Annotated in this window: 101 protein-coding genes and 2 tRNA genes (2 of these 103 cut by a window edge); 41 read left to right on the top strand and 62 right to left on the bottom strand. The window is 62.8% G+C overall.

The genetic code is table 11. The features are described from left to right. Both ACYVKQ_RS10695 and ACYVKQ_RS10690 read right to left on the bottom strand, forming a co-directional pair. Positions 1–468, bottom strand: the beginning of a protein-coding gene (locus ACYVKQ_RS10695; protein ID WP_460578151.1) for a BON domain-containing protein. The gene continues 960 nt to the left of window position 1, outside the view; 468 of the gene's 1428 nt are visible here — the first part of the coding sequence; it begins with the start codon at positions 466–468; its stop codon lies beyond the left edge, outside the window. Between the two features lie 136 nt (positions 469–604). Then, positions 605–1006, bottom strand: coding sequence for a globin family protein (locus tag ACYVKQ_RS10690; RefSeq protein ID WP_460578150.1), 402 nt, complete (start codon positions 1004–1006; stop codon positions 605–607). Between the two features lie 320 nt (positions 1007–1326). Between ACYVKQ_RS10690 and ACYVKQ_RS10685 the strand changes: the two genes are divergently transcribed. The 9 genes from ACYVKQ_RS10685 to ACYVKQ_RS10645 all read left to right on the top strand — a co-directional run bounded on the left by ACYVKQ_RS10685 (position 1327) and on the right by ACYVKQ_RS10645 (position 12520). Further along, positions 1327–3843: a cation-translocating P-type ATPase gene (locus tag ACYVKQ_RS10685; protein ID WP_460578149.1), complete on the top strand. Its 2517-nt coding sequence runs from the start codon at positions 1327–1329 to the stop codon at positions 3841–3843. A 176-nt stretch (positions 3844–4019) separates the two neighbouring features. Beyond that, positions 4020–4706, top strand: coding sequence for a TetR/AcrR family transcriptional regulator (locus tag ACYVKQ_RS10680; RefSeq protein ID WP_460578148.1), 687 nt, complete (start codon positions 4020–4022; stop codon positions 4704–4706). Positions 4707–4741: 35 nt separating this feature from the next. Continuing rightward, positions 4742–6469 (top strand): peptidase domain-containing ABC transporter, encoded by a 1728-nt coding sequence (locus ACYVKQ_RS10675; protein WP_460578147.1) that lies wholly within the window; start codon positions 4742–4744, stop codon positions 6467–6469. A gap of 51 nt (positions 6470–6520) precedes the next feature. After that, a complete protein-coding gene (locus ACYVKQ_RS10670) occupies positions 6521–7915 on the top strand; it encodes an HlyD family secretion protein (RefSeq protein WP_460578146.1) in 1395 nt (464 codons plus the stop codon). Continuing rightward, on the top strand, positions 7912–9372 hold the full coding sequence (locus tag ACYVKQ_RS10665) for a TolC family protein (RefSeq protein WP_460578145.1): 1461 nt from the start codon (positions 7912–7914) through the stop codon (positions 9370–9372). The genes ACYVKQ_RS10670 and ACYVKQ_RS10665 overlap by 4 nt, the downstream gene beginning before the upstream one ends. A 247-nt stretch (positions 9373–9619) precedes the next feature. Then, positions 9620–10801 carry a chromate transporter gene (gene chrA / locus ACYVKQ_RS10660; protein ID WP_460578144.1) on the top strand — a complete coding sequence of 394 codons (1182 nt, stop codon included), beginning with the start codon at positions 9620–9622 and terminating at the stop codon, positions 10799–10801. A 229-nt stretch (positions 10802–11030) separates the two neighbouring features. Next, positions 11031–11378: an ArsR/SmtB family transcription factor gene (locus ACYVKQ_RS10655; RefSeq protein WP_460578143.1), complete on the top strand. Its 348-nt coding sequence runs from the start codon at positions 11031–11033 to the stop codon at positions 11376–11378. 33 nt (positions 11379–11411) lie between these two features. After that, the gene (locus tag ACYVKQ_RS10650; protein ID WP_460578142.1) at positions 11412–11984 is read left to right on the top strand and encodes an ArsI/CadI family heavy metal resistance metalloenzyme; all 573 of its coding nucleotides are present in this window, start codon (positions 11412–11414) and stop codon (positions 11982–11984) included. Between the two features lie 104 nt (positions 11985–12088). Next, positions 12089–12520: an arsenate reductase ArsC gene (locus ACYVKQ_RS10645; protein WP_460578141.1), complete on the top strand. Its 432-nt coding sequence runs from the start codon at positions 12089–12091 to the stop codon at positions 12518–12520. 252 nt (positions 12521–12772) lie between these two features. Here ACYVKQ_RS10645 and ACYVKQ_RS10640 read toward each other — a convergent pair whose 3' ends face one another. The 11 genes from ACYVKQ_RS10640 to ACYVKQ_RS10590 form a co-directional block, all read right to left on the bottom strand. Then, entirely contained in the window at positions 12773–15169 is a 2397-nt protein-coding gene (locus ACYVKQ_RS10640; RefSeq protein WP_460578140.1) for a glycoside hydrolase family 3 protein, read from the bottom strand. Positions 15170–15325: 156 nt separating this feature from the next. Continuing rightward, positions 15326–16627, bottom strand: a complete 1302-nt coding sequence (locus tag ACYVKQ_RS10635) for a sugar MFS transporter (protein WP_460578139.1) — start codon at positions 16625–16627, stop codon at positions 15326–15328. A 75-nt stretch (positions 16628–16702) separates the two neighbouring features. After that, complete coding sequence (locus ACYVKQ_RS10630) at positions 16703–17611, bottom strand: glycoside hydrolase family 16 protein (RefSeq protein WP_460578138.1); 909 nt, start codon at positions 17609–17611, stop codon at positions 16703–16705. 156 nt (positions 17612–17767) lie between these two features. After that, positions 17768–18634, bottom strand: a complete 867-nt coding sequence (locus tag ACYVKQ_RS10625; RefSeq protein WP_460578137.1) for a glycoside hydrolase family 16 protein — start codon at positions 18632–18634, stop codon at positions 17768–17770. 95 nt (positions 18635–18729) lie between these two features. Then, positions 18730–20001: a PKD domain-containing protein gene (locus ACYVKQ_RS10620; protein WP_460578136.1), complete on the bottom strand. Its 1272-nt coding sequence runs from the start codon at positions 19999–20001 to the stop codon at positions 18730–18732. A 49-nt stretch (positions 20002–20050) separates the two neighbouring features. Then, positions 20051–21556 carry a RagB/SusD family nutrient uptake outer membrane protein gene (locus ACYVKQ_RS10615; protein WP_460578134.1) on the bottom strand — a complete coding sequence of 502 codons (1506 nt, stop codon included), beginning with the start codon at positions 21554–21556 and terminating at the stop codon, positions 20051–20053. Positions 21557–21653: 97 nt separating this feature from the next. Beyond that, complete coding sequence (locus ACYVKQ_RS10610; protein WP_460578133.1) at positions 21654–23609, bottom strand: SusC/RagA family TonB-linked outer membrane protein; 1956 nt, start codon at positions 23607–23609, stop codon at positions 21654–21656. A gap of 20 nt (positions 23610–23629) precedes the next feature. Further along, on the bottom strand, positions 23630–24805 hold the full coding sequence (locus tag ACYVKQ_RS10605; protein ID WP_460578132.1) for a SusC/RagA family TonB-linked outer membrane protein: 1176 nt from the start codon (positions 24803–24805) through the stop codon (positions 23630–23632). 493 nt (positions 24806–25298) lie between these two features. Then, positions 25299–27233: a 7TM diverse intracellular signaling domain-containing protein gene (locus tag ACYVKQ_RS10600; protein ID WP_460578131.1), complete on the bottom strand. Its 1935-nt coding sequence runs from the start codon at positions 27231–27233 to the stop codon at positions 25299–25301. Positions 27234–27763: 530 nt separating this feature from the next. Continuing rightward, a complete protein-coding gene (locus tag ACYVKQ_RS10595; RefSeq protein ID WP_460578130.1) occupies positions 27764–28492 on the bottom strand; it encodes a LytR/AlgR family response regulator transcription factor in 729 nt (242 codons plus the stop codon). Continuing rightward, the gene (locus ACYVKQ_RS10590; protein ID WP_460578129.1) at positions 28461–29483 is read right to left on the bottom strand and encodes a sensor histidine kinase; all 1023 of its coding nucleotides are present in this window, start codon (positions 29481–29483) and stop codon (positions 28461–28463) included. The genes ACYVKQ_RS10595 and ACYVKQ_RS10590 overlap by 32 nt, the downstream gene beginning before the upstream one ends. Before the next feature lie 250 nt (positions 29484–29733). Here ACYVKQ_RS10590 and ACYVKQ_RS10585 point away from each other — a divergent pair, with 250 nt between their 5' ends. The 10 genes from ACYVKQ_RS10585 to ACYVKQ_RS10540 all read left to right on the top strand — a co-directional run bounded on the left by ACYVKQ_RS10585 (position 29734) and on the right by ACYVKQ_RS10540 (position 44016). Next, on the top strand, positions 29734–30663 hold the full coding sequence (locus ACYVKQ_RS10585; protein WP_460578128.1) for an ABC transporter ATP-binding protein: 930 nt from the start codon (positions 29734–29736) through the stop codon (positions 30661–30663). Continuing rightward, a complete protein-coding gene (locus ACYVKQ_RS10580; protein ID WP_460578127.1) occupies positions 30660–34268 on the top strand; it encodes an ABC transporter permease/M1 family aminopeptidase in 3609 nt (1202 codons plus the stop codon). Before ACYVKQ_RS10585 ends, ACYVKQ_RS10580 begins: the two co-directional genes overlap by 4 nt. A 597-nt stretch (positions 34269–34865) precedes the next feature. Next, positions 34866–35900 carry a dihydroorotate dehydrogenase gene (locus ACYVKQ_RS10575; protein WP_460578126.1) on the top strand — a complete coding sequence of 345 codons (1035 nt, stop codon included), beginning with the start codon at positions 34866–34868 and terminating at the stop codon, positions 35898–35900. Positions 35901–36532: 632 nt separating this feature from the next. Continuing rightward, positions 36533–37513: an aspartate/ornithine carbamoyltransferase family protein gene (locus ACYVKQ_RS10570; protein ID WP_460578125.1), complete on the top strand. Its 981-nt coding sequence runs from the start codon at positions 36533–36535 to the stop codon at positions 37511–37513. 148 nt (positions 37514–37661) lie between these two features. After that, positions 37662–38939 (top strand): dihydroorotase, encoded by a 1278-nt coding sequence (locus ACYVKQ_RS10565; RefSeq protein WP_460578124.1) that lies wholly within the window; start codon positions 37662–37664, stop codon positions 38937–38939. Between the two features lie 118 nt (positions 38940–39057). After that, entirely contained in the window at positions 39058–39459 is a 402-nt protein-coding gene (locus ACYVKQ_RS10560; protein ID WP_460578123.1) for an Imm50 family immunity protein, read from the top strand. Between the two features lie 61 nt (positions 39460–39520). Then, positions 39521–40033, top strand: coding sequence for a 5-(carboxyamino)imidazole ribonucleotide mutase (gene purE / locus ACYVKQ_RS10555; RefSeq protein ID WP_460578122.1), 513 nt, complete (start codon positions 39521–39523; stop codon positions 40031–40033). Positions 40034–40056: 23 nt separating this feature from the next. Further along, positions 40057–41280: a 5-(carboxyamino)imidazole ribonucleotide synthase gene (locus ACYVKQ_RS10550; RefSeq protein WP_460578121.1), complete on the top strand. Its 1224-nt coding sequence runs from the start codon at positions 40057–40059 to the stop codon at positions 41278–41280. Positions 41281–41601: 321 nt separating this feature from the next. After that, the gene (locus ACYVKQ_RS10545; RefSeq protein WP_460578120.1) at positions 41602–42849 is read left to right on the top strand and encodes a tyrosine-type recombinase/integrase; all 1248 of its coding nucleotides are present in this window, start codon (positions 41602–41604) and stop codon (positions 42847–42849) included. A 126-nt stretch (positions 42850–42975) separates the two neighbouring features. Beyond that, complete coding sequence (locus ACYVKQ_RS10540; protein ID WP_460578119.1) at positions 42976–44016, top strand: hypothetical protein; 1041 nt, start codon at positions 42976–42978, stop codon at positions 44014–44016. 112 nt (positions 44017–44128) lie between these two features. Here the strand turns inward: ACYVKQ_RS10540 and ACYVKQ_RS10535 are convergent, their stop codons facing one another. Further along, the gene (locus ACYVKQ_RS10535; RefSeq protein ID WP_460578118.1) at positions 44129–44344 is read right to left on the bottom strand and encodes a helix-turn-helix transcriptional regulator; all 216 of its coding nucleotides are present in this window, start codon (positions 44342–44344) and stop codon (positions 44129–44131) included. A 138-nt stretch (positions 44345–44482) separates the two neighbouring features. Between ACYVKQ_RS10535 and ACYVKQ_RS10530 the strand changes: the two genes are divergently transcribed. Beyond that, on the top strand, positions 44483–44965 hold the full coding sequence (locus tag ACYVKQ_RS10530) for a hypothetical protein (protein WP_460578117.1): 483 nt from the start codon (positions 44483–44485) through the stop codon (positions 44963–44965). A 32-nt stretch (positions 44966–44997) separates the two neighbouring features. Next, positions 44998–45993 (top strand): hypothetical protein, encoded by a 996-nt coding sequence (locus ACYVKQ_RS10525; protein ID WP_460578116.1) that lies wholly within the window; start codon positions 44998–45000, stop codon positions 45991–45993. A gap of 385 nt (positions 45994–46378) precedes the next feature. Here the strand turns inward: ACYVKQ_RS10525 and ACYVKQ_RS10520 are convergent, their stop codons facing one another. Next, positions 46379–46612, bottom strand: coding sequence for a helix-turn-helix domain-containing protein (locus ACYVKQ_RS10520; protein WP_460675466.1), 234 nt, complete (start codon positions 46610–46612; stop codon positions 46379–46381). Between the two features lie 557 nt (positions 46613–47169). Between ACYVKQ_RS10520 and ACYVKQ_RS10515 the strand changes: the two genes are divergently transcribed. The 5 genes from ACYVKQ_RS10515 (at position 47170) to ACYVKQ_RS10495 (ending at position 51753) form a co-directional block, all read left to right on the top strand. After that, positions 47170–48399 (top strand): site-specific integrase, encoded by a 1230-nt coding sequence (locus ACYVKQ_RS10515; protein WP_460578115.1) that lies wholly within the window; start codon positions 47170–47172, stop codon positions 48397–48399. 316 nt (positions 48400–48715) lie between these two features. Then, the gene (locus ACYVKQ_RS10510; protein WP_460578114.1) at positions 48716–49015 is read left to right on the top strand and encodes a helix-turn-helix domain-containing protein; all 300 of its coding nucleotides are present in this window, start codon (positions 48716–48718) and stop codon (positions 49013–49015) included. 26 nt (positions 49016–49041) lie between these two features. Further along, on the top strand, positions 49042–49419 hold the full coding sequence (locus ACYVKQ_RS10505) for a hypothetical protein (protein ID WP_460578113.1): 378 nt from the start codon (positions 49042–49044) through the stop codon (positions 49417–49419). Further along, positions 49416–50534 carry an AAA family ATPase gene (locus ACYVKQ_RS10500; protein WP_460578112.1) on the top strand — a complete coding sequence of 373 codons (1119 nt, stop codon included), beginning with the start codon at positions 49416–49418 and terminating at the stop codon, positions 50532–50534. The genes ACYVKQ_RS10505 and ACYVKQ_RS10500 overlap by 4 nt, the downstream gene beginning before the upstream one ends. 169 nt (positions 50535–50703) lie before the next feature. Further along, positions 50704–51753, top strand: coding sequence for a GATA-type transcription factor (locus tag ACYVKQ_RS10495; RefSeq protein WP_460578111.1), 1050 nt, complete (start codon positions 50704–50706; stop codon positions 51751–51753). A gap of 14 nt (positions 51754–51767) precedes the next feature. Here the strand turns inward: ACYVKQ_RS10495 and ACYVKQ_RS10490 are convergent, their stop codons facing one another. From ACYVKQ_RS10490 to ACYVKQ_RS10460, 7 genes are all read right to left on the bottom strand, one after another. Next, on the bottom strand, positions 51768–52478 hold the full coding sequence (locus ACYVKQ_RS10490) for a hypothetical protein (RefSeq protein WP_460578110.1): 711 nt from the start codon (positions 52476–52478) through the stop codon (positions 51768–51770). Between the two features lie 72 nt (positions 52479–52550). Then, positions 52551–55823 carry a type I restriction endonuclease subunit R gene (locus ACYVKQ_RS10485; RefSeq protein ID WP_460578109.1) on the bottom strand — a complete coding sequence of 1091 codons (3273 nt, stop codon included), beginning with the start codon at positions 55821–55823 and terminating at the stop codon, positions 52551–52553. Continuing rightward, complete coding sequence (locus tag ACYVKQ_RS10480; protein ID WP_460578108.1) at positions 55807–56472, bottom strand: abortive infection family protein; 666 nt, start codon at positions 56470–56472, stop codon at positions 55807–55809. The genes ACYVKQ_RS10485 and ACYVKQ_RS10480 overlap by 17 nt, the downstream gene beginning before the upstream one ends. Next, positions 56472–57743 (bottom strand): restriction endonuclease subunit S, encoded by a 1272-nt coding sequence (locus ACYVKQ_RS10475; protein ID WP_460578107.1) that lies wholly within the window; start codon positions 57741–57743, stop codon positions 56472–56474. Before ACYVKQ_RS10475 ends, ACYVKQ_RS10480 begins: the two co-directional genes overlap by 1 nt. 4 nt (positions 57744–57747) lie before the next feature. Continuing rightward, positions 57748–59337: a type I restriction-modification system subunit M gene (locus ACYVKQ_RS10470; protein ID WP_460578106.1), complete on the bottom strand. Its 1590-nt coding sequence runs from the start codon at positions 59335–59337 to the stop codon at positions 57748–57750. A gap of 220 nt (positions 59338–59557) precedes the next feature. Further along, a complete protein-coding gene (locus ACYVKQ_RS10465; protein WP_460578105.1) occupies positions 59558–59875 on the bottom strand; it encodes a hypothetical protein in 318 nt (105 codons plus the stop codon). Between the two features lie 384 nt (positions 59876–60259). Continuing rightward, positions 60260–60333: transfer RNA gene (locus ACYVKQ_RS10460), tRNA-Ile, on the bottom strand. 89 nt (positions 60334–60422) lie between these two features. Here ACYVKQ_RS10460 and ACYVKQ_RS10455 point away from each other — a divergent pair. The 3 genes from ACYVKQ_RS10455 to ACYVKQ_RS10445 all read left to right on the top strand — a co-directional run bounded on the left by ACYVKQ_RS10455 (position 60423) and on the right by ACYVKQ_RS10445 (position 62726). Next, positions 60423–61088, top strand: a complete 666-nt coding sequence (locus ACYVKQ_RS10455) for an HAD family hydrolase (RefSeq protein ID WP_460578104.1) — start codon at positions 60423–60425, stop codon at positions 61086–61088. A gap of 46 nt (positions 61089–61134) precedes the next feature. Beyond that, positions 61135–62307: a site-2 protease family protein gene (locus ACYVKQ_RS10450; RefSeq protein WP_460578103.1), complete on the top strand. Its 1173-nt coding sequence runs from the start codon at positions 61135–61137 to the stop codon at positions 62305–62307. Between the two features lie 65 nt (positions 62308–62372). Beyond that, the gene (locus tag ACYVKQ_RS10445) at positions 62373–62726 is read left to right on the top strand and encodes a hypothetical protein (protein WP_460578102.1); all 354 of its coding nucleotides are present in this window, start codon (positions 62373–62375) and stop codon (positions 62724–62726) included. Positions 62727–62816: 90 nt separating this feature from the next. Here ACYVKQ_RS10445 and ACYVKQ_RS10440 read toward each other — a convergent pair whose 3' ends face one another. Then, positions 62817–64004: a phosphoglycerate kinase gene (locus tag ACYVKQ_RS10440; RefSeq protein ID WP_460578101.1), complete on the bottom strand. Its 1188-nt coding sequence runs from the start codon at positions 64002–64004 to the stop codon at positions 62817–62819. A 254-nt stretch (positions 64005–64258) separates the two neighbouring features. On the opposite strand from ACYVKQ_RS10440, the gene ACYVKQ_RS10435 reads away from it, so the two are divergent. The 5 genes from ACYVKQ_RS10435 to ACYVKQ_RS10415 all read left to right on the top strand — a co-directional run bounded on the left by ACYVKQ_RS10435 (position 64259) and on the right by ACYVKQ_RS10415 (position 70977). Beyond that, positions 64259–64864: a porin family protein gene (locus ACYVKQ_RS10435; RefSeq protein ID WP_460578100.1), complete on the top strand. Its 606-nt coding sequence runs from the start codon at positions 64259–64261 to the stop codon at positions 64862–64864. An 84-nt stretch (positions 64865–64948) separates the two neighbouring features. Continuing rightward, on the top strand, positions 64949–67630 hold the full coding sequence (locus ACYVKQ_RS10430) for a D-alanine--D-alanine ligase family protein (RefSeq protein ID WP_460578099.1): 2682 nt from the start codon (positions 64949–64951) through the stop codon (positions 67628–67630). A gap of 120 nt (positions 67631–67750) precedes the next feature. Continuing rightward, the gene (locus tag ACYVKQ_RS10425) at positions 67751–68536 is read left to right on the top strand and encodes a PASTA domain-containing protein (RefSeq protein WP_460578098.1); all 786 of its coding nucleotides are present in this window, start codon (positions 67751–67753) and stop codon (positions 68534–68536) included. Between the two features lie 136 nt (positions 68537–68672). Further along, a complete protein-coding gene (locus ACYVKQ_RS10420; RefSeq protein WP_460578097.1) occupies positions 68673–70586 on the top strand; it encodes a T9SS type A sorting domain-containing protein in 1914 nt (637 codons plus the stop codon). 91 nt (positions 70587–70677) lie between these two features. Beyond that, positions 70678–70977 carry a rhodanese-like domain-containing protein gene (locus tag ACYVKQ_RS10415; protein WP_460578096.1) on the top strand — a complete coding sequence of 100 codons (300 nt, stop codon included), beginning with the start codon at positions 70678–70680 and terminating at the stop codon, positions 70975–70977. 109 nt (positions 70978–71086) lie between these two features. On the opposite strand, the gene ACYVKQ_RS10410 is transcribed toward ACYVKQ_RS10415, so the two are convergent. Together ACYVKQ_RS10410 and ACYVKQ_RS10405 are read right to left on the bottom strand one after the other, a co-directional pair. Then, complete coding sequence (locus tag ACYVKQ_RS10410) at positions 71087–73012, bottom strand: RecQ family ATP-dependent DNA helicase (RefSeq protein WP_460578095.1); 1926 nt, start codon at positions 73010–73012, stop codon at positions 71087–71089. Between the two features lie 158 nt (positions 73013–73170). After that, complete coding sequence (locus tag ACYVKQ_RS10405; RefSeq protein WP_460578094.1) at positions 73171–73965, bottom strand: hypothetical protein; 795 nt, start codon at positions 73963–73965, stop codon at positions 73171–73173. Here ACYVKQ_RS10405 and ACYVKQ_RS10400 point away from each other — a divergent pair. Continuing rightward, positions 73964–74116 (top strand): hypothetical protein, encoded by a 153-nt coding sequence (locus ACYVKQ_RS10400; protein WP_460578093.1) that lies wholly within the window; start codon positions 73964–73966, stop codon positions 74114–74116. The genes ACYVKQ_RS10405 and ACYVKQ_RS10400 overlap by 2 nt on opposite strands. A gap of 166 nt (positions 74117–74282) precedes the next feature. On the opposite strand, the gene ACYVKQ_RS10395 is transcribed toward ACYVKQ_RS10400, so the two are convergent. Then, positions 74283–74936 (bottom strand): ABC transporter ATP-binding protein, encoded by a 654-nt coding sequence (locus ACYVKQ_RS10395; RefSeq protein WP_460578092.1) that lies wholly within the window; start codon positions 74934–74936, stop codon positions 74283–74285. Positions 74937–75023: 87 nt separating this feature from the next. Here ACYVKQ_RS10395 and ACYVKQ_RS10390 point away from each other — a divergent pair, with 87 nt between their 5' ends. The 3 genes from ACYVKQ_RS10390 (at position 75024) to ACYVKQ_RS10380 (ending at position 78692) form a co-directional block, all read left to right on the top strand. Then, positions 75024–76103, top strand: coding sequence for a glycoside hydrolase family 113 (locus tag ACYVKQ_RS10390; RefSeq protein WP_460578091.1), 1080 nt, complete (start codon positions 75024–75026; stop codon positions 76101–76103). Positions 76104–76306: 203 nt separating this feature from the next. Next, positions 76307–77515, top strand: coding sequence for a succinate--CoA ligase subunit beta (sucC, locus tag ACYVKQ_RS10385; RefSeq protein ID WP_460578090.1), 1209 nt, complete (start codon positions 76307–76309; stop codon positions 77513–77515). A 298-nt stretch (positions 77516–77813) separates the two neighbouring features. Next, complete coding sequence (locus ACYVKQ_RS10380; RefSeq protein ID WP_460578089.1) at positions 77814–78692, top strand: transglutaminase-like domain-containing protein; 879 nt, start codon at positions 77814–77816, stop codon at positions 78690–78692. 101 nt (positions 78693–78793) lie between these two features. Here ACYVKQ_RS10380 and ACYVKQ_RS10375 read toward each other — a convergent pair whose 3' ends face one another. Beyond that, complete coding sequence (locus ACYVKQ_RS10375; protein WP_460578088.1) at positions 78794–79276, bottom strand: organic hydroperoxide resistance protein; 483 nt, start codon at positions 79274–79276, stop codon at positions 78794–78796. 138 nt (positions 79277–79414) lie between these two features. Here ACYVKQ_RS10375 and ACYVKQ_RS10370 point away from each other — a divergent pair. Then, a tRNA-Arg gene (locus tag ACYVKQ_RS10370) sits at positions 79415–79486 on the top strand. Positions 79487–79562: 76 nt separating this feature from the next. Here ACYVKQ_RS10370 and ACYVKQ_RS10365 read toward each other — a convergent pair. The 34 genes from ACYVKQ_RS10365 to ACYVKQ_RS10200 all read right to left on the bottom strand — a co-directional run bounded on the left by ACYVKQ_RS10365 (position 79563) and on the right by ACYVKQ_RS10200 (position 110198). After that, a complete protein-coding gene (locus tag ACYVKQ_RS10365; protein WP_460578087.1) occupies positions 79563–83723 on the bottom strand; it encodes a hypothetical protein in 4161 nt (1386 codons plus the stop codon). Between the two features lie 2 nt (positions 83724–83725). Beyond that, entirely contained in the window at positions 83726–84256 is a 531-nt protein-coding gene (locus ACYVKQ_RS10360) for a hypothetical protein (RefSeq protein ID WP_460578086.1), read from the bottom strand. Continuing rightward, positions 84253–84816, bottom strand: a complete 564-nt coding sequence (locus ACYVKQ_RS10355) for a hypothetical protein (RefSeq protein ID WP_460578085.1) — start codon at positions 84814–84816, stop codon at positions 84253–84255. Before ACYVKQ_RS10355 ends, ACYVKQ_RS10360 begins: the two co-directional genes overlap by 4 nt. 64 nt (positions 84817–84880) lie before the next feature. Beyond that, on the bottom strand, positions 84881–85687 hold the full coding sequence (locus ACYVKQ_RS10350; protein ID WP_460578084.1) for a hypothetical protein: 807 nt from the start codon (positions 85685–85687) through the stop codon (positions 84881–84883). Next, positions 85668–86150: a hypothetical protein gene (locus ACYVKQ_RS10345; RefSeq protein ID WP_460578083.1), complete on the bottom strand. Its 483-nt coding sequence runs from the start codon at positions 86148–86150 to the stop codon at positions 85668–85670. The genes ACYVKQ_RS10350 and ACYVKQ_RS10345 overlap by 20 nt, the downstream gene beginning before the upstream one ends. After that, positions 86147–87088 carry a DUF6712 family protein gene (locus tag ACYVKQ_RS10340; protein ID WP_460578082.1) on the bottom strand — a complete coding sequence of 314 codons (942 nt, stop codon included), beginning with the start codon at positions 87086–87088 and terminating at the stop codon, positions 86147–86149. Before ACYVKQ_RS10340 ends, ACYVKQ_RS10345 begins: the two co-directional genes overlap by 4 nt. A 2-nt stretch (positions 87089–87090) precedes the next feature. Further along, positions 87091–88356 (bottom strand): hypothetical protein, encoded by a 1266-nt coding sequence (locus tag ACYVKQ_RS10335; protein WP_460578081.1) that lies wholly within the window; start codon positions 88354–88356, stop codon positions 87091–87093. Beyond that, entirely contained in the window at positions 88346–88657 is a 312-nt protein-coding gene (locus tag ACYVKQ_RS10330; RefSeq protein ID WP_460578080.1) for a hypothetical protein, read from the bottom strand. The genes ACYVKQ_RS10335 and ACYVKQ_RS10330 overlap by 11 nt, the downstream gene beginning before the upstream one ends. Positions 88658–88950: 293 nt before the next feature. Continuing rightward, positions 88951–90456, bottom strand: a complete 1506-nt coding sequence (locus ACYVKQ_RS10325) for a terminase large subunit domain-containing protein (protein ID WP_460578079.1) — start codon at positions 90454–90456, stop codon at positions 88951–88953. Further along, complete coding sequence (locus tag ACYVKQ_RS10320) at positions 90443–90973, bottom strand: hypothetical protein (RefSeq protein WP_460578078.1); 531 nt, start codon at positions 90971–90973, stop codon at positions 90443–90445. The genes ACYVKQ_RS10325 and ACYVKQ_RS10320 overlap by 14 nt, the downstream gene beginning before the upstream one ends. Before the next feature lie 60 nt (positions 90974–91033). Then, positions 91034–91198 (bottom strand): SymE family type I addiction module toxin, encoded by a 165-nt coding sequence (locus ACYVKQ_RS10315; RefSeq protein WP_460578077.1) that lies wholly within the window; start codon positions 91196–91198, stop codon positions 91034–91036. A 146-nt stretch (positions 91199–91344) separates the two neighbouring features. After that, positions 91345–92139 (bottom strand): DNA methyltransferase family protein, encoded by a 795-nt coding sequence (locus tag ACYVKQ_RS10310; protein ID WP_460578076.1) that lies wholly within the window; start codon positions 92137–92139, stop codon positions 91345–91347. Positions 92140–92188: 49 nt separating this feature from the next. Then, positions 92189–92848 carry a hypothetical protein gene (locus ACYVKQ_RS10305; RefSeq protein WP_460578075.1) on the bottom strand — a complete coding sequence of 220 codons (660 nt, stop codon included), beginning with the start codon at positions 92846–92848 and terminating at the stop codon, positions 92189–92191. After that, on the bottom strand, positions 92835–93440 hold the full coding sequence (locus ACYVKQ_RS10300; RefSeq protein ID WP_460578074.1) for an AAA family ATPase: 606 nt from the start codon (positions 93438–93440) through the stop codon (positions 92835–92837). The genes ACYVKQ_RS10305 and ACYVKQ_RS10300 overlap by 14 nt, the downstream gene beginning before the upstream one ends. Positions 93441–93515: 75 nt before the next feature. Beyond that, positions 93516–94625 carry a hypothetical protein gene (locus tag ACYVKQ_RS10295; RefSeq protein WP_460578073.1) on the bottom strand — a complete coding sequence of 370 codons (1110 nt, stop codon included), beginning with the start codon at positions 94623–94625 and terminating at the stop codon, positions 93516–93518. Between the two features lie 193 nt (positions 94626–94818). Beyond that, a complete protein-coding gene (locus ACYVKQ_RS10290) occupies positions 94819–95556 on the bottom strand; it encodes a GREB1-related protein (protein WP_460578072.1) in 738 nt (245 codons plus the stop codon). Further along, entirely contained in the window at positions 95541–96173 is a 633-nt protein-coding gene (locus tag ACYVKQ_RS10285) for a hypothetical protein (protein ID WP_460578071.1), read from the bottom strand. Before ACYVKQ_RS10285 ends, ACYVKQ_RS10290 begins: the two co-directional genes overlap by 16 nt. Then, positions 96158–96385 carry a hypothetical protein gene (locus tag ACYVKQ_RS10280; RefSeq protein ID WP_460578070.1) on the bottom strand — a complete coding sequence of 76 codons (228 nt, stop codon included), beginning with the start codon at positions 96383–96385 and terminating at the stop codon, positions 96158–96160. Before ACYVKQ_RS10280 ends, ACYVKQ_RS10285 begins: the two co-directional genes overlap by 16 nt. Further along, entirely contained in the window at positions 96385–97155 is a 771-nt protein-coding gene (locus tag ACYVKQ_RS10275) for a hypothetical protein (protein ID WP_460578069.1), read from the bottom strand. The genes ACYVKQ_RS10280 and ACYVKQ_RS10275 overlap by 1 nt, the downstream gene beginning before the upstream one ends. 77 nt (positions 97156–97232) lie before the next feature. Further along, on the bottom strand, positions 97233–97445 hold the full coding sequence (locus ACYVKQ_RS10270) for a hypothetical protein (protein ID WP_460578068.1): 213 nt from the start codon (positions 97443–97445) through the stop codon (positions 97233–97235). A 240-nt stretch (positions 97446–97685) separates the two neighbouring features. Then, a complete protein-coding gene (locus ACYVKQ_RS10265; protein WP_460578067.1) occupies positions 97686–97907 on the bottom strand; it encodes a hypothetical protein in 222 nt (73 codons plus the stop codon). A 66-nt stretch (positions 97908–97973) separates the two neighbouring features. Further along, positions 97974–98684 carry a hypothetical protein gene (locus ACYVKQ_RS10260; protein WP_460578066.1) on the bottom strand — a complete coding sequence of 237 codons (711 nt, stop codon included), beginning with the start codon at positions 98682–98684 and terminating at the stop codon, positions 97974–97976. 78 nt (positions 98685–98762) lie between these two features. Then, positions 98763–99740, bottom strand: coding sequence for a hypothetical protein (locus ACYVKQ_RS10255; protein ID WP_460578065.1), 978 nt, complete (start codon positions 99738–99740; stop codon positions 98763–98765). A 68-nt stretch (positions 99741–99808) separates the two neighbouring features. Continuing rightward, entirely contained in the window at positions 99809–100207 is a 399-nt protein-coding gene (locus ACYVKQ_RS10250; RefSeq protein WP_460578064.1) for a hypothetical protein, read from the bottom strand. Continuing rightward, complete coding sequence (locus ACYVKQ_RS10245; protein WP_460578063.1) at positions 100183–101187, bottom strand: S49 family peptidase; 1005 nt, start codon at positions 101185–101187, stop codon at positions 100183–100185. Before ACYVKQ_RS10245 ends, ACYVKQ_RS10250 begins: the two co-directional genes overlap by 25 nt. A 66-nt stretch (positions 101188–101253) precedes the next feature. Next, positions 101254–101493, bottom strand: a complete 240-nt coding sequence (locus ACYVKQ_RS10240; protein WP_460578062.1) for a hypothetical protein — start codon at positions 101491–101493, stop codon at positions 101254–101256. Further along, entirely contained in the window at positions 101490–102371 is an 882-nt protein-coding gene (locus ACYVKQ_RS10235) for a hypothetical protein (RefSeq protein WP_460578061.1), read from the bottom strand. The genes ACYVKQ_RS10240 and ACYVKQ_RS10235 overlap by 4 nt, the downstream gene beginning before the upstream one ends. After that, a complete protein-coding gene (locus ACYVKQ_RS10230; protein ID WP_460578060.1) occupies positions 102371–104431 on the bottom strand; it encodes a hypothetical protein in 2061 nt (686 codons plus the stop codon). The genes ACYVKQ_RS10235 and ACYVKQ_RS10230 overlap by 1 nt, the downstream gene beginning before the upstream one ends. A gap of 3 nt (positions 104432–104434) precedes the next feature. Next, entirely contained in the window at positions 104435–104989 is a 555-nt protein-coding gene (locus tag ACYVKQ_RS10225) for a hypothetical protein (protein WP_460578059.1), read from the bottom strand. A 2-nt stretch (positions 104990–104991) separates the two neighbouring features. Further along, positions 104992–105453, bottom strand: coding sequence for a DUF5675 family protein (locus ACYVKQ_RS10220; protein ID WP_460578058.1), 462 nt, complete (start codon positions 105451–105453; stop codon positions 104992–104994). Between the two features lie 222 nt (positions 105454–105675). Then, positions 105676–107454, bottom strand: a complete 1779-nt coding sequence (locus ACYVKQ_RS10215; RefSeq protein WP_460578057.1) for a hypothetical protein — start codon at positions 107452–107454, stop codon at positions 105676–105678. Continuing rightward, positions 107447–109156 (bottom strand): hypothetical protein, encoded by a 1710-nt coding sequence (locus ACYVKQ_RS10210; RefSeq protein ID WP_460578056.1) that lies wholly within the window; start codon positions 109154–109156, stop codon positions 107447–107449. The genes ACYVKQ_RS10215 and ACYVKQ_RS10210 overlap by 8 nt, the downstream gene beginning before the upstream one ends. Beyond that, on the bottom strand, positions 109153–109641 hold the full coding sequence (locus ACYVKQ_RS10205) for a hypothetical protein (RefSeq protein WP_460578055.1): 489 nt from the start codon (positions 109639–109641) through the stop codon (positions 109153–109155). The genes ACYVKQ_RS10210 and ACYVKQ_RS10205 overlap by 4 nt, the downstream gene beginning before the upstream one ends. A gap of 32 nt (positions 109642–109673) precedes the next feature. Continuing rightward, entirely contained in the window at positions 109674–110198 is a 525-nt protein-coding gene (locus ACYVKQ_RS10200; protein ID WP_460578054.1) for a hypothetical protein, read from the bottom strand. Positions 110199–110426: 228 nt separating this feature from the next. Here ACYVKQ_RS10200 and ACYVKQ_RS10195 point away from each other — a divergent pair, with 228 nt between their 5' ends. After that, the gene (locus ACYVKQ_RS10195) at positions 110427–111041 is read left to right on the top strand and encodes a hypothetical protein (protein ID WP_460578053.1); all 615 of its coding nucleotides are present in this window, start codon (positions 110427–110429) and stop codon (positions 111039–111041) included. Continuing rightward, a complete protein-coding gene (locus ACYVKQ_RS10190) occupies positions 111038–112579 on the top strand; it encodes a hypothetical protein (RefSeq protein ID WP_460578052.1) in 1542 nt (513 codons plus the stop codon). The genes ACYVKQ_RS10195 and ACYVKQ_RS10190 overlap by 4 nt, the downstream gene beginning before the upstream one ends. Before the next feature lie 103 nt (positions 112580–112682). Here ACYVKQ_RS10190 and ACYVKQ_RS10185 read toward each other — a convergent pair whose 3' ends face one another. Beyond that, positions 112683–112752, bottom strand: the final stretch of a protein-coding gene (locus ACYVKQ_RS10185; protein WP_460578051.1) for a hypothetical protein. Its footprint extends 212 nt past the window's final position; only the last 70 of its 282 coding nucleotides appear in the window; its start codon lies off the right edge, out of view; its stop codon occupies positions 112683–112685.

Below are 112752 nucleotides of genomic sequence, written 5' to 3'. Positions count from 1 at the left end.
CTGCCCCCCACGCACCGCCAACTCGTTGGCAATCCGGCGCACGCCGCGCACGCCTTTCAGCGCCTGGAGCACCAGTTGGGCTTCCGCCCACGACTGCACGGCTCCGCGCACAAGCACCTGCCCGTCGTGCACGGCGCAGCGCACGTTGAAATCGGCCGTGACCGGGTCCTGGGCCAAGGCGTATTCCACGGCCGCCTGCAGTTCGGCGTCGGGCACGTCGGCGGTGCGAACGACGAGCTCGTTGATGACCCCGCGCACCCCGCGCACGGCTTTGGCAATGGCTTCGGCCCGCTCACGGGAAAGCAGGCAGTTGGTGAACCCGCTGAGTTGGACGATGCCCTCGTGGGTTTCGACCTCAATGAGCTGCGACGCGACGCCTTTCTTGATCAGAAAATACCGCTCAATGGCCGCCGTGATGTCGGTGTCGGCCAGGCGTTCCTCGGCGGCAGGTGTGGGCTGGGGTATCATGGCAGGAATGGAGTTGGGAACCTGGGCCAAGGTAGCGGGGGCAACCCAGGCCGGACACGCGATTTATCAGGTCAAGCGGCTGACATTCGTCATTTTCACCCGTTCGGGTCCACGCCCGCGACCAGCGGCCCAGCCCCTAGGCGGCCTGCCGCAGCGCGGGGGCCGGGCGGTGCCGCTGCGTGAGCTGCCAGTGCCCGCGCATGGCGGCTTCGTTGAGCAGCCGGGCCTCGGCTTCGGCGGCCTGGGGCCCCGCGAAGGCGGAGCGAAACGTGGCGGTGAGCAGCTGCCGCCACCGCCGCACCTGGGCTTCGCTGCATGGCCAATGGCCGCCGTGCGGCGGCCGCCCCAGGTAGCAGTGGCCGGCCAGGGCCCGCTCCCACCACTCGTACTCGGCCTGCGCCGGCTCCTGGGGCCGCCCGAACACGGGTCCGAGCAGGGCGTCATCGGCGACCCGAGCGGTGAACAGCCGTGCGAACCGGCGGCGCTCGAGCGGGCTGCTCAGGTCGGGCAGCGGCCGCGTGGGTGGGCGGAGAACCATCGGAGCAGGCTTAGGAAATCGATCCGGCATAGCGGGCCGGCCGGGCCGCGTGCCACGTCAAAGCGGCCACCAACAGCACCATCACCGAAAACCAAAACGTGGGCGTAACCATGGCAGTAAAGCAATGAAGGGAAAAGACGGCGCCGGCAAGCGGCCGGCGACTTGTTCAGCAAAGATGCCGCGCCCTGCGCGTGCCGGCAGCGACAATAATCACGTGAAATGTTGATTTTCATCACCTTTCAGCGCTGAACTGCCCCCGACCTTCAGCGCAGTTTCCGGCGGCACGCTTTCCGTTCTCGCTCACCCCCTGCCTGCTTTATATGGTTGCTCCCCACGCCGCTACGCTGCCGCCCGGCCTCACGGAGGCCGAAGTCCGGCTTCAACAGCACCGTTTCGGCCGCAACGTGCTCGTGCGCTCCGGGCGCAGTGACCTCTGGCTCGTGGCGCGGCGCATCCTTACCGAGCCGATGTTCGTGCTGCTGGTGCTCACGGCGGGCGTGTACCTGCTGATCGGCAGTCGAACCGAAGCGCTGACGCTGCTCGGGGCCACGGCGCTGGTCGCGGGCATCTCACTGTATCAGGGCGCCCGCAGCGACCGGGCCCTGCGCGCCCTGCAAGACCTGACGCAGCCCCAAGCCCGGCTGCGGCGCCACGGCCAGCTGGTGGAGCTGCCCGCCGCAGAGGTGGTGGTGGGCGACGTGCTGGTGGTGGCCGAAGGCGAGCAGGTGGTGGCCGACGGGGTGCTGCTGCAAGCCTACGACCTGCTCACCGATGAATCGTTTCTGACCGGCGAATCGCTGCCGGTACCCAAAAACGCTGACGGCCGCCAGCTGGTATACGCCGGCTCGGCCGTCACGCGCGGCTCGGCCGTTGTGCGGGTGTCGGCCGTGGGCGGCGCCACCCGGCTGGGCCGCATCGGCGGCCTGATGCAAACCATCGAGGCGCCGCCCACCCCCCTGCAGCGCCAGATTGCGGATTTCGTGCGGCGCATGGCGCTGGTGGGCGCCGGCGCGTTCGTGCTTGTGTGGGCCTACAACTGGTGGGAATCGGGCAGCCTGGCGCACGGGCTGCTGCACGGCCTGACTTTGGCCATGGCCATTCTGCCCGAGGAAATTCCGGTGGCCCTGGCCGTGTTCATGGCCCTGGGCGCTTGGCGGCTGATGCAACGGGGCGTCCTTACCCGGCTGCCCCAAACGGTGGAAACGCTTGGTTCGGCCACCGTCATCGGCGTCGACAAAACCGGCACCCTCACCCAAAACCGCATGACGCTCAGCCAGCTCTACTGCCCCGGCGACGCGGCGCCCCAGGAGTTTCGGCCCGGCGCGCCGCTGCGCCCCCCGCAGCAGGCGCTGCTGGCCACGGCCATGTGGGCCAGCGAGCCGCAGCCCTTCGACCCGATGGAGCAGGCCCTGCACCAGGCCTACGCGGCCGCCGTGGGGCCGGCGGACGCCCGCCCGGCCTACCGGCTGGTGCACGAGTACCCGCTGGCCGGGCACCCGCCCCTGATGACCCACGTGTTTGGCAACGCAGCCGGGCACCGGGTGGTGGCCGCCAAGGGCGCCCCGGAAGGCCTGATAGCCCGCGCGCACCTGCCCGCCGAGGCCCGCGAGGCCGCCCTGGCGGCGCTGCAAGCCATGGCGGCCACTGGGCTGCGGGTGCTGGGCGTGGCCCGCAGCGAGTGCCCCGCCGCGGGCTACCCGGCCAGCCAGGAAGAATTTGCCTGGGAATTGGTGGGGCTGGTGGGTTTCAGCGACCCGCCCAAGGCCAGCTCGGCCGCCGTGCTGCGGCAGTTTTACGAGGCGGGCATTCAGGTCAAGATGATTACCGGCGACAACGCGCTGACGGCCCTCGCCATTGCCCGGCAAGTGGGCCTGCGCCGCCCCGAGCCGGTGCTGACCGGCGCCGACGTGCTGGCGCTGGACGAAACCGCCCTGCGCGCCCGGGTGGGGGCCGTGAACCTGTACGCCCGCATGTTTCCGGAAGCCAAGCTGCGCGTCATTGAGGCGCTGAAAGCCAACGGCGAGGTGGTGGCCATGACCGGCGACGGCGTAAACGATGCGCCCGCCCTGAAAGCGGCCCACATCGGCGTGGCCATGGGCCGGCGCGGCACCGAGCTGGCCCGGCAGGCGGCCGCCCTGGTCCTGCTCGACGACGAGCTGACGGGCATGGTGACGGCCGTGGGCTTCGGCCGCAAGATCTACCACAACCTCAAGAAAGCCGTCCAGTACATCATTGCCATCCACGTGCCGCTGGTGCTGGCCGTGCTGGTGCCCTCGATGCTGGCGTGGCGCTTCCCCGTGCTGCTGGGGCCGGTACACGTCATCTTTCTGGAATTGCTGATGGGCCCTACCTGCTCCATCGTGTACGAGCACGAACCCATGGAAGCCGGCACCCTGCAGGAGCCCCCGCGCCCGGTCGACGCCACTTTTCTCTCCTGGAATGAGCTCAGCGGCAGCTTGCTGCAGGGAGCGGTGGTGGCGGCGGGGGTGCTCGGCCTCGGCTATTACGTCCAGCAGCAGGCTGCCGCTGAGCCGCTCGTGCGCACGATGGTATTCACGACGCTGGTGCTGGCCAACGCCCTGCTGACACTCGTGGGCCGCTCGCGGCGCTACACGCTGCGCACCACGCTGCGCTACGCCAATCCGCTGGTGCCCGGCGTGCTGGCCCTCTCCCTGCTGCTGCTGGCCCTGTGCCTGTGGGTGCCCGCGCTGCAGCAATTATTCCAATTGCAGCCGCTTACGGCTGCGCAGCTGGCGGCCTGCGCGGCGGTGGCGGCCGGGTCCACCGGTTGGTTTGAAGTGTACAAAGCCGTGCGCTCCGGCTCCGGCCCAGCATAGCCGAGCGGGCGTTGGGGGGCTGGCCGGGCAGCAAATGATCCGGTCAGCAAGTGGGCCGGCACTATTTTATTTGATAGTATTACTATCATTTTCAAAAGCACGCGTATATTTGCAGCGTCAGCGGTGGCTGCGCCGGGCATGGGGCCGGGCGCAACGCCGATTACGGTTTGCTGCTTATGGATGCTTCCCTGCGCGTGGCGCTCAACGAGAAACTCTACCTGCGCGACCCGCAGGACACCGACTTGGGGCGCCGGCTGGTAGCCGAAAGCATCGGGCTCATCGACGAAATCGGGTTTGAGCATTTCACGTTCAAGAAACTGGCCCAGCGGCTGCAATCCACGGAAGCGTCGCTGTACCGCTATTTCGAAAACAAGCACCGGCTGCTCGTGTACCTCGTGTCGTGGTACTGGGTGTGGATGGGCTACCAGTTTCGGTTTCACACCCACAACGTGCCCGACGCCGCCGAGCGCCTGCGCCTGATGCTGCGCATCCTCACCCGCGCCCACCAAGACGACCCGACCACTATGCAGGTCGACGAGGCCGCGCTGTACCGCATTGTGGTGAACGAGGCCTCCAAGGCTTACCTGACGCGCGACGTAGACGAGGATAACCAGGCAGGCCTGTTCCGGGAATACAAGCGACTGGCCGCCAGCATCGTGGCGGTGGTGCAGGAAATCAACCCGCACTACCCGTTTCCGCACGCGCTGGTGAGCACGCTGCTGGAGGCCGCGCGCAAGCAGCTGTTTTTTGCCCAGCACCTGCCTTCCCTCACGGATACGGCCGTCGGCACCGCCGAAGAAAACCTGTACCACTTCCTCGAAAACCTGGCCTTCGCCGCCCTGCGGACCGATGCCCCCCGCTAGGTTTTTGTTTTCGTTCTTAACGCCGCATTACCCGCATGGCTGATTTGCATGCTTCTGCCCTAACGCCCGGCCAGCGCTTCTGGCGCCTGCTGGCGGCCGAGCGCCGCGACATTTTCTACGTGTACGTGTACGCAGCCCTGGCTGGGCTTATCAACCTTTCGCTGCCGCTGGGCGTGCAGTCGGTCATCGGCTTCGTGAGCAGCGGGGCCGTCAGCACGTCGCTGGTCGTGCTCATCGCGCTGATCGTGCTGGGCACGCTGCTGGTGGGGGGCATGCAGGTGATGCAGGTGCACCTGGTGGAGCGCATGCAGCAGCGCCTGTTTGCGCGCGTCAGCCTCGACTTTGCCCTGCGCCTGCCGCGGGTGCGCGCCGAGGCCCTGAACGGGCAGTACCTGCCCGAGCTGATGAACCGCCTGCTCGACGCGCCCACGCTGCAAAAGGGCCTGGCCACGCTGCTGCTGGAGTTTTCGGCCGCGGCGCTGCAGATCCTGTTCGGCATCATCCTGCTGACGTTTTACCACCCTGTGTTCATCGCCTTCGGGGTGCTGCTGGTGGTGCTGCTCGGGCTGCTGCTGCGCGCCACCAGTCCCCAGGGCCTGCGCACCAGCCTGCAGGAGTCCAAGTACAAGTACAAGCTGGTGGCCTGGCTGGAAGACGTGGCCCGTACCGTACACACTTTTCGCCACCCGCCCCGGCAGGCCCTGGCCCTGGACCGCACCGACGACCTGCTGGAGGGCTACCTGACGGCCCGCCAAAGCCACTTTCGCGTGCTGCTGACCCAGTACTGGGGCTTTGTGGCCTTTAAGACGCTCATCACGGCGGCCCTGCTCTCCATCGGCTGCTGGCTGCTCATCAACCGGCAGATGAACATCGGGCAGTTCGTGGCCGCCGAAATCGTCATCATCCTCACGATTTCGGCCGTGGAAAAGGTGCTCATGAAGCTGGATGTGGTGTACGATGCGCTGACCTCCATCGACAAAATCGGGCACGTGCTCGACCTGCCGGTGGTGGACGCCCGCCCCGATGGCCTTGCCCTGCCCGCGGGCACCGGCGGCCTGCGCGTGGAGCTGCGGCAGCTGCGCTACGCGTACCCCGACCACGAGCATCCCACCCTCGACGGCATCGACCTGACGCTGGCCGCGGGCGAGCACCTGGGCCTGGCCGGCTTCGATGGCTCGGGCAAAACCACCCTGCTGCGCATCCTGGCGGGCCTGCTGCAGGGCCACACCGGCGCCTTGTCGTACGAGCAGCTGGCCCTGCAAGACCTGACCGCCGACGCGGTGGGCCGGTACGTGGGCGACAACATCTCGCACCAGAACCTGTTCGACGGCACCTTACTCGACAATTTGACGTTGGAGCAGCCGGGCATCGGCCCTGAGGACGTGACCTGGGCCTTGGAGATGGTGGGCTTGCGCGACGACGTGTACGCCCGTCCGCTGGGCCTGCGCACGCCTTTGGGCATCGGGTTGCCGCTGGCCGAGAGCACCCGCCAGAAGCTGCTGCTGGCCCGCGCCCTGGTGCGCCGCCCGCGCCTGCTGCTGCTCGACGACTTCTTGCCCGGCGTGGAGCCCGCCGAGCGCCTGCGCGTGCTGCGCCGCGTGCTGCACGAAGGCCCGGGCTGGACGGTGGTGCTGGCCTCCAACGACTTGCGCGTGCTTCAGCTGTGTCCGCGCCTGGCCGTGCTGCGTGAGGGCCGCCTCGTGGCCGACGGGGCCTTTGCCGACGTGTCACGGCAGCCCGAACTGCAACCGCTGCTGGCCTAACGACCGGTTTATTTTCTGCTTTTTTTCTTCACTTCCTACGCTTCGTTTGCCATGCCTTTCGCCGAACATCCGCTGGCCGAAACCGATCCGCTGGCCGGTCGCTTCCGGTCGTTTGCGCGGGTGCAAACCCCCTCGTCCGGCCGCACCCTCGCCCGCTGGGCCGCCGGGCTGGGCCTGGTGCTGCTGCTGGCCGGCTTTCTGCCCTGGACGCAAAACATCCGCTCGGCCGGCACACTGACCACGCTGCGGCCCCAGGACCGCCCCCAGACCGTGCCCAGCACCATAGCCGGCCGCATCGAGCGGTGGCGGGTGCGTGAGGGCCAGCGCGTGCGCCGCGGCGACACGCTCGTGGACATTGCCGAAGTCAAGGACAAGTACTTCGACCCGGAGCTGCTGCGGCGCACCCAGGAGCAGCTGGAGGCCAAAATCGCCTCGCTGGAGGAAAACCGCGCCAAAACCGTGGCCCTGGGTACCCAGCAGGAAGCCCTGCGCGCGGGCCTGGAGGTGAGCCTGAGCAAGGCGCGCAACAAGGTGGAGCAGACCCGCCTCAAGCTCAACTCCGACCAGGCCGAGCTGCGCGCCGCCAACAACGACTTCGACATTGCCCGCCAGCAGCTCGCCCGCCAGGAAGCGCTGTACGCGCAGGGCCTCAAGAGCCTCACGGAGGTGGAGCAGCGCCGCCTGAAGTTTCAGGAAAGCACGGCCAAGCGGCAGTCGACCGAAAACAAGCTGGGGGCCACCCAGCAAGAGCTGCGCAACGCCGAACTGGAGCTGGCTTCGCTGCAAGCGGAGTACCAGGACAAGATTTCCAAGTCCGAGTCGGACCGCCGCTCGGCCACGGGCTACCAGTTCGACACGGAAGGGCAGATTGCCAAGATGCGCAACGAGCTGGCCAACCTGCGCATCCGCTCGGGCTTCTACCACATCACGGCTCCGCAGGACGGCTACGTGGTGCGGGCGCTAAAAACCGGCTTAGGCGACATCATCAAGGAGGGCGAACCGCTGATAACGGTGATGCCCGACGCCCCGGCCCTGGCCGCCGAGCTCTACGTGAAGCCCATGGACATTCCGCTGCTTTCGGTGGGCCGCAAGGTGCGCCTGCAGTTCGACGGCTGGCCCGCGCTGGTGTTCAGCGGCTGGCCCGGCAGCAGCTTCGGCACCTTCGGCGGCGTGGTGGCCGTCATTGACAACATCGACTCGCAGGGGCAGTACCGCATCCTCGTCACGCCCGATCCGGCCTTGGAGCCCTGGCCCAAGCCCCTGCGCGTGGGCTCGGGGGTGTACGGCTGGGCTCTGCTGGGCGACGTGTCCATCTGGTACGAACTATGGCGGCAGGTCAACGGTTTCCCTCCCGACTTCCAGCCCACCCCGGTGGCTACTGGCGGTAAAGACAAAGCGAAAGACAGCAAAAAGGCCGCGCCGGCCGATGACGAAGAAGCGAAATGAGGCTGTTACGCGTGTTGACCTTGGGGCTGTTGCTGGTTGCCGCGCATGCCGTGCCGGCGCAGCCGACGCCGCCCCTCGCGGCCGCCGCCGCGGCCCCCGATACCGGTCAGGTCTTTAGCCTGGCCGACCTGCTCACCTTCGTGACGCTGCGCCACCCCGTGGCCCGGCAGGCCGGCCTGCTGCCCGAGCGCGCCGCCCAGGAGGTGCGCTTTGCCCGCGGGCAGTTCGACCCCGCGCTGGCCGGCAAATACTACGGCAAGCAGCTCGGCGGCAAGGAATACTTCCACGACTGGGACTCGCAGCTGCGCGTGCCGCTCTGGTTCGGGGCGGAGGTGAAGGCCGGCTTCGAGCGGGGCGTGGGGCCGTACGTCAACCCTGAAAACTACACCGCTTTATCCGGCCTGAGCTACGTGGGCGTGTCGGTGCCGCTGGCCCAGGGCTTGCTCATCGACGAGCGGCGCGCGGCCGTGCGCCAGGCCCAGGCCCTGCAAGGTCTGGCCGAAGCCGAGCGCCGCGGCGCCCTCAATAAGCTGGTGCTCCAAGCCACCAAAGACTACTGGGACTGGACGGTGGGCTACCAGCGCCAGCAGCTGCTGCGCCAGAACGTGGCCTTCGCCGAAATCCGCTTCCGGGCCGTGCGCGAGCGGGTGCGCCTCGGCGACTTAGCCGCCATCGACTCGGTGGAGGCGCTGCTGGAGCTGCAAAACCGGCAGGCCTCGCTGGTGCAGGCGCAGGTGCAGTGGCAAAACGCCACCCTGCTGCTGAGCACTTACCTGTGGGACGAGCAGCAGCAGCCGCGCGAGCTGCCCGCCGGCGTGCGCCCCGAGCCCCTGCCCGGCCCGGCCCGCTGGCAGCCGTTGCCCGCCGACTCCCTGAGCCTGCTGGCCGAGCAGGCCCGCCAGGTGCACCCCGACCTGCTCAAGAGCCGCGCCAAGCTGGTGCAGCTGGGCGTGGAGCGCCGCTTGCTCAACAATAAGCTGCTGCCCAAGCTCAACCTCGACTACAACCTGCTGCAGCCGGGGGCCCCCTTCGGCGGCGAAACCCGCGCCTCGTTTACCGGGGCGTACCTGCAAAACAACTACAAGCTGGGCGTGAGCTTGGCTTACCCGCTGTTGCTGCGCCAGGAGCGCGCCAAGCTGCAGATCAACCAGCTCAAGTTTCGGGAGACCGAGTTGGACCTGGCCCAGGACGGGCGCGCCATCGACGCGGGCCTGCGCAGCGTGGCCAACGAGCAGGCCGCCCTGCTGGAGCAGCTGCGCCTGCAGGCTCAGGCCGTGCAAAACGCCGAGCGCCTGCGCAACGGCGAGCAAACGCGCTTTGAAGGCGGGGAAAGCTCCGTGTTCCTGATCAACTCGCGCGAGGCCAGTCTAATCAACGCCCGCGTGAAGCTGGCCGAACTGCAGGCCAAATACGCGCAAACGCTGGCCACGCTGCGCTGGGCCGCCGGCGGGCAATAGCCCCGACGACCGGCGCCGGCAATTCGTCGGTGACGGACCTGAGCCGCGGGCCGCTGGCCCGCGGCTCAGGCCGGGTACTGCCGGGCGCCCGGCTTCGTGGGGAGCTGCGCAGAACCAGCCACCGCCCGGTGCGTAGCTTTACCACCCCCCAATCGCCTTGCCCCATGCCCAGCCCGCTTCTGCCCGCTCTCCGCGTTTCGCCGGGGCCCACCCTGCCCTACCCGGTGCGGCAGCCGGTTCTGGCGTGATGGCCGAGCCCACCACTTCCCTGAGCGAGCTGGCCTGGCTGTTTCTGCGGCTCGGAGCCACGGCCTTTGGCGGGCCGGCGGCCCACATCGCGCTGATGGAGGAAGAAGTGGTACGCCGCCGGGGCTGGCTCAGCCAGCAGCAGTTCCTGGACCTGCTCAGCGCCACCAACCTGATTCCCGGACCCAATTCCACAGAGTTGGCCATTCACATTGGCTACGAGCGGCGCGGCTGGGCCGGGCTGTTGGTGGCGGGCAGCTGCTTTATTCTACCGGCCATGCTGCTGGTCATGGGGTTTGCCTGGGCCTACGTACGCTTCGGCACCCTGCCTGCCCTGACGGGGGTGCTCTACGGCGTGAAGCCGGTTATCGTGGCCGTGGTAGCCCAGGCCCTCTGGAGCCTCGGGCGCACGGCGCTGACCACCTGGCCGCTGCGGCTGGTGGCGGCCAGCGCCTTGGTGCTGGGCCTGCTGGGCGTCCACGAGCTGCTGCTGCTTTTTGCGGCGGGGGTGGCCACGGCCGCCCAGCGCTGGCCCACACTGCCCCGCCGCACGGTGCCGCCGGCGTTGCTGCTGCTGCTCGGGGCCGTCGCGGCGCTGGCCTCGCTGCCCCTGCTGCTGGCGCCCGGCGGCCCCGGCGGAGCAGCCGGGCCACCAGGCCTGGGCCCGCTGCTGTTGATATTTATCAAAATCGGCTCGGTGCTCTACGGCAGCGGCTACGTGCTGCTCGCGTTTCTGGAGGCCGATCTGGTGCAGCGCCTGCACTGGCTGCGCGAGGCCCAGCTCCTCGACGCGGTGGTGGTGGGCCAAGTGACGCCCGGCCCCGTGTTTACCACAGCCACGTTTATCGGCTACGTGCTGAGCGGCTGGCGGGGGGCGCTGGTGGCCACGGTTGGGATTTTCCTGCCCGCGTTTGTGTTCGTGGGCCTGAGCATTCCGCTGCTGGCGCGGCTGCGCCGGTCGCCGGTGGCCGGGGCTTTTCTCGATGGGCTGAACGCGGCCTCCTGGGCCCTGATGGCGGCCGTATCGGTGGTGCTGGCGCGTACGGCCGTGGTGGACGTGCCCACGACGCTGCTGGCCCTGCTCAGCGCGGCCCTGCTGATTCGTTTTCGCGTGAACTCGGCCTGGCTGGTGCTAGGCGCCGCCGTCTTAGGCGTTGGGCTGCACTGGGCGGGCCTCGCCTAGCGGGCGGGGCGGCCTGGTCCTATCACAGCGGCAGTGAGCAGAATCGGGTCGGCGGTGTTGCGGGCGGCCAACCCTTGCCGGGGCGCCTGCGGCTGTTTCGCCCGCTGCGCGCCCGTCCGTACCCATGGCCCTGGCTGCCTTACCGAGCGTCTGAAAAATAAATTTCGACCATGTCGTAAAAATACGACATAACAATGACGTATATTTGCGTCATACTACACGACCCTGCATGACGTACGCTAAAACGGCCGCTTTTACGGAAGAGCAACAGCAACTAGCCCGCGTGGCCAAGGCTTTGGCGCACCCGGCGCGGGTGGCCATCATTCAGTTGCTGGCTTCCAAACAGACGTGTATCTCGGGCGACATTGCGGCCGAGCTGCCGCTCTCGCGCACCACTGTGTCCCAGCACCTGCAGGAGCTCAAGGCCCTGGACCTGATTCGCGGCGAGATTGACGGGCTGACCGTGTGCTACTGCCTCAACACGGCCCTGCTGCGCCAAGTGCAGCAGCAGTTCGCGGCCTTCTTCGCGGGGGCCGTTGCCCACGCCGCCTGCGAGCCGGGCGCGGCCTGCTGCTAATCGTTTGTTGTCTCACCTTTTCCTTTCTGCCCTATGGAAACCACTGTCTTCCCCCGCATGCACGTCTCGCTGTACGTGTCGGACCTAACGGCCACGGTCAACTTTTACACGGCCTTCTTCGGCCAGCCGGCGACCAAAATTCGCCGCGGCTACGCCAAGTACGTGCTCGACAATCCTTCGCTTATCATTTCCTTCGTGGAAAATCCCGACCGCGTGGCCAGCCACTTCGGCCACCTGGGCTTTCAGGTGGAAACCGTGGCCGAGATGGAGCTGCGCCTGGCCGCGGCGCGCCGCGCCGGCCTGGTAGCCCGCGAAGAAATGGGCACCGCCTGCTGCTACGCCAAGCAGGACAAGTTCTGGGTCAACGACCCCGACGGAGTGGAGTGGGAAGTGTACTACTTCCACGAGGATGCCGAGTTTAACGACCCGCGCTACCAGGCCGAGTACGAGCACAGCAGCGCCGCCAGCCAGTGCTGCATTGCCCCGGCCGCCACAGCTGCCCCGGCCGCTGATGCACTGCTGACCACCGCGCCGATGGCCTTTCCGCTGGTGGACGCCACACCCGCGCCCGTTGCGGCCTGCGCACCCGGCGGCGGTTGCTGCTGATGACTGGCCGCGGCGCGGCCCCGGCCGCGCCGGTTGTTGCCACCGGTTGGTTGACCGCGCCCGCGGCCGGCGCGGAGCCTCTCCCGCTCGTTTCTCTCCGTTCTATGTCCAATACGAAAAACATCTTGGTGCTGTGCACCGGCAATTCCTGCCGCAGCCAACTGCTGCACGGCTACCTGCAACAGCTGCTGGGCGAGGCGGCTACCGTCCGCTCGGCGGGCGTGGAAACCCACGGCCTGAACCCACGGGCTGTGCAGGTCATGCGCGAAGACGGCGTGGACATCTCGCACCACACCAGCAACCACGTCGACGAGTACGCCACGGTGCCGTTTGACTACATCATCACCGTGTGCGACCACGCCCGCGAAGTCTGCCCCGTGTTTCCGGCCGCGGCGCAGCAGCTGCACCACAACTTTCCGGACCCGGCCCGGGCGACCGGCACGGAGAACGAAATTCTCGGGCAGTTTCGCTCGGTGCGCGACCAAGTAAAGGCGTACGCGCAGGCGTTCGTTCGGCGCGAGTTCGGCGCCGCCTAAACGGTTTCACGTCCCTGCCGGGCGGGCGAAGCGGCTTTTGGTACGGCGTCGTACGTGCGCACCGCTTATCCGGCTGGCAGCGTCTGACTCCCGTCTGCTACCTCCGTCTGCGCGTGTGCGCAGCCCGTAAAAAGACCGTCCTGCTGGGCTCCGCCACACCGAAGGGTAGCGGAGCCCAGCAGGACGGCTCAGGTAGCCCCGCAGCCCGGTTTGGGGCAACTGGCTACCTGGCACTCACCATCTGCTACTCACTTAGTTGGCCGAGGTGCCGGCATCCACCAGGGTGATGCGCTGCACCAGCGAGCCGATGCGCAGGTCAAACTCCCCGGCCTCCAGCACCCGCTCCCCTTGCGGGCCGGTGTAGCCCAGCTCCGCCGCCGGCAAGGTAAACCGGACGGTCTTGGCCTCGCCGGGTTTCAGGCTGATTTTCTCGAAGCGGCGCAGTCGCCGCACGTCGGGCGCAATCAGGCTGGCCACCAGGTCAGAGGAGTACAGGTGCACGGCCTCTTTGCCTTCGCGCGGGCCGGTGTTTTTGACCTGCACGCTCACGCTCAGCTGCCCGTCGCGGCCCACGGTCGTTTTGTCCACCGCCAGCTGGCTGTACTCGAAGGTCGTGTAGCTCAGCCCGTGCCCGAACTCCCACTGCGGGTTGTAGTCGGCCTCGTAGTTGTAGGCGCCTTCCCCGCGCTTCTGCTCCTCGGCGTGCTTGTGGATGTAGCTCACCAGGGCGTTGGGGTAGCGCGGGTAGGTGTAGGGCAGCTTGCCCGAGGGGTTCACGTCACCGAAGAGGATATCGGCCAGGGCGTCGCCGCCGTGGTTGCCGGGCAGGTAGGCCTGCACGATGGCCGGCATTTGCTGCTCAAAAGCGCTGATCACGCGCGGGCGGCCTTCGTTGAGCACCAGCACCACGGGCTTGCCGGTGGCCGCCAGGCGCCGGGCCAGCTCGATTTGCAGCGGCGAGAGGGTCATGTCGTTCAGGTCGCCGGGCTTTTCGGCGTAGCTGTTTTCGCCCAGGCACAGCAGCACCACGTCCACGTCGCGGGCCGCCGCCACGGCCTCTTCCAGCTGGTCGGCCGACTCCTGGTAGTATTTGCCGTCCTGCTTCGGGTTGTAGCTCACCCCGGGCACGTAGCGGACGTTTGGCGCGCCGATTTCCTGCTGCACGGCCTCCAGAATGGTGTGGTAGCGGGCGGCGAATTCCTCCACCTTTTCCCCCTGCCAGGAGTAGGTCCAAGCGCCGTTGAGCGTGCGCATGGAGTTGGCGTTGGGCCCCGTGACGAGCACCTTGCTGGATTTCTTCAGCGGCAGCAGCCCGTTCTGGTTTTTCAGCAGGGTAATGGCTTCGGCGGCGGTCTGGTAGGCGGCCTGCTCGTGCGCGGCGCTACCGAACTGCGGGTAGTCCTGAAAGCGGGTAACCGGCGTCTCAAACAACCCCAGCTGGAACTTCACCCGCAGGATGCGGCGCACGGCATCGTCCACGCGGGCCTGCGGCACCCGGCCTTCCTTGACCAGGGCCACCAGGTTGTCGCAGAACTCCTCGTACTGGTAGGCCAGCATGCCCATGTCGATGCCCGCGTTGATGGCCAGGGCCACCGCCTCCTTGGCGTTGGCCGCGAGGTGGTCGCGCTTGTAGAGGTTGTCGATGTCGCCCCAGTCCGTTACCACCAAGCCCTGAAAGCCCAGGCGCTCCTTCAGCAGCTTGGTCAGCAGCTCGTGGTTGGCGTGCATGGGCACGCCGTTGATCAGGCCCGAGTTAATCATGATGGTGTGGGCACCGGCGTCAATGGCGGCCTGGAAGGCCGGCAGGTGGTACTCGTAGAGCGACTCCAGCGGGATGTAAGCGTTGGTGCGGTCCTTACCCGACTGTGGCACCTGGTAGCCCAGGAAATGCTTGATGCTGGCCGCCACGTGCGTGGGGTCGCCGACGTTGTTTTGCGCGCCCTCGTAGCCCTTCACGACTTCGCGGCCCAGCTCGGCAATCAGGTAGGGGTCTTCGCCGAAGGTTTCCCACTGCCGCGCCGAGCGCGGGTCGGCGCCCAGGTCCAGCACCGGCGAAAACACCCAGGGAATGGCGCTGGCCCGCGTTTCGTAGGCCGTGATTTCGGCGCCCCGCCGCACCAGCGCGCGGTTGCGGCTCGCGGCCTGCGCAATCTGCTGCGGCAGCATGGTGGCGCCGGCCGTGTAGGTTTCCCCGTGCACGGCGTCGATGCCGTAAATCACCGGGATGCGGAGCCGCGTCTCCTTGGTGGCCACGTCCTGGATCTGCCGGATGATGCCCTCCCACACCTGCGGGGTGCGGGCGCGGTTGTTGGCTGCGTTCAGGATGGAGCCCACCTTGTATTTCGCCACCGCGTCGCGCAGCTTGGCCGGGTCCAGGGCGAAGGGCTCGTCGCTAGCAAAGCGCGACTGGCCTTTGCCCACCACGTCCAGGGTAATCTGCGCCATCTGGCCTACTTTTTCTTCGAGCGTCATTTGGGCCAGCAGGGCCTCCACGCGCGGCGCCACGCTGGCGGCCGAGGCCCCGCTGGACGCCCGACTTGCCGCGGCCGGGGCCTTGACTTTTACTTTCTGCCGCTGAGCCTGAGCGTTCAGCGCCAGCGTGCCCGTCAGCAGCGCGAGCAGCGTGAGGTGGGGAAGATGCTTCGCCATGGTAAAAAGGGAGGTTGGAAAATCCGGGAAAAGGAGACGACGGCGGGGAACTCCGTCAGCATGAGGGGGCCGGCCCGCCCGGCGACCGGGCGGGTACTAGGCCAGAAGGCACCGTTTGGCCCCCGCGCGGGGGCGGCGGGCGGTGTGGGGGCCGGGCTAGGCCGCGGGCGCGGCCGTCGGCCGGTGGCCGCGCAGGCCGTACCAGAGGATGTAGCAGTAGCAGGTAGCGGGCAGCAGGAAGGCTAGGCGCAGCGCGTGCACACCCCCGCCCCCGAGGCTGCTGTCGGCCACCAGGCCGAACAGCGGGGGAATGATAGCCCCGCCCACGATGGCCGCCGACAGCAGGCCGGAGGCGTCCTCGGTGTGGCGGCCCAGCCCGGCCACGGCCAGGGTAAAGATGACCGGGAACATCACCGAGTTCATCAGCCCGACCGCCAGCAGGCTCCACATGGCCACCGCGCCGGTGGTGTTGATGGATACCAGTACCAGGACGACCGCGCCGACGGCATTGAAGGCCAGCACCCGGCCGGGCCGCACCACCCGCAGCAGGCCGATGCCCAGAAACCGTCCCGCCATGGCCGCACCCCAGTAGTAGGACACGCGGTAGCCGGCGGCCAAGGCGTCCAAGCCCATGACTTCGGGCTGATTCAGATAGGCCACGATGTGCGAGCCGATGGCTACCTCGGCCCCGACGTAGGCGAAGATGCCCACCAAGCCCAGCAGCAAGTGGCGGTAGTGCCAGGCCCGACGCGCGTCGCCGGCCGCGGCCGGGGCGTGCGCGATGCGCGGCAGCCGCAGCAAAGCCAGCAGCAGGCTGATGAGCACCAGCACGGCGGCGATGCCCAAGTACAGGTACTGCACCGCCGTCACGTCGAGGGCGGCGGCCTGGGTCGGGTTCAGCTTTTTCAGGTCGGGCAGGCGCGCGAGGATCAGGTAGGCCCCCAGGGGCGGGGCCACGGTGGTGGCCAGCGAGTTGAAGGCCTGCGTGAGCGTGAGGCGCGCCGATGCCGTTTCGGGCGGGCCCAGGATGGCCACGTAAGGGTTGCCGGCCACCTGCAGCTGCACGATGCCCGTGGCCAGCACGAACAGCGCGCCCAGAAACAGGGCAAACGTGCGGCTTTCGGCCGCGGGGAAAAAGAGCGCCGCCCCCAGGGCCGCCACCAAAAAGCCCGCGAGCATGCCGCCCTTGTAGCCCAGGCGCTTGACCACCCAGCCGGCCGGCACGCCCATCACCAGGTACGCCCCGAAAAAGCAGAAGTTCACCAGGTTTACCTCTGCGTAGCTGAGCGTAAACAGGCCCTTCAGGTAAGGAATCAGGATGTCGTTCAGGCAGGTGATGAAGCCCATCATGAAAAACAGCACCGTGAGCGAGGCCAGTGCCGGGGCGTAGCTGGGCCGGGGCGCGCCGGGCGCAGCAGCCGTGGGCGGGGCGGTGGCGGATACAACGGGAGCGGCCATGCAGAAAACCGAATGAATAAGCGAAAAAAAGCGGCCCGCGGGCCGGCGAACAAAGCAGGCCGGGCGGCCCAGGGGTTAGCGTTGCTTGAGGCGGTAGAAGCGCACGTAGTCGACGAGCATCCGCTGGGGAAACGCGTCCGCATCCACGCCCCGGCGCCCGCCCCACTCCCCGCCCACCGCCACGTTTAGCAGCAGGTGAAAGGGGTGGTCCCAGGGCCAGGCCTGCCAGCCCGAGTGCTCGTTGCGGCTGGTGAAGTAGGCCCGGTCGTCCACGAAGGCCGTGATGGTTTCGGGCGTCCACTCCACCGCGTACACGTGAAAGGCCGTGGTGGCCGTGGGCACGGCCACGGAGTCCGTTTTCTGGGTGTTGGTGCGGAAGTAATACTTGCGGCAGTGCGTGGTGGCCTGCACGATGCCCGGCCGGTAGCCCACATACTCCATGATGTCGATTTCGCCGTTGTCGGGCCAGCTTTTGTCGCCGTACTTCCACTCGTCGGGCAGCATCCAGATGGCCGGCCAGGTGCCCCGGGCCGCCGGCAGCTGCGCCCGCACCTCGATGCGGCCGTAGGCGAGGCTGCCGCCGCTTCGTGCCTTCGATACCAACCGGGCGGAGGTGTACGGATTCGGGGCGTAGAGGGCTTCCCGGCGCGCTTCGATGACGAGGTGGCCGCTTTCCACGCGGGCGTTTTCCGGGCGGGCTTTGGTGTAGTACTGCAGTTCCTGGTTGCCCCAGCCGTGGCCGCCCACCTCGTACCCCCAGCGGGCCGAGTCGGGCAGGCCGGTGTAATTGAACTCATCGCGCCAGACCAGCTTCCGGAAGGTGTAGCGCGGCGCCCTGGCGGCCGCCTGCTTCGGCGGGCGCGGACCGGGCTTCGGGCCTGCCGGCCGGGCCAGCAGGCCCAGCCCGGCGGTGCTGGCGCCTGCCAGAGCCAGGCCCAGGACCAGGGCGATGAAGCGCGAACGGCAAAAGGGATGGTGCATCATCGGAGTGAAAAAACGCCTCCTGGTGGGACGGCCCCGGCCAACGCCTCTCCCCAATGCCCGGTCCCACACCAGGCATTCGACAATCGTTGGCCGCGGACCGCCCCGGGAGGCCGGGTCGCTACGGGCCGGAGCCGGGCGCGGGCGCCCGGCCGGCGGCTACTGCGGGTACTGGTAAAAGCGGACGTAATCGACCACCATTTCCTTGGGAAAGGGCTTGGTGGCCATCGGGTCGCCGTCGAAGTTGCCGCCCACGGCCACGTTCAGGATGGCGTAGAAGGGGTTGTTGAAGGGGTACGGCGATACCCCGGCGGGCGTGACGCTGAACACCTGCGTGCCGTCGACGTACCAGCGCAGCTGGTCCTGGCTGCGGATCAGCGAGAAGGTGTGGAAGTTCTGCGAAAAATCGCCGGCGGGCAGGCGCCAATTCGAGGTTCTTTCCTGGTGGGCGGCGGGGTTGGGGCCGAAGTGCACGGTGGTCACGCACTCGGCGGGCCGGCTGCCGCGCAGCTCCATGATGTCGATTTCGCCGCAGGCCGGCCAGCCCACTACCCCGTCGTTGATGCCCAGCATCCAGATGGCCGGCCAGATGCCCTGCCCTTTCGGCAGCTTGGCGCGGATGTCGAGGCGGCCGTAGCCGTAGTTCATCTTGTCCTTGGTCACGATGCGGGCGGAGGTGAACTGCTTGTTGCGCAGCGGCTCGCGCCGGGCCACGATGTGCAGCTCCCCGTTCTGCAAAAACAGGTTGTTGGGCGAGCTGGTGGTGGCCTGTTTCTCGTTGTTAAACCAGTCGTCGCGCACCTCGTAGCTCCATTTCTGCAGGTTCAGGGTGGGCGTATCGAACTCGTCGCTCAGCGTCTCGACCTTCTGGTTGTAGTCGGCAAAGTCGCGGGCGGCGGCGTTGGGCGTGGCGGGGGCCGGCGCGGGGGCCGGCAGCGGCTTGGGCGGTTCCTCGGTGCAGCCCAGCAGGCTGATCCCCAGGCCTAGGCACAGGCCCGCGCGGCGCAGCAGTACGGACGAAATCATGGGCATTCGGAAAACAAAAACGGGTGAGCGGTAGTCGGGGTAAAGCACCGGCAGAGCACTGGATTTCCGCCCCGGCTACCGTGGTACCCAGGCAGTTACTTGACGCGCAGCTTCATGGTGTGCACCACCACGCCGGCGGGCGGGCCCACGCGCAGCACCATGCGCTGGTTGTCGATGGAGATGATGCGGTAGACGCGGTTGGCCGCGTCGGTGACGCCGATAAAGGCCGAGGGCGAGGTCAGCTCGATCTGGGCAATGCCCGCGCCGGCGGCTACCGGCCCGAACACGAAGGGCGAGGTGCCCGAGCGGGGCGCCTGGCAGGTCTGGGCCGGGGCCACCAGCGTTTCGGTTTTGGCGTCGTAGGTGTACACGTTGGCCGTGCTGAAGGTAAACTCATCATCGGTCTGGCAGGCGGGCAGGGAGCCCAGCGGGCCGCCGGCGTAGTAGCCAGTCGGGTCGGCGTCGCTGGGGCCCACCACGATGGTAGCGGCCACCGTGTTGTCGAGCACCCAGGTGCGCGACGAGCCGCCGGTGAGCAGCAGCTTGGTGCGGTCCACCACCGAGAGCTGGGGCATCAGCGTCACCTCCGTCTTGGTGCCGTCGGGGTTGGTGCCCTGCAGGCGCAGGCGCAGGGCGTTGGCTTCCAGGATGTCGTAGGTCTTGTTCACCACCGAGTCGGGCAGGCCGATGAAGGCGCTGCGGCCCTGGAGCACGATCTGGCCCAACGCGCCCACGGGCCGGTAGAGGAAAGTGGTGTTGGTGTTGCGGGCCGGGCCGCAGGCGGTGCCGGCGTAGGTGCCGCCGGCCGCGTCGTAGGCGTAAGTAAAGCTGCGCGAAAAGGAGAACTGGTCGTCGGCCTGGCAGCCGGGCAGCGGGGCCGCCGAGGTGGAGAGCACCGCCCCGGAGGCCGAGAGGCGGCGGATGGCGCCGGGCTGGTCGCTGAACGTCCAGGTGGTGGCGCCCGTGCCCGTGCAGGCCGTCAGCACGTTGAAGCCGTCGTTGGGGCACAACGACGGGATGGTGACCGTCTGCGTCTTGGTGGAGCTGCCGCCGCGGCCCACGGCCGTCAGCGTCACGGTGTAGGTGCCGGCCTGGCGGTACACGTGCGTCACGTCGGTGCCCTGCACCAGGTCCGGGCCGTCGCCGAAGTTCCACTGGTACACGAAGCCGTCCTGGCTGGTGTTGGTGAAGGAGGCCAGCACCGGGTACTGGGCGGTGTTCAGCTGCACGGTGAAGTTGGCGGCCGCTGTGGGGCCTTCCAGCTTGCCTTCTTCCTGCTCGCAGCCGGCCAGCCAGCCAGCCAGCAACAGCATCAGGCCCCGGGCAGCCGGGCGCCGCAGGTACGCAAGGTATAGGTTCGAGTTCATGATCAGGAGAATGTGGGAATGAGGTGGGGAGCTTCCGACCGGGGGCCGCTTAGTACCCGGGGTTTTGCACCAGGCCGGGGTTCACGTCGCGCTCCGACTGCGGAATGGGCAACACCACGTTGAACGGTTTCACGCCCTTGGCCTGCAGGGTGGGCAAGGTCAGCAGCTTGCCGGTGCGCTTCAGGTCAAACCACCGGTCGTTCTCGAAGGCCAGCTCGTAGCGCCGCTCGCGAATGACCGCATCGGTGAAGTTGGCGGTGCCGGCGGTCAGGTCGCGGCCGGGCGCAGGCTGGTTGATGGGCAGCCCGAAGGCGCGGCGGCGTACCTTGTTGATGGCCTCCAGGCCGTCGGCGGTCGGGCCTTCGGCCTCGGCCTGAATGAGGTACATCTCGGCCAGGCGCAGCACCGGAATGTTCAGGCCCGAGTCCCAGATGTTGGTGTTGGTCTTGCCGATAAACCACTTCTTCACGTTGTAGCCGCTGGGCGAGCCGGGCAGCGAGGCCGGCTGCTGGGGCTGGGTGCTGCCGGCGGGGTACGCGTCGCCGGGCTTCCAGATGGTCACGTCGCGGCGCTGGTCGCCGGTTTCGTAGCCGGCCACGAACTCGTTTTCGGGAATGTTGAGCCCGTAGCCGCCCTGCGGGGTCAGGCCCTGGCCGCGCGGCCCGAAGAACTCGTTGCCCACGAAGCCCAGCCCGTCGAAGGTGAAGCCGAAGTTTTCGAAGTTGTTGCCGCTGATGTACTGCACCTCAAACAGCGACTCGCGGCCGTTCTCATTCTCCACCTTGAAGTTGTCGCCGTAGCTGGGCCAGAGGCTTTTGCCGCTGTTCAGAATCACGTCCTTGGCCAGCCGGGCGGCCTCGGGGCGGTTGCCGCGGGTGAGCTGCACCTTGGCCAGCAGGCCGGCGGCGGCCCACTTGGTGGCGCGGCCCAGGTCGGCGCTGCTGTACGAGGCCGGCAGCGCCGCCATGGCCGCCGTCAGGTCTTCCACAATCAGGTCGTACACCTCGGCCTGGGGCGTGCGCGGGATGTTCGCGTCGGCCGGCGACTTGGGCGGCGTCTTGATCAGCGGCACGTCGCCGTAGGCGCGCACCAGGTCGAAGTAATACTTGGCGCGCAGAAACCGGGCCTCGCCCACTAGGCGGGTGCGCAGGCCGGCGCTGGCCGCCTCGATGCCGGGAATCCGCTCGATGGCAATGTTGGCGCGGCCGATGCCTACGTAGCACCCGCCCCAGAGGCGGCTCACGAGGGGGTTGGTGGCCGGAATCACGAAGTTGTCGAGCTGCTGCTGCTCGGCTCCGTCGCCGCCGCCGCCGCCGCCGGTGTAGGAGTTGTCCGACATGATGTCGCCGATACCCCACAGGGCGTAGTTGTACTGCCCGCCCTTGCCCAGCTCGCTGTAAATGGCCGTTACGGCCTGCAGCGCGTCGGACTCGGTTTTGTAGAAATTCTCTTCGGTGAAGGCGTTATTGGGCTTCACGTCGAGAAACTTCTCGCCGCAACCCGTCAGCAGCCCCAGCAGCGCCAGCGCGCCCCAGGTTGGTTTTATCGAAAACATGGTAGTGGGAATGTAAAGTGGGGACTCGGGAACGGAGGCGCTCAGGGGCCTGGCTGGCCGGCGGGATTGGGCCGGCCAGCCGGGCCCCGGGCCCGGATCAGAAGCCGAAGTTGATGCCAGCCAGCACCACGCGGGGCTGCGGGTAGATGCCGCGGTCGATGCCGGACTGGCCCACCTCGGGGTCGTAGCCGGAGTATTTGGTCAGCGTCACCAGGTTCTGGGCACTCACGTACACCCGCACCTGCGCGGCCGATACGCGCTGCAGCACCGATTGGGGCAGGCTGTAGCCCAGCGTGAGCAGCTTCAGGCGGGCGTAGGAGCCGTCCTCCACGAAGTAGCTCGACACGCGCAGGTTCTGGTTCGGGTCGCCGCTGATGGCGCGGGGCACGTCGGTGCTGCTGCCCGCGCCGGTCCAGCGGTTCAGCACCCGCGACACGCCGCTGCCGTTGCCGTACAGCGCGCCTTCGGTGTAGAAGCGGTTCAGGTTGTAAATGTCGTTGCCCTGCGAGCCTTGCACGAAGATGTTCAGGTCGAAGCCCTTCCAGTTGAGCGTGTTGGTGATGCCGTAGGTGAAGTCCGGAATCGGCGAGCCGATGTAGGTGCGGTCGTCGGCATTCACCGCCCCGTCGCCGTTGACGTCCACGAAGCGGATGTCGCCGGGGGCCGTGCGGGTGGCGTCGGTGTTGCCCTGCACCTGGGTGGCGTGGGCGCGCACCTCCTCGGCCGTCTGGAACAAACCGTCGGCCTGGTAGCCGAAGAAGGCGCCGAAGGGCTGGTTCACGTCGTAGCGCACCACCACGCCGCTGCGGGCCGAGTAGCCGTTGTAGGGCCGGCCCTGGCCGAGCGACTCCAGGTTGGACTTGTAGTGCGACACGTTCAGGGTAGTGGTCCAGTTGAAGTCGTCGCCCGAGCCCACCACGTTGCGCGAGGTCAGGGCCAGGTCGAAGCCGGTGTTCACGGCCGAGGCCGCGTTGGTGTTCACCGGCTCATAGGTGCCCGACACCAGCAGGGCCGGCACCGGCGCAATCAGGTTGGGCGACTTGCGGCGGTACACGTCCAGGTTGGCTTCCAAGCGGTTGTCCAGCACGGCCACGTCCAGGCCCAGGTTGGTCTGCACGTTGTTTTCCCACGACAGGTCAGGGTTGCGCTGGCGGGTGGGCGCGGCCCCGTTGCTGATGGCGCCCGTCGAGCCGAAGGGGTACAGGATGCCGGAGTTGATGAAGAACAGGTACTGGAAGGCGCCCGCGTTCAGGGCGTTGCCCACCTTGCCCCAGCCGCCGCGCAGCTTCAGGCTGCTGATCAGGCGCTGGTCTTTCATGAAGGCCTCCTCCGAGATGCGCCAGCCCGCCGACACGCCCGGAAACACCCCGAACTTCTTGCTGTCCTCCCCGTTCAGGGCGGGCGCAAACTGCGAGGTGCCGTCGCGGCGCAGCACGGCCTGCAGCAGGTAGCGGCCGCCCAGCTCGTAGTTGGCGCGGGCGAAGTACGAGGCCAGGCGCTGCGGCGGCTGCACGGCGCCCCCGTTGGTGGGCACCGGCGTCAGCGGCCCCTGGTCGATGTTCTGCAGGTCGTTGGTGGGGTAGCCCGCGCGGCCGGCGGCCACGTACTTGCTGTCGAACTGCTGGGCCGACTGGCCGAGCAGCAGCGTTACCTGGTGCTTGTCGGCGATGAGGCGGTCGTAGGTCAGCGTGTTTTCCAGCAGGTAGCTGCTGTTGTGCGTCATCGAGGCCGTGGCCCCGGCCTGGATGTAGCGCTGCGAGTTGGCCAGCTTGGGACGGAAGGCGTTGTAGTCGTCGAAGATGAGGTCCACGCCCACGTTGGAGCGGAAGCGCAGGCCTTTGAGCGGCTCCAGCTCGGCGAAAAACGAAGTGATGGCGCGGTTGCGGCGAAACTTCTTGTTGTCGATGAGGGCCACGGCCAGCGGGTTTTCCTCCACGAAGTTGTCGGCGCTGACGGGCTCGTACCAGCTGCCGTCGGCGCGGTACGCCGGGATGGTGGCCGGAATCTGCGAGGCAAAGCTGATGACGCCGAACTCCGAGCCGCCCGCGTCCACGCGGCGGTCGTTCAGGTGGGTCAGGGAGAGGTGCCCAGCTTCAGCATACGGCCCAGCTGCAGGTCGCCGTTGGCGCGCAGCGTGAAGCGTTCAAAGTTCGAGCCGATGATGGTGCCGTCCTGCTGAAAATAGCCGCCCGAAAGAGCGTAGCGGGCCTTGTCGCTGCCCCCCGTGGCCGACAGGGAGTAATTCTGGATTTTGGCGCGGCGGAAAATCAAGTCCTGCCAGTTGGTGCCTTCCCCCAGCGCGGCCGGGTCGCGCAGCTTATCCACCACGATGGGAAAGTTGCCGGCAATGCGGTTCTCGTTGTTGATGGTGGCGTATTCTTCGGCGTTGAGGAAGTCCAGCTTGCGCCACACCTGCTGCACGCCGCGGTACGCCTCGAAGTTGATGTTGGTCTTGCCGGCCTTGCCGCGCTTAGTGGTGATGATGACCACCCCGTTGGCGGCGCGCAGGCCGTAGATGGCCGTGGCCGAGGCATCCTTCAGCTCGTCAATGCTTTCGATGTCGTTGGGGCTGATGGCGTTGAGCTGGTTTTCGCCCTGGTCGGAGGGCAGCGGGAAGCCGTCCACCACGTACAGCGGGGCGTTGTTGCCGGCCGAGGTAAGGCCGCGCACGCGCACCGCCGTGCCCGCGGCGCCGCCGGGGTCGCCGCCGCCGCCGGTTACCGTCACGCCGGCCACGCGGCCCTGCAGGGCCTGGGTAGCGTCGGCAATGGGCTGGGCCTTTACCTGCTCGGCTGATACCGACGACACGGCGCCCGTCACGCTGCCGCGCGACTGGGTACCGTAGCCCACCACCACAATTTCGCTGAGCGCCTGCACGTCTTCGCGCAGGGTGACGCTGATGCTGGGGTTGGCCCCGTTCACCGCCACTTCCTGCCTGACGAAGCCCACTGCACTGATAACCAGCGTGCTCCCATCGGGAACATTCAACGAGAACTGCCCCTCAGCGTTGGTACTGGTACCCAGCGTCGTGCCTTTGACGATGACCGTGGCGCCGGGCATAGGGGCGCCGCCCTCCTGCGTCACGCGTCCCGCAACGGGTACGTCGGCGGCTTGCTCGCGCACGGCCGCCGAGCCAGGAACTGCAGCCGCCGCAGCCCGGCTCGGGGTAGCTGCCAGCGTAAGCAGGCCGCAGGTGGCCAGCGGCACGACGCGCCGCAACACTGGACTAAAGTAAAAGTTGTGGTTCATGGCGAGGGAATGGGGTGAGGTAGGGTTCGGGAAAGCACCGCCCCGGGCAATAGGCAAGGCGGTAGCTAGGCCGCGCTGGGAGGCGGCTGGGCATGAAGACAGCGAGGAACAAGCAAACCGGCGCTAGACAAGAACCGGAAGGAGCCGGGGTCGTGCGGCGACTCCGTACTAGGGCGAGGCCGACGGCCGCGGGTGGCGGGCGAAGGCATCCGAAACGGAAGCTGTGGGGAGCTGCCGGGTGGTTGGGATGGTCAAAGATATCCGGATGGATTTTAAAAAATCAACCCCGAATCACGCCCCAAAGGCTCTAAACCGCGATTTACGCTTACATCGCACGCACTGCTGTACGCTTAGTGCACCCACTTCACTGGCCAAATTATGCCCTGCTGCAAACGTTTGCAGACTTTATAGTCGTCGGGCTTGACGGGTAAAAAACACTAAAAAAAATGCGCCTCTGGCGCACATTTTTTCGGCCAGGCGGCCCCTCCCCTGCTTACTCCCGCGTTGGTTGGTTTGTGGTCGTGACCTCCGCCTCTTCCTCCTGCGGCTCGCTACCACCCGCGTCCAGCAGCAGCCGCGTCCAAGTCGCGTCCTCACCGTGGGCGGCTACCTGCCGGGCCATGGCTTCCTGCACCTTCTGGCTGAACGCCCAGCAAGTAGCGCGGCGCAGCTCCAACAAGTGCGACAGCTCCTGGGCCGAGTATTGGCCCTTGTGCGTGTGCAGCAGGAATACGGCGTAAAAGGCCTTCACGATGGAAAACTTACACTTCTGCAGCAGCGTGTAAGCCGTAGCCGACTCCACGTAGCGGCAGCGCGTGCAGCGGCGGGAGTACGGCTCGCGCCCCTCGCAGTAATTGTTATGCCCGCACTTGCGGCAGTGGTAACCGGTGGCCCACTTCTGCTCGGCCAGGTAGCGCAGGCAGGCGTCCTTGTCGGGGTAGATCTGGCTGAACTCGCCGAAGTCCACTTCCTGGGCCAGCACGCGGGCCGTCTTGGCTTTCTCCAGGTCGAGCTGCAGTTCGTGGTTCAGCTTGTCGATGGCGGCCGATTGCAAGGCTAACAGGCCGTTGGCCTGCAGCAGCTCGCGGTTCTGGGCAGCAATGGTGTCGCCCTGGGCCCGCAGCTCCTCCGTGCGCCGGGCCACCAGCACCTCCAGCTCCGAATTCATCTGGTCCTTGAGCTCCTCGTTTTGCCGCAGCTGCTCCACCAAGCGCTCCTGCACGCGGTGCTTCTTGCGCAGCTGCTTCACCAAGCGCTGCTGCGCCTGCATGGTCGCCTCCTGAATGGTCTTGATTTTTTCGCCCAGGGCATACGAGAGCACCACCACCTCCAACACGAAGGCCACGTTCATGCTGTAGACGGTAAACGGCGTCGTGAACGTATCGATGCCCAGTTTGCGCAAAATCAGGAAGCCGATGCTGAACGCCAGCAGCGTGTTGGACAGTACGAACAGCCGGGCTGGCCGGAAGCCGCCCTGCCAGATGCGCACGGCCGAGTAAAACAACATGCCGTAGGGCAGCAGGTACAGCCAGAACCCCAGGTTGGAGTGCCACCAGAGCGCGTCGATGAGCAACACGGCCGAGCTAAGCAGCACCACGTTGCGCACCCACGGGTCGAAGGCCGGCAGGCGCTGGGGCGCGTCGAGAAACTGGCGGGCGTAGTAGCAGAACGTGAGCAGCAGCAGCGGTGCCGAGCTGATGGTGACCAGCTGGTTGATCCAGGGCTGCTGCGGCCACAGGTACTGAAAACCCAGCCCGTCTTCCGACAAAAAGACCAGGCTGCAGCTGAGCACGTACAGCACGTAGCGCAGGTAGGTTTGCTCATGGGTGAAGAAGTACAGGCACAGGTTGTACACCACCATGATGAGCAGGATGCCGTAGAAAGCTCCCAGCAGCCCGTAGTCGTGCTGGAAGCTTTCCATCAGGCCCTTTTCCGTGCGCAGCCGGGCCAGAAAGCTGGTTTTGGAATCGGCCTGCAGGCGCAGGTAAAAGGTGCGCTCTTCGTCGGGGGCCAGCGGCAGGCGCAGCAGAAAGTTTTTGTAGGCGTAGGGCCGGGAGCTGAAGGCCTGACGGGCCCCGGTGCGCACGCCGTCGGCTCCGGCATAAAACACCACGTCGCTGATGTGGGAGTCGTAGAGCTCCAGGTACCAGTGCTGGGGCTGCCGGCCGTGGGCCCGCACGCTCAGGCGCAACCAGTAGGCCGCTCCCGGGTGCTGCATGTTGGTAGAAATGCTGGTGCCTGGCACAAACTGCCCCGCGTAGCGCGGCGACTGTACATCGCGCAGGGTAAGGCGCCCGCTGCGGTCTTCCAGTACGCTGTAATTGCCGGGCTTGATGTTGAGTTCTCCGTCGGTAGCGCGCACGTGCAAGGGCTGCACCGCGGCGGCCGGTTCAGCGGCCAGCCTAGCGGGCGTCGCCCATAGCAGCATTCCCCACAAAAGCAGGAGCCACCCAGAGGAAGTGAGGGCCGGGAGCCGGAAAAAGGGACAGTAGGTGGTCATGGACAAAAGCTAAGTTAGCCAAATGCGGCTGCACGCTGCACCAGCGGTGGCCCGAGCCGCCCGGCTGTGCTCCCCATCCCGGTGTCGCCCATATCCCCTTTCGCAGTGCCAAATGGGTTTGCGGGTGCCTTTCCGCCCGCCGGGGTATCAGCCGAAGCAGAAGTGCCTCGCCGGCGCAGCGCCGATTTTGCCGCCGGCAATACGTTTCGTGTGTACCCGGATGCGAGGCAACCTACGTTGGGGAGCGTTCCAAAAACAGAGACGCTGGCATGTAGCGCGGGCTTCAGCCCGCGTGTACCTGGCCGATTTCGTTCCGGCCTCCGCTCCAGCGGGCGGTTGCAGGGGCTCCGGGAGTGGCACAGCCGTCCGGTTCGCTGGCCGCAACGGGGACCTTACCGGGCGGCTTGGGCCAATGACTTACGCCGCGTTGCGCCGCGCGGAAGTGCGCTCGGGTGCGCTTACGGCAGCCCGTTCAGCCGCTTATAAAAAGCGTCGGCGTAAGTGTCGCTGATGGGAATCATCTGGTCGGCAATCTGAATCCGGTTTTTCTCGATGTGGTCGATTTTGTCCAGGGCCACCAGAAACGAGCGGTGCACGCGGGCAAACTCCCGGGCGGGCAGCAGCTCTTCCAGTTTGGCGAAACTCAGCAGGGTCATGATCCTTTCGGCCGGGGTATGAATCCGCAAGTAGTCCTTCATGCCCTCCACGAACAGAATATCGTGCACCGCCACCTTCTGAATACGGTGACCGACTTTCAGAAAAATATACTCCGGCTCGGTTCTAAGCTCGGTTTTTTCCTCGGGCGCGGCCGGAACGGGACGGGAATTGTGTTCCTGGTATAGCCGCAATACCCCCTTGTAAAACCGCTCAAACGTGAAGGGCTTGAGTAGGTAGTCTTTTACTTCCAAATCATACGCCCGCAGCGCGTACTGGTCGTAGGCGGTGGTGAGGATAATCTGGGGCTTGGGATTCAGCATCGGAATGAAGCTGAGCCCATCCAGGTCCGGCATGTTGATGTCGAGGAACAGCAGGTCGGGCTGGTCTACGCGCAACTGCGCGGCGGCCTCCAACGGGCTCCCGAAGGTGCCTTTCAGCTCCAGAAAGGGCACTTTCCGGATGTACTCCTCCAGGATTTCCTGGGCCAGGTACTCGTCCTCAATGATGTAGCAGCTGAGCTTTTCTTTCATGCGCCGGGGCGTGCAGGCCGTGAATAGTGAGCGTGACCGTAAAGGTGTCGGCGGTGTGCTCGATGGTCAGCGCGTGCTGCCCGGGATACAGCAGGGCCAGCCGTTTTTGGACGTTGGGCAGCCCGATGCCCCCGGGTTCCTCCAGCGCGTTGGCCGGCTTGTGGCCGACGGGGTTCTGCACCCGGAAGGTCAATTCGCCGTCGTTGACCGCCACGTGCACCTGCAGGTCGCCGGGTTGCAGGCGGGCGGGGCTGTGCTTGTAGGCGTTTTCGAGCAGGTGCACGAACAGCAAGGGCGCAATTTCGTACCCGGCGGCCTCCCCTCCTACCCGCAGGTCGACCACCGGGCTGTGCTTGTAGCGCAGCTGCTGCAAGCTCACGTAGTCGCGCAGGTAGTCCAACTCCCGGGCCAGCGGCACCGTGGCCGCGTTCGACTCGTAAATCATGTAGCGCATCAGCGAGGCCAGCTGCATGACGGCTTCCGGGGCAGCGGGGGCTTGTTTGTACACCAGGGTGTGGATGTTGTTGAGGGTATTAAATAAGAAGTGCGGGTTGATCTGGGACTTTAGATAATACAGCTCGGCCTGCACGGCCTGCTTTTCGAGCTGCTCTTTCCGGATGGTGTTGAGCACCAGGGTTTCGGTGATGCGGGCCAGCCAGCTCAGGAAGAGAAACACGCAGGCCGTGACCAGCTGCATCATGTAATACCCGAAATCAAAGGCCTTCTGGTGAACAATCAGGAAAGGCAGTGGCCCGGTCAGCACCAGCAGCACCAGCTTGATGTAGTACTCCTGCTCTTTGCGCTGCCCGGCGTACTGGGTCAGCAGGTAGAAGTGGCCGTAAAAAACGTAGAGGCAGGTCGCCATAAAGCCCGCGGTGGTGCTGCGCCAGTAGACGTCGCCATCGGTGCCCAGCTGCAGGGCCACCAGCAGGCCGAACAAGGTCCAGACGGACAGGTGAATCAGCCAGAAAATGTTCTTGACGCGCTCCATAAGGCAAAGGTGCGGTTTCCGGCCGGGCTCCGGGCGCGGGTTTCGACCAGTGGCCTTCCTCAATCTACGAGTGGGGCCACGGCGCCGCTCACGGCGCTGGCGGCCGCCGCGCCCCGTTTGGTCGATTACTTCCGCCCGCTAGCATATCGAATTGCGCGGCGCGACGCGGCCGGCCGTGCTTTGGTCTGCAATCAAGCCCGGCCGCCCCACCCACGGGGCCAGCCAGACAACTCAAAGCCCCACCGCGACCATGCCACATCACCCGCTGGGCCTGACCATCCGCAACGTGTCGAAACGATACGCGAACGGCGTGCAGGCCTTAACCAACGTTTCGCTCGACATTCCGCCGGGCATGTACGGGCTGCTGGGCCCCAACGGCGCCGGCAAATCCACCCTGATGCGCACCCTGGCCACGCTGCAGGAGCCCGACGCGGGCCAGCTGCTGCTGGGCGACATCGACGTGGTGCAGCAGAAGGAGGCGCTGCGCCGCACGCTGGGCTACCTGCCCCAGGAATTCGGCGTGTACCCCAAGGCCAGCGCCGAGGAGCTGCTCGACTACTTCGCGGTGCTCAAGGGCATCACCGACCGGAGCGTGCGCCGGGCCACTACCGAAGCCCTGCTCAAGCAAACCAACCTCTGGGACAAGCGCCGGCAAAAGCTGGGCGGCTACTCCGGCGGCATGCGGCAGCGCTTCGGCGTGGCGGTGGCCCTGCTGGGCAACCCCCGGCTGCTGATTGTGGACGAGCCCACGGCGGGCCTGGACCCGGCCGAGCGGGTGCGCTTCCTGAACCTGCTCAGCGAGCTGGGCGAAAACAGCGTGGTCATCCTCTCCACCCACATCGTGGCGGACGTGGCGGAGCTGTGCACCAACATGGCCATCATCAACCAGGGCCGGATTCTGCTGGAAGCCCAGCCCCTGGCCGCGGTGGCCGCCCTGCGCGGCCGCATCTGGCGCCAGCTGACCGACAAGCGGGCCTTGCCCGAGCTGGAGCAGGCGCACCAGGTTATTTCGGCCAAGCTGCTGAGCGGGCGCACCCTGGTGCACGTGTACAGCCCCGACTGCCCCGGCCCCGGGTTTGAGGCCGTGGCGCCGGATCTGGAGGATGTGTACTTCAGCGCCCTGGCCGGCTGCCTCGACGCGGTCCGGCCCCACCCCCAAGCGGAACCGGTAGGGCTATGAAGCTGCAACGGATTTTCGCGCTGGAATTTCGCTACCAGCTGCGCCGGGCCACCACCTGGCTGTACTTCGGGGCCCTGCTGGTTATTGCTTTCCTGATCGTGGTGGCCAACTACGCCCCCGATGCGCGCGACGGGTACTTTCAGGTCAATGCGCCCGTCGTTATGGCCTCCGTCACGGTCATCTGCTGCGTGAAGTGGCTGCTGATCGGCGCTTCCGTGGCGGGCGACGCGGCCGCCCGCGACGTGCAGACGCGCATGCACGCCCTGACGTACGTGGCCCCGGCCAGCAAAGCGGCCTACCTGGGCGGGCGGTTTCTGGCCGCTTTCGCCCTCGGCGCGCTCGTGCTGCTGGCCATTCCGCTGGGCCTGGTGCTGGCCCTGCACGGGGCCGGCCTGGAGGCCGAGATTCTGGGGCCGTTTCGGCTGGCACCCTACCTGACGACCTTCGGCTTTATCGCGCTACCCAACGCGTTTTTTGCCGCGGCCGTGCAGTTTTCGGTGGCCACGCTCAGCCGCCGGGCCCTGGGCAGCTACCTGGCCGGGGCGGCGCTGTTCGCGGCGTCCTACCTGATCTGGCCGGCGCTGGAGCAGGGCGGCGCCTGGGGTGCGCTGGCCGACCCGATGAGCTTTGGCCCGGTGCTGAACCATTTGTCCAGCGACTGGAGCCCCCTGGAAAAAAACACGCGCCTGCTGCTGCTGGAGGGCTCGTTTCTGGCCAACCGCCTCTTGTGGCTCGGTCTCTCGCTGGGCCTGCTGGCGTTTACCTATTGGCGCTTCCAGTTCGTGTTGCCCGAAACCAGCCGCCGGTTCAAGCCCGGCACGCCGCCCCCCGCCGAGGCGGCCCGCCCGCGCCTGACCTGGAGCAGCGCCGCCGCGCGGCCCCTGGGCCGCGGCAGCCACGGCTGGGCCACGCAGCTGCGGCAGCTGCGCCTGGTTACCTGGCACGCCTTTCGGCCGCTCGCCGCCAGCAAGGCCGGGCTGCCGCTGCTGGCCGTCCTGGCCCTGCTGGTCGGGCTGACCATCCCGGGCAACCTGAAGGGTCGGGGCGTGCCCCTGCTGCCCCGCACCGACTTTGTGCTGGAGTATTTGACCGCGCCGCTCACCCAGCCGGCCTCGTTCTGGGTGCTCGTGGTCCTGCTCACCGTTTTCTACGCCGGGGAGCTGGTGTGGCGGGAGCGGGAAGCTGGCCTGAGCGACGTGGCCAACGCGGCGCCGGTGCCGGAGTGGGTGCTGTTTGTGGGCCGGTTTCTGGCCCTGGGCCTGGTGCTGCTGTTGTGGCTGGCCCTGCTGCTGGCGGCCGGCGTGGGGGCGCAGGTGGCGCTGGGCGGAGCCACCCCCGACCTCGGCCTGTACCTGCCCACGCTCTTCGGACTGCAACTGGTCGAGTGCCTGCTCTTTGCCCTGCTGGCCCTGACCGTGCACGTGCTGGTCAACCAAAAGTTTGTGGGGCACCTGGTGGCGCTGCTGGTCTACGCGGGCATTGCCTTTGCGCCAGCCCTGGGCCTGGAGCACCAGTTGCTCATCTTCGGCGCCAGCCCGGGCTGGACGTACACCAACCTGGCCGGTTTCGGGCCGACACTGGCCCCCTGGCTGTGGTTTAAGGCCTACTGGGCCGCCTGCGCGCTGCTGCTGGCGGTGGTAGCGGTGCTGTTCTGGGTGCGGGGCCGGGAAGGCGGCGGGGCCGCCCGGCTGCGGCTGGCCCGGCGGCGCGCCACGGGCGCTGTGGCCCGGGTGGCCGCGCTGGCCGCGGGCGGCGTGGTAGTGGCCGGCGGCTGGGTGTTCTACAACACCAACGTGCGGCACAACTACACCAACTCCGCCCGCGTCGCGGCGCAGCGGGCGGCCTACGAGCAGCGCTACCGCCGCTACCAGCGCGTGGCCCAGCCCCTGCTCACCGGCGTGAACCTGCAAGTAGAAATGTACCCCAAGCAGCGGACCGTAGACGTGCGGGGCACCTACCTGCTGGTAAACAACGGCCCGGTTCCCATCGACTCGGTGCACCTGGGCACCGGCGCGGGCGTGAAAACCGCCGTTACGTTTGACCGGCCCGCCCGGCCGGTGCTCGTGGACGCGGAGCTGGGCCACCGCCTGTACGTGCTGCCCCAGCCGTTGCGCCCCGGTGATTCGCTGCGCCTGCGCTTCCGGGTGGCCTACGCCGCGCGGGGCTTCGCCAACCACGGCGCCGACGAGCAGGTGGCCCGCCGCAGCACCAGCTTCCGCAACATGGAGTGGCTGCCCGTGCTCGGCTACCAGCCCTACCGGGAGCTGGACGAAGCTGGCGCCCGCCAAGCGCACGGCCTGCCGCCCCGGCCCGCCACGGCTTCGCTCTACGACCTGCCGGCCCGGCGCTACGCCCCGTTTGCCGAGCAGATTCGCTTCGAGGCCGTCGTGGGCACGGACGCCGGCCAGACGGTGGTGGCGCCGGGCACCCTGCGCCGCACCTGGAGGACCCGGGCCGGCCGCCGCTACTTCCACTACGCCACGGAGGCGCCCATCCGCAACGAATACACCTTTTTCTCGGCTCCCTACGCGGTGCAGCGGGGCCAGTGGCGCCCCGCAGCCGGTCCGGCGGTTGCCATCGAGGTGTACTACCCGCCCGGCCAGCCGCAGAACGTGGCGCGCATGATTCGCAGCGCCCAAGCCTCGCTGGCTTACTACTCCCGGGCGTTCGGGCCCTATCCGCACCGGCAATTACGCTTCGTGGCCCATCCCAGCTACCGCTTCGGCCACCACGCCGCGCCCATCGACATCACGGCGGAGGAGGGCTTCTTCCTGCTCAACCCGGCGGCTGATGAGCGGGGCTTCGACTTGGTAACGGCCGTGGTGGCGCACGAGGTGGCGCACCAGTGGTGGGGCAACCAGCTCAAGCAAGCCTACGTGCAGGGCGCCGGTTTGATTACCGAAAGCCTGGCCTGGTATTCGGCCCTGGGCATGCAGGAAGACCAGTACGGGCCGGCGTACGCCCAGCGGCTGCTGGATTTTCTGCGGGAAGAAAACGCCACTCCGCGCACCCGCGCCGCCCTGCCGCTGCTGCAGGCCGACGACTGGTACCAGAATTACCGCAAAGGCCCGCTGGCCCTGTACACCCTGAGCCAGTACATGGGCCGCGGCCGGGTAAACGGCGCGCTCCGGCAGCTGCTCGCGCACCACCGTCCCGGCACGCTGCCCCGGCCCACCTCGCTGGATTTGTACCAGGAGCTGCAGGCGGCCACGCCCGACTCGCTCCAGCCCCTGCTCCACGACCTGTTCGCGGCCAACACCTTCTGGGAGCTGTCCACCGAATCCGCCGCCAGCCACCGACTCCCGAACGGCCAATGGCGGGTGACGCTCGTCGTGCAGGCCCGCAAGCTGGTGGTGGACAGCATCGGTACCGAAACCCCGCGCCCCGTGCAGGAGTGGGTGGAAATCGGCCTCTTTGCGCCCGCCGAGGCGGGCCAGGCGGTCGGCAAGCCGCTGTACCGGCAAAAGTACCGGCTCACATCCGGCCGGCAGACCCTTGTGCTGGCCCTGGCGGACAAACCCGACAAAGCTGGCGTTGATCCACGGAATCTGCTGATCGACTGGAATACCATCAATAATTACAAGGCAATACAATTCAAAGATTAAGCTACTGCCGGCTTTTAACACGATCAACTGCAGCATTGCTTTGCCGAGAGCAGCAGTCAGCAACACGCTGACATACAAACGTTTCTGCGCGGCACCAGCGTGCTATGGGCCTAGGTAGCGAATGATATCAATATGGATAAGGGTTGAAAACACGGGATGCCGCTTCGTACAAAGGCGTAGCGCCTTCCGAGCCTTTGCCGGCGGCAACACACTGACAACGGGTGCGCAGGTCGTTGTTAAGCGTCTTGGTGACTTCGATACGGTTAATGCGGGCCATACACGTAGGCATTTCACCCTGTGGGTGTGCCCGCCGCGTGATTCATGCTAACTATGGACACTGGGGCTTAGAAGCTACTGCAGCCTTTAGCCGCCTCGCTAGTCCCGACGATTATCCTACCTCGCAAAAGAAGGGCGCAGCCCAACGAAGCTGCCGTCAATGCCACTGCTTGCTGTGAACTCCCGCACCCTTATACCTATCAATCCATTTAACACCCAAAAAGCCCGGCTATCTTCACCCCCAACTCCACCCCGCTCACCCTGGGCTATACATCCATTACCGCCGCCCTGCCCGCGAGGGTTGGGCCGGCTAATTCGCACATGTACAAGGCACTCGTTAAACCTGCACTGTTCACCCTCGACGCCGAGCGCGCCCACCACCTCGTGTTCGATAACCTGCGGCGGGCGGCCCGCCTGCCGGGGGCCAAGGCCATGCTCCGGAGTTTGTACGATTTTCAGCACCCGAGCTTGGCCCGGGAGGTGTTTGGGCTCAAGTTCCCGAACCCGGTGGGGCTGGCAGCGGGGTTTGACAAGAATGCGGCCCTTACGGATGAGCTGGCAACGCTGGGCTTTGGGTTCGTGGAGATTGGCACGGTAACGCCCCGGCCGCAGGCCGGCAACCCGCAGCCGCGCCTGTTTCGCCTGCCGCAGGACGAGGCATTGGTGAATCGCATGGGCTTCAACAACGACGGCGCAGCGGCCGTGGCGGCGCGGCTGGCGCGGCGCCAGAACCGGCAGCTGATCATCGGCGGCAACATTGGCAAGAACAAGGACACGCCCAACGAGCAAGCCGCCGAGGACTATGTGGCTTGCTTTGAGGCGCTGGCGGAAGAAGTCGACTACTTTGTGGTGAACGTGTCGTCGCCCAACACACCCAACTTGCGCCAGCTGCAGGAGAAAGCCCCCCTGATCGACTTGCTGCAGCGCGTGCAGGAACGCAACCTGCGCCGCGCCCGGCCGCGCCCCCTGCTGCTGAAGATAGCCCCGGACCTGACCGATTCGCAACTGGACGACATCCTGGACATTGCCCGCGAAACCAGGCTCAGCGGGCTGGTTTCGACCAATACCACCATCAGCCGGGAGGGCCTGGTCACGGATGCTGGGGAGGTGGCCGCGTTGGGGGCAGGTGGCCTGAGCGGCCGGCCGCTCCGGGCGCGGGCCACCGAGGTCATTCGCTACCTGCACCAGCGCAGCCGGGGCGAGCTGCCGATTATCGGCGCCGGCGGCATTCACTCGGCCGCCGATGCGCAGGAAAAGCTAGCCGCCGGTGCCTCGCTGGTGCAGCTTTACACCGGCTTTATCTACGAAGGCCCGGCGCTGGTGAGCCGGATTAACAAGGCGTTGGTTCGGGGGTAGTATGGTGCCGACCGAAAACGCCCCCTGAACTACCGGGTACTTCAGGAGCTTAGCGGCTTGCCGCCGGGGCGTGGTGGCCCGCCCACCAAGCGGAATTAAAGCGCTTAGGCCAAGCCGACTTGTGCCTGCACAGCACTACTCTGCCGTTTGACTCGAAAACACAAGTTGAGAAAAGCCGTGCGAAAAAATTAACACGACCGGTGAACTGCCGGGCGTAACATTGCCGTAGCTTTGCGTCGTGCTTCAACCGAAAAACCCGTTGATGAAGCGCGGGGCCGTGCTCGGCAAGGAACCGCGAGTGGACCGAGAGGTCTTCGCCTCCGTCGGTTCTCCCGATTTTGCCGCTGGCATTTCCGTTGTTTTTTCTGGGTGTTGTCCCGCTACCGTTTCGGATTCCGAAACGGTTTTTTTATGCCCGTTGAGTTCGGCGGCTGCCGCCCCGCAGCCCATTCGTAGCTCAAGCGCGACACACCAGCCTTCCCTAGCCGCCAGCCCCCTCGCTCCCAAGCGGTACAGCAGCCACCGGCGCCGCGGCCCGCACCGGCTGCCCGCGGCGCCGTGGTGGGCGGGCGCACATCAGCCTTCACCCCGTCCGTTTTAGCTAGACGACCTCACTTTTCCTCCTCTCCGGTATGGCACGTAAAGACCTGCTCGACATTGCATCTCTTCACCGCGAGGAAATCGAGTTCCTGCTCGACCAATCCACGTCCTTTAAGCAGCAGTTCACCAGCTCGGTGAAAAAAGTACCCGCCCTCAAGGGCAAGTCGGTGCTCATGCTGTTCTACGAGCCCAGTACCCGCACCCACACCTCCTTCGAAGTCGCGGCCAAGCGCCTCTCCGCCGAGGTGACGAATTTCGACGTGGCCCAGTCCTCCATTACCAAGGGCGAATCGGTGCGCGAAACGGTGGAAACGCTGCAGGCCATGCATACCGACTACATCGTGGTGCGCCACGGCCGCTCCGGCCTGCCCGGCATGATTGCCCGCCTCACCAAGGCGTCGGTAATCAACGCCGGCGACGGGGCGCACGCGCACCCCACCCAGGCTCTGCTGGACGCCTTCACCATCAAGGAGAAGTTTCCCAACCCGCAGGGCAAAAAAGTCCTCATCATCGGGGATATTCTCCACTCCCGCGTCGCCCGCTCCACCAGCAACCTGCTGACCAAACTGGGCCTCAACGTCGCCTACCTCGGCCCGGGCTCCTTGGTGCCCAAGTACGGCCCTGCAACCATCCGCCGCTTCACCAACTACGAGGAGGCCATGGCCTGGGCGCCCGACGTGGTGTACCTGCTCCGTGTGCAGATGGAGCGCCAAGACGTGCAGTTTTTCCCCAGCCTGCGCGAATACCACCGCATCTACGGCATCACCAACACCCGGCTGGAGGAAATCCGCCAGCGCGGCCTCTACATCATGCACCCCGGCCCCGTCAACCGCGGCGTCGAGCTCTGCGACGCCGTGATGGACTACGAGCGTAGCCTGATCAACAACCAGGTCGAAAACGGCATTGCCATCCGCATGGCCGTGCTCGACTGGCTCACGCCGGGTGGAGAAGCCCCGAAGTCGGAACCGACCTTTGAGCGGTCCTTTGCGCCTCTGCCGCACCTGACGGCCTAATCTTGGGCCGCGGCCCTACGCCCGGCAGCGAGCCAGCCCTTCGGCTGATGCCTTGCCATTCGGCGGCCGCGGCTGATTCCGTTCTTTCTTTGCAGCTCCCATAGCCCGCACTTCCCACTCCTTGCCCGTTTACCGAAATCAACCCTCCATGCTCCTCCTGCAAAACGCCCGCATCGCCTCCGAATATTCACCTGCACTGCGCGAAGGCGACGTCCTGATTGTCGAAGGAAAAATCCAGGAACTCGGGACTAATCTGGCTGTTCCCGAGGGCGCGCGCGTTATCGACGCGCGCGGCCGGGTGCTGATGCCGGCCATGTTTGATGCCCACGTCCACTTCCGCGCCCCGGGCTTTGAGGCCAAGGAAACCATTACCACGGGCAGCGAAGCAGCCATCAACGGCGGCGTGACCGGCGTGGTGATGATGCCGAACACCCGCCCGGCCCTGGACTCGGCCATGGTGGTGGCCACGGTGCTCGACAGCGCCAAACAGAAGTCCCGCATTCCGGTGTACACCTCCGGCTGCGTCACCAAGAACCGCGAGGGCAAGGAACTGGCCGAAATCGACGGCATGCGCGAGCTGGGGGTGAAAATGCTGACCGACGACGGGGATACCACCAGCGACCCAGCCGTGCTGCTGCGGGCCATGCAGTACGCCACCGAGTTCGGGATGTTTTTCGCCAGCCACTGCGAGGTGCCGGAGCTGGCCGGACCGCGCGCCCTGAACGAAGGGGTGATGAGCTACCGGCTGGGTATTAAAGGCTCGCCGGCCTGCGCGGAGGAAATCATCATCGACCGCGACATCCGCCTGGCCCACGCGGCCGGCGCGCACATTCACATTCAGCACGTGTCCAGCAAGCTCGGCATGGAAACCATCCGCTGGTGGAAGTCCCGCGGCGACGTGAAGGTGACGGCCGAAGTAGCCCCGCACCACCTGCTGTTCACCGACGAGCACATCGGCGACTACGACACCAACTACAAGATGAACCCGCCGCTGCGCACGCAGGCCGATTGTGACGCGCTGCTGCAGGGGCTCAAAGAGGGCGTATTCGACCTCATTGCCACCGACCACGCCCCGCACACGCCCTACGAAAAAGCCCAGGATTTCATCAGCGCGCCCAACGGCATTACCGGCCTGGAAACGGCCCTGGTGTCGCTCTACCACTATTTCGTGCGGGCTAAAAAGTTCGGCTGGGACCTGGTGGTGAAGCGCTATTCGGCCGAACCCCGCCGCCTAATGGGCCTGCCGGTTCCCACCATCGAAGTCGGCCAGCCAGCCGAGTGCGTCTTGTTCGATACCGAAGCGGAAACCACCTTCACGAAGGAGTTCATGAAGTCCAAATCCCAGAACACGCCCTTCATCAACCAGACGTTGAAAGGCCGGGTGGACCTGGTGATTTTGGGCCCGGAAATCCTGCTGGAGCGCTAATTAAGCGCATCAGTATAAGCCAGCGTACGAAACAGAACGGTCATGCTGAGCTTGCCGAAGCATCTCTACCGCTTCGTTCGCACGGCTGCAAACACATAATGGAATAAGCACTGCCTCAATGTGGATTGAGCACGTTTTGAATCCCAAAACCATAACGAGTATCTACTCGGCAGAGCCCCCATCACTCGCGCAAGTGCAGTTGTCGGAGGTGTCCGTTGTTTGTGGCGGTGACTTGCAATGTAGACTCCATTTCGATTTAAAGGATTTTCCAACTGACGCCCCCATCAAATGGGTGCAGCGGAACTACAATACAGTTCGACTGAGCCTGAACCTGATTCAAACTGAGCTTACCCAGTGTACGATTCCCGGCGGAAACGGCATTGGTGACTTGAGCATCATTCACGACGGGGCCGGCTTTCAGGTAACGTTTACCACCCAGCCGCAAGGAGTCGTTTTTCAAGCAACGGCTACTTGGATACATGTTGATAATATATCGGGCTATCAAAACGAACTTCGTTGACCGACGAAGGAAGCGGTAGAGATGCTTCGACTTCGCTCAGCATGACGACCAAATAAATTCAATGAGTACACCTTCCTCCTCCAATACCCCCACTCCCCTGATCGGCGTGGTCATGGGCTCCAGCAGCGACTGGGACACCATGCAGTACGCCGTGCAGATTCTCACGGACTTCGGCGTGGCCCACGAAGCGCGCGTGGTGTCGGCCCACCGCATGCCCGACGACTTGTTTGCCTACGCCGAGCAGGCCAGCCCGCGCGGCTTGCAGGCCATCATTGCCGGTGCGGGCGGGGCCGCCCACCTGCCGGGCATGCTGGCCGCCAAAACGACGGTGCCCGTGCTGGGCGTGCCGGTAGCCAGTCGCCATTTGCAGGGCGTGGATTCGCTGCACAGCATCGTGCAAATGCCCAAAGGAATACCGGTGGCCACATTTGCTATCGGCAACGCCGGGGCGGCCAACGCCGCGCTGTTCGCCGTCAGCCTGCTGGCCCTGCACGACCCGGACCTAGCGGCCAAGCTGCTGGCGTTTCGCGCCGACCAAACCGAGGCCGCCCGCGCCATGAAGCTGCCGGTATGAACGACAGAGTTAACGTTGCAGCCATGACCCCGATTTACCCCGGCAGCATGGACGCCGCGGGCCAGCGGGCCACCCTGGGCGTAATGGGCGGCGGCCAGTTGGGCCGCATGTTTGTGCATGCGGCCCAGCGTCTGGGGTACTTCACCGCCGTGCTGGAGCCCGACGCGCAAAGCCCGGCCGGGCTGGTAAGTCACCACCACATCCAGACCGGCTACGACGACCCGGCCGGGCTGGCCCAACTGACTCAGCTGTGCCAGGCCATTACCACCGAGTTTGAAAACGTGCCGGCCCAAGCCCTGCAAACGCTGGCGCAGACCCGCCCCGTGGCGCCGGGCGCGGCCGTGGTGGGCATTGCACAAAACCGCATCGAGGAAAAAGCTCACTTCGCAGCCTGCGCCGACGTGTCGGGGGTGAGCTGCGGGCCCTATGCGGTGCTTGAAACGCCGGCCCAGCTGCAGGCCGTGCTGACCGACCGGATGGATTTGCTCCCCGGCATCCTGAAAACCGCCCGCATGGGCTACGACGGCAAGGGCCAGGTGCGCGTGAAGACCGCTGCGGAACTGGCCGCCGCCTGGGCGGAGTTGGGCGGCGTCGCCTGCGTGCTGGAAAAGATGCTGCCGCTCACCGCCGAGTGTTCGGTGCTGGTGGCGCGCGGCTGGGACGGGCAAGTGGTCAGCTTCGCTCCGCAGCGCAATGTGCACGTCGACGGCATTCTGGCCGTGACCCACGCCTACGAGGGCAACATGCCGCCCGCCCTGGCCACCCGGGCCCGCGAGGCGGCCGTTGCCATTGCGCAGCAGCTGGGCTACGTCGGGGTGCTGTGCGTGGAGTTTTTTGTGATGGACGACGGCACAGAGCACGGCGGCCTAGTGGTCAATGAAATGGCGCCGCGCCCGCACAACAGCGGCCATTATACCCTGGACGCCTGCGACGCCTCGCAGTTTGACCTGCAGGTCCACGCCATGGCGGGTCTGCCCCTGCCGCAGCCGCGCCAACATTCCCCGGCCATCATGCTCAACCTGCTGGGCGAGGTGTGGTTGGACGCCTGCGGCGGGCGGCGGGAGCCGGACTGGCATTCCGTGTTAAGCCTGCCGGGTACGCACCTGCACCTGTACGGCAAGTTGGAGCCGCGCGCAGGCCGCAAGATGGGCCACCTGACCATTACTGGCCCAGACGTCGCCGGCGTAAAAGACGTGGCACGCCGCGCCGCTGGTTTGCTCGGCTTGCCGGGGCTGAAGGCCATTTAGAGGCGGTTGGCCGAGCTTGACCAGATGGGTAGACACTAATCGTTGGCCTGCTGCCGAATAGCGGATACTTGTTGGCCCAAGTGTGGGTATAAATAATAAAGCCTGTTTCCAAGTTGGAAACAGGCTTTATTGTGGGCCCATCTGGAATAACACCTTTGCCTCTCAATTAACCCAAATACACTTACAACGGGCCCTGAAGGGTATTTTGCTGAAAGACTTCCCTAACCTCCTCTTGTTTTCCCTCTCTTTCACATACTCATTACATACTAGTATGTAAAACAGGTTGTATGTTTGTCACAGCACCGACACACAGCCAGCCTCATGAATGCTTATCTCGCCGCCCGCAACCTCAAGAATGGTGTTTATACCATTTACGCGGAGTACAGCAGCTACCCTAAGGTTAAGCGGGTACCTACAGGAGTTAAGGTCCATCAGAAGTATTGGGACAACGCGACCAAAAAGGTTAAGGCCAACGGTGCGGCAGATGTCAAGAAGACTAACGATGACTTGACGGCAGTCCTGAATAATTTGAATGAGACTGTAAAACACCTCTACCGGGTCAATGGCAACGTTATGCCAACGGTTGAGCAACTGAATGCTCATTACAACGCTGCCTCTGAAACACTCGCGGCAGTCGCTGCTGAGCGCCCATTAACAGAAGTGCTCAAAGATTTCATCGATAGCAAAACCGATTGGGCTGAAGCCACACGGAAGGGCTTCAACACGCTTGGCAACAACATACAAGCCTTCCAAGAAGCCACGAAAACGAAATGGTTTCTTTCGACGCTCACCAACGACATGATAACTGCATGGCAGCATTGGCTTCTCAAGCAGTATGATTACAACAACGCAACCCTGGGTAAGCGGGTGCGCCTGCTGCGTCAGTTACTCCTCGACCAACAGCCGCCTAACGTCAATTTGAGCAAAGTCACCCCCCTTTATTCTCAAATGCTCCTGCCACCCGTTGTGCTCAATCAGCAGGAAATTGAAGCTCTACGCACTTTGAACTTGCATTTCAGTCCGAAGCTAGAAAGAGTGCGAGATTTAATGATTGCTCAAATCTTTACTGGCTTGCGTTTTTCGGACCTTACGCGCCTGCAAAAACATCATATTCAAAAAGATTATGTAGTTATTTCTATGCAGAAAACACAACAGACGGTAAGAATACCTGTCTTCCCTGCATTTAGTGCCATCGTCAGTAAGTACACAAATAGCGAAAACGGCCAGCTTGAAATGCCAAAGCTGAGCAATCAAAAATTCAATGAATACATTAAAGAACTATGCCAACACATTCCAGCATTGCGCAAAGAAATTCACATCGAATTCAAGAAGAGGAAAACAACTCATAACAAGAAGATTGCTAAATGGGAGCTAATAACGTCCCATAGCAGCCGCCGTAGCTTCTGCTCACTCTGCTTAGACCTGGGTTATTCTGTTAAGGAAGTCATGCAATGGAGTGGACACAGAACGATGGCCGCTTTCAGCCGCTACATTGGCCTATCTGACGTTTCAACTACTGCTGCTGCCGATTTTGCCGCTCGTTATGAAGCTAGGCTCCAAGCTCAATAACTAATAATCCTGGTCTTTACTTAATGCCTTATACTCGTCATTGAAAACCTGCCTTGTCAGCAGGCTTTTTCATTTTATTTCAGGTTGAGATTTTTTGTTCGCATGAGTCTGCGCCCATGATTGGGCATGACAGACTACATTTTCACCTGCGACACACTCAAAATGAGATTCCCTCTTCGTTATATACTTGGCTATAACGAAAGCCTCTTTGCTCCTACCATAGACAGACGAGGAAACATGGTTTTTATACAGTACCTGGATAAAGTACCAGGTTTAAATCTAGTTAATCTAGATACCACTAATGATTGTGCTGTAGTAGAATTATCTTCAAAAATTCTTGGTTTAAGGTATCCTGAACTCTTATCCAAAGACACCATCGAGTATGCACTTGAAAGAGTGAATACGTCAGGAATAATCAACCTCGATACACATGAGGTATTAAATACTGCTGACACATTGAAGGTTCATCATACCTTGACTAGATGGTTACAGCACGATGCACCACACTATAATCAAGCTTTAGCAGCATTTGATTTGTGCCCCAGCTACGGACTGAAGATTTACTCTGCCGACTTCAGCAGCATTGGCTATATAGGAAAGTCAAAAGCAAACAAAGGGTACTTCAAGATTTACGACAAAGGGAGGGAACGAGCGAACAAACTCCATGATTTGTACTCAAGCTCTTTAACCATTGACGAGCGCGAGTACATAGCTGACTACTGCCAAGGTTCGACACAGTTTGAGACAGAGGTAAACGGCAAGAAAAAACTTCGCGAACTCATAGCCGACGCTGGAAAACACATTTACGTCAAGGACCTGTTGCTTAGCAAAGCCAATCCTACAGCGGCGATTTTCAAAAAGCTTACAGGTCCGTTGTACAAAGTGATTGAACGGCCAGAGACCTTACGCTCTACCAAAGGAGCAATTGAGTTTGCTGCGACGTTGAATCCGAAAGATGCAAAGACGTTTGCGCTGCTACACTTGCATGGATACAGCGTGGCCAAAACGCTCGATTCCATGAAATCAGGAGTAGCAAGGAGCACCGTTTTACGCTCCAAGAAGGACCTTGAACGACTTCAGCTTGAATGGCAATCGGCCACACACCCAAAGCTCGACGAGACAATTGCTTTGCTTCAGGAGCTTAAAGCAGAACTACTCAGTCTTTAATGGCTATAGGGATTTTGCGTCAAATTTGACACAAAGAAGAACTAAAGACTTAACAAGCTTCTCTAAGTAAGAAGTGTCTCAGTTTCGTTGTAATGACGAGCACCGTTGTAGCTTATAACTCAATATCACCATTAGCAGGCTGAGTTAAGAACAAGTCACTTACAGGTACCTCTAATGCCTGCGCAATTCGGCTGATGACTTCCAGCCCTGGGCTGTTGCGGCAGGTTTCGATGTTGCCAACATGCGTCCTGTCAATTCCAGCTAAGTCCGCAAGCGCCTCTTGGCTTAACCGCTTCTCCCTGCGGATTCGGCGCATGTTCTCGGCCAAGAGTCGGTGAATACTTGATGACTCGTACGACCTACGGACGGAATTGGGCATTCCGCCAAAAATCTTAGGCGCTTGCTTGCAGCACCACCGAAAATTTTCGGAGTTTAGCGTTTCATCTCAGCATAAATCCTAATCCTGATGAGAAACGCACTACTAGCCCTGCCAATAGCTTGTGCTGTATTCCTTAGCTGTAAAAAGACCGACAAGCAACAAGACCCACAACCAACGGCTACAACGACCTACGCGGCCGAAGTTCGGTTTCGGGTGCAGAACCTCCCTGCTTCGACGGCTCCTGACGCTATTACCGCTTCAATTAAAGTAGAGGAGGATACTGGGTCGGGTTTGGTGACCAAGTATGACCGTTCTGGTCTCACTGCTGCGACGAGCACAGAATACATCTACACAGCGGCAGCCAACAAGAAAGGCGAGAAGCTGAAAATAACAGTACTCTTCGCTGGGGCTACACCCAACAACCTGCCGCCTAGCGGAGCCAGCGTCTTTGGTACTTTTTACGTCGATGGTGCGCAGAAGAGTTCTATCCAGGTTGTAAGAAACTCGGGGTTTGTGAACGACGGCTCAGGAACGCCAAAGCTCATGGTTCAAGGCTTCTTGACACTGTAGAATCCTCAACCTTACCGTCAACACTGCTCACCATGAAGAACTTCGTTTTACTCATAGTCGGCCTCTTCCTGCTGTTCTCCGTTCTCTCACGCCTCTTCCCACACGATATCAGCAAGGATGCTGATGTGCAAGAGAAAATACAGGGAACATGGGTAGGGTACGACCGCGCTGATGGAGGGTCTTATACTTTCTACAGGCTTGCTGTTAACAACAACCGATATGCTGCATGGCGCGTTACCACGCGCACGGAAAACGAGCCGCCAAGTTGGTCTGACCAACCTGATGAAACAGGAACGCTTACCTTAGGTCCTGTCAGTACCTATACCAATACGTCGAGCCAGTACCGCAACATCCTTTTTACAAGAGATGGAGGAGATGCAACCAACACCTCTCTCTTCTCAAGGGTATTGAGCAACACCATCCTCATCAACGAAAGTGGACATTTGGAGGTGGCAGGCTGGTCAGCGATGGATAGAAAATCTGCTTCTGCTGATGTACCGGCCGCTAACGTTTCAGCTTATAACGGTGCTGATGGAGAGGAACACGTTGAGCAGGGGCCTCCGGTGGAAATAATAAGTTCTTTTCCTGTTCAAAGCAACAGCCGTACGCTAACCAACGAGGCCGATGAGACCGAAGGCCCTGCCCCGGTTACTCAGGCTTCGAGTGACGAGGAATCTGTTACAGTACCGGCCTCTGCTTCAACCGTAACGCCTGATAACCTAATTCCGGTAACCTACGACGGCTATCAAACAACCTTCAAGGGGCTTATCGGGTCTGAACCTGCCACCTATCGACTGCATGTAAACGATGCAGGCATAGTCAAAGGCGAATACTACCTAGATAAGCAGCCGCGCAAAACGTTTTCACTAGATGGGCACCAACACCCAAATGGGGCTCTTGAACTCAGCGTGTATGATGCTGATGGAACTGAATCAGCCTACTGGGACCTAGAAATGGGAGATAGCTGCTTTACTGGAAAAGTTGTCAACACAGATAGTAGCAACATGCCAATAAGCATTTGCAAGTAGAGGTTAAATGAAGCTCGGCATTATACGCCGGGCTTTTCTTTTGCTTTACCCCTCCTCCCCCTCCTCCCCTGGGGCCACGGCGGATACACCTGCATGTTGGGTCTAGTGTATCCTGTTACTCTAACCCAACAAGGGCGAGTGAAATCGGGTCCCTACACGCACGAAATTTTTAAAGCAAAATCCTGGGTTTTGAGCTAATAATATAGTTTTTCTATTCCCACGGCACTCCCTAAAGAGGTATTAGGGCGGTTTTTATCCCTATTCCTTAAGCCTGTTCTATTGTACTACAGGCTGCCTTTAGTCAACATTAATGTACTGTTGCCCAAACCTAGCACTCATTGCACTCAAGCGGAGAGTGGCCAAGCTTAAAGTAAATTAGAAGAGGCTACCTACAGCGGTTCATGTTGTAGTAAGCAGTCAGGTCAGCTTTACTGATTCTATATTGGGGCTTGTCGTATGTGCCCAAGTTTGAAGCTGACAACCGACCATCATCAATTCTCGCCAATATTGTCTTCTCGCACAGTTTTAGACGGTCTGAAACATCTTTGACCGTATAGAGTATGTCGGCATCCTTAGCAGCTACAATAGTCTCAGAAAGCCGCTTTATCTCATTCTGCATAGCGGCTAACAAGCCTGCGGATAGCTGATGAAGGAACTCAGGAGGTAAACCAATCGAAAGCTGCATTGAACATGGGCGCAAAGGGGGATGTGTGGCCCTGTTGCTTGATTTATACTCAGGCCGAAATGTTATGTTACAGGTAATTTGTCTGTAACATGAGCCTTCGCGTCACGCTTTCAAGGTGCCTGCAACAATGCTCGTCAAAAAACTAGAAATAGCGGAAGGGAGAACCAAGTGTAGCACCACTATCTGAAAATTCAGAGGAAAACAGGCCACAAAGGCAACCTCTCAACTGCTTAACATACTCATGACATACTCAAAAACACAAAAACCGCTCATACACGAAGTATAAGCGGTTTTGGGTGGGCCCAGCTGGACTACCACCTGTTTTTCCCATTCTCGCTTAATCATTCTTAAAACATGCCTTTACGCGCATTTGATAGCGCTTTTCGACAAGGCAAGATAAGTTAGAACAGGTTCAGAACAGAAATTTTGTCCCGTGACTTGTCCCATGAGCAAGCTCTCATACCTTTGATGGGCACCCCAAGCCCTGCTCTGTGTTACGGACCAAATACTACCTAACGGACTCCCAAACGACGTCCACTACAGCTATCTATGCGGCGTGCTACCTCGCAGGTAAACGCAAGAAATTGTACACCCCCCTCCTGGTAGCACCAGCTCAGTGGGACACTAAAGCCCAGCAGTTCCGAAAGAGCTTCACCGGCTATTCGGATGCGAACAAATTGCTTCGACGCTTGACAACCGAGCTAGAAGAGCGGCATCTTGAACTTACCGCTAAAGGAAAGGGGACAACTGTCGACGACCTACGGGAAATTGTTAACCGTGTGCTGACCGGAGCAACGCCCAAAGTCCTCTCATTTGAAGACCACCTCTCTGCTTGGTTGGAAAACAGCAAGCGTGACGTCAAATCATCTACCGTCAAAAGCTACATCACCTTCCGCAATCATTTGCTAGCGTTCGGCAAAGCGAAAAAGTATGCACTTGATTTCGGTATGCTGGACCTTGCTTTTTCGGAAGCATTCAAGAATTACCTCCTCCACTCAGCTGGGCTGACCAACACCTCGGTCAACAATGTCATCAAGAACCTGAAGGTGTTTCTCAATCAGACGCATCACCAAGGTTTGCACGAGTTCCAACACCACACGCGCTTTAAGAAGCTCGAAAAGCACGAACCGGAACTTGTCTATCTCACCATCGAAGAAAAGGCTGCTATTGCTGGCCTTAACCTGGATTATTGGCCACGGCTGGAGCCAACCCGCGATGTATTCGTGTTTGAATGCGAAACGGGTTTACGCTTCTCCGATGTTGTATCGCTTCGTCCTGAGCAGATCCATAAAGACCATCTGGTCTTGGTCACTCAGAAAACGGATGACCTTCTCAAGGTCCCGCTCTCTCCCACTGCTCGTGCTATCCTGAAGAAATATGCTGGCAAGCAGTCTAAAGCCTTACCGGTAAAGACCAATCAAAAAACAAACGCCGACCTCAAGCATATTGCTAAGCTCGCCAAACTAGACACGCTGGTAACCACCTCCAAGCTGCGTGGCAAAGACCGGGAAAAGACGACCCAAGCGAAGTGGGAGTTGGTCTGCACTCACACAGCGCGGCGCACCTTTGTTACGCTTGCGTTGGAAGGAGGCATGCGCCCTGAAGTCGTCATGCAGATTACTGGACACAAGAACTTCCGCACGTTGCAGCCATATATCAAGATTACCAGCAAGGTTGTGATGGCAGAGGCTGCGGCCTACTTTGAACGTCAATCGAGGTAACTATTCCCTACTTTCTTGCTATCACTCCTGGTAGGGTTCAGATGCTCTTACATTAAAAACTGCGTGGTGTTCATTCGCTTGAGCACCACTTTTTTTGCTTTTCTAATTTTTTCTAAAAAATTAGAAAAATCACATTCAAAATATCGAGCAAGTTGCGTTTCCAGTGAAACACGCAATTTTGTAGGGGACTATTAAATAGCCCCCTCACGTCTTTTAATGATAGATTATTCATCTCACCAGCTTGTCCTAACTGGTCTTTACATTTCCCAAATTGTTGATTATAACTTAATCTTACACATCAATAAATTACAAGAACATGAAGATTGAAATTCCCGACCAGTTCCTTGATGAGCTCAAGGAAACCATTGTCCGAACGGTGCGTCACGCGATGGCTCAGGTTAAGGACGATGCTGTTGCAGATGGCACGACAGCTGACAAGCCTTTGCGTTCTAAGCAACAGGTGTGCGAGGAGCTGGGCATCTCCAAAACCACGCTTACCGAGTGGATGAAATCGGGTGTGATTCCCTTCATCCGGCTTGGTCGTCGCATCTACTTTGAGAAGAACCAAGTGCTGGAAGCAGGTCGTCGCCATACCAAGTATCAGCGTCGTTCATAGGGCTATCTACTTCTTACTCCTTCGTCATGACCACTACTACATGTCTTTTGGACGAAGAGCAGCACCGGCTGAATTTGGCTGATTTTCGATTGCTTCTGGACCGCTCACTGCACAGCATACTCAGTCGTCAACTTCCAGCTACTTCCCGGCAGGTACAAACTCATCACGAAATGATACGCCTCTATCAAGGGTATCATCGGCTACTGCAACAAGCAGTAATGATTACTGACAAGGATGCGCTTCTTCGAAGCCAGAATAAGGTTTTGCGCATCCAAAACGAAATGCTTTCCCACTCGCTTCAATCGAGGAGTCTAAATCAGCCTTTCACAGGAAAAATTGGGGACAGCTTCGAGCACATTGTGGATAATCTGCTGGCAGAGATACAAAGCCTCCGCAAACTATGAGCTATCACGATACGGCCTTTCTACAGAGCTGTGAAGCCGTCAGCTCGGGCCCGGATGCTCCTCCCTTATTATTCGATGTTGCGGACGACGAAATTCGCCTGGATTCGAACATACCCGACCTAGAACCCATCGTGCGTATCGGCGGAGAAGTCGTAGCTGTGAAAGGCGACATTTCCTTCATTGCCGGCAAGCCCAAGGCAGGCAAGACTGCAGTCTGCACCATGATTGCTGCCAGTGCTCTGCTACGCGAGAAAACTGGCGTCGATACGCTATCCATCAACACCACTTTTGCCGGTGGTCGAGAAATAATTCTGGTGGATACGGAACAGCCCAAAACCAATACGCACAAGCAGGTGCGCAACATCTGCAAGGTGCTGGGCGTGGAGACGCAGCCGCGTAACCTGCATGTCTTCAATTTGCGCGAAGACCCCAAGCCAACCAAGCTCAGCAAAGTCAAGCAGCTATTCGACCGCTTTCCCAACGCACACCTCTGGATCATCGATGGGTTAGCCGACCTGATAGATGACGTGAACAGCGCTACAGACAGTGGCCGTATCGTTGACCTGTTCATGATGTATGCCTCGAAGTTGCAAACCACCATCCTGCTGCTGGTGCATGAAAACCCCGGTGGTGACGGCAAGATGCGTGGGCATTTGGGCAGCGAAGCCGAACGCAAGGGTGGTGGTGTGGTTGCCGTAGCGAAAGACAAAAGTAACCAAGTGCACACCATAACCAGCCGCATTATGCGCAATGGCCCTGACTTTGATACCGTGTACTTCCGGTGGAGTACAGATCGCAATTTCTTTGTTACCGACAGTGCTGCTGCTGAACAAGTCGTCACTGAACGGTATGCGAAAGAGCGTGAGTTGGCCTTGCAATGCTTCCCACAGGGTACAACAAACCTGCGCAACAAAGACCTGATGGCGCGCATCAAGCAGTATGCCGCCGTGCAAGAAACACAAGCGGGCAAACTGCGCAAAAAGATGATCGACGCGCAGTTCATTGTTAAAGACCATGCAGAGGGTAACTACTCGTTGCATCCAGATTTGCTATCATTCACTCAGCCTGATCTAGGCGTGCAAACTGATTTGCAGTTGTCACATTGCACCACCTAGTGCATCACTCCACTCCGGGCGAGCCTATAGAGCATGCGCAGTAAGGTGATGTAATCGCCTTCCGCCGCCATTCATTGCATTTTAGGAAAGCTCACTACTACACTTGCTGCTTATATGTAGTGAGGTGAAGTGATATGATTTTTCCGCTCTTCATTGTGTTTAACTTCTCATGGCCTTCACCAAACCTTGCCAATCCTGTGGAACCGCTTTCACAGGCAATATCAATCGACGGTTCTGTTCCGATGCATGTCGGAAATACTTTAAAAGACACGGTGAAACTGGGCAATCAAGGTTGCCCGTTGACCGGTCACGCAATTCAGAAAAGTCCGGCCAAAAGCGGACATCTTCCAGCACCAGCCTGGGGAACTACGCTGGCAAGGCTCTGATTGACCTTGCTGGCAAGTTGGCCGAACGCCAGCTATTACCTTCGCTCTCAAGCCATAAGATTAATGGCACATCTCCTGCTTTGGCTGGTATTCCACTGATCACGGCAGCACCGGGCACCCACGGTCTCGCTGCTCTGCGTCCATGGCAATACCGCCCGATCCTCCCGCCGGAGCTGCAAGCTTTCTTAGGTGAATTGACGTACCCCTTTCAAGCGCTGATCTGGGGCTTACCAGGAAGTGGCAAGTCAACGTTTAGCATGTTGCTGGCCAATGCCTTAGCCCGACGTTTCAAGGTCTTGTATATCTCGGGCGAAGAAAGCCTCAATAGCCATACACTCCGACAAAAACAGGATCGAACTATCACGCGGGGCGAGCAGTTCGTCTTCGCGAACCGGATGCCTAATTCCGCGGCGGAATGGCAGCAACTTCTTTACTCCGATGCGACCGGTCAATCATCCGGTCAAAACGCTGGAAACCCAGTTTTAAGTGTCAAGAATCTGACCGGTCACACACCACCAGTCGTTCCTGTTATATCTCGGGCCGGGTTGAATTATTACACAGTGGTATACGATTCAATCACAATGCTAGGGCTACATCCTTTTTATGTAAAGGCGACAGCTGCCGACTGTCAGTTACCTGCTTTCAATGAGCTTATAAGTCACATTTTCATCAGTCACGCGCACAAGGATGGGAAAGAATACCGTGGTGATGGCAGTTGGGGCCATGAGGTAGATATTATCATTCGGTGCCGCGAAGGCGTCGCTGAAATTCAAAAGAACCGGTTTGCGACTGCCGAACAAGGCCGAATTGGTAACACTATCAAAATCTATTAGGTAGTGCAGCTCTGCTAGGATCGATAATGTTTAAAATTCGCTGTCAGTTGTTCAATCTGTTCTTTCGCCTCTTCCAATATGGCCTGTTGATGTGGTTTGCCAAGGCCGGTCCTATTCATAATATAGCCAAGCTTCCCATGGGCAGTAGAAAGAGTCGGTAAATAATTAGGACCCAGCAGAGCAATTATTGCTAGTCGGTGCTCCTCATCAAAATCCGCCCTATTGCTCAGAGTATTAATGAAATCAAATTGGCTCATTAAGAACATCATTTGTCTACTAAGCGAATTTATATCATGTTCGACACCTTCAACTGTCACTCCTCCACTTAGATCAGCATCTACTTCAATGTGGGCTTTGCGCAACTGAGGAACCGCCTCAAGAAGCTGCTTTACAAGCACTAAACAAGTGTCAAAAAGCTGACTCTTCCTGTCTTGCGCTTTTGATTCATTAAACTGTGCTATTTGGCTTTGATTTGCATTAAACTGCTCACGAAGAGAAAAATACACAATTATTAAACCTGCAAAGTTTAAAATAGGGCCCGCAATGCCGCCGATAGTATCGCCGAGTGTCCCGGTTTTTTCTGCGATTTGCCAATTATGAAATACAACTAAAACAAGCAGCACGAGGATAATGGAAAGCCCAGCTCCCGCGACGATGGTTATTAGTGCAAGAGCGTTACTTGTTGAAGTAGAATGGCCCTTTGAATTATCAGTATCTAATTTCATTGCTTACCAGCAACTAGCAAGAGTTTATGCCTGTGGAGATTTCTAAGCTACAATGATCAATCTATCATAAGCTCACTTTTTCGTCAGCTCATTCGCCAGCAGCTCTGCCTGCTTCAACACCGTTTCGGTAGCCAGCAGCTCCATATCGGGCGGGTAGCCGAACTGGCGCAAGGTGCGCTTTACAATCACCTTCAGCTTGGCTTTCACGCTTTCCTTGATGGTCCAGTCGATGGACGCGTTACTTCGCACCCGGTTGGTGAGCACCACGGCTAATTCGCGCAGCTTGTCTTTCGCCATCAGCTCCTGGGCGCTGTTGTTGTTCGCCACCGCCGTGTAGAAAGCGTACTCGAACTCAGTTAGACCCATGGCCTTGGCCTCGCTGTCCATGTGTGTGATTTCCTTGCTGAGCTTGATTAGCTCGTCCATCACCTCGGCGGCGGTCAGGATTTTGGCGTGGTAGCGCTTGATGGCGCTTTCCAGCATTTCCATCAGGCTCTTGCTTTTTACCAGGTTTTGCCGGGCCCGCGCTTTCAGTTCGTCGTTCAGCAACTTTTTTAGCACTTCCAGGGCCACGTTTTTGTGCTGCATGCCTTTCAGCTCCAGCAGGAATTCCTCGGAGAGTATGGAGATGTCGGGCTTCTTGATGCCGGCCGCGTCAAACACGTCAATCACCTGTTCCGACACCAGGGCCTTGTCAATCACCTGTCGGATGGTGGTTTCGATTTCCTCGTCGGTGCGCCCCGAGCCCGTGCTGTCGAACTTGGCTAGGCGGGCTTTCACGGCTTGAAAAAACGACACCTCATCCTTCACCGCCAGGGCGGCCTCGTGCGGGATGGCAATGGCAAACGCCTGCGATAGGGCCGTCACTTCGTTCACATAGCGTTTCTTACCGTCGGGCAGGCCCAGGATGTGCTCTTCGGCCGCCAGTATCATCGACAGCTTCTGCGCGGTGCCAGCGTCGTAGTAGCTGCCGTAGGCGAAGCCGTGGTACATATCCTGCACCACTTCCAGCTTTTCGGTCATCAGCGCCACGGCTTTCTTCTGGGCCACGGCGGGGTCGCCCTTGCCGCCGGCATCCGAGTAAAAAGACAGGGCTTTCTTGAGGTCGGAAGCAATACCCAGATAATCCACCACCAAGCCGCCCGGCTTGTCCTTGTACACGCGATTGACGCGGGCAATGGCCTGCATCAGGTTGTGGCCCTGCATGGGCTTGTCGATGTAGAGCGTGTGCAGGCTGGGCGCGTCGAAGCCGGTGAGCCACATGTCGCGCACGATGACCAGTTGTAACTCATCGGCGGGGTCTTTCATGCGCTCGGCCAGAGCGCGGCGCTGCTCCTTAGTGGAGTGGTGCTTGGCAATAAGCCCGCCCTCTGTGGAGGCCGAGGTCATCACCACCTTTATCCTGCCCCGGGTGCGGTCGTCGGAATGCCAGTCGGGGCGCAGGGCCACGATGGCCGCGTACAGCTCGGCTGCGATGCGGCGCGACATGGCCACTATCATGCCCTTGCCCTCAAACACTTCCTGGCGCTGCCCGAAGTGCGCTACCAGGTCGGCGGCCACGGTAGCCAGGCGCGCCTCGCTGCCCACCAGGGCTTCGAGCTGCGTCCATTTGGCTTTGGCTTTCTGGGTGTTGCTGAGGTCTTCCCGGTCCAGGTCGTCGTCCAGCTCTTCTACCAGGCGCTTGCCTTCCTCGCTGAGGCTGACTTTGGCCAACCGGCTTTCGTAGTAGATACGCACCGTGGCGCCATCTTCCACGGCCTGGGCGATGTCGTAGATGTCGATGTAGTTGCCGAACACGCCCGGCGTGTTGGCGTCGGTATGCTCGATGGGGGTGCCGGTGAAGCCAAGGTAGGTGGCCCGGGGCAGCGCGTCGCGCAGGTACTTGGCCAGGCCGTACACAGTGCGCTTGCCTATCACCTCGCCTTCCGCTTTCACGTCTACTTCCCGGGCTCGGAAGCCGTACTGCGTGCGGTGGGCCTCGTCGGCAATGACGATGATGTTGCTGCGGGCCGACAGCTCCTCGTACACGTTACCTTCCTCGGGCTGAAACTTCTGGATGGTACTAAATACTACCCCACCCGAGGCCACGCGCAGCTTATCCTTCAAATCGTCCCGGTCTTTCACCTGGTATGGCTCCTGCCGCAAGAGCTGCACCGAGGCGGCGAAGGTGTCGAACAGCTGGTCGTCGAGGTCGTTGCGGTCGGTGATGACCACCACTGTGGGATTATCCAGCAACTGTACGATTTTGCCGGTGTAGAACACCATCGTCAGGCTCTTGCCGCTGCCCTGCGTGTGCCACACCACCCCGCCCTTGCGGTCGCCGAACTCCTGCGCGGCCACGCCGGGCAGCCCGTACTGCTCGGGGGCTTCTTCGGCCAGCGTGGGCCGCACGGTGCTGCGCCCGTAGCCCCGGCCGGCCGACGGGGCTGCCACTGCCACGTTATCGTCCGGCACGTGGCCGGCGGCCCGCAGGGTCGAATACACCGCCGCATTCACGGCGTAGTACTGGTGGTAGGCCGCCACCTTCTTCACCGTCGCAATGGTGATGACGCCCGTTTGGGGGTCTTCCTTTTTCGACTTCTCAAACACCACGAAGTGCCGCAGCAAATCCAGCAGCGTGGCCGGGGCCAGCATGCCCCAAATCAGGGTTTCGAGCTGCCCCACCAGCGGCGAGGCGTCGGCTACTCCATCGGCCGACTTCCAGGCCATGAAGCGGCTCAGGCCCGCCGACAGCGAGCCGGCCCGGGCCTCCAGGCCGTCGGATATGACCAGCAGGCCGTTGTAGGTGAACAAGCCCGGAATGAGGGCCTTATAGGTTTCGAGCTGCTTGTAGGCCGACTTGAGCGTGGCTTGCTCATCGGCGGCGTTTTTCAGCTCCAGCACCACCAGCGGCAGGCCGTTCACGAACAGCACCAGGTCGGGCCGCTTGTTGTAGCCGTTTTCTATCACCGTAAACTGGTTCACGGCTAAGAACTCGTTGCGGTCGGGGCGCTGAAAATCGGCCAGCCACACCACATCGCCCCGGTCCTGCCCATCCTTTTGGTACTGCACCGGCACGCCCTCGGTCAGCAGGCGGTGGAAGACTTCGTTGTTGGCCAGCAGCTCGGGCGAGGCAATGCGCTGCACCTGCCGCAGGGCATCTTCGCGGGCCTCAGCGGGCACGGTGGGGTTGAGCAGGGCAATGGCCCCGCGTAGCCGCTCCAGCAGCAGCACGTCGGCGAAGCTGGCTCGCTCAGGGCTGGGTCCGTCCGGCGCGAGGTCTGGGCCGTAACAATATTGATACTCAAGCTGCTCAAGTAGCTCAATGGCAAATTCTTCAATTGCACTTTCAGTCAGTTTGCTCATTGTCTGCTAGAGGTTCAGCCTTGAATGCTTCGTATTCAGTCACGTAAGCCTGTTTGTCAACTTGATAAAGAATTTCGCTCGCAGAATAGGAGTAAGTACCCATTTCAAATTCGCCGAAAACTTCGTCCCAGTACTCGTTAAAATCCTCTGCGTCTTGGTAGTCAAGCTCTTCTAACAGAGAAGGAGCGAGCAAACGAGGAGATTCTGCTTCAAAAGCCCTGATTAGAAAGCATGAGATACTAACTGTAGTATCAACTAAGAATTCCCTTGTCAACAAGTCAACTTTCCCATTACGAGCCTCCATCTCTGCGATTGGTTTGCCGTGCGCAGTTGGCCCAATGTCATTCCTGAGTTCACCAATTTGTTGACCAATGGTTGCCAGCGCAGAAGAAATCTGATTAACTAAGCTGACATTGCTGTATCCCAGAACTGAGAAAGCATTTTTAAGAACACCATTTATTGTAGAAGTTTCGGAAAGGGACCTGCCTTTTTGCTCGCAAATTTCCTTTCCTATTGCTTCAAGAAGAGCTTTTGCATTTTCTAAACAATGGCCAAAGTCAGATTCTACGTGTGCCTCGATTCTTCGTACATAATCTAAATAAGCGGCCCAACGCCCGTATTGCTCAATTACTAACCTAAGCTTTTCCATTACTTAAGTTTTACTCGCACTTCGCCGCTCATTAGCTTGGGGAGAAGCGTGTCGCGGAGGGCAGAAAGGGTTTGAATTAGAAATACGTTCGAAGTAATTTTCTCAAACGCGGGTCGAATCACAGTCATTTTCTCAGTTAAGAATTCAGCAGCAGGTATAACTATTTGACACTCGTTAATGTCGTTTTTATTAATATGTGGCTGGGCCCCTCCTGTTTCACTTAAGATAATTTCTTTAAGCTTATGCTTAATCCAAAGGAAGACAAATTCTTTTGGAAGAATCGTATTAGGAATAATTCCTACAACCGACTGATTGGCACAAGTTTCTATTTCAAGCAAACTTATCTGTCCAAGTGTCGCGCCTGTGATAGCGACAACAGTGGTCCCTTTTGGCAGAAGCTTAGTATTTGACTTCTTCATACCTAATTCTGTTATAAACTTAGAGCCAGATAAAATCCTGAAATTATTTACCTCACCAGAGTTTATCCAAGGAATTGTTCCGTTCCAGTATTCTGGCTTACCTGTTGCTGGAGTTCCACCCAAAACAGTTTGTAGAACCTCTCCAACCGTTTTTACTTCCCATTCCTCCTTAGCCTCCTCCACAAACCACTGCCGAAACAGCGTTTCCGCCAAGGCTTCCAAGGTGGCATTTTGCCGGTGCAGCAGGTCTATTTTGTCATCCAAGCTGCTGAGGACGCTGGCAATGACACGTTGTTCGGATATAGAGGGCAACAGCAGCTCCATATTTTTCAACTGTCCTAAGTTGAAACCTGGCACCGAACTACCAATGTCGTTATTCAAGATTCGAGACTGGTAATCAGGACTCGAAAACAGATAATAGAGAAAGTATGGGTCTGCCTTTTCTGGGTCAGGAGTCAACTTCATTTGCTTGTTAGAAATGACATACTCCTCGTACTTGCTCTTGCCATCAATCAGCCCAACCTGATTTATAGTACCCCAGCAAGTGAAAATTAAGTCCCCTTTTCTAACAATAGAGCGGCGGAACTCTTGAGCCTTTTCGGGCGAGATAAATACCAAGTCATCGTCGCTGAAACGCTCAGAAACATTTTGGCTAAGGTTAGCGCCTCGGATGACAGGAAACCCACTTTCCAAGAAATATTTGGAGCTTATGGCTGAGCCAAAAGGTCCGGTAGAAAGTGCGTGAGCAAAATCAGCCTTAATGTCTTCAACTTTGACTTCCTTCCAGTCGAGCACGCTGTTTTCAACTAAGTCAGCTACTTCCCCCCATATTATTTCCGTCTGCCCGTTCATATTCTTACGCCGTTAAAATCTTCGCCAAATTCTCCGCAATCCGCTCGTTCAGCGCGCTTTCCTCGCGGAGCTGCGCTTCCAGCTCTGCTCTTAGCGTGGTGAACCGCTCGGTGAAGTCGAACTCGTCCTCGTCGTCGGGCAGGCCCACGTAGCGGCCAGGGGTCAGCACGTAGTCCAGCTCCTGCACCCGCGCCAGAGGGGCGGCCATGCAGAAGCCGGGCACGTCGGCGTAGCTGCCGCCCTCGGTGCGCCACTGGTGGTAGGTGTCGGCAATGCGCTTGATGTCGTCGTCGCTTAGCTCGCGGGTACGGCGGTTCACCAGGAAGCCCAAGTTGCGGGCGTCGATGAACAGGATTTCGCCGCGCCGGTCGCGGAACTTGCCCCCGCCCTGCCGGTTGCGGTTCATAAACCAGAGGCCGGCCGGAATCTGGGTGTTCAGAAACAGCTTGGCCGGCAGGTTCACAATGCAGTCGATGAGCCCGGCCTCCACCAGCGCCCGGCGGATGTCGCCCTCGCCCGAGCTTTTGGAGGTGAGCGCGCCCTTGGCCAGCACCACGCCCGCCTGCCCCGTGGGCGCCAGGTGGTGAATGAAGTGCTGCATCCAGCCGAAGTTGGCGTTGCCGGCGGGCGGCACTCCGTATTTCCAGCGGCCGTCGGTGCGCAGCAGCTCGCCGCCCCAGTCGCTCACGTTGAAGGGTGGGTTGGCGATGATGTAGTCGGCCTTCAGGTCGCGGTGCGCGTCGTTGAGAAACGAGCCCTCGCTGTTCCACTTCACCTGCGAGCTGTCGATGCCCCGGATGGCCAGGTTCATCTTGGCCAGCCGCCAGGTGGTTTGGTTGCTTTCCTGCCCGTAGATGGAAATGTCGTTGACGCGGCCCTGGTGCTCGGTCACGAACTTCTCGGAATGCACAAACATGCCGCCCGAGCCGCAGCAGGGGTCGTACACGCGGCCTTTGTAGGGCTCCAGCATTTCCACCAGCAGCTCCACCACGCTGCGCGGGGTGTAGAACTGCCCGCCCTTCTTGCCCTCGGCCAGCGCAAACTCGCCCAGGAAGTACTCGAACACGCGGCCCAGCACGTCGGCGCTGCGGGCCTTTACGCTGCCCAGCGCGATGTTGCCCACCAGGTCAATCAGCTCGCCCAGGCTGGCGGGGTCCAGGTTCTGGCGGGCAAACACCTTGGGCAGCACGCCCTTCAGCGGGGGGTTGTCTTTCTCAATCCAGTCCATGGCGTTGTCCACGGCCCCGCCGATGGCCACGGTGATGTCCTTGCCCTCGGGGTCTTTCACCAGTATCTGGCTGCTCTTGCCGTTGTTCTGCAGGAACTGCCAGCGGGCGTACTCCGGCACGAAAAACACGTTTTCGGCCTTGTATTCGTCTTTGTCCTCGGGGTCGGCTCCGGCGTATTCGCCTTCGCCGGCCAGCAGCTTGGCGTAGTGCTCCTCGAAGGAGTCTGATATGTATTTGAGGAAGATGAGGCCCAGCACAATGTGCTTGTACTCGGCGGCATCAATGTTCTTACGGAGCTTATCAGCTGCTTTCCAGAGCTGCTTTTCGAGCGGTTCTTGGGCGACTTCTTTCTTCTGTTTGGCCACGGGGTAGCTAGTAAACTACAGTAGGCAAGACTTTTAGTCCGCTACTCGAAATGATTGATTAGCTGAGCCACTTTGGCTCAGGCTTTAAACTTTGAGGTCGGTGCATCTGCCAGACGGATGACTATATGTCCTCCGCACAGCTGAAGCGGGAACAGTACCTGCCAAACGGTCTATAGGGAGGTTAGTGCAGCTTGGCTTACCACGAAACCGTGGCAGGCTGCTAACTCTGCTTAGAGCAGATGTTACAAACGGCGCTGAATTCTCCGGGCAACCCTTGACTTTTCAGCCAGTTTTTGATTTCCGCCTCCTGTTCAGAGACAACCTTCAGGAAAGTTCGTTCTGTAAACCCTCCTGCTTTGCCCCTACCCGCAATGCGGCTGATAGCGTGACAAGTAGCGCGGTGCAGCACCAGATACCCGATCTTAGGATGGCGATGCGCATTCAGGACGTAATGAGCAGGGTGCTGAGCCAGATGCTTCAGGTAAGCCTGGTCATTGTTGCCACCTCCGGGAAGCGAGTTATTGAAAACGTGCAGCATTGGTCAGACTTTGTACTTTATGAGGTGGCATCTCTGTACCTCCAAGAAGCTGAAATCCTGAAGGGGTATGTCACTCATGTCAAGGTTATTTTTAGGACGGCTCTAACTATCTCTTTTCTTGGCTCAGCTCATAGCTTTTGAGCTTTCGATTTACCGCACAAGCTATAGAAACCCCATCAATAGTTAAGCACCAGTTAAGAACAGTTTTTAGAAGGAAGTCTCTTATGCTGTCATAAGCAAGTACCAGTTCTTTTCCCAAGGCTTGCCCAACCCCACTAGAGCTGAAAATGAGAGGAAGTAATAAATTTTGTCCCGCAATTTGTCCCGCCAAAAAATAATCCCCTTGCAAATAGCTGACAACCAGCAGTTTACAAGGGGATAAAGTGGGCCCAGCTGGAATCGAACCAGCGACCTGCTGATTATGAGTCAGCTGCTCTAACCGATTGAGCTATAGGCCCGGCTAAAACGGCCCCGCGGCAGCCCGTAGGTTGGTTTCGGCGGCGCAATCTACCAATTTCGCGGCGGCAATACCAAATCTTCCTGCTGTATGACTCCTGCTTCCCGCCTGCCCCACCTGCTGTTCGACTTCGGCGGCGTTATCATCAACATCGACTACAACCGCACGCTGGAGGCCATGCGCGCCCTGAGCCGGGTGGGCTCGACCATTGAGTTTACCCAAGCGGCGCAATCGGCGTTGTTCGACGACCTGGAAACCGGCCGGATTGCACCCGACGACTTCCGCTACGGCCTGCGCCAGCACTACGACCTGCACCACGCCACCGACGCCGAACTGGACGCGGCCTGGAACGCCATGCTGCTCGATGTGCCGCTGGAACGCCTGGAGTACATTCGCAGCTTGCGCGAGCAGGGCTACCAGACGGCGCTGCTTTCCAACACCAACAGCATCCACATTGCCGTCATCAACGAGCGGCTGCGGCGCGACTACGGCCTGCAGCAGGGCATTGCCGATGTGCTCGACCGGGTGTTCTACTCGCAGGAAGTGGGCCTGCGCAAGCCCGGCCGGGAAATCTTCGAGCACGTGCTGCGCGAGATGAACTGGCGGGCGGAAGAAACCCTTTTCGTGGAGGACAGTATTCAACACATCCGGACGGCCGAGGCGCTGGGTATTCCAACCCTGTTTCTGGCGCCGCCCCTGACCCTCACCGAAGCCCTCCCGGCTGCCCTCCGTGCCTTTCCCTCCTCCGCCGTCTGACGACGCCCCCGTGCCCACCAGCCGGCCCGGGCACGCGCCGTCTACCTTGCGTTTTCGCCTGCCCCGGCTGCGGCGCCACGAGCGCCCCGAGCCGCCGCTGTGGCGCACCCTGCTGCTGCACCTCGGGTTGTTCCTGCTGACGCTGGCGACGACCACCGTGGCGGGGGCCGAGCAGCTCACGGCCCACAGCTTCTTCGTGCCCGACAGTACCGGTGAGCTGCACTGGAGCGGCTGGTGGCCCTCGGCCGCCGATTTGGTGCGCGGCTTGGCGTACTCGTTGCCCTTTCTGGGCATCCTCACGGTGCACGAGTTTGGGCACTACTTCACGGCGCGCTGGCACCGCATCCGCACCACCCTGCCCTATTACCTGCCCTTTCTGACGGGCGTGTTCGACATTGGCACCTTCGGGGCCGTGATTCGCATCCGGGACCGGATCTTTTCCCGGCGCGAGTTTTTCGACGTGGGCATTGCCGGGCCGCTGGCCGGGCTGGTGGTAACGGTGGCGGTGCTGGTGTACGGCCTGACGCACCTGCCCCCGGCGGGGTACGTGCTGCAGATTCACCCCGAATACCGGCTGTACGGCCCTGACTATGCCCGCTACGTGTACGGCCCCAACGACCTGGGCGTGAACCCGCCCTGGCTGTACCGCCTGCTGGCCGACTGGCTGGCCGACCCGGCACGCCTGCCCCACCCCAACGAGCTGATGCATTACCCGCTGCTGCTGGCGGGCATTCTGGGCCTGTTTTTTACGGCGCTGAACCTGCTGCCCATCGGCCAGCTCGACGGCGGCCACATCCTCTACGGCCTGCTGGGCTTTCAGCGCTTCAACCGCCTGTCGGCCCTGTTCTTTCTCGGGTTCATGTTCTACGCCGGGCTGGGGCTGTTCAGCTTCCGAACGCCGGCCGAGACTTGGCTGTACTTCGGCCCGGCGTACGCGCTGTACCTGCTGACGGCCCTGTGGCGGGTGCTGCCCACACCGCGGCGGGTCATCATGCTGGCGGCGGGCGTGTGGCTGGCGCAGCTGGCGGTGGCCACGGCCGTGCCGGGCGTCGAGGGCAACCCGGGCTGGCTGCTGTTCGGGCTGCTGCTGGGCCGCGTGACGGGCATTTATCACCCGCCCGCCCCCGACGAGCGGCCCCTGACGCCGGGGCGCCAGGTGCTGGGCTGGCTCACGGTACTCCTGTTCGTGCTCTGCTTCTCCCCGGCCCCGTTCCGCTAGCTTCCACGGCGGGCCGATGGCATCGGGGGCGCAACGCCGGGCGCGCCCGGCGCGTACCAGCCGCTATGGCTACTACTGCTCCTGCCCCCGACCGCACTGCCCCCGAATACCGCTGGACCCTGGCCGCGCGCATTGCCGACCAGATGCTCGAAGCCGGCCTGAGCCACCGCGACGTGAGCGAGGCCACCACGCCCGACGACGTCATCGGTCGGGCCGCCCTGCCCAAGGCCGACGCCAGCTACGTGCGCAGCCTCACCGTGCTGCCCGACGGCGAAGCCCGGGACCTGTTTGTGCGCCACGCCCGCAACAAGCCCAACCCCGACGACCCGAACTGCTGCGACACGTTCAACTTCTTCCGGCAGCTCGTCTGGATCAACCTCTACAGCCGCCCCGAGGAAGAAGAAAGCCTGCCGGCCTGACGTGCTGCACGCCCCGGCCTGTCCACAACGGCAAACGGCCCGCTGAACCGTAGTTCAGCGGGCCGTTTGGCATTTAATGGTTCCGGCGTTTTAGCCCAGGGCAGCCACGCCCGGCAGCGTTTTGCCTTCCATGTATTCCAGCAGGGCCCCGCCGCCGGTGCTGATGTACGACACCTGATCGGCGTAACCCAGCTGGTTAACGGCCGCGGCCGAGTCACCGCCGCCGATGAGCGAGTAGGCGCCCTCGGCCGTGGCTTCGGCAATGGCGCGGGCCACGTATTCCGTGCCCAGCGAGAAGTTGCTCATCTCGAACACGCCCATCGGACCGTTCCACAGGATGGTTTTGGAGTTGCGGATGATGCCGGCAAACAGCTCGCGCGTTTCCGGACCGATGTCCAGCCCCAGCCACATGGGCGGAATGTGGTGATTCGACGCCACGTCCACGTTGGCGTCGTTCGAGAAGTTGTCGGCAATGAGGCTGTCGACGGGCAGCACCAGGTTCACGCCTTTCTCCTTGGCCTTGCGCATGAGGCTCAGGGCCAGGTCCAGTTTGTCGGCTTCCAGCAACGACGACCCGATGTCGCCGCCCTCGGCCTTGGCGAAGGTGTAGGCCATGCCGCCGCCGATAAGCAGGTTATCTACTTTATCGAGCAGCTGCTCGATGATTTCGATTTTGTCGGAAATCTTGGCGCCGCCCATGATGGCCGTGAAGGGCCGCTGCGGGTTGTTCAGCACGCGCTGGGCGTTTTCTACCTCGCTGTGCAGCAGGTAGCCGCCCACGCGGGCCTGCGGAAACGACTCCGCGACGACGGCCGTGGAGGCGTGGCGCCGGTGCGCGGTGCCGAAAGCGTCGTTCACGTACACGTCGCCGAGGGCGGCGAGGCGCTGCGCGAACTGCGCGTCGCCCTTTTCCTCCTCGCCGTAGAAGCGCAGGTTCTCGAGCAGCAGGATTTCACCCGGACGCAGCGACTGCGCCAGCTGCACCGCCTCGTGGCCGATGGCATCGGGGGCAAACTTCACCTCGGTGCCGTATTCTTGGCTCAGCCGGCCCACCAGGTGGCGCAGCGAGTACTTCTCTTCCGGACCGCCTTTGGGCCGGCCCAGGTGCGACATCAGAATCACCGCGCCGCCGTCGGCGAGGATTTTCTGAATGGTGCGCGTGGCCGCCCGGATGCGGGTGTCGTCGGTGATGCGGTAGTCCTTGTCGAGGGGCACGTTGAAATCAACGCGCACCAGGGCTTTCTTGCCGGCGAAGTTGTACTGGTCGAGAGTCTGCATGGTAGCTGACGGGGATTGGGGGAAGGAAAACGCTGCTCTTATACGCAGCGGCGGCGCGTAGTTCGCGGTTTTTTGGGCTGTATGCAAGATCAACCGCTCCAACTCGTGGGGCGCCCGCGCCCGGGGCCGCCGTATCGTACGCCCCCGCGGGGCCCCGCCCCGCCTCTGCCCACCAACGCCTGCCCTGGAACTGGCGGGATACAATACACCGCTCAAAAGCCTCGTTGGAAGCTCGCAAGAAGACATTATATCCCATGCGGACCCTCTATTTGCTTACGCTGCCGGCGCTGCTGCTTGGCTTGCCGGCCGCGGCTCAGCTCCGACTCGGCGTCAAAGCCGGCCTGAACCTCTCCGGGGCCGGAGCCGTCACCCCGGTCGGGCCGCACAACCTTGCCCGGCTCGCCGCCGGGGCCGTGGGGCGCTACCCGCTGGGCACCGGCAACGTGTGGAGCCTGCAGGCCGAGCTGCTGTACTCGGGCAAAGGCACCGAATCCGAAGGCCTCGGTGCGCCCGCCGTGCCCCTGTTCGTCCACCGCCTTTCCTTCTACGAGATGCCGCTGCTCGCCCGCGTCACCGTGCGCGGACTGGCGCTGGAAGCCGGGCCGCAGCTGAGCTACCTCTTTGGCTCGGAATACCGCACGGCCACCGACGTGCACTACGAGCGGCGGGGGCTGCGGCTGTTTCAGGTAGGGTACGCGGCCGGCCTCAGCGGCGACTTGCCGGATAACTTCTTTCTCTCCCTCCGATTGGCGCGGGACCTGACCTCTCGGCTTAAGCCGGCCGCTCGCAGCTACCCAGACCACCTCAATTACGCCTTTCAGCTGCAGCTGGGCTACCTGCTCCCGGCAAAGGCGGTGTAACGATTCGGGGCCCGTGCTTGTTAGGCGCCGCAGCGGTGGCCCATTGTAATGCTCCGCTCTATTTTCGCCTACCTTTGTAGCAGCATGAGAATTGGCATTTTCTTCGGTGGTCCGTCGCGCGAGCGGGAAATTTCCTTTGCCGGCGGCCGGACGGTTTACGATAACCTCGACAAGTCGCTGTTCCAGGCCGTACCGGTCTTCGTGGACAGCCACGGCAACTTCATCCTGCTCGATTGGCAGTACCTGTATAAAGGCACCATTCGGGACTTCTACCCGCCCGTGTCGGCCTTGCCGCCCTCGGAGCTGAAGCTGCAGGTGTACCTGGAAAGCCTCGGCGAGCTGAGCCGCGCCGAGCAGGACCGCATCATTGGGGAAGTGGGCCGCCGCCTGCGCCCCGACGAGCTGGCGGGCCTGATGGACTTCGCCTTCCTGGCTCTGCACGGGCCCGCGGGCGAAGACGGCGCCATTCAGGGCCTGCTCGAATGGTACGGCATTCCGTACTCCGGCTCCGGCATCCTGCCCTCGGCCTTCGGCATCGATAAGATTGCCCAGAAAACGCTGCTGCATGCGCTGAACCTGCCTTCGCCGGCCTTCCGCGTGCTGACGGCCGAAGAATTTGACGCCGCGCAGCCCGAAGCGCTGCTGGCCTACGTGCAGAAAGAGCTAGGCCTGCCGCTGGTGGTGAAAGCCCCGCGCCAGGGCTCCAGCATCGGCGTGAGCATCGTGCGCGACGCCGACGCGGACAAGTTTGTGGCCGCCGTGGAGCGCAGCCTGTTCCGCCGCACCGTCACCCGCGAGGATTGGCAGCGCCTCGGCCCGCAGGACCGCCTGGCCTGGGCCCAGCACCTCACGGATATCCGCGAAGGCATCGGCTTACCCGTCATTCTCGATTCCGATGACGACCAGATCATCTACCACCCCGAAGCCCTGCTGCGCGCCCTTGATGAGCGGCTGACCCTGCAGGACTCTGTGCGCCTCACGAACACGCAGGGCGAGCAGCAGGTATTGCTGGAGGCCTTCGTGCAGGGCCGCGAGTTTTCCTGCATCGTGGTAGAAGACGTGGACGGCTCGCCGCTGGCCCTGCCGCCCACGGAAATCGTGAAGGGCACGGAGGTATTCGACTATCGCTCAAAATACCTGCCCGGCATGGCCCGCAAAGTCACGCCCATCGAGCTGCCCGAGGCCGACATCCAGCGCATCCGCGAGCAGTGCGAGCAGCTGTTTCGCACCTTCGGCTTCCAGGTGTACGCCCGCCTCGACGGCTTCATCACCGACGCGGGCGAAATTTTTCTGAACGACCCGAACACCACCTCGGGCATGCTGCCGGCTTCGTTCTTCTTCCACCAAGCCGCCGAAATCGGGCTCAACCCCTCGCAGTTCCTTACCTACATCATTCGCACCTCGCTGGCCGCCCGGCGCCGCTCGGGCCTGCAGCCGGTGAAACTGGGCCGGCAGTTGCGCGCCCTCGACGCAGCCGTGGCCAGCCGCCAGCACGAGCAGAAGCCGCGCACCAAGGTGGCCGTCATCATGGGCGGGTACTCCTCGGAGCGCCACATTTCGGTGGAAAGCGGCCGAAACATCTTCGAGAAGCTCTCTTCCTCGGCCAAGTACGAGCCGTTGCCGGTATTCCTGACGGGCTCCTCCGACGACTACCAGCTCTACGTGCTGCCCGTCAACGTGATGCTCAAGGACAACGCCGACGACATCCGCGACAAGGTGCTGCACTACCAGGCCGGGCACGGCGCGCACCCCATCCTGGAGCGCATCCGCCAGGCTGCTACCAACATCACCCACACGTACGCGGCGCAGTCGGTAGCCACGCCCGAAAAGCTGAGCTTCGAGCAGCTGGCCCAGCGCGTCGACGAGGTGTTCATCGCCCTGCACGGCCGCCCCGGCGAAGACGGCGCCCTGCAGCAGCAGCTGGAGCGTGTGGGCCTGCCCTACAACGGCTCGGGCGCGGCGTCCAGCGCCATTACCATCAACAAGTTCGAGACGAACAAGCGCCTGCGCGAAGCGGGCCTGCGCGTGGCCGAGCACCGCATGGCCGCCCGCTTGGAGTGGGAAGCCAACGCGGAAAGCTTCTACCAGTCGCTGGAACGCCAGTTCCACTACCCCTTCATTGCCAAGCCAGCCGACGACGGCTGCTCCTCGGCGGTGAAAAAGATCAAGAACCGCGCGGAGCTGGAGGCCTTCTGCCGCCTGATGTTCCGCGACCAGGAAGACCTGCTCGAGGACGCGGCCCGCGTGCTGAGCCTGGGCTTCAAGGAAGAATTCCCCCGCAAGGACGCCTTCCTGGTGGAAACGCTCATCTCGCGCGACGGCGCCCGCCATTTCCTCGAAGTTACCGGCGGCCTGCTTACCCACCGCCGCGCCGATGGTGGTCGTGATATCGAAGTATTCGAGGCCTCGGAGGCCCTGGCGACGGGCGAGGTGCTGAGCCTGGAGGAGAAGTTTCTGGCCGGCGAAGGCCAGAACATTACCCCGGCCCGCTACGCGCAAGACGCGCAGGAGCGGCAGCGCATTTCGGATGAGGTGAAGGCCGAGCTGCAGCGCGTGGCCGAGGTGCTCAACATCGAAGGCTACGCCCGCATCGACGCCTTCGTGCGGGTGCGCGAGACGGGCGCGGTGGAGGTCATCATCATCGAGGTGAACTCGCTGCCCGGCATGACGCCCGCCACCTGCATCTTCCACCAGACAGCCCTAGCCGGCTACACGCCCTACGACTTTATCGACCGCATTCTGGAGTACGGCAAGACCAGGGTATAAGGGTAAGAAGGCAGGAGTTTAGGAGTTATCGTGCTGATAACTTGTAGCCTCTTATCCTAAAACAACTCTTACCCTCCTACCCCCATACCCCCTACCCTAAAAAACCTCATACCCTGCCGAATGGCTTTCCTTAAATCCGATACCTGGCTGGACCTCGTCAAGCACCTGCTGGTCATTGCCGCGGTGTCGCTGCTCCTGCTGTTCCTCTTTTTCTTCGTGTACCTGCCCGTCACCACCAACCACGGCGAAACCATCGTGGTGCCGAAGGTGACCGGCATGCAGATGGCCGACCTCGAGGACTACCTCGACGAGCGGGACCTGGCCTACTTCGTGGACGACAGCAGCTACTCGGCCAGCACCCGGCCGGGCACGGTGCTCACCCAGGAGCCCCGCCCGGGCGAGAAGGTGAAGGAAGGCCGCAAGATTTACATCTCGGTGGCCATGAAAAACCCGCCCGTCATTAAGATGCCCAAGCTGACGGAAGGCTCGGTGAAAAACGCCCAGATGATTCTGAACAGCTACGACCTGGTGGTGGGTAAAATAACGCTGGTGCCCGACCTGCAGCAAAATCAGGTACTCAAGCAGGAAGTCAACGGCAAGGAAATCAAGCCCGGCGACCCGATTACCAAGGGCACGCGCGTGGACCTGACCGTGGGCGACGGCCTGGGCAACCAGGAATTCCCGGTGCCGAACGTGGTGGGCATGCCCGCCGACGAGGCCACCACGCTGCTGGCCGGCCAGGGCCTGCAGATCGGTGAAACCTTCTACCAGGAGCCCGAAGAAGGCCAGACCGAAGGCACCGTGGTAAAGCAGCGGCCCGAGGCCGTAAACAACGCCACCATCCGCTCGGGCCAGCTGGTGGACCTGTGGGTGGCGGGCAAGGAGCCGCTGAAGCCCATTCAATAGCCTGCACAAATACCATAACAAGCCGCCCGGACCGCTCCGGGCGGCTTTTTTTGTGGGCACCGGCCAATGACCGTTTTTCGGAGCGGTAAAATCTTTTCCCGCGCCTGCTCGTTTGGGGTGCGTAACTTACCCGCTCATGAACTATCGGCTACGTCTACCTTTCATCGTTCTGGGCTGGCTGCTGACGGCAGGCCTCGCGCCCACGGCGCTGCTGGCCCAAAGCCAGGACATTCTGCTGCCGCTGCCCGCCGACCCCAGCCGGGCTCGGGCCGCCGCCACGCTCACCACCACGGCGCAACGCGGCACGGCCGCGACCCTCACGCTGCCTTTCTTCGAAGACTTTGCCGGCCAGCCCGAGGGCCCGCCGGCCCGGGCGCGCTGGAAAAGCGGCAGCACCCTCGTCAACGAACGGTTCTCGCAGACGCCGCCTTCCCGCGGCATGGCCACCTTCGACGGCCTCGATTCCCTAGGCCGCCCCTACGGGCTGTCCTCCGGCTTCGGCCCTACCGATGAGATGACCTCGCAGGCCATCGACCTGAGCGCGGTGCGCCCCGGCGACCGGACGTACCTGAGCTTTTTCTGGCAGGCCGGCAGCATTGTGGGCCCGCCCAACGACGAGCGGCCCAGCCGCCAGGTGCGCCTGGAGTTGGAGTTTCTGGACAATACCGGCGCGTGGAACCGGGTATGGTACCAAGCCAGCCAGGGCTTCCGCACCCGGTTTCGGCAGCGCTTTATTCCCGTCAACGAGGCCCGCTACCTGCACGCCAATTTTCGGTTCCGCTTCCGCAGCCGCGGCAACCTTTTCGGCACCCGCGACACCTGGAACATTGACTACCTGTTGCTCGACCGCAACCGCGACACCGTCAGCGTCTCCTACGCCGACTTGGTGCTCAGCGCTCCGCTGTCCTCGCTGCTGAAGCGCTACACGGCCATGCCCTCGTGGCAGTACAACGCCGCCCCCGACCCCACCCTGGAGCTGAACGACAGCGCCGCTACCACCATCAACAACCTCGATACGCTGGGCGTGCAGACGCCCTACACCTACCGCGGCATCGTGCGGGTGCTGCCTTCCGGCCCCGCCCGCCAGTTCGTTACCGGCTCGCCCTCCAGCCAGTCCGGCGACAAGCAGAAGTACGTGGGCGGCTCGCTGCGCACCACCCCGCTCAGCATTCCCACGTCGGCCACGCCTACCCGCGTAGAGCACAGCATCAACCTGACCTTGCTCGCGTCCAGCAACCCCGTTACGGCCCCGAACGACACGGTGCGCCGCGTGACGGAGTTCGGTAACTACTTTGCCTACGACGACGGCTCAGCTGAAGGCACCACCATCCTGCGCCAGGGCAGTAACCTGCCGACGGCCCGCGCACTGCGCTTCGACCTTAACCGCCCCGATCAGGTGCTGAAGCTCCGCTACTACTACGCAGGCGCCACGGCCGGCGGGGGCGCGACGGTGCCGCCCACCGCGGCCGTGACCTTCAGCGTGTGGGACGTAGCGCCCAATGGAGAGCCGGCCGCAACGCCGAAAGCCACTTTCACCGAGAACCTCCCGACCACGGTAACGGCCCCGGGCTACCGGGAAGTGGCCTTCAGCCAGCCCGTGCCCGTGAGCGGCAGTTTTTTCGTGGGGTATTCGCAGCCGGCCGGCACGAGCCTGTTCATTCAATTTGGCGCTGACCTGAACAGCCGGCAGCCGCGCCGCACCTTCTACGACCGCGAAAACAACGCGTGGACGCCGCTCGACCCGCGCGTTCCGCTGGTGCCCATCATCCGGCCCGTCATGAGCGGCATCGTTACCAGTGCCCGCAACTCCGCTGCCAACGCAGCCTTGAAAGTGTACCCCAATCCCAGCACGGGCCTTGTGCGGGTACAGGGCCGCTACACGCAGGCCACTGCCCTCGATGCGCTGGGCCGCACGGTGTGGCAGCAACCCGCCGACCAGGCTGGCCACGCTGAGCTAGACCTGCGCCAGCTGCCCACGGGCCTGTACCTGCTGCGCCTCACCCTGCCTGATGGCGCCGTGAGCACGCAGCGCCTGATCCTGCGGCCCTGATGGTGGGTTGTAGCCCCTGATTTGTTTCCTTAGGGCCTCGGGAGCCGGCAGCGTGCCCGGCCTCGTTTTTTTCCGCCTATTTTCTGTTTTCATGAACGACATCACCCCCGCCGAGCTGAAAGAGCGTCAGCAGCAAAACCAGGTTCCCGTTATCATCGACGTGCGTGAGCCGTGGGAGCACGAAGAGACGCGCATTACCGGCAGCCAAAACATTCCCTTGGGCGAGTTGCCGGGCAAAATCGAGGACCTGGAAAACCTGAAGGACCAGGAAATCGTGGTGCACTGCAAAGGTGGCGGCCGCTCGGCCTCGGCCAAAGCCCTGCTGCAGCAGCACGGCTTTCAGAAAGTGCGTAACCTGCTCGGCGGCATCTCGGCCTACAACGCGAGCTAGGCTGCCAGCATAAACAACGGAAGCGTCCTGCCGCCACGAAGCGCGGCAGGACGCTTTATTGCTTTCTATAGACCCAGGCCAGCCGCCGCGAGCAGCGGGAGGCTCCTGCTTACACCACGGCCAGCAGCCCGCCGCCCGTGTAGCGCAGCTGCCCGGTATCCACCAGGTCCCGCAGCAGCTCCGTCAGGGCCTCGGCCTGGGCCGGCGCGAAGTCGGCCAGCAGCTCGCGCGGGGTGCGCGGCGCGGCGCGCAGTTGCTCCAGCACCTGCGTCCGCAGATCGGTGGCCACCACCGGCTTCTGCCGCTGACGCTTTTCGGCCAGGCAATGGTCGCAGATGCCGCAGGCGGCACTGTCCAGCTCGCCGAAGTACTCCAGCAGCAGCTGTTGCCGGCAGCGCCGCGCGCTGGCGTAGCGAATGACGGCTTCGGTTTTCTGCAAGTCCCGCTCGCGCGCGGTTTCCAGGCCTTTCACATCAAGCGGCAGGCGGCCCGCATCGAGGCGCGGCGTGGTGAACATGGCTTGCGGCGAATCGTGCCGTGGCTGGTACTGCACGATGCCGGACTTGTGCAGGAACTCCAGCGTTTTGCGCACGTCCACCGTGCTCCAGCGCAGCGTCTGGCTCAGCTGCCCTTCCGAAATGCTCTGAAACCCGGTGAACACCTCGCCGCCGTACAGCCGCAGAATGGCTTTGATGAGCTGATCGTGGCGCACGTTGGCTACCTGAAAGCGGTACAGGTCGCGGGTATCCAGAGGAATGAACACCTTGGCGGGGCTGAACACGGCTTCGTTGAGCTGCACCAGCCCGGCTTTCTCCAACGTCCGCATGGCGTTGTGCACGTCCAGCGGCTTGAGGCGGTAGGTGCTGGCAAACGCGCCCAGATCGAAGTCGAACGCCACCAGCTCGCCGCCGCCCACGGCCGTCCCGGAGTAGTTGGCCAGCGCCTGGTACACCCGCTTCACCACGTCTAGGGGCGGGTGCGCCAGCTGCACGCGGCGGCGCATTTCATCGGCGTCGTTGGGGGCCCAGAGCAGCACGGCAAAGGCGTACAGCTCATCGCGGCCGGCGCGGCCGGCTTCTTGGTAGTACGCTTCCAATGAGTCGGGCGCGTCCAGGTGCACCACGCAGCGCACGTCAGGCTTGTCGATGCCCATGCCGAACGCGTTCGTGGCCACCACGATGCGCGTTTTGTCTTGGGTCCACTCCTGCTGCACCCGGCTGCGCTGGTCGGCGGGCAGGCCGGCGTGGTAGGCCGCCGCGCTCAGGCCGTGCTGCTGCAGCCAGGCCGCCGCCATTTCGGTTTGCTTTCGGGTGCGGGCGTACACCACCGCCGTCTTGCCGGGCCCCACGCCCTTGAGTACCTGCAGCAGGCGCTGCAGCTTGTCTTCGGTTTCGAGCACCGAGTACGAAAGGTTGGGCCGCTGAAAGCTGCGCTGAAACGTCTGCCCCGTCGGCCCGAACTGCAGCCGGTCCCGGATGTCGCGGCGTACCTCGTCGGTGGCGGTGGCGGTGAGGGCCAGCACCGGCACGCCCGGCAGCAACTCGCGCAGGGCGCTGATCTGCAGGTACGGCGGCCGGAAGTCGTAGCCCCACTGCGAGAGGCAGTGCGCCTCGTCAACGGCAATCAGCTGCACCTTCATCTTGCCCACGCGGGCCCGGAACATGTCCGTCAGCAGCCGCTCCGGCGAGACGTAAAGGAACTTCACCGGCCCGTACACGCAGTTGTCCAGGGTCTGGTCGATGTCGCGGTGGCTCATGCCCGCGTACACGGCCTCCGCCTTGATGCCGCGCTTGCGTAGGTTTTCCACCTGGTCCTTCATCAAGGCAATCAGCGGCGAGATGACCAGGCACAATCCTTCGCGGGCCAGCGTGGGCACCTGGAAACATACGCTCTTGCCGCCGCCGGTGGGCAGCAACGCCAGCGTATCGTGGCCGGCCAGCACCGCCCGGATTATCTCCTCCTGCCCCGACCGGAAGGCGCGGTGGCCCCAATGCTCGCGGAGCACGGAAAGAATATCGTCGGTCGGTAGCGGCACGGCGGATGAGGATTAGCGGACCGCAAAGGTAAAAACGAAACCGGCTGTCCTGACGCGTCAGATGCCCCGTCGGTCGAAACGTGGCCGCCCGCCACAACGAAAAAGCCCGGCTCCTTGCGAAGCCGGGCTTTCCAATCTATCGATACAACACTAAAAGCTTAGGCGGCTACTTGGCCGTTTTCGCGGTCGTCAATGGTTTTCTTGAGGTTGGCAATGGCCTGCGTGGCGCGTTCCTGGTCCAGCTTGTTGATGTTGAGCAACATCTTGGTCTTTTCCTGACGCGTCACCACTGGGTGGTTCAGCAGGCGAATGATTTCCTCTTTCTGCTGTGCCGTGGCGTAGGCCGGGTTGTTGGCAGCCGGGGCCAAGGGCTCGGCTACTGCCGGAACAGGCTGCTCCGTTTTCACGGCTTTCATGGGCGTAGGCTCGGCGGCTGCGGGCTGCTTAGCTTCCGGCATGTTGCCGCCGTACTCCATTTCCTCGGCAGGCGTGGGCTCGTAACCGGCCGCGCGGATGATCCAGGCCAGGATGTTGCGGTAAGCCTTGCCAATAGCGCGCGTCTGCGCCATGGAAGCAATGGCAAACTCCTGGTAGAATTTCTTGCCCTGCTCCTTGTTCGAGCAGATGGCAAAACCGGCGCCGACGGTGTGCTGGCTGCGCATGTCAAACAGCGTCACCTTGGCCTGGTATTTAATCTCGGAGTCGGAACTCATGTTGATGACGTGGTCGACGATGGGCACGATGCCCAAGCGCGAACCGGCGTATTGCCAGCCTTCCACGTTCACAAACTCTTTACCCTGCACCGACGTGGTGAGCTTGTTTTCCTTGATGAAGTTCGCCAAGTCCTTGGCCAAGGTCAACGTCTCATCCGAACGCGAGATGTCATAGCTCTCGGGCTTCGGCTTACGAATCGGTGCTTGTGCTTTGGTGTTGTCTTTTTGTGCCTCAGTCATGGCTTCTTCTTTTTTCCCTGTAGTACGTTCTGTGTTACGTGAAGATAACGCATCAACCACAGCAAAGGTGCAAAACAATGCTACTTTTTTAGCAAATTTTCATGCTGATTACCAGCAACTTGCATTGAATATCTCGAAACATGAAAGCTAACACATTTAGCAAAACCCTTTCCTCTCCTCAAAAGTGCCCGACCATTGGTCAAAACGAGGTATCCTAATCAGGTGTAGCTGGGTCTTGTACGTAAAAAAAGCCGCCGCGTCTGAACGACGCGGCGGCTTGGTTTTGGGCACTGGCGGACGGGCCGCAGCACAGGTGGTTATTCAATGATGTGCCCGTCGCGCATGGTGATTTTGCGGTCGGCCATGGCCGCCAGCTGGTCGTTGTGGGTCACGATGACGAAGGTCTGGCCCAGCTCCTTGCGCAGCAGGAAGAAAATCTGGTGCAGCTCGGCGGCGTTCTTCGAGTCGAGGTTGCCCGAGGGCTCGTCGGCAAAGATGATTTCGGGGGAGTTGATCAGGGCCCGGGCCACCGACACGCGCTGCTGCTCCCCGCCCGACATTTCGCTGGGCTTGTGGTCGGCGCGGCGCTCCATGTTGAGCATGCCGAGCAGCTCGCGGGCCCGCACGCGGGTTTCTTTTTCGGAGCGGCCCGAGAGGTAAGCCGGCAGGCACACATTTTCCAGGGCCGTGAATTCCGGCAGCAGGTTGTGAAACTGAAACACGAACCCGATGTGCCGGTTGCGAAACCGGGCCAGCTCGGAGCGCTTCAGCGTGCTCACCGACTCGCCGTCGAACATGACCTCCCCGGTATCGGGCGTATCCAGCGTCCCCAGGATGTGCAGCAGCGTGCTTTTGCCCGCCCCCGAGGAGCCGACGATGGACACGATTTCGGACTTTTCGATGGTCAGGTCGATGCCCTTGAGCACTTCCAGCGAACCGTAGCGTTTGCGGATGTTAACGGCCTGCAGCAAACTGGCGGGGAGTTAGGAGAAGAGAAAACGGATACGGGCAAAGCTACGCAGAATGGGCCGATGGCGGTTGCCGCGTATCTTGGCCCGATGCGCAACCGGCGGCTTATACGCAACCTCGGCCTGAGCGGCTTGCTGCCGCTGGCTTTTCTGCTGCTCGCTTCGCGCTGCGAGGCCCCGGCGGGTGCCACGGCCCGTCTGCTGGTGTCGCCCACTGAGCGCGTGCGGGGCGTGAGCTGGGTGGCGGGCGATTCGACCACCGAAGCGGAAATTCTTGCCCTGAAGCGCAACCACGTCACGTGGATTTCGCAGACGCCCTTCGGCTGGCAGGCCGATTCGGCCTCGCCGCAGGTGGTGCTGCACACGGGCCGGCGGCGCGCGTACTGGGGCGAGGCCGATAGCGGGCTGGTGCACACGGCCCGGCTGGCGCGGCGGCACGGCATCCGCACCCTGCTGAAACCGCACCTCTGGCTACGCACCCGCGGCCAGTGGCCGGGCCAGATTCAGATGCGCTCAGCCGCCGACTGGCAGGCCTGGTTTGCCTCCTATTCCGCTTTTATCCTGCACTACGCCCGCCTGGCCGAGCAGCACCGCTTGGAAGCCCTGTGCATCGGTACCGAGCTGAAGCATGCCGCCGTGGGCCACGAGGCCGAGTGGCGGCGGCTGATCGGCGACATCCGGCAGGTGTACCGCGGCCAGCTGACCTACGCCGCCAACTGGCACGAGGAGTACGAGGGCATCCGCTTCTGGGACGCGCTGGACTTTATCGGCGTGCAGGCTTACTTTCCCCTGAGCACCCAGCCCCAGCCCGACACGGCTGCGCTGCGCCGGGCCTGGCAGCCGCACCTGCAGGCGCTGGTACGGGTGCAGCAGCGCTACCAAAAGCCCGTGCTCTTCACCGAAGCCGGCTACCGGGCCGTACCGACGGCCGCCGCCGCGCCCTGGGAGTGGCCCGACCCACGCAAGCCCCAGCCCGAAGACGACGCCACCCAGGCAGCCTGCTACGAGGCCTTATTCCGAGCCTGTTGGCGGCAGCCCTGGTTTGCGGGCCTCTTCATCTGGAAATGGTATCCGGGCATGCCGCCCGACGCCGCCGGACGCCGCCGCGCCGACTTTACGCCCCAGCACCGCCCGGCCGAGCAGGTGATGGCGCGTTGGTACGCGCAGTAGCATTGGCGAGGCTCCCGCCGGCGAGGTACCGGACTCGCCGTGCTCCCATCGGCGGGTAGAGCCGGCATTGGACGGCGCGGCTTGAAGCACTAGTAATCAAGCTGTAGTACCACGGCGCCCAAGCTTGGTTACCAATTCCGCCCGAGTTTGCCTACTTTCGCGGGCACATTTCCGGAACCCGAAAACCCACTCACGTTCGACGTATGAACATTCACGAATATCAGGGCAAGGACATCCTCAAGCGCTACGGCGTCCGCGTGCAGGAAGGCATCGTGGCCGAAACCGCCGAAGAAGCTGTGGAAGCGGCCAAAAAGCTCACCGAGCAGACCGGCACCAGCTGGCACGTGATCAAGGCCCAGATCCACGCGGGCGGCCGCGGCAAGGGGGGCGGCGTGAAGCTGGCCAAAAACCTTGACCAGGTGCGTGAAATTGCCGGCCAAATCATCGGCATGCAGCTGGTGACCAAGCAAACCGGCGCCGAAGGCCGCAAAGTGCACAAGGTGCTGGTGGCCCAGGACGTGTACTACCCCGGCGAGTCGGAAACCAAGGAATTCTACATGTCGGTGCTGCTCGACCGCGCCACTGGTAAGAACGTCATCATCTACACCACCGAGGGTGGCATGGACATCGAGGAGGTAGCCGAAGCGCACCCCGAGAAGATCCAGAAGGAGTACGTCGACCCGCGCGTGGGCTTCCGCCCCTTCCAGGCCGGCAAGATTGCCTTCAACCTCGGCCTCTCGGGTGAGGCGTACAAGGAGATGGTGAAGTTCGTGCAGGCCCTCTACAAGGCCTACGACGACACCGACTCGGCCATGTTCGAAATCAACCCGGTGCTCAAGACCTCGGACAACAAGATCCTGGCCGTGGACGCCAAGGTGACGCTGGACGAAAACGCGCTGTACCGCCACAAGGAATTCGCCGCCCTGCGCGACACGAACGAGGAAGACCCGCTGGAAGTGGAAGCCTCGGCCTCGAACCTGAACTACGTGAAGCTCGACGGCAACGTGGGCTGCATGGTGAATGGTGCCGGCCTGGCCATGGCGACCATGGACATCATCAAGCTCTCGGGCGGTGAGCCGGCCAACTTCCTCGACGTAGGGGGTGGAGCCAACGCGCAGACCGTGGAAGCCGGTTTCCGCATCATCCTGAAGGACCCGAACGTGAAGGCCATCCTGATCAACATCTTCGGGGGCATTGTGCGCTGCGACCGGGTAGCCAACGGCGTGGTGGAAGCCTACAAGAACATCGGCGACATCCGAGTGCCCATTATCGTACGTCTGCAAGGCACCAACGCCGAGGAAGGCGCCCGCATCATCGACGAGTCGGGCCTGAAGGTGTACTCGGCCGTGCTACTGAAGGACGCCGCCCAGAAAGTAAAGGAAGTGTTGGCCATGCAAGAGCAGCAGGCTTAAGCATTCATAAATAGGTATTTACCTATGCGTTTTGACGAGCCCTGCCGGTTCCCGGCGGGGCTTTTCATTGCATAATATTTTCGATAAAATCAATCACATATATTTTAAATCATATTGTACATTAGAGCAATTATATTTGTAGGCTGATTTTCTGCTCCCCCGTCCTTCTCACCTGCTTGTCAAGCTCTTGAGAGCATTGACCGCAGTGGAGTTGATTCATCAGCCGGAGTTTTGGCCGCTAACCCCCCAGGGCCTTTCTCCGTTTGCACATCCTCCACCCTCTGACACCACCGTTGCCATGCCTAAGGCGTTTACTGGACTGTTGATTTTGCTTGGCTTGGGACTGGGCCAGCCCGTGTTGGCCCAGTCTGGTCCTTCTACCCACGCTCCCCTGCCCTTCAGCACCGCCCCCAACGCGGCGGCGGCCTACTCCTTCCGTTACAGCCCCCCTGAAGACTTCTACTTGCAAACAATGCGTGACCGGTACGGCCTAGAAGCCATAGCCGCGAAGGAATCGACCACGCTGGGCAAAGTAAAAGCCTTAAGCCTATGGGTGCACAACCGGCTCACCCACGACGGGCGTATTCCCTCTACTAAGACGGACCCCATGGCCATCTTAGAGGACGCATTACGCGGCAAGTCGGTGCAGTGCATCGAGTACGGCCGCGTGATGGCCGCCGTGCTGACGGCTATGGGCATGCCCGCCCGCCCGCTCTTCCTGAAAGCCGCCGACGCTGACAAACGCGGCTCGGCTGGCGGCCACGTGCTGACGGAGGTGTGGCTGGAAGAGTACCAAAAGTGGGCACTGGTGGACAGCCAGTGGGATGTGCTGCCCGTGCTCAACGGTACGCCCATCAGTGCCGTGGAACTCCAGCACGCGCTGGCGCAGGACACGCCCGGCCTTACGGGCGAAACCTCTACCGGCGCCAAGGTTAAGTTCTACTACCGCTGGCTGCAGCCTTACCTGTTCTACTTCGACACGCCGCTGGACAATCGCTACGGCGTGAAAACGGCCGGCGGCAGCCTCATGCTGACGCCCCTCGGCGCCAAAAAACTCACCATCTTCCAGCGCACCACCAAGCTCATTGGCATGCGCTACACCAGTTCCACGGCCGTGTTCTACCCGAACCCGCTCGAAACCCACCAAGCCCAGCAGCCGCCCACCCTCGGGCAGTAGCCGCTCCCCATCCCAACGCAACAACACCCAGCATAGCAACGACAAGGCCCGACCGGAGCGCATCCGGTCGGGCCTTGTCGTTGCTATGCTGGTTTGCCGGACTACCCGTTCCGGGCCACGCCGGCATTTTCTTCAGCCTGCACTGGTACGGGCTGGCCTTTCACGCGCAGCTCAACTTCCATGTTGCCGCGGGTGCCTACCGAGTACGGGCAGATCTGGTGGGCCTGCCGCACCATCTCGATGGTTTTGGCTTCGTCAAATTTTTTCAGGTCCACATCGAGTACGGCGCTCAGTCCATACCCCTCGCCCTGCTGAAACAGCGAAACGGCACAATTCACGCTCGTTTCGGAATCAAGCCGGTCGCCGGCGCGCTGGGCAATGACGAGTAATGCCTGCTGAAAGCACGAGGCGTAGCCGGCTGCAAACAATTCTTCCGGATTGGTGGCGCCTCTTTTTCCGCCCAAGCCTTCGGGCACCGACATGTCCAGGTCGATAACGCCGGTGGTGGAGCGCACGTGGCCGCTGCGGCCGCCGATGGCCTGTGCTTCAGCGGTATACAAGGTTTTCTTTTCGGTACTCGCCATATTGGATGCGGTTAGGGTTTGGGTTGTGTGTTAGGCTAAACTCCTCGGCCGGGCCGAAGGTTGCAAGCGGAATTTTACAGAAAACGCCCTGTCGGTTTGGCCGCGCCGCATTTTTACCTACTTTTGCCGCCCACTACCGGTCGCGTAGTACAACGGATAGTATAGGAGTCTCCGAAGCTCTTGATCCAGGTTCGATTCCTGGCGCGACCACAAAGCGACACTAAAAAGGCCCTTAGCAGCATGCTAAGGGCCTTTTTATTTTTAAGGTGGCAGATTGGGTGGCAGATTACCTGACTGCGGCCTCTTCCCGGATGTCGGCGCGCTCCTGGAGTTTGTCTTCCAGCACCGGTATTTGGTCGTCTCCAACCACGGCGTACAGCCGGCTAGGAATATTTTGCACGGCCGTCGTAGTGCGGTTGATGGCTTCGACAAGCTGCGGCCCGTAGTTGTCGGTGCTGCGGCTGGGCGTACCAGGTGCCGCCCCGGCCAAGCCGCCGTCCTCGTAAAAGCCCGCCCCGCGGGAGCGAATCGGCGCCCCGCCCCGGTAGAGGCTGGTATCGAGCAGCTCGTCCACCAGCTCACGGTTGTTGGCGTAGGTCGCCCGGCTCAGGATCATGATCGGCTCGCCGCCTTCCATCTCCCCGATGTGCTGCCCGCTGGCGCCGTCGAAGAGCTGGATGCCGCCGCTGCCGTGGCGCGGCCCGTCGGGCACGCCGCCCCCGTACGCCACACGCCCGCCGCTGGCGTATTTGCGGGCGCTGCGCCACGCATCGCCGGCGCTGCGTGCTACGCCGCGCCAGGTACCCCCCAGCTGCCGGAGCACGCCCCCCTGCGCAAATTCCGGAATCGGGGTGGCAATGATTTTGGCAGTGCCGGCGGCGGCCAGGATGCCGGTGGCAATCTGCAGCGGGATGTTCGGGGCCGCCTTGATCACGCCCAGGATGCCGGCGATGATGGACTGCGCCACGTTGTTGGCCTTCTCCACCTCGGCGGCGCGGCGCTTGAGCTTACGGGCCTTCTCGTCGTAGTTCGTCTCGATGGCGTGCTTGCTGTTTTCGTAGCCCTCTTTGCTGAGCTTGCCGGCCTTGTACTCCTCGTCCAGTTTTTTGAGGCGCGCCTGCTTGTCGCGGTCCAGCTTGGCCAGCTCCTTGTCGGAGGACATTTTGCTGAAGTCGGCCAGCAGCTGGGCCGCTTGGCCGAAGCTCTGCACCGTGAACTCGGCCCGGCCCCGCTCCCGGTCCTGCTCGGCCTGGGAGTACTCCTGCTCGATGGCGGCCTTGTCGGCGTTGAATTGCCGGATCAGCGCCAGCCGCTCGTTGATGGTCAGCCGCTCGTTGGCCAGCTCGTCCTCCAGCTGCTGCTGCAAGATGCCGACGCGGGCGTTTTTCTCGGCCTGCGCGGCGGCAATGGCTTCGTTGCTCATGAAGTTGCGCCGGTCTTCCCGGTCGCGGGCCCGGGCCAGGCGGCGCAGGTTCAGGTCCGCGTCGATTTCCTCGATGCGCCGGGCTACTTCGGCTTCCTGATCGGCCCGCTCCAGCATCAGCGCTGCTAGGTCGAGCTCCAGCTTCTCGGCTACGAGGCGGCGCTTTTCGGCCGCGTTCTTATCCGAGTCGAGGATTTTGACTTCTTCCAGCTTGGCGGCCGTGCGCAGCTGCGCCTCGCGGCGCTGCCAGGCGTCTACGATGAGGTCGTTGCGCTTCTGCTCCAGCGCCAGCGACTCCTCGGCCTCTTTCTGCTGCGCGGCGCGGCGCACCTCGGCAATGTCCACCTGCAGCTGCTGCTCGATGAGCCGGCGCTGCTCGGCCTGTTGCGTGGCTGAGCCTTTCACCTGGGCTTGCTCCTTCTCGGCCGCGGCCGTGAGCTGCTGGATGCGGCGGGCGGTTTCGTCCTGCAGCAGCGCGGCCCGGCGCGCGGCAATCTGCTCCTGGGCTGCCAAGCGCTCCTGGGCCTCCTGCTGCTCGAAGTCGCGGTTGAGCTTGCTGATCTCCACCAGGGCCTTGCTCTGGATGATGGCCTTGTCGGCAGCGGACTTCTTTTCGCCGGCCAGGTCGATGTCGCGCGCCACGAGCACCAGCTGCTTCTTCAGCTCCAGCTCCCGCCGACTGCCCTCCTCGGCCTGGGCCAGCTGCCGCTCCAAATCGGCCTGCCGCAACTTGAGCCGCTCCACGTACGACTGCTGCTCCTGCTGGGCCTCCTCCTGCTGCCGCTTCTGCTGGCGCTTCTTCTTCTCCTGGTGCACGGCTTCTTCACGCTGCACCTGCTTGGCCTCTTCCTTGGCCTGCTGGTCCTGGTAGCCCTTGTGGTACGCCTCTGACATCTGCCCCCCGGCGCGCTGCAGCTGCGCCAGGCCGGCAGCCAGCCGGGCTTTGTCGAGGGTAAAGATGCCCAGCAGCAGGTTGGCCAGCCCGCCCAGGCTCTCCAGCGCCACGTTCTTGATGTTGCCGAACACCTCCCGGGCCACGTTGCTCAGCCCGGCTAGGACCATGCGCACCCGCTCGCTGCGGTCGTAGAGCGTGACCAGGCCACCCACCAGCAGCGCCACGGCCGCTATTACCAGCCCGATCGGGTTGGCGGTCATGGCCGCGTTGAGCAGCCACTGCGCGGCGGCGCTGGCGCGGGTGGCCACGGCCCGGCCCTTCTCGACGGCCAGCTGGGCCAGGGTGCTGGCGGTGGCGCGGATGTTGGCCGCGTTGAGCGTGACCAGGGCCACGGCCAGGCCCATCAGCAGCCCGCGGTTTTCACTGATGAACTGCGGGGCCGCCCGCAGCCCTTCCAGGAACAAGCCAAACAACTGCGTGCCCCGGATGTACACCGGCAGTAGCTGCTCCCCTAGCTCGCGCCGGTACTGCACCAGCTTCTTCTCGGCCTTTTCCAGCTCGCCGGCCGCGTTGTTGTTTTTCTTGGCGAATTCGTCGGTGAGGCTGCTGCCCTTCTGAAACTCCTTGGCGGCCAGCGCCTGCTTCTCGCGCACGAAGTCCGTCTGGGTAGCCAGCAGGCTCATGACCTTGGTGGCCTCCTGCGACTTGATGCCCAGGCGGTCGAGGGTGCTTACGATTTCCGTGTTGCTAGCGCCCTGCAGCGAGTCGGCCAGGCGCAGCAGTACCTCGTTCGGGTCGGTGTTGAGCATCTCGCGGAACTCGTCGTTGGTCACGCCGATCTGCGCGGCGAACTTGGCCGTGTCCTTCGAAGCGGTCAGCAGCACGTTCGTGACGCCGCCCGAGCTGATTTCCGCCGACAGCCCCAATTCCTGGAACGCCGCGCCCAGGCCCAGGGTCTGGGTAATCTGCGGGGCCAGGTCGCCCAGCTGCCCGATGCGCGAGGTGAACTCGGCAATGACCGGGCCGCTGGCCGCGCCCTCGGCGCCCAGGGCGTTGACGGCCGAACCGATTTTGGTGATGGATTCGGCCGGGCTCAGGTCGGCCGTCTGCTTGTAGAGCTTCTGCAGCCCGCCCAGGCTCTTGGTCACGTCCTCGACGCCGCCCGTAAACTCGTCGCCCAGCGCCACCACGGCCTGGTCCACGGACTGCGTGAAGGCCACGGCCTGGTCTTTGGCAATGCCCAGCTGGCCGGCCGCCACGGCGATGCCCTCCAAATTCTCCCCCGACGTGCGCGTATCGATGCCCTCCAGCTGCTCGCGCAGCGCCCGGGCCTCGGCCGTGGTTACGCCCAGGCTTTTCTCCATGTCGGAGAGGGAATCGGCGCCTTCCTTGGCCGCGTTGACGGATTCGCGGCCCAACTCCTTCAGCCCTTCCACGGCGGCCTCGATGCCGATGTGGATGCCCACCAGCGCGGCCGATTTCTTGGCGAAGTCGCCGAAGCCGTTGCCCGACTCGTCGAGCTGCCGGCCGGCTTTGCGGGCTTCCTCGGTCACGTCTTCCAGCCGTTTCTCGGCCAGCCCCAACTCCTTCGACTTGTTGACGAAGGCCTCGGTGCCCGGGGCCAGGTCGCCCAGCTCCTCCTTGAGCTGGCTGGCCAGGCCCTTCAGCTGGGTGAGCGTGAGGCCCACCAAGCCCACTTCGTCGCGCTTTTTCACGAAGTCGTCGAAGTCCTCGGTGCTCAGCTCCAGCTCCGCGCCCACGCCCTTGATGTCGTTGCGCACCTTCGTCAGCTGCGCGTCCACTTCCTGCAGCTCCTTGCTCTTGTTGATGAAGGCTTCGGTGCCGGGCGTCAGGTCGCGCAGCTCGCGGTTGAGCTGGCGCGTGAGCGTGTTGAGTTGGTTGTAGCTGAGCGCCGACAAGCCGAGTTCCTGGCGCAGCTCCTCGATGCGGCCGTTGACGTCGGCCAGCTGCTTGTTGGCGTCGATGTACTCCTGCGAGCTCTTTTTGAGGCCCTTCATGTCCTCCTTGAGCAGCTGCGCCTTGCGCGTGAGGTTGTCGAGTTCGGTTTTCGACTGCGAGCCGTCGATGTCGAGCTTGATTTGGACGTTATCCGTCCGAACGGATGCCATACCTAGAATTTGATGGCGCCGGCCACGTGCACGCCCGCCTGGGCGGCGTAGCGCGTGGTTACGGCGTCGATGAAACGGTTGAGGGAGCGGTAGAAGGTCTTGGCGTACCAGCCCTTGGGCTTGTGCTTGCCGGCGTCGCGCAGGCGGGCCCGCGAGAGGCCCCAGGCGATGCGGTTGATGGCCACGTCCTGGCTGAGCGGGAACTGGCCGGGCTTGTAGCCGGGCACGCGCTCGAAGCGGGCCAGGCCGCGTTTGCGCACGAAGGCCTCTATCTGCTCCACCGGCGCGCCCTTCGTGTAGTTGAGCCGCTTCATTTCCTTCATGCGGCCGTACTCGTTGAACGAGACGGCCATGTCGGCCACGAAGCGCTCCGAGGCGGCGGTGGTTTCGCCCTGCAGGGACTGCAGCAGGTCTTCGGTCAGCACCAGGCCCTTCGCCCGCAGCTGGTCGGCCAGCATTTCCAGCACCAGCTTCTTGTAGCCGGCCAGCTCCTCGTCGAGGATCTGCTGAAACGCGGGGGCGAAGGTGCTCATGCCTTCCAGCGGCGCAGCAGCGCGTACACGGTGCCGGCCACGCCGACCACTACGCCCAGCAGGAACACCAGCAGCCACGCCCACCAGGCGGGGCCGGCCTGCTCGGTGACGGCCGTGGCGGTGCTGCAGGCACCGGTGGCCGCCGCGCCGCCCTTCTGGCCCGCCTTGGTGTTGTCGGTGGCGCTGGCCGAGTCGCCCACGGCCACCGGGCCGCGGGCCTTGCGGTTGTCGGCCGTCACGTTGCCGTCGCCGCTGACGGCCGTGCTGCCGCCCTTCACCTTGGCCGGCGCGTTGTAGACCGTGATGTGCACCTGCCGCTTGTCCTTGCGCGCCGTGCTGGGGCCGAACAGCTGCGCCAGCGGGCGGCGCGGCACGTCGAGGTACCGGGTGCTGTCCGGGGCCGGCAGCAGGCCGCTGAGGGCTGCCAGCACCGAGTCGTTGAGGATGCTGGGGCTTTGGGTGTGCGGGCGGCGGCTGCCGGTGGTGACGCAGCTGCCGAGCACGAGGGCAACGAGGACGACGGCCAAGGCCGCCTGCAGGACTCTGAACAGAGCAAACATGGGGTAGGGATTGGAGTGAAACACCTCAATCAGCACCCGCGCCGGCCCGGCCGGTAGGACGTAACTATTCGTCCTGCTCCTGCTCGCGCCGGCGCTTGGCCTGCTTGGCCTGGTTGTAGAGAATCGTGTGCATCGAGGTGTAGCATGTGGCGTCGTAGTCGCCGTAGGTGCCTTCCTGGGCCAGCACGTGAATCAGCTCCATGACTTCGCTGCCGTCGGATACCACCGGCTGGCCGCGGCGCGCGCCCTGCTCCTGCCGCTTGTAGAGTTCCTGGTAGGCGCGGTGGATGAAGCGCTGCGCGCTCAGGAACTGCTGCAGCACCACGATTTTGACGGCCATGGGTGCGCCGGCCAGCTCCTTGGCGCGGGCCTCGGCCAGCTTGGGGTTGAACCGTTCCCGGCGCTGCCCATCCCAGTGCGGGTCCGTTTCGTCCAGGTCGGCCCGTTGCGGACGGCAGAGCGCGGCCACCAGGTCGTCGAGGCGCTGCGGCTGCGGGCGCTGCGGGTGGGCAAAGGCGGCGAAGTGCATCGAGGCCAGCGCGTACTCCAGGGCCACCGCGTCTTCCAGGCGCGGCAGCGGCAGCAGGTACGTGCGGCCGCGGTGCGGGAACGAGGTGAGGGCCGTGGCCACCAGCTCCTGCTCCCACACCCACTCCACCAGCTGCAGCAGGTCGCGCAGCTGCTCGGCGCCGAGCAGGCGCAGCAGCTTGCGGGGCACCGGGCACAGCAGCTGCAGCACGGCCAGGCGCACCCGGGCGCTGCGGCGGTCGGCGTACAGGTGCGGCACCACGGCCAGCAGCTGCGGCTCGGTCAGCTCGGGCCAGGCCTGCGGCACCGAGAACGGGCGCTCGTTAAGCCGGAACTGCTTCACTGGGGGCAACGGCTACGGGTTCGACCAGGGCCGGCGCTTCCCCTGGCTTGGCTTCGTCGGCCACGGCGCGGCGGCCGATTTTCAGCTCCAGCAGCGTGGCCACGTCGCGGTCCACGAGGCCCAGCTTGCCGAAGCTGATGATGAGGCGGCGCAGGTGGAACACCACGAACGGGGCCAGCGCCATCTGCGCCAGCCACACCAGCCCGACCTCGTGCTTGGCGAAGCCGTGCGCGAAGCCCAGGATGAAGGTGTAGGCCAGCAGCTGCAGCGCCAGGTGCAGCGGCCGAAACCGCTTCCGCTGCACCCGCGCCTGCACCACGCCATCGACGGCCACCAGCAGCAGGAGTAGGTAGTAGGTGTAGGCGGGCGACCAGATGTGCGCCTCGACGAATTGGGTGGCGTAAGCGCAGCCACCGGCCAGCAGGGCGCCGGCCAATTCCAGGAGTGAGAGCCTCGGTTTCATCGGACACGGAAGGATTTGCGGTCGGCGTTGCTGTGCTGCGTCACCGCCCAGGGCTCGGCGTCGGGGCGGCCACCGTCGACGTGGCGCTTCAGCCGCTCCAGGTATTGGGTGGCCACCTGATCGGCGGCGCTGGCCAGGCTGGCCACCACCTTCTCGGGCGCGGCCAGCCGCTGCCGGATGCCGTCGTTGTCCGAGAGCAGGCGGATGCCGCGGCCGGTCACGCTGATCGAGAGGAACGGCAGGGCCACGGCGTAGGCGCGGTGGGCCAGCGCCGGGCGCAGCTGCTCCAGGAGCTGCTTCTGCTCCGCCGAGAGCTGCCGGGCTGCCAGCGCGGCCTTGAGTTCATCGGTCAACTCGTCGCCCAGCAGCGGGCGGATTTCTAGGTCTTCTACTTGGCGCAGGTACGGCAGCAGGGCGCCGAACGTGCGCCGGCTTTCCTGAATGCCCACGAAGCGGCTCACCTCGTGCGCGTTCTGCAGCAGCAGCTCGCGGCTGGCCCGGGCCAGGTCCGAGTCGTTCCAGGTCGGGAAGTCGTCGGCCTTGAACTCCAGCCACACCAGGGCCGCGTCCAGCAGCCGGTCGCCGTTGTCGGCCGCCGCGTCCACGAAGTTGTTGTACACCCACTGGCGGGCGCCGGTGGCCTGGTCGGTGCGCTGCTCCATCATCCCCACGTCGCCGGCGCTGATGGCCAGGAACGGGGCCGCGTCGAGCACGATGTAGTGCGCGGCCGCGTCGCGCAGGCGCTTGCGGAGCGCGACCTGCACCGGGCTCAAGTCGGCCGTGGGCTGGCTCAGCTCGTCGATCAGCTCCTGGGTGACGTAGGGCGCCAAATGGGTGGTTTCGGCCTGCTCCACGTGCGAGAGGATGGTTTCCCAGCGCAGGTTCTGGTGCAGGGTGCTCAGGTGCTGTTTCAGCTCCTCGGTGGTGGTAAACAGCATGACTACTGCGGGTTGGTTTTTTCTTTCTGCCCCTTCGGCGTTTCGGCCAGGGTGGTGATGTCCATGTCCTCGAAGCCGTACACCCGGCTGGGGTTCAGGCCCTGGATTTTCTTCATCACGTTGAGCTGCTCCAGCAGAATCTTGCGCTTGTTCGGGGTGCGCTGGGCAAGGTGCAGCTGGTAGCTGATGCGCTTCTCGGAGCCCGAGCCGCCCAGCTTGGCCCCGGTGTCGATGCCGGCCAGCGAGGGGTCGATGCCGTGGGCGCTGACGTGGGCAATGTTGGCCTGCTGGTTCACCTTCTCGTAGGCCTCGTTGTTGGCCTTCGAGTCGATGGGCTCGATGATGAAGCCGCCCTTGGCGTTGCCGCGCTCGTCCACGGTGTACTTGCTCACGAAGGCCTTGCCGGCATTCTCCGCCCCGGCCAGGTAGCTCTCCATTTCCTCCAGCAGCGCGTCCTCGGCCTCCTGCTGCTTTTTGGCGTCGCCGAACTGCAGGAAGTAATCCTTCGGGATTTTGATGTGCCAGCGCACGTCGTAGCCGTTTTCGAGGCCGCTGATGTGAAACTTGGGCACCTTGTTGCTCACCTGCAGCCACTGCTCCCCGCCCCAGTGCGGGGGCAGGTCGTAGTACTTCTGCCCGGGCGTCCAGTCGCGGCCGTGGTAAATGAACTGGCCGAAGCGGCCGGGGTTGGTGCGGTCGTAGGCCGGCAGGATTTTCACGTCCTTGGCCTTGAAATTGCTCCAATCCGGGTGCAGGCCGTACTTCTCGGGGTAGCGCTTGGTGGTCACCAGGGCCCGCACGTCGGTGCAATCGAAGCTGTCGGCGCCGGCCACGTTGGTCTTGTTCTCCAGCTCAACCACGGAGAAGTAGTTGGCGGCGAATTCGAGGTTAAAGGCGCTGCTGCGCAGCAGCGTATCGCCGTCGATGAACTCGTAAAAGGCCTCCATCTCGGTGTCGATGACCGGCACCAGGACGCGTTTGTCGTCGCGGATCTGCGGCTCGAACACGCCCACCCGCGCCCCGAGCAGGAAATCCCGCGCCGTCACCAGCAGCTGCGGCTTGAGGTGGTTGGCGTAGTACAGCTTGAGCATCTCCTGGGGCTTGAGGTTGTTTTTGCCCCAGGGCGCGATGACCAGGCCGCCCTGTTTCAGTTCGTCGGCGCCGTTGATGACGTCCTGCCCGCTTTTGGGGGCGGTAAACTCCACCACGGCCCTGGCCCCGCGCAGCACGTACACGTCCTGCGCCAGCCGCTGCACCTTATTGCTCATCGCTGTGGATGACCACTAGGCCGTTGTAGCGGGTAATCAGGGCGATTTTTACCGCGAAGGGCTGCCCGTTCTCGTCGTTGACCAGCTGCAGCGTGCCGTTGAGCTTGTGGTTGTAGCGGAAGCCGCCGGCGGATTTGGTCGCGCCCAGGTGGGCGTACTTGCCACCCTTGTAGCAGGCCGCCTTGCTGCCGCGGCTGCCGTCGGTTTTCCAGTAGCGGAGGCTGAAGGTGCGGAACTTCAAGCCCAGCGGTGTGGGCTGGTCGATTTCGGCCAGCATTCTGCTCACGTGAATTTCGGACATGGAGGGGGAGTTGGTTTTCCTCCAAATTGCCCGCTGACCGCCCCGGCCGGTAGGACGAAACCGGCCGCGCCCGGCTTTATGGTCTGTTTTGAACCGACCGCCCACGAAAACAACGGGTTAGCCGAAAATTGCCGCCGTTTTTTATGGCCTTTCGCGCAGTCGATAGCGCGCCCTTTAGCGTGCGGCAATTGCCAGGGGGGCAATTGCCGGGTTATATGAGGGGACTTCGGGCAACAAAAAACCCCGTTTCCAAGCTGAAAACGGGGTTTTTGAATGGCAATTGCCTGCATTCCCTAGCCGCGACCAAGGAAACGTACTTGGTAGGGCTGGGTATCGATGCCGTAGAGGTGGCCGTATTTCTTGTACACGATGTTGTCGAAGCAGTCGCTAAAGTGAGTAGCTAAGCGTTGGTCTACTAGGTTGGCCTCGCTGCGCTTATCCTTCTTGAAGTCCGGTGTCATAGGCGACTGGCTGATGGAGACGATGAGGTACTTGCACTTCTCGCGGTCCATGCGCACGCGGGGCAGGCGCGAATTGCGCTCGGCCAGCATGGCGTTAATCATCAGGTGCTTCAGCCGGTGGTCCGGGTCGAGGCCGTGCACCATCAGCTGCGGGGCCCAACCGCGCTCCACCAGCTGCTCGCAGATCTGCTCGTAGAGTGTCTTGTTGCTGGCCACCTGCTTGTTGTTGCCGTTTCGGTCGCCGTAGATGTACAAGAGCTTGGTGGGGTGCGACTCGTACTCGTCGCAGAACGCCTTGACCAACGCGTCGAGCACGTTGGTGTTGGCCTCGGCCTGGGTGACGGCCAACGCATCCAGGCACCGAAACTCCTGGTCCGTTTCCTGGCACACGATGACGGAGGTAAAGCGGGCGTTGAAGTCGAAGCTCAGCTCCAGGGGCCGCTTGGGCAGGCGAAAGGTGCGGGTGGGCAGGGTGATGCCGGTGGCCTCGTCGTACTCGTAGCTGAAGATGTCCCAGCTGCTGTGCTTCTCGGCGTTGAAGTCGGGGTAGAACGTGTTGGGCACCTTGGCCAGGCGCACGTTCATCACCTCCACGTCCCACTCCAGCTTGGTCATGCCGGCGCGCAGGTTGGTCAGGTACTCCTCCCCCAGCACGTCCACGTTGTCGCGCGCGGTGGATTCGAGGTAGAAGGCCTTCTCGGGGTTTTCCTTGGCCGCTTCCTCGGTTTTGAACACCCACTGCCCGCTCGGCAGCCAGGGCACGGAGGTGTAGTCCGAGAGGCCCCAGTGCAGGTAGTGGTCCTTGAAGCGGTAGCGGTTGGCCCGGATCATGGGCCGCAGAATGCGCGTGACGTGCTCTTCCTTGAGCAGGGCCGACTCGTCCATGTGGCCACCATCATACGAACCACCACGCGCCGCGTCGGGCCGGTCCATGCTCAGCAGCTGCAGGGTGTAGCCGTTGAGAAAGGTGACGCAGTTTTCGTAGTTGCGCGGGGCGATGTAGGGCTTGTACCAGTGCGCGGGCGGCGTCTTGCCGATGACGTAGTGCCCGAACTTGGTTTTGGGGTTGTACTCGCGCAGGCCGTGCACCTGCCAGGCCAGCTCCATGCCCGGCAGCGTGGACGTGAGCAGTTGGTTGTAGGTCAGCCCGGCCAAGAAGAATTTCGCCCTGGGGAGGAAATTCATCTCCACCCGCGTCTGGTGGCCGGCCACGGTGGTCTTGCCCGAGCCGCGCCCGCCCACGAAGGTGCGCCGGCGGGCGCGGGCCTGCAGGAACTGCAGCTGCTTGGCGTTGACGTACGCCCGGCGCTGCTCTTGCTCAAAATTACTCCGACGCATCCTCGTAGTCGATATCTTCGGTGTCGTCGGTTTCTTCGGGCAGCTCCTGGCGCTTGAGCTGCTCCACGTCGGTGGTGAACAGCATGGCCACGGGCTTGAGGAAGGCCTGCGGGTCGAGGCCGCCCTGCTCGGCGTCGAACAGGCCCATGAGCTTGTCGGCCTTCTCTTGGGCGGCAATGGCAGCCTTGATGTCGCCGCCCTTGCGGGCCAGGTTGGCCAGCAGCTTGTAGTTCTCGATGCTGATGACCCGCTCGCCCTTCTTGTCCACCTCCTCGATGCTGCCCATCAGCTCGATGCTCTCGCGGATGATGGCGTAGAGGTGCGACGTGCTCAGCTCGTCGTATTCCTTCTCCAGCGCGGCAAGCACCTGGTTTTTCGAGTAGCCGATGCAGAGCAGCGAATGGGCCTTGCGGTACTTGGCCAGCATCTCCACCTCCTGCGGCTGCAGCTCCGCGCCCTCGAAGAGGTGGGCGCGGTACTTATCGAGCTTGTCGCCCTTTGGCTTCAGTTTCTTCATAAAACAATGGCTGAGCCCACAACTTGGGCTCAGCCATTGCCGGAGGGTAGGACGGAATGCTTACTCGGGAATCAAGACCAGCTGTTTTCCCTGCAGCTCCACCCGCACCTTCGAATTAGGCCAGAAGCCTACTTCGCGCAGCCACAGGCCCGTTAGGCGGATTTCGGGCACGCTGCGGTTGTTGCGCCACCGGTGCGTAATGGTCAGTTTGCGAGACGTTTTCATGGGTAGCGAGAGTGAGAAAGTGAACTGATGGTGGGATTGGGGGGCTTCGTACGCTGCCCCCTATCTTTGTTGCTCTCCACGGTTTGAGAGCCGTCGAGAAATTGAACTGAATCGAAAGCCTCCGGCCCTGCCGGGGGCTTTCTTCGTTAAAAGAGGCTCAGTTGCGGTGCGGGTTGTGACGTAGCACCAGGTAGCCGCTTGGGTATCGGGTCGGCTACCAGGAGCGGGCCGGCAGCCGGCACGACGGCCACCGCAGCCGGCTGAGGCTCGGCCGGTCGCTTCGGTGCGGCCAAGTGGCATTTCTCCTCCGGGATGGGCATGATGCCGCGGCTGCCCACGTCGTTGACGTGCCAGGCGCCCCACCACTGCAGGCTGAGCGAGTTCATCCACGCCACTTCGCCCCGGATGCCGTTGACGAAGAAGTTCAGGGCCGCCATGCGGCAGCACCGCGCGTCGACGTCGGCGGCGAAGAACAGATTATGGGGCGCGTCCTCGGCTACGGCCAGCAGCATGCGCCCCGAGCCGCACGCCAGGTCCGCCACGGTCTTGCCCTCCCCCACGTCGCCGTAGGTCATGCGGGCCATCAGCTTGCAGATGTTCGTCGGGGTGAAAAACTGCCCGTTCTGGCCGCGAGTCACGTGCTCCTCGAAGTATGCGCCCAGGATGTCGGTAAAAGGAAACTCGATGGCCTGCAGCTGCACCAAGGCAATCAGCTCGGCCAGCTTGCTGAGCTCCGGCTTCGTGTAGGGCTTGATGGCCTCGAAGTACAGCTTCTCATTGTCTGGATCCGGATCGATGCCCGGGCTGCGGAGCGTCTGGGGATGCAGCGCGCACGTGGCCATGGTCAGGAAGTCGGTAAACACCCGGTCGTTGCCGTGGCGGCGGCCCACGTCGTCGATGAGCTTCACGAACGGCTTGTAGTATTTCAGGTCTTCGTTCACGAGTAGGCAGGAAGGCAGGAAACCCGGCGCGGGGCCGGGTTTCTGCGGGTTAGAAAGGGCAAGCGTCGATCGGGGCCGCCGGCGGGCTCAGCCGAGCCAGCAGCTGCACGGCAAAGCCGTAGGTCAGCCGGAAGCCGGTGAGCAGCCGGAAGGCCTCGGCCAGCTGGTGGCCGTAGCCGCGGGGGCGGTAAGTATGCTGGCCCCTAGGGTGCGCCACGATGAACTCCACCAGGTCGTGCTCGGTGACGGGCAGCGCCTCGTGCGAGAGGTGCATGGCCTGCACGTCCAGCGGCGTACCCTGGGCGCCGCAGTAGCGCCGCAGCATCGAGGCGGTGAGGTGGTTCACGTCGCCCCAGCGCCGCAGGCTCTGCTCGGTGGTGGTGCAAAGCCCGGCGCTGATGCGGGCCCAGGGGCTCTGGTCAGCGCACGCGTCGCCACCCACCTGCACGTAGGCCCGCAGCAGCGACATCGGGCAATTGCCGCGCAGCAGCAGCCAGTCCACCTCCTGCTCGGGCGGCAAGTCCTCGGGCAACTCCTGGTACCGGTCGGCCAGCTGCTCCAGCTGCTGCAGCCCGTAGAACTGCAGCAGCTGGGCACAGCGCACGTTGAAGTGGCGCTTGTGGGCTACCTGGGCCGCGAAGGCGTAGTAGCCCGCTTCGTCCAGCGCCCGCTTCACCATCACGCGCTGCTTCTGGTCACCGATCGGCACTCGGCGGGGCCTCCAGCTCGTCGTCGGGGAACAAGGTGGGCGCGGCGCTGTCGATGACGCTCATGGCCAGGGCGCGGTACTGCTCCTCGCCGGCCACGGTGCCGAGGTTGGCCAGCTGGGTGCCTTCCTCGAAGAAGTGCTTCCAGCCGCGGCCGAGGCGCCGGCCCCGCTCGTTGTGCTTGTCCAGCGCCAGGTCGGGAATGGGCTCGTGCATGTGGTCGTGGCGCAGCCAGTGGTAGAGCAGCGCGTGGTCCACGACGCGCGACTTGGGCGCGCGGCAGAGCAGCAGCACGGCGTGGGTCAGGAACAGCCGCTCGGGCTTGTTCTTGTCGTCCTTCTTGCTGGCCTGCAGCTTGTGGTGCTGGTAGAGGGCGGCTACGTCAGCCACCACACCGGGGGCGGCCAGGCCGACGTCTTCGCTGGCCATGATGCGCAGGCGCTTCCACGCGTACTCGGCATAGTTGCTGGTGAACAGCTCCACCGCCCAGTACATCGCTTGCTCCTCCAGGCCTCTCCTGATGCACTTCTGCATCGCGCTCGACACCTCGAAAAAATCGTACCCCTTGCGGGTCTTCAGTTGGTATTTGCTCATGGGTGGGCATAGCCGTAGCAGGCCCCCGGCCGCTGGCCGGCCGGGGGACGCTGGTTGTTGGTTGGGAGTGGGGAGTTAGGCCTTCGCGGTGTAGAACTGGTGGGCCTCAATGTGCCGGCCGATGATCAGGCCGCTGGGCGTGCTCTTCAGCGCCTCGGTGGTGTGGTTGTAGATGTCCCACAGCGTGCCGTCGCCGAAGTTGGTTTTCTCGCGCAGCTCGCCCCGGATGATGCGCAGCTGCGCCTCGGTTACGATGCTCTCGGCGTAGAACAGCTCGCCCAGGATTTCGTGAATCAGGCGCGGGTTCACCTCCACCTGCTTCAACTTCTCCGAGTCCTTCAGGATGAGCAGGTACTGCTGCTCGATGCTCTCCACGCCCTTTTCGAGGATGCGGTTCAGCTCCTGCACCACGTTGCCCTGGTGCATCTGCATGGCGCGGAAGTCGCCCTTGAACATCAAATTGCTGCAGACGATGACGCGGTTGCCGGCCACCACGCCGACCTGCATCGACTTGTCGTAGCTGTTGCGGAAGCCGATGCACATGTCCTGCTCGGTGTCGTGGCCGGCCACGGTCAGGTGGCCGAACATCTGCTGGCCCTTCCGATTCTGCTGGTACCGCTCGTCTTTGACCTGCAGGCCGCGCTTGTCCAGCTGCTCCTTCACCGCGTTAATCAGGTCGAGGTGGGCCAGCGGCGAGTACGTGGGCGTGGCCTTGGGCACGGCGGCGCTCAGGATGATGTCGAGGTTCGTTGGCTCGGTCACCAGCGCCGGCGCGGCCGGCAGCAGCTGGGGCGCGTCGCGCAGGATGATGACGGGCGCGGCCGGGGCGGCGGCGGCAATGGCCGTGCTGGGTTCGTCCTCGATGACCATGGGCACCACGAGGCCGGCACCGCCGGCGCCGTCCGGCTCCGGGCCTTCGGTCGGGGGCAGCAGGGTCAGCTCGTCGGCGTCGTTGAAGATGGCCAGCTCGGCTTCGGCCAGGCACTCCAGCACCTGGCCGTAGTCTTCCGCGGCGGCCTGCTCCTTGTAGGCCTTCTTGATGCGCTGCAGCAACTCCGTGCGCTGCTTGCCAGCCAGCAGGCGGGCGTAGTCGTTGCGGTTGGCCTGCTCGTCACGGCTGCGCAGGTCGGCAATCAGGTCGGCTTTGAGGGCTTCGCGGGCGGTGATGTTGTTGAGCGTGTTCATACAGTTTGAGCGGTTTTTGAGAGGTTGAGAAGTGTTGAACTGATGTTATAAAGGTCTTCATACACAGCGATTTACAGAAACCGACAATCCTTTATTTATCCACGACAAGGCCTTTTTTATCCACAGCGCGGTGCATAAAAAAAGCCCCGCAACGCAGTGCTGAGGGGCTTTTTTACCTGGTCCGAAACGGACGTCAGAACGGCAGCTTCATGGTTTTTTGAAACTCGTGCTTGCGCTTGGCCAACAGGCTATCCTTTTTCTTCTGAATCACCTCCCCGAAGCAACGCCGCAGCAGCTCGTAGTCCTGGCGCTCGGCGTCGATGTTGCGGAACTCAGCCAGGCCGCCCTGCCCCACGAAGGTGTCCTTCTGGATGAAGGTGTAGCGCGTATCCTTCCAGATGATGCGGTGGTGGTGGGCGTTCAGGCAGCTGATCCAGTAGTCCTCGTTGCAGACGATCTGCGAGTTGTACCAGAGCTTGGAGCCCTCCAGCAGCCCGGTGGCGCACCCCGTGATGTAGCCGGTGAGGCTGATCGGGTTCAGGGCCTTGTACATCGTCGGGTTCGGGTTGGAGTTGAAGCCCCACAGGTACGCCCCGGCCTGCTTGGCGGCGTAGGCGGTTTCCTGGATGATGGCCATGGCCTGCTCCGGTCCGATGCTCATTCGCTCCCCGGCCGGCAGGTACATGCGGCGGAAGTCGGTGATGTCGTCGTCCAGCTGCAGCACGTTGCCGAAGTACTGGTACATCCAGTTGCGCTTCGCGGCCAGGCCCACCACCGAGTCGGGGTGCGTCACCAGCTCCGCGTCGGGGTGGGCGGCGCGGTACTCGGGCAGCTGGCTCTCCGGGATGCACACGATGGCCCCGGGCAGCACGCCCAGGGTCAGGATGCGGCCGGCCCGCTTATGGGAGGGGATAACTACCTGGACTTCCATTTCTCAGCAAACTCTTTGGCCTCGATGACGTGCGTGCTGCCCGTCTCCTTGCTCTTGTAGCTCTGCATCGTGCCGATGCCGAGCACCTGCTTGATGAAGTTGGTGTCGATGTCGTTGCGGCAGACAATCACGAAGGCATCGTACTTCTCGCTGAACTCGGCCACGATGGGGTACTCCGGCTTTTCCTCCTTCACCGCGCCGGCGTTGCCTTCCAGCAGCGCGTCGATGCTGGCCAGCTGCACGCCCATGTCGTCGAGCACGTCGGCGTACTGGTCGCGCAGCACCTCGTCGATCCACTCGCCCTCGTTGATGTTCGAGGCCAGGATGATTTTCTTCCGCTCGTCTTCGGTCAGGGCGCGGTTGGGCACCATCACCTCCACCAGCTCCGCGCCGCGGCCCATGCCCACGAGCAGGTTGTGGCGCTTGTTGAAGGTGAGCAGCACGCCGTCGGTATCGACGGTGGCCGCCTCGAAGATGCCGAGTTCGAGCAGCTTCTGCTCCAGGCGCCGGCGCTTCTCCTGGGTAATCTTGCCGAACGGGTTGTTTTCGAGCGGGGTCAGCGCATCGAGGCGGCGCTGCTCCGCGTGCCACTTCAGGGCTACTACTTGGTTCTCCACGTGGGGTACGGATGAGGAATGGGACGTTGCACCGGGCGGTGCTTGCGGGCGCGCTGGGCGCGTTGGTCGTGCTGACGGTACTCCTGGCGCAAGGTGGCCGGCAGCGCGGCCGTGGTGCAGCCCTTCAGGGCCGTGAGCACCGTCATGGCCGCAACCAGGCCGAGTACCAGCAGGAGCCCGCGGGCCCCTGCTGAATCCTGTGGGCCCTGCATTACTCGGTGGCCTTTTTCAGCTGCAGCTCCAGCTGGTCCTTCTCGAGGGTGAGCTTTACCACCTTCTCCTGCAGCGCCGCGTCGTCGGGCTTCCTGGCCAGCTTGCCCTTCGCCTTGCTCAAATTGGAGCGCAGGTTGCGCAGCCTGTCGCCCAGCTCCAGCACATCGACGGCGGCCGGGGTCTCCGGGGCGGCCGGCTCCGGGGCGGGCGCACCAGGTGCGGCGGCCTCGAGCTGGCCGGTGGCCTCGCCGGCAATCAGCTGACGGCGGCGCTCCGCCAGGGCGTTGTACTGCTCCTGCAGGCGCAGGATGTCGGCCACCAGCACCTGGCCTTGCTCCTGCGAGGCGGCATCGAGCTGATCCGACCGTTGGCAGCGGTCGGCCCACAGCGTGGCCATCAGCTGCGTGATGTCGTCCACCTTCGTGCGCACGGCCTCGGGCACGTGCTCGGCCTCCGGGGCCGGAGCGGGCTCGGGCTGGGGGCGCGGCGCCGGGGCCGCGCCGGCAACGGCCTCCGCGAATTCGCTAACAGCCGCCTCAACGGCCTGCCGGTTGCCCAGCACCCGCAGCACTTCGGCCGTGTCGGCCAGGTCGTGGCCACAGCCCAGCTTCACCAGCTCGTAGGTGAGCTTCTCGCGGTTATTGTGCGAGTCCTTTTTGACCAGGTGGTTAACCAGCGAGCGGTTCTTGGAGTGCTTGGCCAGCAGCTGCACCCCGGCTTGATAATCGGCTTGGGCACCAGCTTCCAGCCATTGTACGATTTCCTCCATTGCGGACGGTGTTTGCGTGCTTCGAGTGATTCAGAACTCAAAGCTGCACCGGCCGGGCAGGCGGAAATAGGACGCAACTACGCCGTGCGCAGGTAGCGCAGAAACGCCACCAGCACCTCGTGCCGGTCGCTTACCTCCAGAAAATCAAAGGGGGCGCTGTGCGGGTCCTGCTCAAACAGCAGCTCGTGGCTCATCTGCACGTACTCCATCAACGCGCGCTCCAGCTCGCCCACCCGGATGCCGTGGTCGGCTAGAAATTCAGCAAATGAAGGCAGGGAGGTGTCGGCCATACGCAGCGCCCGGCGCAAAGCCGGGGAAATCGCTGCTAACACTCTACCATCCTCTTGCGAGAAAGCCAGAAGGTACGGGTCATGCTCCCGCTCTACTCCCCGACCGATGCGAAAAGGCACGGCCAAGGCTTTCTCAAGCAGCAAGGAGGAATCCAGGAAGAGTGTTAGCACGACGAAGGTAGCAACAAAAAGCCCCCCTCCACGAATGGAGGGGGGCTTTTCTGGTGGGTAGGGCCGGCGCTACGAGTTGCGCCGGCTCTTGGTGGCCGGGGTGCCTTCGCCCTCCGGGGCCACCGTAGCGGGCACGGCCGCCACCGGCCCGGCTACTTTTTCAATGATGTGGGTCTTGCCGTACAGCTTGGCGGCAATGGCATCGTCGATTTCGCTGATCGGGTAGTCGGTGCCGTTGTAGTTCACCGAGCCGAGGCCGTCGGTGCCAACCAGCTTAAAGTCCTTGAGCATGGGTCCTGAGTGAGAAACGAGAGGGGCAGGTGAGCGTCGTCGAGAAATGAACTGCAGCCGATCGGCTTAGGTCGTGGCCGCACCCAGCAGCGGAATGGCCGCTTCGTAGTACAGCGGCACGGAGGCAAAGCCTTCGCCCGAGAACTTGAAGTCCGTGCCGTTCTTGTCGGTGCCCTTCTTGCCGGATTTGTAGTCGTAGTCGAATTTCACCCCGCGACGCTGGTTGCCCAGCACGCGCAGCTGGCCCAGCGAGTCCCGCGAAATAACAACAAAGCTGCCGTTCAACGCGCTGTTAATCACCTTGTCGGTGTTCGGGTTGCCGCGCGGGATGTACACGTTCTGCTCGACGCTGACCGACTGGTTGCCCTCGTCGCCGTTGGATTTGTGGTTCACGTCGCCCGTGTCGGTGGCGTGGTCCCACTTCACGAAGCCCTTGCCGGCCTTGGGCACGATGGGCTGGGTCAGCACCACGTCGCCCTCCTCGGCGGGCTCGGGAAAGGTCTGGATGTCGCGGCGGCGCATCACGTAGAGGTCCACCGTGCCGCCCGGGTTGGCGCCGCAGTCATCCTCCACGATGTGGTCGAGGGGCAGGCAGACGCCGGCGGTGAGCACCGTGCTGCCGAGGCTGTGGAGCAGCAGGGCCGCGTGCAGATCAGCCCCGAAGGGCACCGCCTGGAAGGCGGCCAGGGTTTCGGCCGGGGCAACCGTGTGGGCCGTCGTCAGCAGGAGCATTGCCAGGCAGGTCAGCTGCAGGGCGCGGAACAGGAATTTGTACATGGTCGAAAGAGGTGTAGACGCAGTGGAAGCCTAGCCCGGTGGCCGCGTGGCCACCGGGCAACTCAGCCAGATGATTGATTACTCGGCGGCGGCGGCCGTGCGCAGGGCAGTCCCTTTGGTCAGCGCCAGGTCGTTGGTCCAGATGTATTCGCCCAGGGCGAAATCCGGCGCGGCCTGGAAGTCCATCATGATGTTGATGTTGCGCTTCGACTTCTCGACGATGAACGAGTCCGTGTTGGTCAGCTCGCCGGTCAGCCAGCTGATGTTCTCGCGGGGCGTCATGATGACGGCGCTGGTCTGGGCCAGGCCGGGCTCGGCCACCAGCGTGATGTTCGTGCCGTCGAGCAGGGTGTGCTTGAACTCGTTGTTGTAGTTCAGCCCGCCGTAGGTGGCGCGGTAGTCGCGGTTGTAGAACTTCATCACCTCGGGCTCTACCAGGGCCACGATGTCCCACTGCAGCTTATCCGAGGGCACTTTGTCGGCCAGGCCTTCGAGCTGGTCGATGGCGTTGAGCTGCGTGATGGGCGCGCCCGAGTAGATGTTGCCGGCCGGGATGGCGCCGGCGTCCGACATGAGCGGCAAAATGCCGTCGAACACGCGGTTGGCCTTGGTCGAGTCGCCGTTGTAGACGCCCTTGAAGAACGCGTCCAGGTGCAGCTCCTGCTTGCCCTTCTTGGCCAGCTGCTCCATCAGGAAGCCCCAGAACGGCACGTCGTACACGTCGCCGCGCTTCGATTTGTTGATGCGGCCCATGAAGGACTTCCACATCGTGTTGATCTGCTTCGGCGTCAGCGTGAAGTCGATTTTGCAGTCCCGGACCTTGCCGGTGCGCTTCTTGAACGAGAAGGTGCCCTTCGGGTCGAAGGTGTCTTTGCCGCCCGGCTGGAGCACCGAGTCGATGAACATCTGCATCAGGTCAATCTCGTCGGTGACGTCCGGCAGCAGGTTCACGTAGTCGAGAAAGCTGTGGCCGTCGATGAGAATTTCGGACAAAATGTTGTCCGACTCCTTGACGGTGTAATCTTTTAAGCGGCTCGGCAGCGCCGAGAAATCCATACCTGCCATGGTAGTTATCCTGGAAAGGTTGTTTGGGGAAAAGTTGAGTTACTGGGGTGGCAGGTCAGTTACTTGCCTTTGTTCTTGTTGCCGTGGCGAGCCTGCACGCGGCCAACGGCCTGCTTGGTGGCCAACTCGAAGGCCGAGAGCTTCTCGGTGGACTCCTCGTCGAGGCCGTTGCTGGCGTCCTCTTCGCGGCCGTCGGTGGCTTTCTGCTCCTTCTTCCACTGCTCCAGCGTGGCCACCTTGTCATTGGCGGTCTTGAGGCTGGCGTTAGCGGTTTTCAGGTCGGCCTGGGCGGTTTCGAGTGAGGCCAGCGCGTCGGCCGCCTTTTGCTCAGCTCCGGCTTTGTCGCGCTCCAGCGCTTCGATTTTGTCGTTGGCCTGTTTCAGGTTGGCATCGGTGATAGCCGCGTCGGCCGATTTGAGCCCCAGCGCGGCGGCTAGGCTTTTGAACTGGAAGTCCATGCGTTTGAAAAAGATGAAGTGAGGGAGTCAGCTGAGGTGCCCCCGCCGGAGCCGGCGCGGGCGAGGGAAGCGGCTTTGTTCACGGCGTCCTGCAGCGAGCCGAAGGCATCCACCAGGCCGTGCTTCTTGGCGTCGGTGCCGTGGTACACCTTGCCGGTGAACACGTCCTCCTTGGTCGAGAGCTTGCCGGCGCGGCCCGCTTCGACGGCCGCGATGAAGGTGCTGGCAATGACGTCGAGGTCGGCAATGACTTCGGCCCGGCGCTCTGCCGTGAGCGGCTCCACGGAGTTGAGGCGGGCCTTGTCCACGGCGCGGCTGGAGCGCAGGATTTCCACCTTCACGCCGTTTTTCTCCAGGTACTGCGACTGGTCGATGCTCATGCAGAGCACGCCCAGCGAGCCGGCGTAGCCGGTGGTTTCGGAGTTGAGGTAGATGTGCCGGGCCTGCGAGGCAATCCAGTACGCGGCCGAGGCGCCCAGCCCGTCGATGTAGGCGACGACCGGCTTCGAGCTGGTGCGCACGGCGCGGGCAAACTCCTCGGTCCCATCGACCTGGCCGCCAGGGCTGTCGATGTCCAATACAATGGCGCTGATTTCCGGGTCACGGTTAGCAGCCGCCAGGTGCGCCATCAGGTCTTTGGTACCGAGGGAGCAATAGCCGCCGCGCTTCTGAATCGAGCCCTGCACCGGAATTACGGCCACTTTCGAGCCGCTGGTGGTGGCCTGGCCGCCCCCCCGGCCGGCCGCGGCCAGCAGGCCGGTCATCGCCGCCGCCAGGCCGGGCGTTGCCACGCCGCTGGCGGCCGCCTGCCACATCGTGGGGTAGCCGTCGGCGTCGGCGTGCGCGTAGCGCCGGGGCTTTACTTCGTCGGCCGACAACGCCGGCAGGCCCTGGCCCAGGCGGGACAGGATCTGCTCCTTGGCCATGTTGTAGTAGCGGGATTCGAGGGCCCACGCGGAGCCGGCAAGTAGGTCGAGCATGGTGTACCGGGCTTAATCGGTACACAATGCTCGCCCAATCGGAACCGCGTCGGTAGGACGGAAAAGCTACGCGTGACCGGGCAGGCCGGGCGGCACGGGCAGCGGCTCAAAATCGTCGGGCGTCAGCTCGATGAAGGTCACGGGCAGCCCGTTGAACAGCTCGGGCAGGGCCAGCACCAGGCTGACCGCGCACACGCACTGGCCGGCTTTGGTCTGGCGGCAGGCAAAGGTGTTGCCGGCGCGGCTGTAGCCTTTGTAGCCCACGGCCAGCGCGGCCGGAATCACGGCATAAATCGTCTTGTTCATCCCAGGGGGCGGTTAAGGGCGGTGTGCAGGTCCTGCACCAGCTGGTGGTGCTGCAGCAGCTCGGTCTGGTTGAGGTAGGCGCCGGCCATGGCGGCGAAGGAGCAGCCGCGGGGGCTGTAGCCGTAGGGCCCGCCGTTCACGTTCAGCGCGCCGAGGAACACGCTGGCCGTCGGCCGGAAGTTCTGCGGATCCTCGGCCGTGGCGTCGAGGGCCGCCAGCACCTCCGCGTTGCGCACCAAGCGCTTGTTGCGGGTCTGGCCTTCGGTGTACTGGCTCACCTGGTACAGGCCCTTGCCCGAATTCGGGAAGGGAGCCGAGATGTCGCCAATGTTGCCGTCCAGGGTCATCGCGTAGGGGTTGCCCTGGAAGTAGCTTTTGGTGCTCAGGTAGAGCTGGCCGCCCGGGGCGTTGTAGGCGCCGATGTCGTAGTAGTCCAGCCCGGCGCCGCCGCCGGTGCCCTGGCTGGCGTACATCAGGCCCGAGGCGTTCGTGAGGTGGTCGGCCGCCACGAAATGGGTATCCGCGTACTGCGTGGCCCCGTCCCAGCTGATGCCCAGCGGGCCATGGATCGGGCCGCCGTAGAAGTCCAGCGCGAAGGCGTCCACGGCTACGCGCGGGTCTTTCAGGTTCAGCCGGTGGGCCTGCGCCGTGCCGCCCACCACCGGGTAGATGGCCGGCAGCTTGGCCCAGATGCCCGCGGCCTTGGTGCCCAGCACGTAGTTGTTGAGGGCGTTCCAAAGCGCGGTACCGCTGTATTCGTAGGCCGTGCCCGCGAAGTAGGTTGAGGCCTGCGGCAAACCGGCCGCGGTCAGGAAGGCGGTGGTTTCCGCCTCGTAGGCGAAATCCACCGCCGCCGTCACGAAGTAGACGCGCCGCATTACGGTTTGCGCAGGCGTACCGTGCCCGCTCCCGTGGCCAGAACCTCCAGCGTGTCACCGGCGGCCAGCGCCACCGGCAGGGCCGTGGCCACACCGTTCTTCTTGTAGCTCACGGCCGATACACCCGTACTGGAGTAAAGCGAGTACACCCCGGCTTCATCCGCCTGCACCAGGAACGTGCCCGTTTGCGCGCCAGCCGCCAGGAACTGGGCGACCAGGTCGGTACCGCTGCTGTAGCGCGCATCGGACTCCGCCTTGGTGTAGTAGTTGGTCAGGTCCGGCGCGGGTCCGCCGCCCCCGACCGGGGCCCGTTCGTCGGTGAGCCACTCGCTGCTGGCCAGCGGGGTGCCCACGGCCGCGATGGTCACCGCATCGAGCGGCACGCCGTCCGGCAGCTCGATGCGCGTGGTGCCGCGCAGCACCACGCGGCTGCGCAGCGCGCCGGTCACGGCCGGGTTGCGCATCTGGCCGGTGATGAAGCTCGTCGCGGTGGTGGCAAACCGGCAGTCGTCGAGGATCAGGATGGACGGCGAGGCCAGCGAATCGTGCTCGTCGTAGCGCAGGAAGCCGGCCGGGCCGGCGCCTTCGAACACACCCCGGCAGCGCACCAGCTCGATGGTGGCCACCGCGTCGAACTGGTTCGTCGAGCGGTACTTCACCAGGTAGGCCTGCGGCCCGAACACGCAGTCCTCAAACCGGATGCGGCTGGCCTGTGTCAAGTTCGGAAACAGGTGGTAGGCACTGTTCAGGTACATGCCCTTCACCACGATGTCGGTAGCTAACCCGCCGCGGCCCAGGTCCCAAGCGTTGGCCATCTGCGGCAGGCCCAGGCCCTGCACAAAGAGGTTCTTGATGAAGTACAGCGGCTCGGCGTACGCCGGCCGGCCGTTGAGCAGGCTGGTACCACCGGGTAGCACCAGCACGGTGTCACCGTCCTGGGCGGCGCCATGGGCCGCGGTAACCGACACGTAGGGCTTGCCGGCCCGGTCGCGGCGCGCCGTGCCGGCGTCCTGCCCCGCTCCCTGCACCACCAGCACCCGCGAGCCGGGCAGGATGGTCGGCACGAGGGCGTCCAGGCTGATGGTTTGCCGCTCGCCCGCCTCATTTTCGAGGGCCAGCTGGGTTTCGTCCTCCAAGTAGAAATAAGGCAACCCGCCGCCGTCACCGGAGCCGATGGGCTCCCACACGTTGCCGGGGCGGTCCACGGGCGGGATGAACTCGAGGCACTTGACCAGTTCCACCAGGTCGCCGCCGCCGGCCTGCGGCGTCCAGCGCACGGCTACGGCCACGTTGGCCCGCTGCGCGTCGCTCACGAATTTGAGCAGACGGTACTCGGTGCTGCCCTGGCTCTCCGTGCCGTGACCAATGGCAAATTCGGCGGAAATGGTGCCGGTATCGGTGTTCTGCTGGTGCACGACCGGCGTGGGGCTTAATTCCTTCCAGAACGCGGCCCCGCCTACCGTACCGGGCTCGGGAGCTTGGCCGGGCGGGAAGTTGCCGGGGGCCATGGGCACGCGGGCTGTCCACAATTTGTCCTTGTGGCTGACCTGGCTGGCGAAGTTGCCGTCCGGGTTGGGCCCCGCGTAGGTTGCGTAGGGGTTCCACGGCTCGATGCCAGCGAAACGCTGCTCCTGAGAGCCAAGCAGCACCAGCCGCGCATTGACGCGCGGGCCGGTGAACGTGGCGTCGCGCCAGATGTTCCAGGGGCCGTTTTCGTCGAAGACAAACGCGTACTCCTTGCCGGTGCCGTCCGGGCCGAAGTCGCAGCTGATCGTCGTGCTCAGGCACATCAGGTCCGGGTCGAGGTCCAGCAGCACCGGGCCGTCGCCGTCGTAGTCCTGGGTGGCCTCGGAGTACCAGCGCACGGCTTTGCGCAGGTCAGGCCGCAGATTCGGGCCCAGCACCAGGTCGCTGAGCTTGACAAACATCGAGTGCACCAGGCTCACGAGCACGGTGCGCAGGGCGGCGGGCGTGATCTGCTCCGTGTCGTTGTCGGGCAGGTACTGGGCAATCAGGTCGAGCAACGCGGCCCGCGCCATTTCATATGCGTTCAGGGGCATGGCTTAGCTGAAACCGAACGAGAAGCCGGGGCTGAAGGCGCGTCGCCCGCCCTGCGGCTGCAGGTCCATGTGGAGGTAAAAGGGGGCCGGCTCCGGCGTGCGGCCCGACAACGTGAGCTGGTGGGCGTTCCGGTCGCCGCCGCTCTGGCCGGTGCCGAAGTCGTCGAGCAGCTGCATCGGGTACTCGGGCGAGCCCACCAGTTTGGTGAAGCCGTTGCCGTCCTGGTACACGGCCAGGAACCGCCCCCCGGCCTGGCGCAGGCGCCATAGGGCCTCGGCCACGGTGGGGTCGTCTTTGGGCAGCCCCAGCTGGAGCTTGGGCGTGAAGAAGGTGCCCTGGTCGTCTTCGCCCTGGGGCTCGTCGAAGCCGGCCCCCTTCTCGGGGAAAAACAGGTCGGCGTAGTTTTCCAGGTCGTGGAGTTCCACCGGCTGGGTAAGGCGCGCGCCGGCATAAGCCGGCAGGCGGCGCACGTTGGCCACCGGCCACACGCGCACCGCCCCCAGCAAGCCGCCGACGTTGGCCCCGCACAGGGGCGGGATGGAGAGCAGCGGCAGCATCCCTACCGAATGGTAATCCAGATGGGGCGCCCGGCGTCCTCGGCCGCCAGCAGCAGGCGCGTCAGGTCGGCCTCGGCCGTTTGCCAGATTTTGCTCAGGCCGTCCGACTTGTAGGCCACCAGCGGGCAGCCGAGCGTATCCTTTTCCCCGTTGCCGCCGTGCAGGCGGATGCCCTCGAAGCCGGGCACGTTCAGGATCTGCGGCATCAGGCGCCGGAAGCGCACGCTGGTGTTCACGTCCACGCGGTAGCGCCCGGCCGGGATGGCCGTGTTGCCATACACCTTCACGCCGGCCGGGCGCACCGGGTCTTCGAGGGTGTAGCAGAAGTTGCGGCCGTCAACCGACAGCCGGCCGAAGGTGCGCTTGGCCGGGGCGGGCTGCCGGGCGTCGCGCGCCAGCACGAGTTCGAGGGGCGCAGGGGCGGCTAGCTTAGCCGCAGCCTGCGAAGTGGTGGTGGAAGACATGCCACCAAGAAGGCGCACCGGCGGGGCGGCGCGTAGGCCGGGCCTGCAGGGCCGGGCCCGGCAATTGCCCCGCCGGCGCATCGGCAATTGCCGGGGCTTCCCGGAAGCAACCAGCCGGTTGCCGGACCCGCTCGGGAGCGGACCGGCAACCGGCGTGGGGAAGAACTGGCAAATTCTGGGGAAGAACTGGCAAATTTATTTTTGCCCACCCGTAACCTTTTTTCAGACCCGCAGCAGCTCCACCGGCACCCGCTTGGTGAGCGGCACGTTCGGCTTGAGGCTGCGCACCAGGTAGTCCACGCCGGCCAGGCGCACCTTCTTGGCCGGGTCGTGCTCGGCCAGCTGCTCGGTGCTCAGGGCCAGCTCGGCTTTGCCCTGGGTGGGCGCGCAGCGCAGCTGCAGCCAGGCCTTCAGCCACCGCTCGTGCAGCCCGTCCGGCCCGTCCAACTTCAGGGAGTACTCCCCCACGCGCAGCCCCACCGCGTTGCGGTTAAACGGGCTCACCAGCGGGTACTCCACCACGGCGTGGGTGGTGGGCTGCAGGCCGTGCCAGAACCAGAGCCGCAGCGCCGTCGGGCGCTTGGCGTCCGCGTCGCCGGCGCGGTACACCCGCTGGCGCATGGCGGGTACCAGCACCCGGGTTGTGTTGCCCGCGAAGGTCAGCGGCACGGCCTGCATGAGCGTCGCGGCCGTACCGGTTTCCTGCACCTCGCCCCCGCCCTGCACGTCGAGCGGGCGGAAGTTGTGGGCGAAGAACGCCCACGTGATGGTGGCCTGCGCCGCGCCGAAGGTCCAGGCCACCGTGGACTTGTACCAGGCATCGAGGCCGGTGACCAGCCGCACCTCGGCCAGCGGCACGGCGTAGCCCTGGCCGGGCTGCAGCGCCACGGGCGCGCTGGCCGGCAGGTCGGCCAGCGCCACCACCGGCGCGCCGAGGCGCTGGCCGCCGAAGTCGCGCACCAGGTCCTTGGTCAGCTCGTCCTCGCTGTCGGTGGCGTAGCTCAGCGTCACCCCGACCGGCTCGGGCCGGTCCAGGTCGGGCACGGCCGCGGCCAGGTGGGTCAGGTCCACGTAGTCGGGGCTGGCCAGCACCTCGCCCAGCACGGCCGTGCGCACCACGCGGGCGGCCGAGACGAGCACCACCACGCCGAAGTCCTTCTTGAGCTTGGCCAGCAGCTCCACCACCGTCAGGTCCGGCAGCACGTCGGCCAGCCGGAAGCGGTGGATCGGCGCCGGCAGCACGGCCGAGCTGCCGATGACCAGGTCGCCCAACGCGCCCGGCAGGAACTGCGCCGCATCCACCTGCAGGCCCAGCTCCAGAAAGATGCTGGCCAGCACGTAACGCAGCCAGGGCAGCGGGCAGAAGTGCTGCGGCGCGCCGGCGGCCGGGTCGTACAGGAACGTGCCGGTGGTGGGCAGCCCGTGCTCTTGCGCCTGGGGCCAGCCCCAGGCGTTGACGAAGGTGCCGGCCACCGGCTCGTCGCCCCCGTCGCGGCCGTCGTTGAGCAGGGGCGCAAACACGTAGTCGTAGGCGCGCGGGTTGGCCACCACGTCGTTGGCGTGCAGCACCAGCCCGGGTACGTTCCAGGTAACGTTGTGGGCGTCCTGGCGCTCCACGTACTGCGGCACGCGCCGCTCGCCGCCGTAGGCGAAGGTGTGAATCTTGCGCCCGTTGAGCGCCGCCGACAGCTCGCCCAACCCGCCCACCAGGTTCACCGCGTACTGGCGGGCGTTGGCCGTGCGCACGCGCTGGGTGCCGGTGAGCAGGCGGTGGCCGTCGTCCGACAGCTCGCCCGGGATGCCGCCGCGCCGCACCGAGGCCGACTCGGGCAACTCCGGGAAGCCGTACACCTCCCCGTTGGGCGGGGCGGGCACGCTGAAGGAAAACGAGTACGTGCCTTTGAGCACCTCCTCGTCAAACAGGGGGCTGTTCATCTCCAGCTGGACGCTGGTGCCGGGGGCCAGCGCGATGGGCTGGCCGGCCGAGGTCAGTTCAAGCATGCAGGCGGGCGTAAGCGGTGGCGTCAAAGGCGTATTCGTACTCGAACTCGAAGCCGCTGAGCGGCCGCTCGTCCCGGGCGTAGGCCAGGCTGCCCTTGGTGAGCAGCAGCGGCAGCAGCTGCGCGCCCCGGGCTTCCCACCGCTCCTGGGCCAGCACCAACTCCTGCAGCCAGTCCCACTGCGCGGCCGTCAAAAAGCCGGTGCGCACCTTCAGGCGGCGCGTCACGTCGGCGCTGACCACGAATTGCTGCGCGGCGCGCGGGGCCGTGCCGGGCTCGGCCACGCGGCTGCCGAGTTCCTCCTTGGTGTCGAGCGTGCCGTCCAGCCGGCCGGTGGTGCGCAACGCGTCGACGCCGCCGAGCGAGTTGGTGAACAGGAAGTAGCGCGTGCGGGGCCGGGCCGGCTCGATGAGGAAGTCCGCCACTTCGCTCAGCCGGGTGCCGGTGCTGTCTTCCAGCCACAGGTCCACGCCCACCGCGCCGGGCATCGTGCCGGCCAGCAGCGGCAGGGCCAGCAGCCGGTAGGTGGTGGGCTGGGCGCTGGGGCCCACCACCACCGCCTCGGTGCTCACGAAGTCGGGCGCGGCGGCGAAGCGGTAGCGCCGGCGCACCCGCACCACGTGGGGCGTGCCGGCCGGGCAGAGCCAACTCCACCACTCGGGCTGCTGCACCGTCACGCGCTTGCCGCGGGGCTGCCAGGTCATGAAGGGGTGCACGCCGTGGGTTTCGTAATAGTCCTGCAGCCAGGGCGTGTCGCGCCACTCGTAGGGCAAGCCGCCGCGCAGCACCGTGCGCAGCGCCCCGGTGGTCCACGCGCCGGGCAGGCCGGTGGTGGCCACCACCGGCGCCGTGCGCACGAAGTAGTTGCGCACCGTGTCGCGCTGGCGCACCGTGTTCAGGTGCGGGCCCAGCGCCGGCACCACGAAGGCCGCGAGCTGGCGGTGCAGGACGCGGTCGAGGCGGAAGGCCACGCGGCCGTCCGCGCCGGCGCGCAGCTGCAGCTGCACCACGCGGCGGTAGTCGCCGGCGTAGTGCTGGCGCTCCACGAACAGCTCCAGCACCACCTCGCGGCCCGCGGGCAGGCCGCCCACCACGTGCCAAAGCGGGTGCTGGGAGTAGTCCAGGCCGGCCGGCTCCGGGGCGGGCGGCACCACCGGCACCACCGGCGCCTCCTCGATGCGGAAGGCCCAGGTGCGCCGGCAATTGCCCACGCCCTCGTCGATGGCCGTCATCACGTAGTCCGTGTCCCGCTGCAGCGCGGTGAAGGTCGGCGAGGCCTGGGTGGTGGCCCCGCCGTCCAGGGAGTAGCGCACCGCGCCGTGCGCGCCGGTGGCCACGCCCGTGGCGGTGAAGCCCACGACGGTACCGGCCAGCTGCAAGTCGCACGTGGCCCCGTTCCAGCCGCACTCCGTGGCCTGGTCGTCGTCCACGGTGTAAAACGTGCCGTCGCCGTGGTGCAGCCAGCCGCGGCGGGTGGTGGTGTTGGGCAGGCACTCGTGCCAGAACTCCCCCACCGCGCTGTAGTCCTCCAACGGCGCGTCGCCGTAGTCGCGCTGGTCGCTGCCGCTGCCGGTGACCACCGCGTGGGTGAGGGTGTCGAACTCCCAGTAGGTGTAGAAGTAGATGTAGCCGCCGATGCGGTCGTCCGAGGGGTCCTGCCAGCGCTGGCCGCCGGTGACCGTGAGCTTGATGCGAATGGTCATGCCTGCGCCCCTCCTTCCTGCCAGCGGCTCTTATCGTAGCACAATTCCACGACCTTGCCCAGCTCGAACTCGAAGCGGTAGCCGATTTCGTTGTCCACCGTCAGCGTGTTGATCGGCTCCAGCTCGCCGCCGTCGAGGCTGAAGGTGAACCGCCGCGCCTTTTTATCGCGGCGCAGGCGGCTGAGTACGTCGAGGGCCAGGCGCTCGGCCGCTTCCCACTGCAGGTCCTGGGCGTCGTAGTCGCCCTTGGCCTTCTGCAACAGCACCACGAAGGCCGCGCGCCGCTGGCCGTTGGGCGCGGTGCCGTCCTTGTCGAAGAACTGCAAGGAGGGCGTTTCCAGCCAGAGGCAGGGGTACGTGGTGCCCGATCGGGAGCTGTCCACGATGCGCGCCGTGGGGCCGTGCACGAAGCACTTCAGCTCCACGTGCTCGGCGGCCAGCTGGCGGAAGTACTGGATAAAATGCGTGAGCGTGTTGCGTTCCATGCCGGCAAGCAACACGCTCCAGGGAAGGGCTGCTAGGACGCTACTGCGTGGCTGGCCGCGGCCTGGTCGTCGTGCAGCAGGCCGGGCGTGTCCATCATGGCCAGGTGCCCGTTGGCCTTCAGCACCCGGTCTTTGTAGTCGCGGTACACCTTGCGGGCCACCTCCAGGTCGTAGGCGTCCGGATCGAGGCCGTACAGGTTGAAGAAGGAGCGCAGGGCCGCGCGCTCGTTGCCGGTTGCCGCCACCTGGCCCTTGACGAAGAGAATCATCTGCTGCTGAAAGAACTTCTGCAGCATCTCCCCGATTTCGCGGCCGCCGTCAGGCGTGATGCGGTAGTGCTTCAACGCCGTGGGCAGGGCGATGAGCAGGTTCTTCTTGGGGTCGGGTTTGCTTTCCTTCTCCAGTTGGCGAAAGGGCACCTTCTCCACCTTCATGAGCGTGACGCGCCCCATGAAGGTATTCTGGTGAATGTTCAAGGGCTCGGGACCGAACTCAGACAGTAAGAATTGCTTGACGTGGCCGGGTACAGGAATGGCGAAAGTAGGCGTGTTCTTCACGTAGCAGGTGGATTAACTACAGCAAAGCTCGGGGCCAACACGAGCCGATGGTAGGACGGATTTGCACTGGACACAATTCCAGTTCCTAAAGATATTTACATCTGTACTCAGAACCTAAAGGGCATCTTCTCGACCGAATATTTGCACTAATAGACACTAGTTTTGAACAAAAATAAGTGTATATTCAAGCCTCCTTATCATTTAAGCATTAGCCCCTCCCTGCTTCCTATGACCAAGCCTTGGCAAGACCGTATTTTACCGTTTGCAATAGGGGTTATCTTGCTCCTAATATTAACATTTTCATCCTTCTATATTTATCAGATCATTAACATCCAGAGTTATTCTACATCCCCAGCTCATACTCAGACGCTTGTCAGTCTCTTCACATCAGATAAGCAAACACAATCAGAGCAGCGCGTGTACGCACTTGAGCTCATCAGCTTGCTAAATAGGCAACACCACGCCTCAGTCATCATTCGAACTAGAATTTTAGTAATAAGCCTTTCTTTCTTGACGGGCGTTGTCATTTCGTTCCTCGGCAGCATTTTCATCCTGGGCAAATTCTCTGAGTCTGTTAATATCAATGGCGAATTAAAGGAGATAAAAGTCGCTGTTGTTTCAGCCTCGCCAGGAATAATATTAGCTCTTCTGGGAGTCGTTCTTATCGCTATATCTATAACTACTAAGACTAGTTTAGATGTCAAGGACATCCCTGTATACATACAGCCCTATTCAATCTATTCACCAGATGATGCTACTATACAAGCCATGAGGGACATGACTATGGACACAGCAAGTACGGGCACCACCAAGGACACAACCACCAGCAAGCCAAGAAAATGAAATCATCTTTAGCAATCGTGTTCCTGCTGCTCTTGACGCAGTCAGTATGGGCGCAAGGATACATGTCCACGATGCATTCATTGGTTGCGAGCAACAAATCAGACGAAGCTTTTAACTATGGATTTAATATACTAAACCAGCTTAAAGTTAAAAACAAACGCGATTACAACTTGGAGGCGTTAACTTGGATGTGCCTGTCTGCTTCTAGCAATACCCGCTCTCACGTCAACGGATGCCAAGCGTTACGAGACTATTTACTTGCTCATAATGGTCGCTTAGCACACGAAGGCACTTTGAATCAATACAAAGTAAATTTCACTGAGCTGTGCAACAACCGAAAACCTATTTCTGCAATTGGAATCACTGCAAGTCGTTCCCAAGCTGATATAAAACTCGTTCACAAGACAGCTGGTTTGCCAGCCTATGCAGGAATTACATCGAACTTTAAAACATACATAAACCTACGTCATGTTCGAAACCTAAATCTTTACTTTCAAGAATTTGCCGTTGAGCAACTTATGATTAGACCCGAGCCTATATCAAAGCTCATCACCAAGCCTATAGAAGTCAAAGACACCATCAAAGCATTTCGTGCCATTCCCAAAGGCAGCAAAAATGCTATGGAAAAAGTAAAAAGAATATTCCCAAATACCTCGGTTATCATCAGCAATAACTTTATTTTGATAAGCCCGAATTTGTCAGCCTCTCAGATGGACACAACCTGCGAGCTACTTGAAAAGACTTTAGCCTACTACACTAAAACATTTGAATTAGAAGATAGCGAAAATTTCATAACCGTATTTTTATCCAAAAACAGCTATGACGTGGACAACGACATTAATAAAATACATCAAATATCTATTGACAATTATATATTAGGTTTTACTGACCACAACTCATATAGTATTGTAGCATGGCTGCCTTCGCCAACTAAAATTGGAACTTTAAAACACGAGCTTATACATCTGTTACTGCACAATAAGTTATTGCTATCCCCTACTTGGATCGAAGAGGGTCTTGCAACCCTCTTCGAAGAATCTAGATTTATCAATGATGAGCTAATTGGTGTAGGCAATTGGAGGGGCGACTTATTGAAATCAGTAAATCGACTAAATATTCCCACAACGATGTCGCTTATTGACGCAGTTACAAGCGAGGACTCATCGTACAACAATATAGCCTATGCAAACCTAAGGAATTCATTAAATATTAATCATGAATTAATTGGCCAAAACATACAAAGAAATAATATGCATTTTGACAAATACAAATTAGAGAAAATAGAAAAAGTGTTTATAACTAATTTGACAGCCACATCAAAAGATGCATTATCACGATACCTATTCATGTATTTACAATCAACAAATAATCTTTCTCAACTTTATCCAAAGTTACAGAAGAATGAGTTAGGCATAAGCACTTCTGAATACAGTAAACCGCTCAACGTCTTTCTGCAGGTTTGCGGCAGTGAGGACTATACTAAATTCAAATTTCGTTTTATCAACTGGCTTCGAGAAGCTCCAGGTCAAGGAGGTTAAAGGTTGTTTCTCGTACATGAATCCACCCCGCGAAAACCTCCTGGAATCGAGCTTTTTGACACCGTTTTACGGACACATCGTAACCGCTCACGGAAGCGGCGGTTCAGCCTCGTGCCCAACACCACTGCCCCTTTTCGAAGCGGGCAATTTCCCGGCCGCTCACCTTGTCGTAG

Source organism: Hymenobacter coalescens (assembly GCF_054783195.1).
This window is presented reverse-complemented; position numbering and strand designations above follow the sequence as displayed.

Excerpts from the sequence above, each read along its gene's own strand:
- ACYVKQ_RS10690 (WP_460578150.1), bottom strand. The coding sequence starts at position 1,006 with ATGGTTCTCCGCCCACCCACGCGGCCGCTGCCCGACCTGAGCAGCCCG.
- ACYVKQ_RS10685 (WP_460578149.1), top strand. The coding sequence starts at position 1,327 with ATGGTTGCTCCCCACGCCGCTACGCTGCCGCCCGGCCTCACGGAGGCC.
- ACYVKQ_RS10680 (WP_460578148.1), top strand. The coding sequence starts at position 4,020 with ATGGATGCTTCCCTGCGCGTGGCGCTCAACGAGAAACTCTACCTGCGC.
- ACYVKQ_RS10675 (WP_460578147.1), top strand. The coding sequence starts at position 4,742 with ATGGCTGATTTGCATGCTTCTGCCCTAACGCCCGGCCAGCGCTTCTGG.
- ACYVKQ_RS10670 (WP_460578146.1), top strand. The coding sequence starts at position 6,521 with ATGCCTTTCGCCGAACATCCGCTGGCCGAAACCGATCCGCTGGCCGGT.
- ACYVKQ_RS10665 (WP_460578145.1), top strand. The coding sequence starts at position 7,912 with ATGAGGCTGTTACGCGTGTTGACCTTGGGGCTGTTGCTGGTTGCCGCG.
- chrA (WP_460578144.1), top strand. The coding sequence starts at position 9,620 with ATGGCCGAGCCCACCACTTCCCTGAGCGAGCTGGCCTGGCTGTTTCTG.
- ACYVKQ_RS10655 (WP_460578143.1), top strand. The coding sequence starts at position 11,031 with ATGACGTACGCTAAAACGGCCGCTTTTACGGAAGAGCAACAGCAACTA.
- ACYVKQ_RS10650 (WP_460578142.1), top strand. The coding sequence starts at position 11,412 with ATGGAAACCACTGTCTTCCCCCGCATGCACGTCTCGCTGTACGTGTCG.
- ACYVKQ_RS10645 (WP_460578141.1), top strand. The coding sequence starts at position 12,089 with ATGTCCAATACGAAAAACATCTTGGTGCTGTGCACCGGCAATTCCTGC.
- ACYVKQ_RS10640 (WP_460578140.1), bottom strand. The coding sequence starts at position 15,169 with ATGGCGAAGCATCTTCCCCACCTCACGCTGCTCGCGCTGCTGACGGGC.
- ACYVKQ_RS10635 (WP_460578139.1), bottom strand. The coding sequence starts at position 16,627 with ATGGCCGCTCCCGTTGTATCCGCCACCGCCCCGCCCACGGCTGCTGCG.
- ACYVKQ_RS10630 (WP_460578138.1), bottom strand. The coding sequence starts at position 17,611 with ATGATGCACCATCCCTTTTGCCGTTCGCGCTTCATCGCCCTGGTCCTG.
- ACYVKQ_RS10625 (WP_460578137.1), bottom strand. The coding sequence starts at position 18,634 with ATGATTTCGTCCGTACTGCTGCGCCGCGCGGGCCTGTGCCTAGGCCTG.
- ACYVKQ_RS10620 (WP_460578136.1), bottom strand. The coding sequence starts at position 20,001 with ATGAACTCGAACCTATACCTTGCGTACCTGCGGCGCCCGGCTGCCCGG.
- ACYVKQ_RS10615 (WP_460578134.1), bottom strand. The coding sequence starts at position 21,556 with ATGTTTTCGATAAAACCAACCTGGGGCGCGCTGGCGCTGCTGGGGCTG.
- ACYVKQ_RS10605 (WP_460578132.1), bottom strand. The coding sequence starts at position 24,805 with ATGAACCACAACTTTTACTTTAGTCCAGTGTTGCGGCGCGTCGTGCCG.
- ACYVKQ_RS10600 (WP_460578131.1), bottom strand. The coding sequence starts at position 27,233 with ATGCTGCTATGGGCGACGCCCGCTAGGCTGGCCGCTGAACCGGCCGCC.
- ACYVKQ_RS10595 (WP_460578130.1), bottom strand. The coding sequence starts at position 28,492 with ATGAAAGAAAAGCTCAGCTGCTACATCATTGAGGACGAGTACCTGGCC.
- ACYVKQ_RS10590 (WP_460578129.1), bottom strand. The coding sequence starts at position 29,483 with ATGGAGCGCGTCAAGAACATTTTCTGGCTGATTCACCTGTCCGTCTGG.
- ACYVKQ_RS10585 (WP_460578128.1), top strand. The coding sequence starts at position 29,734 with ATGCCACATCACCCGCTGGGCCTGACCATCCGCAACGTGTCGAAACGA.
- ACYVKQ_RS10580 (WP_460578127.1), top strand. The coding sequence starts at position 30,660 with ATGAAGCTGCAACGGATTTTCGCGCTGGAATTTCGCTACCAGCTGCGC.
- ACYVKQ_RS10575 (WP_460578126.1), top strand. The coding sequence starts at position 34,866 with ATGTACAAGGCACTCGTTAAACCTGCACTGTTCACCCTCGACGCCGAG.
- ACYVKQ_RS10570 (WP_460578125.1), top strand. The coding sequence starts at position 36,533 with ATGGCACGTAAAGACCTGCTCGACATTGCATCTCTTCACCGCGAGGAA.
- ACYVKQ_RS10565 (WP_460578124.1), top strand. The coding sequence starts at position 37,662 with ATGCTCCTCCTGCAAAACGCCCGCATCGCCTCCGAATATTCACCTGCA.
- ACYVKQ_RS10560 (WP_460578123.1), top strand. The coding sequence starts at position 39,058 with ATGTGGATTGAGCACGTTTTGAATCCCAAAACCATAACGAGTATCTAC.
- purE (WP_460578122.1), top strand. The coding sequence starts at position 39,521 with ATGAGTACACCTTCCTCCTCCAATACCCCCACTCCCCTGATCGGCGTG.
- ACYVKQ_RS10550 (WP_460578121.1), top strand. The coding sequence starts at position 40,057 with ATGACCCCGATTTACCCCGGCAGCATGGACGCCGCGGGCCAGCGGGCC.
- ACYVKQ_RS10545 (WP_460578120.1), top strand. The coding sequence starts at position 41,602 with ATGAATGCTTATCTCGCCGCCCGCAACCTCAAGAATGGTGTTTATACC.
- ACYVKQ_RS10540 (WP_460578119.1), top strand. The coding sequence starts at position 42,976 with ATGACAGACTACATTTTCACCTGCGACACACTCAAAATGAGATTCCCT.
- ACYVKQ_RS10530 (WP_460578117.1), top strand. The coding sequence starts at position 44,483 with ATGAGAAACGCACTACTAGCCCTGCCAATAGCTTGTGCTGTATTCCTT.
- ACYVKQ_RS10525 (WP_460578116.1), top strand. The coding sequence starts at position 44,998 with ATGAAGAACTTCGTTTTACTCATAGTCGGCCTCTTCCTGCTGTTCTCC.
- ACYVKQ_RS10520 (WP_460675466.1), bottom strand. The coding sequence starts at position 46,612 with ATGCAGAATGAGATAAAGCGGCTTTCTGAGACTATTGTAGCTGCTAAG.
- ACYVKQ_RS10510 (WP_460578114.1), top strand. The coding sequence starts at position 48,716 with ATGAAGATTGAAATTCCCGACCAGTTCCTTGATGAGCTCAAGGAAACC.
- ACYVKQ_RS10505 (WP_460578113.1), top strand. The coding sequence starts at position 49,042 with ATGACCACTACTACATGTCTTTTGGACGAAGAGCAGCACCGGCTGAAT.
- ACYVKQ_RS10500 (WP_460578112.1), top strand. The coding sequence starts at position 49,416 with ATGAGCTATCACGATACGGCCTTTCTACAGAGCTGTGAAGCCGTCAGC.
- ACYVKQ_RS10495 (WP_460578111.1), top strand. The coding sequence starts at position 50,704 with ATGGCCTTCACCAAACCTTGCCAATCCTGTGGAACCGCTTTCACAGGC.
- ACYVKQ_RS10490 (WP_460578110.1), bottom strand. The coding sequence starts at position 52,478 with ATGAAATTAGATACTGATAATTCAAAGGGCCATTCTACTTCAACAAGT.
- ACYVKQ_RS10485 (WP_460578109.1), bottom strand. The coding sequence starts at position 55,823 with ATGAGCAAACTGACTGAAAGTGCAATTGAAGAATTTGCCATTGAGCTA.
- ACYVKQ_RS10480 (WP_460578108.1), bottom strand. The coding sequence starts at position 56,472 with ATGGAAAAGCTTAGGTTAGTAATTGAGCAATACGGGCGTTGGGCCGCT.
- ACYVKQ_RS10475 (WP_460578107.1), bottom strand. The coding sequence starts at position 57,743 with ATGAACGGGCAGACGGAAATAATATGGGGGGAAGTAGCTGACTTAGTT.
- ACYVKQ_RS10465 (WP_460578105.1), bottom strand. The coding sequence starts at position 59,875 with ATGCTGCACGTTTTCAATAACTCGCTTCCCGGAGGTGGCAACAATGAC.
- ACYVKQ_RS10455 (WP_460578104.1), top strand. The coding sequence starts at position 60,423 with ATGACTCCTGCTTCCCGCCTGCCCCACCTGCTGTTCGACTTCGGCGGC.
- ACYVKQ_RS10445 (WP_460578102.1), top strand. The coding sequence starts at position 62,373 with ATGGCTACTACTGCTCCTGCCCCCGACCGCACTGCCCCCGAATACCGC.
- ACYVKQ_RS10440 (WP_460578101.1), bottom strand. The coding sequence starts at position 64,004 with ATGCAGACTCTCGACCAGTACAACTTCGCCGGCAAGAAAGCCCTGGTG.
- ACYVKQ_RS10435 (WP_460578100.1), top strand. The coding sequence starts at position 64,259 with ATGCGGACCCTCTATTTGCTTACGCTGCCGGCGCTGCTGCTTGGCTTG.
- ACYVKQ_RS10430 (WP_460578099.1), top strand. The coding sequence starts at position 64,949 with ATGAGAATTGGCATTTTCTTCGGTGGTCCGTCGCGCGAGCGGGAAATT.
- ACYVKQ_RS10425 (WP_460578098.1), top strand. The coding sequence starts at position 67,751 with ATGGCTTTCCTTAAATCCGATACCTGGCTGGACCTCGTCAAGCACCTG.
- ACYVKQ_RS10420 (WP_460578097.1), top strand. The coding sequence starts at position 68,673 with ATGAACTATCGGCTACGTCTACCTTTCATCGTTCTGGGCTGGCTGCTG.
- ACYVKQ_RS10415 (WP_460578096.1), top strand. The coding sequence starts at position 70,678 with ATGAACGACATCACCCCCGCCGAGCTGAAAGAGCGTCAGCAGCAAAAC.
- ACYVKQ_RS10400 (WP_460578093.1), top strand. The coding sequence starts at position 73,964 with ATGGCTTCTTCTTTTTTCCCTGTAGTACGTTCTGTGTTACGTGAAGAT.
- ACYVKQ_RS10405 (WP_460578094.1), bottom strand. The coding sequence starts at position 73,965 with ATGACTGAGGCACAAAAAGACAACACCAAAGCACAAGCACCGATTCGT.
- ACYVKQ_RS10390 (WP_460578091.1), top strand. The coding sequence starts at position 75,024 with ATGCGCAACCGGCGGCTTATACGCAACCTCGGCCTGAGCGGCTTGCTG.
- sucC (WP_460578090.1), top strand. The coding sequence starts at position 76,307 with ATGAACATTCACGAATATCAGGGCAAGGACATCCTCAAGCGCTACGGC.
- ACYVKQ_RS10380 (WP_460578089.1), top strand. The coding sequence starts at position 77,814 with ATGCCTAAGGCGTTTACTGGACTGTTGATTTTGCTTGGCTTGGGACTG.
- ACYVKQ_RS10375 (WP_460578088.1), bottom strand. The coding sequence starts at position 79,276 with ATGGCGAGTACCGAAAAGAAAACCTTGTATACCGCTGAAGCACAGGCC.
- ACYVKQ_RS10365 (WP_460578087.1), bottom strand. The coding sequence starts at position 83,723 with ATGGCATCCGTTCGGACGGATAACGTCCAAATCAAGCTCGACATCGAC.
- ACYVKQ_RS10360 (WP_460578086.1), bottom strand. The coding sequence starts at position 84,256 with ATGAGCACCTTCGCCCCCGCGTTTCAGCAGATCCTCGACGAGGAGCTG.
- ACYVKQ_RS10355 (WP_460578085.1), bottom strand. The coding sequence starts at position 84,816 with ATGTTTGCTCTGTTCAGAGTCCTGCAGGCGGCCTTGGCCGTCGTCCTC.
- ACYVKQ_RS10345 (WP_460578083.1), bottom strand. The coding sequence starts at position 86,150 with ATGAAACCGAGGCTCTCACTCCTGGAATTGGCCGGCGCCCTGCTGGCC.
- ACYVKQ_RS10340 (WP_460578082.1), bottom strand. The coding sequence starts at position 87,088 with ATGCTGTTTACCACCACCGAGGAGCTGAAACAGCACCTGAGCACCCTG.
- ACYVKQ_RS10335 (WP_460578081.1), bottom strand. The coding sequence starts at position 88,356 with ATGAGCAATAAGGTGCAGCGGCTGGCGCAGGACGTGTACGTGCTGCGC.
- ACYVKQ_RS10330 (WP_460578080.1), bottom strand. The coding sequence starts at position 88,657 with ATGTCCGAAATTCACGTGAGCAGAATGCTGGCCGAAATCGACCAGCCC.
- ACYVKQ_RS10325 (WP_460578079.1), bottom strand. The coding sequence starts at position 90,456 with ATGCGTCGGAGTAATTTTGAGCAAGAGCAGCGCCGGGCGTACGTCAAC.
- ACYVKQ_RS10320 (WP_460578078.1), bottom strand. The coding sequence starts at position 90,973 with ATGAAGAAACTGAAGCCAAAGGGCGACAAGCTCGATAAGTACCGCGCC.
- ACYVKQ_RS10315 (WP_460578077.1), bottom strand. The coding sequence starts at position 91,198 with ATGAAAACGTCTCGCAAACTGACCATTACGCACCGGTGGCGCAACAAC.
- ACYVKQ_RS10300 (WP_460578074.1), bottom strand. The coding sequence starts at position 93,440 with ATGAGCAAATACCAACTGAAGACCCGCAAGGGGTACGATTTTTTCGAG.
- ACYVKQ_RS10295 (WP_460578073.1), bottom strand. The coding sequence starts at position 94,625 with ATGAACACGCTCAACAACATCACCGCCCGCGAAGCCCTCAAAGCCGAC.
- ACYVKQ_RS10290 (WP_460578072.1), bottom strand. The coding sequence starts at position 95,556 with ATGGAAGTCCAGGTAGTTATCCCCTCCCATAAGCGGGCCGGCCGCATC.
- ACYVKQ_RS10280 (WP_460578070.1), bottom strand. The coding sequence starts at position 96,385 with ATGCAGGGCCCACAGGATTCAGCAGGGGCCCGCGGGCTCCTGCTGGTA.
- ACYVKQ_RS10275 (WP_460578069.1), bottom strand. The coding sequence starts at position 97,155 with ATGGAGGAAATCGTACAATGGCTGGAAGCTGGTGCCCAAGCCGATTAT.
- ACYVKQ_RS10270 (WP_460578068.1), bottom strand. The coding sequence starts at position 97,445 with ATGGCCGACACCTCCCTGCCTTCATTTGCTGAATTTCTAGCCGACCAC.
- ACYVKQ_RS10265 (WP_460578067.1), bottom strand. The coding sequence starts at position 97,907 with ATGCTCAAGGACTTTAAGCTGGTTGGCACCGACGGCCTCGGCTCGGTG.
- ACYVKQ_RS10260 (WP_460578066.1), bottom strand. The coding sequence starts at position 98,684 with ATGTACAAATTCCTGTTCCGCGCCCTGCAGCTGACCTGCCTGGCAATG.
- ACYVKQ_RS10255 (WP_460578065.1), bottom strand. The coding sequence starts at position 99,740 with ATGGATTTCTCGGCGCTGCCGAGCCGCTTAAAAGATTACACCGTCAAG.
- ACYVKQ_RS10250 (WP_460578064.1), bottom strand. The coding sequence starts at position 100,207 with ATGGACTTCCAGTTCAAAAGCCTAGCCGCCGCGCTGGGGCTCAAATCG.
- ACYVKQ_RS10245 (WP_460578063.1), bottom strand. The coding sequence starts at position 101,187 with ATGCTCGACCTACTTGCCGGCTCCGCGTGGGCCCTCGAATCCCGCTAC.
- ACYVKQ_RS10240 (WP_460578062.1), bottom strand. The coding sequence starts at position 101,493 with ATGAACAAGACGATTTATGCCGTGATTCCGGCCGCGCTGGCCGTGGGC.
- ACYVKQ_RS10235 (WP_460578061.1), bottom strand. The coding sequence starts at position 102,371 with ATGCGGCGCGTCTACTTCGTGACGGCGGCGGTGGATTTCGCCTACGAG.
- ACYVKQ_RS10230 (WP_460578060.1), bottom strand. The coding sequence starts at position 104,431 with ATGCCCCTGAACGCATATGAAATGGCGCGGGCCGCGTTGCTCGACCTG.
- ACYVKQ_RS10225 (WP_460578059.1), bottom strand. The coding sequence starts at position 104,989 with ATGCTGCCGCTGCTCTCCATCCCGCCCCTGTGCGGGGCCAACGTCGGC.
- ACYVKQ_RS10220 (WP_460578058.1), bottom strand. The coding sequence starts at position 105,453 with ATGTCTTCCACCACCACTTCGCAGGCTGCGGCTAAGCTAGCCGCCCCT.
- ACYVKQ_RS10215 (WP_460578057.1), bottom strand. The coding sequence starts at position 107,454 with ATGCTTGAACTGACCTCGGCCGGCCAGCCCATCGCGCTGGCCCCCGGC.
- ACYVKQ_RS10210 (WP_460578056.1), bottom strand. The coding sequence starts at position 109,156 with ATGACCATTCGCATCAAGCTCACGGTCACCGGCGGCCAGCGCTGGCAG.
- ACYVKQ_RS10205 (WP_460578055.1), bottom strand. The coding sequence starts at position 109,641 with ATGGAACGCAACACGCTCACGCATTTTATCCAGTACTTCCGCCAGCTG.
- ACYVKQ_RS10195 (WP_460578053.1), top strand. The coding sequence starts at position 110,427 with ATGACCAAGCCTTGGCAAGACCGTATTTTACCGTTTGCAATAGGGGTT.
- ACYVKQ_RS10190 (WP_460578052.1), top strand. The coding sequence starts at position 111,038 with ATGAAATCATCTTTAGCAATCGTGTTCCTGCTGCTCTTGACGCAGTCA.